The sequence below is a fragment of the Priestia sp. D51 genome (assembly GCF_053345675.1).
Window position 1 is genome coordinate 576714 of record NZ_JBLTIR010000003.1, and the last position, 114563, is coordinate 691276.

Annotated in this window: 116 protein-coding genes and 4 riboswitches (2 of these 120 cut by a window edge); of the genes, 76 read left to right on the top strand and 40 right to left on the bottom strand. The window is 38.9% G+C overall.

From position 1 onward, the window contains the following. The 3 genes from nirD to ACNHOZ_RS14770 all read left to right on the top strand — a co-directional run. Positions 1-271, top strand: the 3' portion of a protein-coding gene (gene nirD, locus ACNHOZ_RS14760) for a nitrite reductase small subunit NirD (protein WP_013055862.1). Its footprint begins 56 nt before the window's first position; only the last 271 of its 327 coding nucleotides appear in the window; its start codon lies off the left edge, out of view; the stop codon is at positions 269-271. A 71-nt stretch (positions 272-342) separates the two neighbouring features. After that, positions 343-1113 carry a uroporphyrinogen-III C-methyltransferase gene (cobA, locus tag ACNHOZ_RS14765; protein WP_048020221.1) on the top strand — a complete coding sequence of 257 codons (771 nt, stop codon included), beginning with the start codon at positions 343-345 and terminating at the stop codon, positions 1111-1113. A 24-nt stretch (positions 1114-1137) separates the two neighbouring features. Continuing rightward, the gene (locus ACNHOZ_RS14770; protein ID WP_447697227.1) at positions 1138-1974 is read left to right on the top strand and encodes a formate/nitrite transporter family protein; all 837 of its coding nucleotides are present in this window, start codon (positions 1138-1140) and stop codon (positions 1972-1974) included. Between the two features lie 215 nt (positions 1975-2189). Here ACNHOZ_RS14770 and ACNHOZ_RS14775 read toward each other — a convergent pair whose 3' ends face one another. Then, positions 2190-2516: a cyclic-phosphate processing receiver domain-containing protein gene (locus ACNHOZ_RS14775; protein WP_014461165.1), complete on the bottom strand. Its 327-nt coding sequence runs from the start codon at positions 2514-2516 to the stop codon at positions 2190-2192. Positions 2517-2971: 455 nt separating this feature from the next. Here ACNHOZ_RS14775 and ACNHOZ_RS14780 point away from each other — a divergent pair, with 455 nt between their 5' ends. From ACNHOZ_RS14780 to ACNHOZ_RS14815, 8 genes are all read left to right on the top strand, one after another. Beyond that, positions 2972-3949 (top strand): carbohydrate kinase family protein, encoded by a 978-nt coding sequence (locus tag ACNHOZ_RS14780; protein WP_447697228.1) that lies wholly within the window; start codon positions 2972-2974, stop codon positions 3947-3949. A 453-nt stretch (positions 3950-4402) separates the two neighbouring features. Continuing rightward, positions 4403-5266, top strand: coding sequence for a GRP family sugar transporter (locus tag ACNHOZ_RS14785; RefSeq protein WP_014461163.1), 864 nt, complete (start codon positions 4403-4405; stop codon positions 5264-5266). Positions 5267-5522: 256 nt separating this feature from the next. Beyond that, positions 5523-5981 carry a VOC family protein gene (locus tag ACNHOZ_RS14790; protein WP_048020478.1) on the top strand — a complete coding sequence of 153 codons (459 nt, stop codon included), beginning with the start codon at positions 5523-5525 and terminating at the stop codon, positions 5979-5981. A gap of 100 nt (positions 5982-6081) precedes the next feature. Then, positions 6082-6219, top strand: a complete 138-nt coding sequence (locus ACNHOZ_RS14795; RefSeq protein ID WP_168760442.1) for a hypothetical protein — start codon at positions 6082-6084, stop codon at positions 6217-6219. 166 nt (positions 6220-6385) lie between these two features. After that, entirely contained in the window at positions 6386-7519 is a 1134-nt protein-coding gene (locus tag ACNHOZ_RS14800; protein ID WP_168760443.1) for a DUF2087 domain-containing protein, read from the top strand. Positions 7520-7581: 62 nt separating this feature from the next. After that, positions 7582-8904, top strand: coding sequence for an MATE family efflux transporter (locus tag ACNHOZ_RS14805; protein WP_447697247.1), 1323 nt, complete (start codon positions 7582-7584; stop codon positions 8902-8904). Positions 8905-9014: 110 nt separating this feature from the next. Beyond that, positions 9015-9656 (top strand): cupin domain-containing protein, encoded by a 642-nt coding sequence (locus ACNHOZ_RS14810; protein ID WP_447697229.1) that lies wholly within the window; start codon positions 9015-9017, stop codon positions 9654-9656. A gap of 125 nt (positions 9657-9781) precedes the next feature. Next, positions 9782-10054 carry a hypothetical protein gene (locus ACNHOZ_RS14815; protein WP_080968639.1) on the top strand — a complete coding sequence of 91 codons (273 nt, stop codon included), beginning with the start codon at positions 9782-9784 and terminating at the stop codon, positions 10052-10054. On the opposite strand, the gene ACNHOZ_RS14820 is transcribed toward ACNHOZ_RS14815, so the two are convergent. Then, positions 10005-10835, bottom strand: coding sequence for an LCP family glycopolymer transferase (locus ACNHOZ_RS14820; RefSeq protein ID WP_447697230.1), 831 nt, complete (start codon positions 10833-10835; stop codon positions 10005-10007). The genes ACNHOZ_RS14815 and ACNHOZ_RS14820 overlap by 50 nt on opposite strands. Positions 10836-10911: 76 nt before the next feature. Beyond that, a complete protein-coding gene (locus ACNHOZ_RS14825; RefSeq protein WP_028407825.1) occupies positions 10912-11283 on the bottom strand; it encodes a PilZ domain-containing protein in 372 nt (123 codons plus the stop codon). 614 nt (positions 11284-11897) lie between these two features. Here ACNHOZ_RS14825 and corA point away from each other — a divergent pair. Then, on the top strand, positions 11898-12869 hold the full coding sequence (gene corA / locus ACNHOZ_RS14830; protein ID WP_013055874.1) for a magnesium/cobalt transporter CorA: 972 nt from the start codon (positions 11898-11900) through the stop codon (positions 12867-12869). Between the two features lie 39 nt (positions 12870-12908). Here corA and ACNHOZ_RS14835 read toward each other — a convergent pair whose 3' ends face one another. Further along, on the bottom strand, positions 12909-16100 hold the full coding sequence (locus ACNHOZ_RS14835) for an Ig-like domain-containing protein (RefSeq protein WP_447697231.1): 3192 nt from the start codon (positions 16098-16100) through the stop codon (positions 12909-12911). A 454-nt stretch (positions 16101-16554) separates the two neighbouring features. On the opposite strand from ACNHOZ_RS14835, the gene ACNHOZ_RS14840 reads away from it, so the two are divergent. The 3 genes from ACNHOZ_RS14840 (at position 16555) to ACNHOZ_RS14850 (ending at position 17947) form a co-directional block, all read left to right on the top strand. After that, positions 16555-17064: an SUKH-4 family immunity protein gene (locus ACNHOZ_RS14840; protein ID WP_223546654.1), complete on the top strand. Its 510-nt coding sequence runs from the start codon at positions 16555-16557 to the stop codon at positions 17062-17064. 144 nt (positions 17065-17208) lie between these two features. Further along, a complete protein-coding gene (locus ACNHOZ_RS14845) occupies positions 17209-17487 on the top strand; it encodes a YesK family protein (protein WP_165635632.1) in 279 nt (92 codons plus the stop codon). A gap of 1 nt (position 17488) precedes the next feature. Further along, positions 17489-17947, top strand: a complete 459-nt coding sequence (locus ACNHOZ_RS14850; RefSeq protein ID WP_063247605.1) for a GNAT family N-acetyltransferase — start codon at positions 17489-17491, stop codon at positions 17945-17947. A gap of 748 nt (positions 17948-18695) precedes the next feature. Here the strand turns inward: ACNHOZ_RS14850 and ACNHOZ_RS14855 are convergent. The 4 genes from ACNHOZ_RS14855 to nagA are packed head-to-tail and all read right to left on the bottom strand — an operon-like array spanning position 18696 to position 22147. Further along, the gene (locus ACNHOZ_RS14855) at positions 18696-19421 is read right to left on the bottom strand and encodes an SIS domain-containing protein (protein ID WP_047751446.1); all 726 of its coding nucleotides are present in this window, start codon (positions 19419-19421) and stop codon (positions 18696-18698) included. Between the two features lie 18 nt (positions 19422-19439). Next, a complete protein-coding gene (locus ACNHOZ_RS14860) occupies positions 19440-20165 on the bottom strand; it encodes a GntR family transcriptional regulator (protein WP_034270436.1) in 726 nt (241 codons plus the stop codon). 57 nt (positions 20166-20222) lie between these two features. Continuing rightward, a complete protein-coding gene (gene nagB, locus ACNHOZ_RS14865) occupies positions 20223-20960 on the bottom strand; it encodes a glucosamine-6-phosphate deaminase (protein WP_447697232.1) in 738 nt (245 codons plus the stop codon). 2 nt (positions 20961-20962) lie between these two features. After that, positions 20963-22147, bottom strand: a complete 1185-nt coding sequence (gene nagA / locus ACNHOZ_RS14870; RefSeq protein WP_255899842.1) for an N-acetylglucosamine-6-phosphate deacetylase — start codon at positions 22145-22147, stop codon at positions 20963-20965. 327 nt (positions 22148-22474) lie between these two features. Here nagA and nagE point away from each other — a divergent pair, with 327 nt between their 5' ends. The 5 genes from nagE (at position 22475) to ACNHOZ_RS14895 (ending at position 26423) form a co-directional block, all read left to right on the top strand. Continuing rightward, the gene (gene nagE / locus ACNHOZ_RS14875; RefSeq protein WP_255899845.1) at positions 22475-24352 is read left to right on the top strand and encodes an N-acetylglucosamine-specific PTS transporter subunit IIBC; all 1878 of its coding nucleotides are present in this window, start codon (positions 22475-22477) and stop codon (positions 24350-24352) included. A gap of 115 nt (positions 24353-24467) precedes the next feature. Next, on the top strand, positions 24468-24650 hold the full coding sequence (locus ACNHOZ_RS14880) for a hypothetical protein (RefSeq protein ID WP_080754389.1): 183 nt from the start codon (positions 24468-24470) through the stop codon (positions 24648-24650). Between the two features lie 151 nt (positions 24651-24801). Next, the gene (locus ACNHOZ_RS14885; protein ID WP_033579488.1) at positions 24802-25521 is read left to right on the top strand and encodes a DUF554 domain-containing protein; all 720 of its coding nucleotides are present in this window, start codon (positions 24802-24804) and stop codon (positions 25519-25521) included. Positions 25522-25651: 130 nt separating this feature from the next. Next, on the top strand, positions 25652-26026 hold the full coding sequence (locus ACNHOZ_RS14890) for a VOC family protein (protein ID WP_221832828.1): 375 nt from the start codon (positions 25652-25654) through the stop codon (positions 26024-26026). A 79-nt stretch (positions 26027-26105) separates the two neighbouring features. Then, positions 26106-26423, top strand: a complete 318-nt coding sequence (locus tag ACNHOZ_RS14895; RefSeq protein WP_255899850.1) for a hypothetical protein — start codon at positions 26106-26108, stop codon at positions 26421-26423. 53 nt (positions 26424-26476) lie between these two features. Here ACNHOZ_RS14895 and ACNHOZ_RS14900 read toward each other — a convergent pair whose 3' ends face one another. Next, positions 26477-26794: an iron-sulfur cluster biosynthesis family protein gene (locus ACNHOZ_RS14900; RefSeq protein WP_243495614.1), complete on the bottom strand. Its 318-nt coding sequence runs from the start codon at positions 26792-26794 to the stop codon at positions 26477-26479. A 517-nt stretch (positions 26795-27311) separates the two neighbouring features. Here ACNHOZ_RS14900 and ACNHOZ_RS14905 point away from each other — a divergent pair. From ACNHOZ_RS14905 to ACNHOZ_RS14920, 4 genes are read left to right on the top strand one after another with little or no spacing between them, the layout of a single operon-like run. Continuing rightward, on the top strand, positions 27312-29006 hold the full coding sequence (locus ACNHOZ_RS14905) for a DUF6583 family protein (RefSeq protein WP_255899855.1): 1695 nt from the start codon (positions 27312-27314) through the stop codon (positions 29004-29006). A 14-nt stretch (positions 29007-29020) separates the two neighbouring features. After that, entirely contained in the window at positions 29021-30244 is a 1224-nt protein-coding gene (locus ACNHOZ_RS14910; protein WP_255899858.1) for an ABC transporter permease, read from the top strand. Next, positions 30244-31386 carry an ABC transporter permease gene (locus tag ACNHOZ_RS14915; protein ID WP_255899860.1) on the top strand — a complete coding sequence of 381 codons (1143 nt, stop codon included), beginning with the start codon at positions 30244-30246 and terminating at the stop codon, positions 31384-31386. The genes ACNHOZ_RS14910 and ACNHOZ_RS14915 overlap by 1 nt, the downstream gene beginning before the upstream one ends. Further along, positions 31383-32093: an ABC transporter ATP-binding protein gene (locus ACNHOZ_RS14920; RefSeq protein ID WP_182029583.1), complete on the top strand. Its 711-nt coding sequence runs from the start codon at positions 31383-31385 to the stop codon at positions 32091-32093. The genes ACNHOZ_RS14915 and ACNHOZ_RS14920 overlap by 4 nt, the downstream gene beginning before the upstream one ends. Before the next feature lie 52 nt (positions 32094-32145). Here ACNHOZ_RS14920 and ACNHOZ_RS14925 read toward each other — a convergent pair whose 3' ends face one another. The 3 genes from ACNHOZ_RS14925 to ACNHOZ_RS14935 all read right to left on the bottom strand — a co-directional run bounded on the left by ACNHOZ_RS14925 (position 32146) and on the right by ACNHOZ_RS14935 (position 34355). Next, complete coding sequence (locus ACNHOZ_RS14925) at positions 32146-33501, bottom strand: hemolysin family protein (protein ID WP_033578338.1); 1356 nt, start codon at positions 33499-33501, stop codon at positions 32146-32148. A gap of 59 nt (positions 33502-33560) precedes the next feature. Further along, positions 33561-33926 (bottom strand): MerR family transcriptional regulator, encoded by a 366-nt coding sequence (locus tag ACNHOZ_RS14930; protein WP_372497427.1) that lies wholly within the window; start codon positions 33924-33926, stop codon positions 33561-33563. A gap of 228 nt (positions 33927-34154) precedes the next feature. Further along, the gene (locus ACNHOZ_RS14935) at positions 34155-34355 is read right to left on the bottom strand and encodes a hypothetical protein (RefSeq protein ID WP_028414212.1); all 201 of its coding nucleotides are present in this window, start codon (positions 34353-34355) and stop codon (positions 34155-34157) included. A 147-nt stretch (positions 34356-34502) separates the two neighbouring features. Here ACNHOZ_RS14935 and gloA2 point away from each other — a divergent pair, with 147 nt between their 5' ends. Continuing rightward, positions 34503-34901 carry an SMU1112c/YaeR family gloxylase I-like metalloprotein gene (gene gloA2 / locus ACNHOZ_RS14940; RefSeq protein ID WP_014461134.1) on the top strand — a complete coding sequence of 133 codons (399 nt, stop codon included), beginning with the start codon at positions 34503-34505 and terminating at the stop codon, positions 34899-34901. A gap of 5 nt (positions 34902-34906) precedes the next feature. Beyond that, positions 34907-35773 (top strand): gamma-glutamylcyclotransferase, encoded by an 867-nt coding sequence (locus ACNHOZ_RS14945; protein ID WP_255899867.1) that lies wholly within the window; start codon positions 34907-34909, stop codon positions 35771-35773. 156 nt (positions 35774-35929) lie between these two features. Here ACNHOZ_RS14945 and ACNHOZ_RS14950 read toward each other — a convergent pair whose 3' ends face one another. Further along, positions 35930-36805 carry an aldose 1-epimerase family protein gene (locus tag ACNHOZ_RS14950; protein WP_063247597.1) on the bottom strand — a complete coding sequence of 292 codons (876 nt, stop codon included), beginning with the start codon at positions 36803-36805 and terminating at the stop codon, positions 35930-35932. A 141-nt stretch (positions 36806-36946) separates the two neighbouring features. Here ACNHOZ_RS14950 and ACNHOZ_RS14955 point away from each other — a divergent pair, with 141 nt between their 5' ends. Next, positions 36947-37393: a YndM family protein gene (locus ACNHOZ_RS14955; RefSeq protein ID WP_016763336.1), complete on the top strand. Its 447-nt coding sequence runs from the start codon at positions 36947-36949 to the stop codon at positions 37391-37393. 35 nt (positions 37394-37428) lie between these two features. On the opposite strand, the gene lepB is transcribed toward ACNHOZ_RS14955, so the two are convergent. The 3 genes from lepB to ACNHOZ_RS14970 form a co-directional block, all read right to left on the bottom strand. Further along, positions 37429-37980: a signal peptidase I gene (gene lepB / locus ACNHOZ_RS14960; protein ID WP_098112680.1), complete on the bottom strand. Its 552-nt coding sequence runs from the start codon at positions 37978-37980 to the stop codon at positions 37429-37431. 190 nt (positions 37981-38170) lie between these two features. Next, entirely contained in the window at positions 38171-38506 is a 336-nt protein-coding gene (locus ACNHOZ_RS14965; protein ID WP_014461129.1) for a LapA family protein, read from the bottom strand. 677 nt (positions 38507-39183) lie between these two features. Continuing rightward, positions 39184-39522, bottom strand: coding sequence for a YmaF family protein (locus ACNHOZ_RS14970; protein ID WP_013055902.1), 339 nt, complete (start codon positions 39520-39522; stop codon positions 39184-39186). Positions 39523-39776: 254 nt separating this feature from the next. Here ACNHOZ_RS14970 and ACNHOZ_RS14975 point away from each other — a divergent pair, with 254 nt between their 5' ends. After that, the gene (locus tag ACNHOZ_RS14975) at positions 39777-40184 is read left to right on the top strand and encodes a DUF1259 domain-containing protein (RefSeq protein WP_016763340.1); all 408 of its coding nucleotides are present in this window, start codon (positions 39777-39779) and stop codon (positions 40182-40184) included. A 203-nt stretch (positions 40185-40387) separates the two neighbouring features. On the opposite strand, the gene ACNHOZ_RS14980 is transcribed toward ACNHOZ_RS14975, so the two are convergent. Further along, positions 40388-41140, bottom strand: a complete 753-nt coding sequence (locus ACNHOZ_RS14980; protein WP_028414208.1) for a M48 family metallopeptidase — start codon at positions 41138-41140, stop codon at positions 40388-40390. 261 nt (positions 41141-41401) lie between these two features. Between ACNHOZ_RS14980 and ACNHOZ_RS14985 the strand changes: the two genes are divergently transcribed. The 5 genes from ACNHOZ_RS14985 to ACNHOZ_RS15005 all read left to right on the top strand — a co-directional run bounded on the left by ACNHOZ_RS14985 (position 41402) and on the right by ACNHOZ_RS15005 (position 47118). Continuing rightward, on the top strand, positions 41402-42646 hold the full coding sequence (locus ACNHOZ_RS14985) for a methyl-accepting chemotaxis protein (RefSeq protein WP_255899873.1): 1245 nt from the start codon (positions 41402-41404) through the stop codon (positions 42644-42646). 206 nt (positions 42647-42852) lie between these two features. Further along, on the top strand, positions 42853-43359 hold the full coding sequence (locus ACNHOZ_RS14990) for a GNAT family N-acetyltransferase (protein WP_033578344.1): 507 nt from the start codon (positions 42853-42855) through the stop codon (positions 43357-43359). Between the two features lie 47 nt (positions 43360-43406). After that, positions 43407-44561 (top strand): amidohydrolase, encoded by a 1155-nt coding sequence (locus ACNHOZ_RS14995; RefSeq protein WP_243495618.1) that lies wholly within the window; start codon positions 43407-43409, stop codon positions 44559-44561. Positions 44562-44624: 63 nt separating this feature from the next. Continuing rightward, positions 44625-44726: riboswitch (SAM riboswitch) on the top strand. Positions 44727-44794: 68 nt separating this feature from the next. Further along, complete coding sequence (locus ACNHOZ_RS15000; protein ID WP_028414204.1) at positions 44795-45037, top strand: hypothetical protein; 243 nt, start codon at positions 44795-44797, stop codon at positions 45035-45037. Positions 45038-45504: 467 nt separating this feature from the next. Beyond that, positions 45505-47118, top strand: a complete 1614-nt coding sequence (locus ACNHOZ_RS15005) for a M20/M25/M40 family metallo-hydrolase (RefSeq protein ID WP_224979962.1) — start codon at positions 45505-45507, stop codon at positions 47116-47118. A gap of 18 nt (positions 47119-47136) precedes the next feature. Here ACNHOZ_RS15005 and ACNHOZ_RS15010 read toward each other — a convergent pair whose 3' ends face one another. Both ACNHOZ_RS15010 and ACNHOZ_RS15015 read right to left on the bottom strand, forming a co-directional pair. Next, entirely contained in the window at positions 47137-47934 is a 798-nt protein-coding gene (locus ACNHOZ_RS15010; protein WP_255899881.1) for a VOC family protein, read from the bottom strand. A 147-nt stretch (positions 47935-48081) separates the two neighbouring features. Then, positions 48082-48429 carry a CotG/ExsB N-terminal domain-containing protein gene (locus ACNHOZ_RS15015; protein ID WP_255899884.1) on the bottom strand — a complete coding sequence of 116 codons (348 nt, stop codon included), beginning with the start codon at positions 48427-48429 and terminating at the stop codon, positions 48082-48084. A 113-nt stretch (positions 48430-48542) separates the two neighbouring features. Here ACNHOZ_RS15015 and ACNHOZ_RS15020 point away from each other — a divergent pair, with 113 nt between their 5' ends. Beyond that, a complete protein-coding gene (locus tag ACNHOZ_RS15020; protein WP_048020290.1) occupies positions 48543-48989 on the top strand; it encodes a GNAT family N-acetyltransferase in 447 nt (148 codons plus the stop codon). 256 nt (positions 48990-49245) lie between these two features. Here the strand turns inward: ACNHOZ_RS15020 and ACNHOZ_RS15025 are convergent, their stop codons facing one another. Next, positions 49246-50415 carry an MFS transporter gene (locus ACNHOZ_RS15025; RefSeq protein ID WP_028414199.1) on the bottom strand — a complete coding sequence of 390 codons (1170 nt, stop codon included), beginning with the start codon at positions 50413-50415 and terminating at the stop codon, positions 49246-49248. A 175-nt stretch (positions 50416-50590) separates the two neighbouring features. On the opposite strand from ACNHOZ_RS15025, the gene ACNHOZ_RS15030 reads away from it, so the two are divergent. Then, complete coding sequence (locus ACNHOZ_RS15030; protein ID WP_048020293.1) at positions 50591-50785, top strand: hypothetical protein; 195 nt, start codon at positions 50591-50593, stop codon at positions 50783-50785. Between the two features lie 31 nt (positions 50786-50816). Here the strand turns inward: ACNHOZ_RS15030 and ACNHOZ_RS15035 are convergent, their stop codons facing one another. The 3 genes from ACNHOZ_RS15035 to ACNHOZ_RS15045 all read right to left on the bottom strand — a co-directional run bounded on the left by ACNHOZ_RS15035 (position 50817) and on the right by ACNHOZ_RS15045 (position 54004). Beyond that, positions 50817-52118 (bottom strand): NCS2 family permease, encoded by a 1302-nt coding sequence (locus ACNHOZ_RS15035; RefSeq protein ID WP_013055916.1) that lies wholly within the window; start codon positions 52116-52118, stop codon positions 50817-50819. A 219-nt stretch (positions 52119-52337) separates the two neighbouring features. After that, the gene (locus ACNHOZ_RS15040) at positions 52338-53288 is read right to left on the bottom strand and encodes a sensor histidine kinase (protein WP_221832872.1); all 951 of its coding nucleotides are present in this window, start codon (positions 53286-53288) and stop codon (positions 52338-52340) included. Positions 53289-53305: 17 nt separating this feature from the next. Then, positions 53306-54004, bottom strand: coding sequence for a LytR/AlgR family response regulator transcription factor (locus ACNHOZ_RS15045; protein WP_048020299.1), 699 nt, complete (start codon positions 54002-54004; stop codon positions 53306-53308). Positions 54005-54179: 175 nt separating this feature from the next. Between ACNHOZ_RS15045 and ACNHOZ_RS15050 the strand changes: the two genes are divergently transcribed. The 7 genes from ACNHOZ_RS15050 (at position 54180) to msrA (ending at position 59574) form a co-directional block, all read left to right on the top strand. Beyond that, positions 54180-54917 carry an ABC transporter ATP-binding protein gene (locus ACNHOZ_RS15050; protein ID WP_221832879.1) on the top strand — a complete coding sequence of 246 codons (738 nt, stop codon included), beginning with the start codon at positions 54180-54182 and terminating at the stop codon, positions 54915-54917. Position 54918: 1 nt separating this feature from the next. Further along, positions 54919-56085 (top strand): ABC transporter permease, encoded by a 1167-nt coding sequence (locus ACNHOZ_RS15055; RefSeq protein ID WP_221832881.1) that lies wholly within the window; start codon positions 54919-54921, stop codon positions 56083-56085. Between the two features lie 114 nt (positions 56086-56199). Beyond that, a complete protein-coding gene (locus tag ACNHOZ_RS15060) occupies positions 56200-56331 on the top strand; it encodes a hypothetical protein (RefSeq protein ID WP_255906672.1) in 132 nt (43 codons plus the stop codon). Positions 56332-56397: 66 nt separating this feature from the next. Further along, entirely contained in the window at positions 56398-57189 is a 792-nt protein-coding gene (locus ACNHOZ_RS15065; RefSeq protein WP_255899891.1) for a phosphotransferase family protein, read from the top strand. Positions 57190-57326: 137 nt separating this feature from the next. Then, a complete protein-coding gene (locus ACNHOZ_RS15070; RefSeq protein ID WP_221832884.1) occupies positions 57327-57827 on the top strand; it encodes a MerR family transcriptional regulator in 501 nt (166 codons plus the stop codon). Between the two features lie 202 nt (positions 57828-58029). After that, positions 58030-58458, top strand: a complete 429-nt coding sequence (locus ACNHOZ_RS15075) for a MarR family winged helix-turn-helix transcriptional regulator (RefSeq protein ID WP_108674513.1) — start codon at positions 58030-58032, stop codon at positions 58456-58458. Positions 58459-58611: 153 nt separating this feature from the next. Then, entirely contained in the window at positions 58612-59574 is a 963-nt protein-coding gene (gene msrA / locus ACNHOZ_RS15080; RefSeq protein WP_028414192.1) for a peptide-methionine (S)-S-oxide reductase MsrA, read from the top strand. A 24-nt stretch (positions 59575-59598) separates the two neighbouring features. Here msrA and ACNHOZ_RS15085 read toward each other — a convergent pair whose 3' ends face one another. Genes ACNHOZ_RS15085 through ACNHOZ_RS15095 form a run of 3 tightly spaced genes read right to left on the bottom strand, consistent with a single transcriptional unit; the run spans position 59599 to position 63356 of the window. After that, on the bottom strand, positions 59599-60723 hold the full coding sequence (locus ACNHOZ_RS15085; RefSeq protein ID WP_255899896.1) for a GerAB/ArcD/ProY family transporter: 1125 nt from the start codon (positions 60721-60723) through the stop codon (positions 59599-59601). 12 nt (positions 60724-60735) lie between these two features. Further along, positions 60736-61821, bottom strand: a complete 1086-nt coding sequence (locus ACNHOZ_RS15090; protein ID WP_255899899.1) for a Ger(x)C family spore germination protein — start codon at positions 61819-61821, stop codon at positions 60736-60738. A 14-nt stretch (positions 61822-61835) separates the two neighbouring features. Further along, complete coding sequence (locus ACNHOZ_RS15095; protein ID WP_255899902.1) at positions 61836-63356, bottom strand: spore germination protein; 1521 nt, start codon at positions 63354-63356, stop codon at positions 61836-61838. 202 nt (positions 63357-63558) lie between these two features. Between ACNHOZ_RS15095 and ACNHOZ_RS15100 the strand changes: the two genes are divergently transcribed. The 5 genes from ACNHOZ_RS15100 (at position 63559) to sigI (ending at position 72047) form a co-directional block, all read left to right on the top strand. After that, a complete protein-coding gene (locus tag ACNHOZ_RS15100; protein ID WP_255899905.1) occupies positions 63559-65214 on the top strand; it encodes an alkaline phosphatase in 1656 nt (551 codons plus the stop codon). A gap of 750 nt (positions 65215-65964) precedes the next feature. Then, positions 65965-66708, top strand: a complete 744-nt coding sequence (locus tag ACNHOZ_RS15105; protein ID WP_048020313.1) for a LytR/AlgR family response regulator transcription factor — start codon at positions 65965-65967, stop codon at positions 66706-66708. A gap of 159 nt (positions 66709-66867) precedes the next feature. Continuing rightward, positions 66868-69891 (top strand): PAS domain S-box protein, encoded by a 3024-nt coding sequence (locus ACNHOZ_RS15110; RefSeq protein ID WP_255899908.1) that lies wholly within the window; start codon positions 66868-66870, stop codon positions 69889-69891. 76 nt (positions 69892-69967) lie between these two features. Continuing rightward, a riboswitch (yybP-ykoY riboswitch) is annotated at positions 69968-70063 on the top strand. Positions 70064-70159: 96 nt separating this feature from the next. Next, positions 70160-70975 carry a TerC family protein gene (locus ACNHOZ_RS15115; RefSeq protein WP_028414185.1) on the top strand — a complete coding sequence of 272 codons (816 nt, stop codon included), beginning with the start codon at positions 70160-70162 and terminating at the stop codon, positions 70973-70975. A 361-nt stretch (positions 70976-71336) separates the two neighbouring features. Next, positions 71337-72047, top strand: a complete 711-nt coding sequence (gene sigI / locus ACNHOZ_RS15120; protein WP_048020318.1) for an RNA polymerase sigma factor SigI — start codon at positions 71337-71339, stop codon at positions 72045-72047. Between the two features lie 50 nt (positions 72048-72097). Here the strand turns inward: sigI and ACNHOZ_RS15125 are convergent, their stop codons facing one another. From ACNHOZ_RS15125 to phaQ, 3 genes are all read right to left on the bottom strand, one after another. Further along, positions 72098-72295: an alpha/beta-type small acid-soluble spore protein gene (locus ACNHOZ_RS15125; protein WP_013055933.1), complete on the bottom strand. Its 198-nt coding sequence runs from the start codon at positions 72293-72295 to the stop codon at positions 72098-72100. Between the two features lie 143 nt (positions 72296-72438). Next, the gene (gene phaP / locus ACNHOZ_RS15130) at positions 72439-72951 is read right to left on the bottom strand and encodes a polyhydroxyalkanoic acid inclusion protein PhaP (RefSeq protein ID WP_014461097.1); all 513 of its coding nucleotides are present in this window, start codon (positions 72949-72951) and stop codon (positions 72439-72441) included. 172 nt (positions 72952-73123) lie between these two features. Beyond that, the gene (gene phaQ, locus ACNHOZ_RS15135; protein ID WP_013055935.1) at positions 73124-73564 is read right to left on the bottom strand and encodes a poly-beta-hydroxybutyrate-responsive repressor; all 441 of its coding nucleotides are present in this window, start codon (positions 73562-73564) and stop codon (positions 73124-73126) included. Positions 73565-73956: 392 nt separating this feature from the next. Here phaQ and phaR point away from each other — a divergent pair, with 392 nt between their 5' ends. The 7 genes from phaR (at position 73957) to ACNHOZ_RS15170 (ending at position 79162) form a co-directional block, all read left to right on the top strand. Continuing rightward, positions 73957-74556, top strand: coding sequence for a polyhydroxyalkanoic acid synthase subunit PhaR (phaR, locus tag ACNHOZ_RS15140; protein ID WP_028414183.1), 600 nt, complete (start codon positions 73957-73959; stop codon positions 74554-74556). 81 nt (positions 74557-74637) lie between these two features. After that, complete coding sequence (phbB, locus tag ACNHOZ_RS15145) at positions 74638-75381, top strand: acetoacetyl-CoA reductase (protein ID WP_014461095.1); 744 nt, start codon at positions 74638-74640, stop codon at positions 75379-75381. A 76-nt stretch (positions 75382-75457) separates the two neighbouring features. Beyond that, the gene (locus ACNHOZ_RS15150; protein ID WP_013055939.1) at positions 75458-76546 is read left to right on the top strand and encodes a class III poly(R)-hydroxyalkanoic acid synthase subunit PhaC; all 1089 of its coding nucleotides are present in this window, start codon (positions 75458-75460) and stop codon (positions 76544-76546) included. Positions 76547-76667: 121 nt separating this feature from the next. Then, positions 76668-76856: a hypothetical protein gene (locus ACNHOZ_RS15155; protein ID WP_080968642.1), complete on the top strand. Its 189-nt coding sequence runs from the start codon at positions 76668-76670 to the stop codon at positions 76854-76856. Between the two features lie 248 nt (positions 76857-77104). Next, the gene (locus ACNHOZ_RS15160) at positions 77105-78460 is read left to right on the top strand and encodes a TrkH family potassium uptake protein (RefSeq protein WP_048020320.1); all 1356 of its coding nucleotides are present in this window, start codon (positions 77105-77107) and stop codon (positions 78458-78460) included. A 367-nt stretch (positions 78461-78827) separates the two neighbouring features. Further along, positions 78828-78986 carry a hypothetical protein gene (locus ACNHOZ_RS15165; RefSeq protein WP_028407876.1) on the top strand — a complete coding sequence of 53 codons (159 nt, stop codon included), beginning with the start codon at positions 78828-78830 and terminating at the stop codon, positions 78984-78986. A gap of 2 nt (positions 78987-78988) precedes the next feature. Continuing rightward, positions 78989-79162: a hypothetical protein gene (locus tag ACNHOZ_RS15170; protein WP_014461091.1), complete on the top strand. Its 174-nt coding sequence runs from the start codon at positions 78989-78991 to the stop codon at positions 79160-79162. A gap of 25 nt (positions 79163-79187) precedes the next feature. Here the strand turns inward: ACNHOZ_RS15170 and ACNHOZ_RS15175 are convergent, their stop codons facing one another. After that, positions 79188-80957 (bottom strand): B12-binding domain-containing radical SAM protein, encoded by a 1770-nt coding sequence (locus tag ACNHOZ_RS15175; RefSeq protein WP_048020322.1) that lies wholly within the window; start codon positions 80955-80957, stop codon positions 79188-79190. Between the two features lie 193 nt (positions 80958-81150). On the opposite strand from ACNHOZ_RS15175, the gene ACNHOZ_RS15180 reads away from it, so the two are divergent. The 8 genes from ACNHOZ_RS15180 to ACNHOZ_RS15215 all read left to right on the top strand — a co-directional run bounded on the left by ACNHOZ_RS15180 (position 81151) and on the right by ACNHOZ_RS15215 (position 90510). Beyond that, positions 81151-81870, top strand: a complete 720-nt coding sequence (locus ACNHOZ_RS15180) for a FadR/GntR family transcriptional regulator (RefSeq protein WP_048020324.1) — start codon at positions 81151-81153, stop codon at positions 81868-81870. Between the two features lie 138 nt (positions 81871-82008). Continuing rightward, on the top strand, positions 82009-83529 hold the full coding sequence (locus tag ACNHOZ_RS15185) for a nicotinate phosphoribosyltransferase (protein ID WP_033578365.1): 1521 nt from the start codon (positions 82009-82011) through the stop codon (positions 83527-83529). A 35-nt stretch (positions 83530-83564) separates the two neighbouring features. After that, the gene (gene nadE / locus ACNHOZ_RS15190; protein WP_048020327.1) at positions 83565-84395 is read left to right on the top strand and encodes an ammonia-dependent NAD(+) synthetase; all 831 of its coding nucleotides are present in this window, start codon (positions 83565-83567) and stop codon (positions 84393-84395) included. 282 nt (positions 84396-84677) lie between these two features. Beyond that, positions 84678-85397: a (Fe-S)-binding protein gene (locus tag ACNHOZ_RS15195; protein WP_028414177.1), complete on the top strand. Its 720-nt coding sequence runs from the start codon at positions 84678-84680 to the stop codon at positions 85395-85397. Between the two features lie 17 nt (positions 85398-85414). Continuing rightward, entirely contained in the window at positions 85415-86854 is a 1440-nt protein-coding gene (locus ACNHOZ_RS15200; protein WP_028414176.1) for a LutB/LldF family L-lactate oxidation iron-sulfur protein, read from the top strand. Beyond that, positions 86832-87545: a LutC/YkgG family protein gene (locus tag ACNHOZ_RS15205; RefSeq protein ID WP_028414175.1), complete on the top strand. Its 714-nt coding sequence runs from the start codon at positions 86832-86834 to the stop codon at positions 87543-87545. The genes ACNHOZ_RS15200 and ACNHOZ_RS15205 overlap by 23 nt, the downstream gene beginning before the upstream one ends. 285 nt (positions 87546-87830) lie before the next feature. Beyond that, positions 87831-89987, top strand: coding sequence for a PAS domain S-box protein (locus tag ACNHOZ_RS15210; protein ID WP_205826955.1), 2157 nt, complete (start codon positions 87831-87833; stop codon positions 89985-89987). A 19-nt stretch (positions 89988-90006) separates the two neighbouring features. Further along, positions 90007-90510, top strand: coding sequence for a methylated-DNA--[protein]-cysteine S-methyltransferase (locus ACNHOZ_RS15215; protein ID WP_028414173.1), 504 nt, complete (start codon positions 90007-90009; stop codon positions 90508-90510). Here the strand turns inward: ACNHOZ_RS15215 and ACNHOZ_RS15220 are convergent, their stop codons facing one another. The 5 genes from ACNHOZ_RS15220 to ACNHOZ_RS15240 all read right to left on the bottom strand — a co-directional run bounded on the left by ACNHOZ_RS15220 (position 90511) and on the right by ACNHOZ_RS15240 (position 94539). Then, positions 90511-90675 (bottom strand): hypothetical protein, encoded by a 165-nt coding sequence (locus tag ACNHOZ_RS15220; RefSeq protein WP_014461081.1) that lies wholly within the window; start codon positions 90673-90675, stop codon positions 90511-90513. A 74-nt stretch (positions 90676-90749) separates the two neighbouring features. Then, on the bottom strand, positions 90750-90989 hold the full coding sequence (locus ACNHOZ_RS15225) for a hypothetical protein (RefSeq protein WP_080968643.1): 240 nt from the start codon (positions 90987-90989) through the stop codon (positions 90750-90752). Between the two features lie 123 nt (positions 90990-91112). Beyond that, positions 91113-92171 carry an S-methyl-5-thioribose-1-phosphate isomerase gene (gene mtnA / locus ACNHOZ_RS15230; protein WP_048020331.1) on the bottom strand — a complete coding sequence of 353 codons (1059 nt, stop codon included), beginning with the start codon at positions 92169-92171 and terminating at the stop codon, positions 91113-91115. A 35-nt stretch (positions 92172-92206) separates the two neighbouring features. Further along, on the bottom strand, positions 92207-93379 hold the full coding sequence (gene mtnK / locus ACNHOZ_RS15235; RefSeq protein ID WP_048020333.1) for an S-methyl-5-thioribose kinase: 1173 nt from the start codon (positions 93377-93379) through the stop codon (positions 92207-92209). Positions 93380-93514: 135 nt separating this feature from the next. Continuing rightward, positions 93515-93665, bottom strand: a riboswitch (SAM riboswitch). Between the two features lie 91 nt (positions 93666-93756). After that, a complete protein-coding gene (locus tag ACNHOZ_RS15240) occupies positions 93757-94539 on the bottom strand; it encodes a carbon-nitrogen family hydrolase (RefSeq protein ID WP_028414170.1) in 783 nt (260 codons plus the stop codon). 112 nt (positions 94540-94651) lie between these two features. Between ACNHOZ_RS15240 and ACNHOZ_RS15245 the strand changes: the two genes are divergently transcribed. The 10 genes from ACNHOZ_RS15245 to ACNHOZ_RS15290 all read left to right on the top strand — a co-directional run bounded on the left by ACNHOZ_RS15245 (position 94652) and on the right by ACNHOZ_RS15290 (position 105136). Continuing rightward, positions 94652-95824, top strand: coding sequence for a pyridoxal phosphate-dependent aminotransferase (locus ACNHOZ_RS15245; RefSeq protein ID WP_048020336.1), 1173 nt, complete (start codon positions 94652-94654; stop codon positions 95822-95824). Between the two features lie 130 nt (positions 95825-95954). Next, positions 95955-96061: riboswitch (SAM riboswitch) on the top strand. Between the two features lie 80 nt (positions 96062-96141). Further along, positions 96142-97386: a 2,3-diketo-5-methylthiopentyl-1-phosphate enolase gene (gene mtnW / locus ACNHOZ_RS15250; RefSeq protein WP_048020338.1), complete on the top strand. Its 1245-nt coding sequence runs from the start codon at positions 96142-96144 to the stop codon at positions 97384-97386. Beyond that, the gene (locus ACNHOZ_RS15255) at positions 97383-98048 is read left to right on the top strand and encodes a 2-hydroxy-3-keto-5-methylthiopentenyl-1-phosphate phosphatase (RefSeq protein WP_048020344.1); all 666 of its coding nucleotides are present in this window, start codon (positions 97383-97385) and stop codon (positions 98046-98048) included. Before mtnW ends, ACNHOZ_RS15255 begins: the two co-directional genes overlap by 4 nt. Continuing rightward, positions 98045-98683: a methylthioribulose 1-phosphate dehydratase gene (locus tag ACNHOZ_RS15260; protein WP_048020346.1), complete on the top strand. Its 639-nt coding sequence runs from the start codon at positions 98045-98047 to the stop codon at positions 98681-98683. The genes ACNHOZ_RS15255 and ACNHOZ_RS15260 overlap by 4 nt, the downstream gene beginning before the upstream one ends. A gap of 15 nt (positions 98684-98698) precedes the next feature. After that, positions 98699-99214 carry a 1,2-dihydroxy-3-keto-5-methylthiopentene dioxygenase gene (locus ACNHOZ_RS15265; RefSeq protein WP_048020348.1) on the top strand — a complete coding sequence of 172 codons (516 nt, stop codon included), beginning with the start codon at positions 98699-98701 and terminating at the stop codon, positions 99212-99214. Positions 99215-99336: 122 nt separating this feature from the next. Then, complete coding sequence (locus ACNHOZ_RS15270) at positions 99337-100413, top strand: sugar ABC transporter substrate-binding protein (protein ID WP_048020350.1); 1077 nt, start codon at positions 99337-99339, stop codon at positions 100411-100413. Positions 100414-100429: 16 nt separating this feature from the next. Next, positions 100430-101935, top strand: coding sequence for a sugar ABC transporter ATP-binding protein (locus ACNHOZ_RS15275; RefSeq protein WP_048020352.1), 1506 nt, complete (start codon positions 100430-100432; stop codon positions 101933-101935). Beyond that, complete coding sequence (locus tag ACNHOZ_RS15280) at positions 101932-102966, top strand: ABC transporter permease (protein ID WP_028414163.1); 1035 nt, start codon at positions 101932-101934, stop codon at positions 102964-102966. The genes ACNHOZ_RS15275 and ACNHOZ_RS15280 overlap by 4 nt, the downstream gene beginning before the upstream one ends. Positions 102967-103052: 86 nt before the next feature. Continuing rightward, positions 103053-104393, top strand: a complete 1341-nt coding sequence (locus tag ACNHOZ_RS15285) for a CoA-disulfide reductase (RefSeq protein WP_048020355.1) — start codon at positions 103053-103055, stop codon at positions 104391-104393. Positions 104394-104896: 503 nt separating this feature from the next. Continuing rightward, positions 104897-105136: an aspartyl-phosphate phosphatase Spo0E family protein gene (locus ACNHOZ_RS15290; protein WP_013082228.1), complete on the top strand. Its 240-nt coding sequence runs from the start codon at positions 104897-104899 to the stop codon at positions 105134-105136. Positions 105137-105200: 64 nt separating this feature from the next. On the opposite strand, the gene ACNHOZ_RS15295 is transcribed toward ACNHOZ_RS15290, so the two are convergent. Both ACNHOZ_RS15295 and ACNHOZ_RS15300 read right to left on the bottom strand, forming a co-directional pair. Continuing rightward, positions 105201-105932, bottom strand: coding sequence for a ZIP family metal transporter (locus ACNHOZ_RS15295; RefSeq protein WP_028414161.1), 732 nt, complete (start codon positions 105930-105932; stop codon positions 105201-105203). A 156-nt stretch (positions 105933-106088) separates the two neighbouring features. Continuing rightward, positions 106089-106856 carry a DUF4931 domain-containing protein gene (locus ACNHOZ_RS15300; RefSeq protein ID WP_028414160.1) on the bottom strand — a complete coding sequence of 256 codons (768 nt, stop codon included), beginning with the start codon at positions 106854-106856 and terminating at the stop codon, positions 106089-106091. A gap of 199 nt (positions 106857-107055) precedes the next feature. Here ACNHOZ_RS15300 and ACNHOZ_RS15305 point away from each other — a divergent pair, with 199 nt between their 5' ends. Next, positions 107056-107526, top strand: coding sequence for a MarR family winged helix-turn-helix transcriptional regulator (locus ACNHOZ_RS15305; protein WP_014461070.1), 471 nt, complete (start codon positions 107056-107058; stop codon positions 107524-107526). 170 nt (positions 107527-107696) lie between these two features. Further along, positions 107697-109391, top strand: a complete 1695-nt coding sequence (locus ACNHOZ_RS15310; protein WP_048020357.1) for a M3 family oligoendopeptidase — start codon at positions 107697-107699, stop codon at positions 109389-109391. Between the two features lie 80 nt (positions 109392-109471). Here ACNHOZ_RS15310 and ACNHOZ_RS15315 read toward each other — a convergent pair whose 3' ends face one another. Both ACNHOZ_RS15315 and ACNHOZ_RS15320 read right to left on the bottom strand, forming a co-directional pair. After that, entirely contained in the window at positions 109472-109606 is a 135-nt protein-coding gene (locus tag ACNHOZ_RS15315; RefSeq protein ID WP_014461068.1) for a hypothetical protein, read from the bottom strand. Between the two features lie 133 nt (positions 109607-109739). After that, on the bottom strand, positions 109740-111323 hold the full coding sequence (locus ACNHOZ_RS15320; protein WP_221832909.1) for a PAS domain S-box protein: 1584 nt from the start codon (positions 111321-111323) through the stop codon (positions 109740-109742). Between the two features lie 340 nt (positions 111324-111663). On the opposite strand from ACNHOZ_RS15320, the gene ACNHOZ_RS15325 reads away from it, so the two are divergent. After that, entirely contained in the window at positions 111664-111942 is a 279-nt protein-coding gene (locus ACNHOZ_RS15325; protein ID WP_033578378.1) for a hypothetical protein, read from the top strand. 50 nt (positions 111943-111992) lie between these two features. Here ACNHOZ_RS15325 and ACNHOZ_RS15330 read toward each other — a convergent pair whose 3' ends face one another. Continuing rightward, positions 111993-114107 (bottom strand): ATP-dependent Clp protease ATP-binding subunit, encoded by a 2115-nt coding sequence (locus ACNHOZ_RS15330; protein WP_048020035.1) that lies wholly within the window; start codon positions 114105-114107, stop codon positions 111993-111995. Between the two features lie 418 nt (positions 114108-114525). On the opposite strand from ACNHOZ_RS15330, the gene nhaC reads away from it, so the two are divergent. Continuing rightward, positions 114526-114563: the start of a Na+/H+ antiporter NhaC gene (gene nhaC, locus ACNHOZ_RS15335; RefSeq protein ID WP_033578380.1), read on the top strand. 1345 nt of this gene lie beyond the right edge of the window; the window shows 38 of its 1383 coding nt (coding positions 1-38); its start codon is at positions 114526-114528; its stop codon lies beyond the right edge, outside the window.

Sequence of the window (114563 nt, forward strand, 5' to 3'; positions counted from 1 at the left end):
AAGCCTGGGTAAAACAGTGAAAGTAAACGGAAAAGAAATTGCGGTGTTTAAGCTATCAAGCGGAAAAATACGGGCAATTGAAAATCGTTGTCCGCATAAAGGCGGGGTGCTAAGTGAAGGGATCGTGAGCGGCGACTCGGTGTTTTGTCCGATGCACGACTGGAAAATTTGCTTGCATGACGGTAACGTGCAAGAGCCTGACAGTGGCTGTGTAGACACGTACGAAGCATCTGTTGAAGGAGATTTGCTGTATCTTTTAATTGAAGAATAAGTAACGTGGCGCGTTGACTTTCAACGCGCCACAAAAATTCAAGGGGACACACTAAAAGGAGCGAAGCAAAAATGAGAACAGGAAAAGTGTACATTGTAGGAGCCGGACCAGGAGATCCAGATTTGCTAACGATAAAAGCAGCCAAATGTTTAGAAAAAGCAGACGTTATTTTATATGACCGATTAGTGAACCCTGTTCTTCTTCAGTATGCAAAAGAAGGAGCCGAACTTGTCTACTGCGGGAAAAAGCCTGGTGATCACTGCGTTTCTCAAGATGATATTCATGATTTGCTTGTATGCTACGCAAGAAAAGGAAACACCGTCGTCCGGTTAAAAGGCGGAGATCCGTTTATTTTCGGAAGAGGCGGAGAAGAAGCAGAAGTACTCGTTCAAAACGGAATTTCGTTTGAAGTCGTTCCAGGAATTACAGCAGGCATAGCGGCACCGGCCTATGCTGGAATTCCTGTGACGCATCGGGAGCTCAGCCGTTCGTTTGCGATTGTGACGGGACACTGCTTGAGCGGCAAGCCGGAAAGTATTCGCTGGGAGCATTTAGCAAAAGGAGTTGATACGCTTGCGATTTATATGGGCGTTAAAAACTTGCCTTATATTTGCCGTCAGCTTTTAGACGCCGGAAAAAGCGCGGATACGCCGGTCGCTCTTATTGAAGAAGGCACGTCGGTTTATCAACGCACGGTTACAGGCACGCTTGGCACAATCGTAGATACGGCTGCAGAGCAGAAAGTCAGCAATCCCGCGATGATTGTGATTGGTGAAGTGGTGAAGCAAGCTTCTGTTCTTTCGTGGTTTTTGGAAAAAACAGAAGAAAAAGTATGCGTCTAGTATGAATAAAAGGAGGAAACGCTTTTGTTTAAGAATTCACTGCAGTCAATGAATGAGTTAGCCCGCGAAAAAACGAAGCTTGTGAATGATCATTTACCGAGTTATTTGCTGTTAGCTGTGCTAGCGGGTGCTTACGTGGGACTTGGCGTTATATTAGCTCTATCAGTAGGAGCGCCTTTAGCTTCTGCTTCTTTACCGGTCGTTTCTCTTGTGATGGGGTTATCATTTGCTGTTGCTCTCCTGCTTGTCGTATTTGCAGGAGCTGAATTGTTTACGGGGAATCATATGGTTTATACGGTCAGTACGCTATCGAGAGTCACGACATGGAAAGATACGTTCAAAAACTGGACGTGGTGTTTTATCGGAAATGCGATAGGAGCGTTTGGGCTTTGTTTGTTAATTACCGGAACCGGTTTGTTTAAAGGAATTGAACTCAATCATTTACTCATGACGCTGGCAGCTAAAAAAATGAATTTGCCGGTCAGTGAATTGTTTTTTCGCGGCATCCTTTGCAACTGGCTTGTTTGTCTGGCGATTTGGACGGCTTCGCGCACTAAAAGCGATGCAGCAAAGATCATGCTTATTTTTTGGATGCTGTTTGCATTTGTTGCTTCAGGATACGAGCACAGCGTGGCAAATATGACGTTTCTTGGCCTGGCTTTACTGCTTCCGCATCCAGATACGATTTCGGCTGCTGGCCTATTTCATAATTTAATTCCTGTTACGCTCGGAAACATCGTAGGGGGAGGACTGTTTGTAGGAAGCATTTACTGGTTAGTGAATGCTAGGCAGCTAAAAGAAGTTAAAAAACAGCCGGCTGCTCTCTCAGCTGATTTGGATTCTGCTAAACTGTCTAAATAGCAAAAACCGCTCTTTGTACCATATAGTCTGCTTTTAAAGCTATCATAACGGTATTTTAGAGCGGTTTTCTTCTATATAATATAAACTGCTTAAAGCGTATTCACATCTATACGTATCGAACAAGCAGTATTGTTCTTCATTTTATAGAAACAGGATGTCTGTGAGAATTGAATCCGAACAGATTCTGTTGAAATGAATGTGTGAGGGTGCAGATATCATCGAAGAGGCAGAGGGCATCTTAGAATTTTAATGTTGTTTGGCATTTTATGCTCTTTTTGAGCTTCTTTAAAGCAGTTGTACATTGCTTTGCTGCCTAAATGATTAGCGGAGTGAATCGTGATTCGATCGGCATATAAATGGTGTTTTACCATAAAATGCACGAGCATTAATCCATTCCGTGTCTTGCTGAGTAAATCGTGATCGAGTGACAAATGTTCAACATCGAATGATCTTAAAAGATCAATACATTCGTCAATCGTTTCGGCTAAAACATGACCGTCAGGGCATTTGCGATAGTCGTCTAGAAAAACATTGATTTTCATGACTGATTCTCCCTTCCTTGCCTTGTATTTAGTGTAACATACATAATGTCATATACCTACCTAAGTCTATTCGACACGTTTTAAGCTATTCCTTCTTAAATAGGGGTAAAAACACGAATTTTTATCATTATTTGCATATTCACGGCGAATAAACAGGAAATAAGGAAAGAGATGTCGAACGAAAAGTGAATAGATAAACAGTTTAAACTGGAAATTAACTTTTTTTATTTTGTGATTTTTGTTTAACAAGGTCATTTAAATCCCAGATTTGACAAGGGATGGAAAAGGTTTAATGAATAAAAGATTGTGAGAAAAAAACGATAATTTGCGATTTTTTTAAAATAAATTGGAAATTTCTCTTTACGAAAAAGATGTTTGGGACGTATAATTTGATTTAAGGATTTTTTGGAACATAGTATGACAATATGACAAAAAAGAAAAGTAAGGTGAATAGAATGGGTAAGTTATTTAGTATCGGTGAAGTATTAATTGATATGATTCCAGCTCAAAAAGGTCTTCAATTGAAAGAAGTGGAATCGTTTACGCGTGTGCCAGGCGGAGCGCCGGCAAACGTTGCGGCAGTTGTTGCTACATACGGTAATGAGTCAGCGCTTATTACAAAAGTTGGAGAAGATGCGTTTGGAGACTTTCTAGTAGATACGCTTCGTGAAGTAGGAGTAGGTACTGATATGGTCTATCGTACAGAAGAAGCAAACACAGCTTTAGCTTTCGTTTCTCTGCGTGAAGACGGAGAAAGAGATTTCAGCTTCTATCGTAATCCTTCAGCAGATTTATTGTTAACGGAAGACGAAATTAACCCTGATTGGTTTGCAAGCAACGATCTTCTTCATTTCTGTTCGGTTGATTTAGTTGAAAGTCCTATGAAATACGCTCATATGAAAGCGATTAAAAGCATGAAAGAAAAAGGTGGAGTTATCAGCTTTGATCCAAATGTACGTCTTCCACTGTGGAAAGACCATGAGCTATGCCGTCAAACGATTTTAGAATTTATTCCTCAAGCGCACATTGTCAAAATTTCAGACGACGAGCTAACGTTTATCACAGGCATTGAAGATGAACAGCAAGCGATTCAGTCTCTATTTACAGGTGACGTTCAAGTAGTTGTGTTCACAAAAGGTGCAGAAGGCGCAACGCTTTATACAAAAGAAGCTGTCTATGAATCAAACGGTTACAAAGTAGCGGTTGTTGATACAACAGGTGCAGGAGATGCGTTTATTGGCGGATTCCTTTATCAGCTATTAAGCCGCGATGTGTCACAAGAAAACTTAACGGCTATTCTTGACTCAGACCACGATGCTATTTTGCGCTTTGCCAATGCAAGCGGTGCCTTAACGACAATTGGAAAAGGTGCGATCAGTTCCATTCCAGCCAAAGAAGTAGTCGAGCAATTTTGCAAGCCTGTAGCTAACTAAAATGAAAAGGCTTTATCTCTTCTTATTTTCAATCAGCAGAGGCGTCCGTTTCTGCTGATTGCAGATCACATAAGAGGAAAAAGCGAGCTGCGGAGCAAGAAGAAAAAAAATTTTTCTGTTTTTAAAAAATAATCAAAAAAATTTCTAGCTAAATAATAAATGTTCGTGTTAGTATAATACGAGCAGCAAGAAATAGCAGTTTTACCACCATTTATGAAAACGTTATATATTTATCGATGTAGAAAATTTAATAGGATTAAAGAGCGATCCTATTAAATTTTCTAGACCTAAGCGTCTGTTGCCCCCCTTGCGGGGTAGGCATCAGACGCTTAGGTGAACCTTTGGGGGAATATTCAAGAGGCAACAAGTCTGTAGCCCTTGGTAAAAGAAAAGCAGCAGGTCGTTACATACGATGTACATAGATTAGAAATAGGAAAGTAGGTTAAGAGAAAGATGGATATTTTGCTAGGTGTTCTTCCTTCCGTTGCGTGGGGAAGCATGATTTTAGTTAGTATGAAGATGGGCGGTGGACCTTACAGTCAAACGCTTGGAACAATTATTGGAGCTTTGATCCTTTCATTTGTTCAGTTTATGATTGTTCAGCCGGTGTTAACGCCAACGCTTGTTATTGTCGGAATTGTTTCAGGTTTGTTCTGGTCAGTAGGTCAAAGTAATCAGTTTAAAAGTGTTCCATACCTTGGTGTTTCAAAGTCAATGCCGATTTCAACGGGTATGCAATTAGTATCAACAGCTCTTTTTGGTGTTATTGTATTTAAAGAATGGTCAACGCTTCAAACGATTGTGCTTGGATCTATTGCGATTCTTTTAATACTAGCAGGCGTTGTGCTTTCTTCATTAGACGGTAAAAAAGAAGGAGCACAAGGGACTCCAGGACAAACGAAAAAAGGAGTTATCACTCTTATCATTTCAAGTCTTGGATTCTTAGTTTACGTAGTTATCGCACGTATTTTCAACGTAGACGCATGGGCAGCACTATTCCCGCAAGCAATTGGTATGTTAATTGGCGGTTTAATCATTACATACAAACATAAGCCATTTAACAAATATACGATTCGTAATATCTTACCAGGTCTAATCTGGGCATCTGGAAACATGTTCTTATTCTTATCTCAATCAAGACTAGGCGTAGCAACAAGCTTTTCATTATCGCAAATGGGTATCGTTATTTCTATCTTTGGCGGTATTGTCTTCTTGGGAGAAAAGAAAACAAAGCGTCAATTGTTTTATGTATCTCTTGCGAGTGTACTGATTATTTCAGGCGGTATCTGCATAGGCCTCGCAAAAGCCCACGCTTAATATATCGATGTAGAAAAACCCCCATGGCTAGAGTGCAGCCATGGGGGTTTTTCTAGACCTAAGGTTTTGAGGCACCCCTTGCGGGGTAGCCTCAAAACCTTAGGTAAAGTCAAATCCATAGTGCTCTTGGAGATTTCCAAGCTGTACGTTTGTGTGAGTGTTTCTCGTTCTTAAGTATGATTGTTTTTCATTCTTTGTTAGGAAGCTGTTTGGTGTGAAATGGCTTATAATAGTAGGAAAGGATGGGGGAGAGGCTATGATTAAGAGTATTTATGAGACGCATGTACAGGTTCGGAGTTTGGAGGATTCGATTGAGTTTTATAGACATCTTGGGCTGACGTTTGTTCATAAAATTGAAGAGCGGCGCTGTGCTTTTTTCTTTGTTGGGGAACAAAAGCAAATGCTTGGTCTTTGGGAAACAGACGAAAAAGAGTTGAAAAGAAGTCACTTTGCTTTTGGAATTGAAGCCGCAGATATTCATGAAGCGTTAACGTGGCTGCGTTCAAAAGGTATTGAACCTGAAGAAACGTCGTTTGGAAAGCCGCAGACAGAGCCAATTGTTCATACGTGGATGCCGGCAGCGTGCGTGTACTTTAATGACCCTGACGGTAACAGCTTGGAGTTAATTACGCTTTTGAATGATGAGCCCGTTGTATCTAAGGATTTTCCGTATTTAAGTGAATGGAATAAAGAGATCGGGACGAAATTATTTTAGCACAAGTGAAAAACGAACCACTGATCAACGTGTTTGATTAGCGGTTCGTTTTTTTAGTTATGGTAAACGTAGGTTTCATATGTGTAGGTCTTTCTAGCAGTTGATTGGAGGGCAAGGCGAAGACTCCTGCGGGAAAAGCGGAATAGGTGAGACCCCGCAGGAGCATAAGCGACGAGGAGGCTTACCGGCCGCCCGCGGAAAGCAAAGCCTTGCACGGAAATTAACTGCGGTGTCATAAGCGATTTATATGAGCTCGTGTATCTCATTTGTTCGTCTTTAGGTTGGGTTGATTTCGTTATGTCTCAACTTTTTTTATGTATCATAAACGTAGAATTGACATAATAATAAACATATAATATATTTGTTTATAAATTAATAAACAAAATAGAAAGGTGTCTATTTAAATGGTAAACGACTTGTTTTGGGAATCATCTTTTGAAGATATGAAAAAAGGATACGGGGAAAGCGAAGATCACTACCACTGCTTACTGTGCGGTGAAAGTATTGAAAAAGGCATTATTTATCCGGTGGAAGGTGTTTTTTATGAAGCAAAACGTTATATGAAGCTTCATATTGAACAGCAGCACGGATCTGTATTTCATCATTTAATAGGGCTAGATAAAGAGGTAACCGGTCTTTCTGATCATCAAAAAAATTTAGTGAAGTTTTTTAAAGAAGGAAAAAGTGATAGTGATATTCAAAAAGAAATGGGAATCGGCAGTTCATCCACCATTCGGAATCACCGCTTTACATTAAAGAAAAAAGAGCGTCAGGCAAAAGTGTTTTTAACGCTGATGGAACTGTTAAATGAAGGGGAAGAAGAGAAGGCGGTACCCGTAACAAATACGGTGCCTAGAAGAAGTCAGCGCTACAGCGTCAGTGATGAAGAGCGTGAAAAGATTTTAGCGAAGAATTTTCCGCAAGGTTTAAACGGACCGCTTCGTACTTTTCATTTGCAAGAAAAACACCGTCTTGTTGTTCTTGAAGAATTAAGCGGGCATTTTGAGTTTGGCGCAACGTATACCGAAAAAGAAGTAAATGATAGGTTAACACCTTTTTATGACGACTATGCGGTGCTGCGACGCTATTTAATTGAGTACGGGTTCTTAGAGCGCAGCGCAGACGGAAGCAGCTACTGGAGAAAAGGAGAGACAGAGATGAGTATGGACTCAAAAGACTACAAAAAACAAATGAAGCAGCTAGCGAAAGAAGTAAAAACAGAAGGCGGCGTGTATCAAATTAAAAACCTTCACAACGATAAGATTTATATTGGCTCTACGCCTAACGTTAAAACGTTAAACGGCGTAAAGTTCACGTTAAAGACGAACACTCATCAAAATAAAGAGCTTCAAGATGAGTGGAATACGTATGGTGCGGATGCTTTTTCAATTGAGATGCTGGAAACGATTAAAAGAGAAGAAGAAAAAGCACTTTCAAAAAAGGATTTGCTAAAACTAGAAGCGAAATGGTTAGAGAAGCTGCAGCCTTACGGCGAAAAAGGCTATCATTCGCCGAAAGCTGATACAAAGGAGAAATAGGTGTGAAGAATCAAGATGTGAAAAGTGAAGTAGTGGAATCAGAAAAATCCGTCAGTAAGCTGATGCTTGTGTTTTTGATTCCGCTTATGTTAAGTAATGCCATGCAGTCCGTTGGGCAGCTGGCAGGGAGTATTATTGTCGGAAGAGCGCTTGGAGTTGATGCGTTAGCCGCTATTTCCGCGTTTTTTCCTCTGTTTTTCCTGCTCGTGTCGTTTTCAATTGGAATTGGGTCAGGAAGTTCCATTTTAATCGGGCAAGCGTACGGGGCACAAAATGAAAAACGAGTGAAAGAAATTATCGGTACCACGCTCACGTTTACCTTTTTGGTCGGAATTGTGCTTGCTGTTTTGGGAAGCATATTTGCTCCGGAGATTCTTCGGATTATGGGAACGCCGGCTAATATTATTGACGTAACGGTTCACTATGCGCGCATTTTGTTTGTGGCGATTACTGTTTTGTTTTTATACTTTGTTTATACGACGTTTATGCGCGGAACCGGAGACTCTAAAACGCCTTTCTACTTTTTAGTTGTGAGTACGGTCTTAAACCTGATTTTTCTTCCGATTTTAATTTTCGGATGGATTGGAGTGCCAAAGCTTGGCGTGTACGGCGCTGCGTACGCAACGGTGTTTTCAACCGTATTAACGTTCATTATTATGATTATCTATTTGCGTAGGAAAAATCATCCGTTAAAGTTTGACTCATCCATTTCATTAAAAATGGACGGAACGCTGTTAAAGCTGCTTATGCGTTTAGGGATTCCCGCTAGTATCAATATGATTTTAGTTTCTCTTTCTGAAATTGCGGTCATTACGTTTGTAAACGGATTTGGCTCAGACGCTACAGCAGCGTACGGAGCGGTGAACCAAGTAGCAAGCTATGTACAAATGCCGGCAATCAGCTTAGGAATTGCGGTTTCTATTTTTGCGGCGCAGTCGATTGGTGCCAATAAATTTGAGCGTTTAAAAGAAGTGATTCGCTCTGGAATTATGCTGAATTATGTTATTGGCAGCGTGTTGATTTTACTTATTTATCTCTTTTCCAATCAAATATTAGCACTGTTTTTAACAAATCAGCACACGCTCCATATTGCCGAAGAGCTGTTAGTGATAACGCTTTGGAGCTATTTGATTTTCGGTCATGCGCAAATTATTACCGCTACGATGCGAGCAAGCGGTACGGTGCTTTGGCCTACGGTATTTAGCATTATGGCGATTTGGTGTGTGGAAGTGCCCGTAGCCTACGTGTTATCGCAGTTCACGTCTCTTGAAATCAAAGGGATTTGGATCGGATATCCAGCGGCGTTTGTGGTCAGCTTAATCCTGCAGTACAGCTATTATCAATTTGTATGGAAGAAAAAGAAAATTGAACGCCTTGTCGGATAAAAAACGAGCGGAAACGCTCGTTTTTTATTTTTTCTAATTAAAACACCCTTAGCAAAGAGTTTTAATAGGATAGTGCATATAACTTTTTAATGAAAAGAGGGTATGACACTATGAGCAAATCTGGATTTGTGCCGGATAATTCAAATATTAAAAAAAGCTCAGGAACGCCTAATCTGTCAGTGAATTATAAGCAAAACGTCCTGTTCAAACGAAACGACCAAAATATAGCGTATCAGCTAACCTCAACTCAGCTGCCTGCCATGCTCGGAGGTGCGTTTGTTGATTTATATATGACGAAAGGGCATATGAGAGAGCCGCACTGGCATCCAAATGCGTGGGAATTAGATGTCGTCGTTTCAGGTGAAGTGCAGGTGTCTATCTTAGACCCTGATACAAGCAGCATGCACAATTACCGGATAAAAGAAGGCGAAGTTGTTTTTATACCGATGGGCTGGTGGCACTGGATCGAACCGCTATCGGAAGAAGCGCACCTGCATCTTTTTTTTAACAACGATCAATTTGAGTCTACAGAAGGATCCGACGTGCTCCGCTTAACGCCTCCTATTGTGTTTCAGAAAGCGTATGGAGTAAGTGCAAGCGAAGTAGCAGAAGCCGTTGCTCCGATTACCGATACGGTTATCATTGGGCCGCCTAATCATTCTTTTTATCAAAAGAGCTATCTCAAAGATGAACGGGATGAACGAATTGTGGTTAAGATAAATGAAAAAGTAGTGCCTGCTGAAGATAAGTAGCAAAAAAAGAGGCTGGGATAAAAGCCTTTTAGGCGAAGTGAAAAACGAACCATGAATCTTTAATTCACGGTTCGTTTTCCTGTTATAGTGAACGTAGATTTCATTTGTTTCATTCCTTCTAGCAGTTGATTGGAGGGCAAGGCGAAGACTCCTGCGGGAAAAGCGGAACAGATGAGACCCCGCAGGAGCGCAAGCGACGAGGAGGCTCAGCGGCCGCCCGCGGAAAGCGAAGTCTTGCACGGAAATCAACTGCGGTGTCACAAGCAGTTCAGCTTATGTATCTCCTTTGGTCGTCTTTAGATTGGTTTCATTTTGTTATGTCCCAGCCTCATTTTCGTGAGGCGTCTTTTATAAAAACAGCTCCTCACGTTCTAAGTGCTTGTGTAGACGGGTTGTGACTTGTTTTTGATTCCATTCGTTTTGCGGAAACTGCTGCTTGTCTACGTGAGCAACGGCCGGCTTATAGGTTTTTTGAATCCGTTTGATATCATTAAACGTTGCGTTGGTTTCAATGTGATCAGCCAGCGTAAATACAAGAGAATGCAGCTTTGTAACATTGGGAATCGTAGCTGCTTGGCTGAAAATGGCTTTCGCGACGGACAGCTGTCTTTCATGCGCCGTAAAGACGTCTTGTTCATTCCGCTCCTTTAAATAAACAAGTGCTTCTTTTCCGTTAAGGCGAATCGATCCTTTTGGAAAAACAATGTTGCTGTGTTCAAAAGCACGTTTGTTTGTGACGATAATGCCGCCTAATTTATCTACAGCATCGACGACTGACTGCTGATCCATTTTGACATAATAATCAACAGGAAGCTTTGCATATGCTTCAACTTTCTTTATAACAGCATTCATATTTCCTTGGTGATAAATAGTTCGCAGGGTTTCATTGCCGAGCTGAGTTGACCCTGGCAAGTGGGTCATCTTTATTGATTCATGCTGTTTATTAACAGTCATATACACAAATGACGTATTTTGATGGTTTTCTTGAATTAAAAGCAGGGAAAACGGTTGCCCTTTTTTTAAATTGACGTGTGTTTTGTTACCATGCTCAAGCGGTACATACGTTTGATCAACGGCAGCTTTCACCGTATGATAGCCTGCAAATGTGATGCTGACAAAACTGACGAGTAAAAATAGTACGAGACCGCCAATCCACTCTTTTTTTGCTTTGCTGCTCATCGTCTCACCTTTTTCTATCGAAGTCGTTCGTAGTATTGCCATCTTAAAAGGGGAGTAAAACAAATGAGCGCTATTTTTATTGCTTATCTTGCTTTTTCTTGGCGTAGGTTTTGAGTTCTGTAATTAAAATCGCTTGTTCTTCCACATCGTTAAACGCTTCGATGCCATAAAGGTATTCGGTGTGCCGTTTTTCTTTCCACACGCAAAGCCCGGTAATATGGATCGGTTTTTCATTTAAATAAAAGCTGATTTTTAGCTGAATTTGATGGTTGAAAATAGGTAAATCAAGCGGCGTGATTATTTTGATTCCTTTTGGTGAAAGGTCGATAACGGACAAAGGACCTGGCTTAGAATCGATTTCTTTGTTGTCGTATTTAGCAATGGAAAACGTTCCAACAATGGGAGTCTCAAATAAAAAGCGAAACGGTTCTTCACGTTTAAAATGCATGTATCATCAGTCCTTTTCGTAATCTAAGTTTGTTAAGTAAGTATTCGATGAAAGTCTAAAAATTCCTACACGTTTTTCCCCATCCCCCATATAATGTTTATCGATGTAGAATCTCTACCATGGCCACAGACCGGCCATGGTAGAGATTCTAGACCTAAGCGGAGGTCACCCCCCTTGCGGGGTTGGTGGCCTCCGCTTAGGTAGACCTTTGTGGGAGGGTTCGAGAGGTCTGGGGTAGTGCTTGCTGTTTGTAAGTACTATCGTATTATTAACTAGCGGGTATACTAGTAGGGCTTTTGTAAAATAAGGGCATAATAACTTGCTTTTATAGTATCGGAAGTTTTGTTTGAAACTTTAAATGGTGAGGGAAAGGTTTTGAAAAAAGCGCTACGCTAGAGTTGGATTGTATGTTAAAATTAAACTTTGTGAAGTAGCTGTATTACAAGTCAGCGTTCCTTCAACTAATTAGGAGGTGAGATGAATGGGCACTGATGACCCCATTTCGATGAAGGTTACTGCAAAACAAGATAGGGGCAACAAAGGTGTATGTGTTCCTCTCATTTCAACGAAGGAAAATACTCCTTAATGCCTCAATGATGTGAGGTGAAAAATCAATGATTAAAACATACTTATATGATGATGAAACAAAAGAAATGGTAACGAATCTTGATTTAGGAGACGTGCATGAGAAATTGCGCAATCCTGATAATTTGCTGTGGATTGATCTGTATGATGTCCACGGACAAGAGCTTGCTCAAATTGCTAAATTATTCGATTTTCACCCATTGGCGATCGAAGACTGCTTACACGACAGTCCTCGCGCTAAAATGGATGATTACGAAGACTATAAATTTTTCGTTTTTCACGCCCTTCGCTATAACGAAGAAAGTGATGACGAGATTACCACGCTTGAGTTAAATGCCTTTGTCGGATCAAATTACGTAGTGACGATTCATAAACATAAAATGGGCTGGCTTCGCAAAATGGATGCTGTGTGCTCACGCTATCCAAAGTTTATGAACCGCGGCGCCGACTTTTTGCTATATGCTTTGATTGATGGCATCACGGACGAATATTTTCCGATTTTAGACCGAATTGACATGCGTATTGATGAATTAGAAGATGAAATCTACAACAAAGAAGTCCGCGGAGTGACGGAAGAGTTCTTGGCGTTAAAAAGAACGATTATCTTAATCCGTCGCGTTATTCTGCCTCAGCGCCGAATTTTCTTAACGGTTAATGGAAAGTGGAAATTCGACATACGAGAAGAAAATGTTCCTTTCTACATTGACCTGCTTGACCACTTGGAGCGTATTGTAGACTCTGCTGAAACATTTAGAGACCTCGTAAACAGTGCGCTTGATACGTATTATTCTATTACCAATGCAACTTCATCTGAAAAGCTAAATGTCTTAACGTTAATTTCAACAATTATGCTTCCGCTAACGTTCGTAACCGGATTTTTTGGAATGAACGTACCGATTCCATATCAAAATTCCCACTGGGCTACTGCTGTTATTATTGTTATGTTAATTGTGTTAACGTGGGGAATGTGGAAATACTTTAAAAACAAACAGCTGTTATAACAAAAAGGCACTTGGCCATAAGCCAAGCGCCTTTTTTCTTTATTTTGTCACCGTTTTTGTTGTTGCTTTACTCGTATTGTTCGCTTTGTCTTTTGCGGTTACGCTTAAGACTGTTTTTTCTTTTTGCTTTTTAATTTTTACTGAGTATTGTCCTTTGCTGTTAGCAGCAGCAGAGCCAATGCTTTTTTTGTTTACGGTTACTGTTACGGTAGCATTTGCTTCTGCTTTACCCGTTACAGCCGTGCTTTTTGTTGTGACAGCATTTACGCTTGGTGCAGCAGGAGGAGTTTTATCGCTCACTTTTACAGTCGTAGCTTTACTTGTGTTGTTAGCTGCGTCTGCTGCTGTTACGCTGATTGCTGTACCCGCTTTTTGTTTTTTAATCGTTATGCTGTACTGACCTTTTGCGTTAGCTTTTGCTTTGCCGATTTCTTTGTTGTTCACTTTGGCTACAACAGATGCATTTGCTTCTGCTGTTCCTTTAATAGCTGTATCCGCGTCGCTGACTGGATTCACTTTAGGTGCATTTGGAGCAATAACGTCACGCACCGTTACTTTTACTTCTTCACTTTCTTGTTTTTGGCTGTTTGTAGCCGTGATATACAAGACTGTGTTTTCTTTTTGTTTTGGAATCTTCACTTTGAACGCGCCTTTTGCATCAGCTTTTGCCGAAGCAATCACTTTTTTAGCGCTGTTTTTAACATTTACCGTAAAATTCGCTTTAGACGTTCCTGTTACGTATTCATCTTTATTCGTCACGGCTTTTACCGCTGGTTTGGCAGGTGCTTTTTGAACAACTGCACGAATGCTTGTGCTTGCTTTTCCGTTTGTGACAACCACTTGTAAAACGGTATCAGCTTTTTGAGCTGGAATGTTCACAGAGAACGTATTTTTTGCATCAGCTTTGGCAGTGCCAAGTGTTTTTGAGCCGTTCATTACTTTAACAGTTGAACCGCTTTGAGCTTTACCTGTAACAACTTTTTGCGTGCTGACAAATGTATTTACCTGCGCTTGCAGCTGCTGTGCACTTACCGCGCTGTACGCATTTAAACGTCCCCATCCTGATACGTAATCGTAGCCTGGAGCAGGAGGTTCTGCTGGACTTTCTTCATCATCGTATACAGGAGCATCTTTCTCGTCAAACTTAATATCTTTAGCTGTGTCCGTTAGGCGTTTTTCAACGTCTTTTGGCTTTAAGCCTGGGTTTTGGGACAGTAATAATCCCGCAACGGCTGCCACGTGAGGTGTTGCCATTGATGTTCCGCTTAAGTAAGTAACGTTTCCGTCTGGAATAAGACTTGGAATATCAGAGCCTGGAGCTGTAATATCTAATCCTTTTCCATAGTTTGAGTAGTCAGATACGATATCTAAACGGTTTGACGCGCCTACTGAAATCGCATAGGCAGATGAAGCTGGGTAAGAGAGCTCTTCCATACCGTCATTTCCGCTTGCTGCTACAACCGTTACGTTATGGTCGTATGCATATTTTAATGAATATTCAAGCACGCGGCTGTAAGATCCGCCAAGGCTTAAGTTAATAACTCTTGCACCGTGATCGACCGCGTATTTAATACCATACGCAATTTGTTCTGTATCTCCGCTTCCAGATGCGTCTAAAATTTTAACCGGTAAAATTTTTGCGTGAGAATTAATGCCGGCCATTGAATAGTTATTGTTTGCAGAGGCTGCGATAATACCTGCTACGTGAGTTCCGTGTCCGTTGTCATCAGTTGCATTCGACGAACGATCCACGTAGTTGTATCCAGTCTTTGTATCCACTACGCCTTTTAAATCAGCTAGTGATGAATCGACGCCCGTATCCGCAACGGCAATAACCGTATCTTTTAATTTTTGCCCGTTTAGTAATTTTTCAAGTGATTCGTATTGAATATCGGCATGCTGAGTACCGTCATTTTTACCCGTGTTGTTTAATGACCATTGATACGGATATTGTGAATCCATTGAAAGAGCGTGGTACTCTTGAACCGGCTCGATAAATTCAGTTTCAGGAAGTGCCTGAATTTGTTTTGCCGTCATTTTACCTTGAGCAGACGACGTGCTGAAGCTTTTTCCATTGCTGTCATCTAATTGAATAACAAACATATTATCAAAAGAAGCAGCTGATTGTTTTAATGGATTAATAGATTCAATGCTTGCTGATTTTGACTGTGCTTTTGTTTTAAATGACTTTGCATTTGCACCATCTTTTAATTTAACAATATAGCGAGTTTCCGCTTTTGTTGAAACGCTGTTTGCGCTGACTAACTTAGCTCTTACTAATACAGACGATACGTTTAAGTCCGTTACGTCTTTTAATTTTGTCTGTGCTGCTATTTTTTCTAAGTCTTTCTTTAAAGCAGCCGGAACGGATTTATAAGCGATGCTGTATAAATCATTGATTGCTTTTTGATCAGCACTTGTAATCATATATGTGCTTGATGCGCCGTTTTTCGCTACATCTGTAAATAAACCTTTTAGCTGAACTAAATCTTTGTATACTTGTTCGCGCATTGATTTATCGATAATCATTTTAGAGCTGATAAACGGAGCGGCTTTGTAGTAAAGAGAAGAAAGGTCTTTTCCGCTTGCTGTTTTTGAAAGCACAGCGTCACGAATCGTACGCAAATCTTTTAAAATACCTTTTCCGTTTTCTTTTTGGCTTGTACTTAATTCAGCCGGGCATTCTTCTTCCATCATTTGAGAAGGAGGAAGTGAAGCGCCTTCATAGCTGATTGTGTAAGGAACTTCTGTTTTTAATTCCGGTTGAGGTTCAGAAGGTGTTTTTCCCTCTTCTTCTGTATCGTCTTCGATGATGATATCTTCATCTCCATAATAATCAACTTTCACATAATAAGGGCCAGTCCAGGCGATTGGAAAATCAAGCTGAGCAGGCTCGTCTTTGTAAGAGTATCCCATATAACGGTCAAATGCCACGTTGTTTTTGGCATTTTCAAGGCTAGAGTAAACCGTGATGTTTACTTCATCATCACTTTGAAGCTTAATTCGGTAGTGTGAAAATTTTGCTACCTCTTGCTTAGAAGGATTAATTTTGTACCAATGCGTTTGTTCTGGTTCTGTAAATGTTCCTTTTGCTGCTTTACCAATGCTTAATGTTTTTTCATTAGCAGGAGGATTGCCTGCTGCTTGTGTTTTCAGTAAGCCTAATTGGCTAAAACACAAGGTGAACATTAAAGCAAAAGCAATAAAACGATAAATTGACCCTTTTTTCATGTTAAACCTCCAAAAAAATATAGTAAAAAACAGGAATTACATACCTATTAAACCATAAAGTTTAAAAACTTGTAAATAATTACTGTTGCTTATTTTAGTATTTTGTCAAGTTATTAATCTCGCATAAAAAATGGTGAGATAAGTCCTAGTTGCAAAAAGTAGAAAAAATTGGAATAATAAAGATTGAGCCTATTTGTAAGAGGCGAAAGTACGCTGACAAGGGAAGAAGGGAATGAGAATTATTTTTAAAAGCAGAATCTGTTGGAGAAAATCTGATCGGTTTCTTTTTACCTGTGTTTATAAAGGGGAAATCGGGCTATATAAATAAAGATTGGAAAAATTTTCAGTCTAATTAAGTTCATTTGTAGCATATAATACGAGCTGGATTTCTTTTATAATAAACAAAAGCAAAGAAAGAGCAAATGGTGAAAAGGAGTGAAAGAAGTTGTCAAATGTGATGCAACGACAGGAAAAACGAATGAAGTTTGATGCCGAACAGCTTGCACCCCTTGATATTGATAAAGAGACAAAGAAGTTGCTAACAGAAAAAGGATTGCCCAAAGAAGCTTCACCATTTCTAGAGTTCGTTTCATCCAAAGGAAAGCTAACAACATTATGCGAAACATTTGAGTTATCATCTCGCTACCAGCACTATTGGTTTTTAGGAACAACAGGGGCTGGAGATCCAATTTGTCTTCATCAAAAAAACGGTTCGGTTGTGCTGCTCGATACGTCCAACGATGACTGCGAGCGTTTCGTGAATACAACTTTTCCGCAGTTTTTAGCATGCTTAGATGTGTTTGAAGAGCTAGTAGAAGAAACGATTCAAGCGAACGGAGAATCTGCATACTTAGAGAGACACATTCCTGCTGAGGTGCTGCAGCGATGCAAAAAACGTATGAATGAAATTGATGAAGCTTGCTTAGCCCCTTATTCTTTTTGGTTCAAAGAACTTTCTTTTTAATAATATAGTAGAAAAATAGACATGGCCGTTTTGGTCATGTCTATTTAGTTGTGGCTGCAGGACTATTAATATAGATAGAATAAATAAAAATGATAGTATATAATGGATATAAATTCCTTTTTTTAGAGAAGGAGGAGGGTGTAAATGATTTCTTTATTTGGATTAATGGGTGCTTTCTTCGTGCTGCTTTTTGGTGCGTCGTATTTCTTCTATAGAAGAAACTCGCCCGTCCAGTACGGAATTTCACTTAGCAGCATGCTAATAAGCATATTTCTATTTCTATATAGCATATTTGGAGTTAGCGGCTTTGAAGGAATGAGTCTTGGTGCTTTAGCGGCTGCTTTGTTTTTGGCGTCGGTTCTGAGCTTGTTCGTCAGCGTTCTTTTTAATATCATAAATGGACGAGGGAAAGGTGCTGTATAAAATGGGAGAGATAACCTTTAGAGAAGCAGTGCGAGAAGATTTGGATCAAATTGTTGAAATGCTCGCGGATGATATGCTCGGAAGTAAACGAGAACGCTATGAATTACCGCTTCCAGACTGTTATGTCCAAGCATTTCAGGCAATTGATGCGGATCCAAACAATGAGCTGATTGTCGCATGTAAAGATAGTGAAGTAATAGGTGTTCAACAAATAACCTTTACGCCCCACATTGCAAGACAAGGCGGGTGGAGAGCCACGATTGAAGGAGTTCGAACCGCTTCGTCACAGCGCGGAAAAGGGGTTGGCTATCAGCTGATTACATGGGCGATTGAACGAGCGAAAGAACGTAATTGTCAGTTAGTACAATTAACAACGGACAAGGAACGATCGGAGGCTTTGCGTTTCTATCAAAAGCTTGGATTCACAGTTTCTCATGAAGGATTAAAGCTCCATTTGTAATTGGCTGTTAATGGTTGTATCCCCGTGGTAAGAATTTTTTGATTAAAATGAATTTTTTCGTTTAGTTCAATTGAAACGTGGTATACAGATAGTACAGAGCCGATAGAAATTTTTCTAAGGCTACTGTGAAAGGTAAATACTTAGCTTCATGAAGGGACTGGTTTAGTTTTGGAATACTTAACAGCAACTTCAGCAAACGTATTACCTCACATGAAAAGCAGATATTCTGATCTGACAATTGGCACTCTCGTTATGAACCGATATACGTAGCGAAAGGGCCCTACAAGGGCAAATGAACATGAAATAATTAGCATGATATGAAGGGAAGAACCTGCATCAGTTTTGATGCAGGTTCTTTTTTGTGAGATGCGGCAAGAAATCTTATACAAAACTTTGGCAGGAATTTATATGTAAAATCTATAAGTTAAGTATGGTAAATTATTTTAACATTACGGATGAAATCATACATACGATAATTATGAAAGAAGCTAAAACCCAGCTAGAACATTACTGAAAAAAAATCTTTAAATGAATGCACTACGAAATTTCTTATAACTTATTTGACACCTAAGGTATAAAAGAGTATACTTATGTTAAACATAGTAATTATGTCGGATAAGTAGGTTATGGTGCTGTGAACAAGACTTCTACTGATAAAGAGGAGATCTAGTCCAAATCGTACAGTCCGACTTTGATGAGATGCTTTCAAGCATCTTTTTTTTGTGCAAAAAAACAGCCGCAGGGGCTGTTATAGGGCAGTAATTCTTCCTTTGTAAGCATCAATCAACCGCTGGTTATGTTCATCTGAACCTTCCATGTTTCCGCTTAAAAAGACAGGAGGCGTGATGCCGCGGCTGAGCAGTTTTTGTATGGCTTTAGATAGGACATCATTTAGGATAGCGCCTCCAATTACAGTAGAACCAGAAGCGAAGGAAATGTCTTGCTGATGAAGAAGAACGTCTCCTTTTGGAATATGATTATTAATAACAAGATCCACGACATCATGAAGGTATTTTCCGCTTTTATGTCGCGAAGCCCGGCTCGTGGCATAAGAAGGAGAGGTAAGCCCGATAACAAAGGCGCCTTTTTCTTTTGCAATCAAAGCTACATCAATCGGAACGGGATTTACGCCCGATGTAGAAATGACAATCATGATATCGCCTGGTACGATATCTTCTTTTTCCATAAAGGTGGAGGCATAGTCGTTTTTACGCTCTAGCTGTGAAGAGCGCGAAGCTCCTTTATGAAGCATCAGTTCTTCTACAAAAATAGGATGAATCGGCGCAAGCCCTCCAGAACGGTAAAACACTTCTTCCGTTAAAATATGAGAATGACCGCACCCAAATAAATGAATGAGGTGATGAGAAGCTAATTGCTGTGAGATTTTCTCGGCTGCGGATTCTATTGCCTGCTGTTCATGCGTCTCCACTTTAGCAAGCAGTTTTGTTAGTTCCTGTAGATATAAACTAGACATAAAAAAAACTCCTTAGTTTTAAGATCGTGTCATGTTAATCGTAAACTTATAGCGGTCTGCTCGGTACGAAGATTTCACCACTTCAAGCGGCGTGCCGTCTTGCAAATACGTATTTCGTTGAATCAGTAGAACGGGTGAATATGAGTTGATTCCAAGATGCTTCACTTCGGTTTCAGAAGCTAAAATGGATTCTAACGTTTGATTGGCTTCGCCAATATTTAGGCCCAACTCTTCTTCTATATAGCGGTAAAGAGAGTCGTTAACAATGGATTCTGTTAACCCTTTGACTAAGTTAGCGGATACATATACGCTTTCAAGCGCCATTGGCACGTCGTCAGCTAAACGAATACGCTTGATTTCATAAACAGGTGCATGAAGAGAAATGTGCAGCTGCTCGGCAATTTTTTCTGAAGCCGCAATGATTTCAAAGCTCAGCAATTTACTGCTTGGCACCATTCCGCGCGCTTTCATATCTTCTGTAAAACTCGTTAATCCAACGAGCTGCTGCTCCAGTTTTTTTTCAGATACAAAGGTCCCGCGGCCTTTTTGACGATATAAATAACCGTCGTTTACTAAATTGTTAATCGCTTGGCGAACGGTCATTCTACTGATTTCAAATCGTTCTGCAAACTCTCGTTCAGAAGGAAGCGAATCATTTGGTTTTAACTCTCCGTTTTCAATTTGTTTTTTTAACTGTTCTTCAATTTGATAATAAATCGGAAGAGGTGAGCTTTTATCAATCACTTAAGTTCTCTCCTTTATGTAAACCTCCTCATCTAAAAAAGACGAGGAGGCTATAAATTAAACCGTAGTCGATACTTTAGCTAAAGCTTCTTGGTCCGCAATAATTGTAACACAGTGATGCTTCTTTAAAATAGAAGCAGGGAAGTCTTCTGTGATTTCTCCGTTAAGCAGCTGATACATCGCTTCTGCTTTGGCTTCCCCGGAGATAAGCAGTAAAATTTCTTTGCTTTTCATAATCGATTCAATTCCCATTGTAATAGCCTGAGTAGGCACTTCGTCAAGAGAATTAAAGTAGCGCGCATTGGCTTTTCGCGTTGACTCTTCTAACGTCACAATATGAGTAGGAGAGTTGAATGACGTACCAGGTTCGTTAAAGCCAATGTGTCCGTTTTGACCGATTCCAAGAATCTGAAGGTCAATGCCTCCGTGATTTTGAATCATTTCATCGTAGCGGCGGCATTCTTCTTCAGGCGTATCAGCTAGGCCGTTAGGAACGTGTGTGTTGCTTACGTCAATATCAATGTGATTAAATAACGCATCTGCCATATAGTAGTGGTAGCTGTTTGGATCTTGCGGCTTCATTCCGACATATTCATCTAAGTTAAAGGAAGTAACGTGTTTGTAAGACGTACCGTGCTCTTTATGATCTTGAATTAAACGATCATATAATCCTTTCGGCGTGCCTCCCGTTGCAAGTCCCAGATTCATATTTGGCTTTTCATAAAGTTTGCTAATCAGCATATCAGCTGCTGTTGCACTCATTTCACTGTAGTTTTTCACTTGGATGATATTCATTGTTAGTCCTCCTTTTGAAAGCTCAATGTGCCTCGGCAAAATGTCATTTCAACATCTAAGTTTTCATTTAACACCACGATATCCGCATCTTTTCCAACTTTAAGGCTTCCTTTTGTATCAAACAGGTTAAGCTGTTTTGCTGGGTTTTCAGCGGTCATCTTTACGATGTCTTCTAATGAGCAGTTCGTAAAGCTCATCGTGTTTTTAATTGCATCGTTCATCTTTAAGATGCTTCCTGCTAACGTTCCATCTGCAAGGGTAGCCGTTGTGTCGTTTACGTGAACAGGCTGTCCGCCTAAATCATACGTACCGTTTTTTAGCCATTTGGCACGAAGAGAATCCGTGATAAGAATCATGCGTTCACTTGTAATTTGATCGTACGCAAGCTTGACCATTTCAGGTCGGCAGTGGATGCCGTCTGTAATCAGCTCTACAAATAATTCATCTCTCAAATAAGCGGCGCCTAATACGCCGGGCTCTCTATGGTGAAGACCGCGCATGCCGTTATATAAATGCGTAATATGAGAAGCTCCTGCTTCAATGGCTTCATCAACTTGATCATATGTGCTGTCGGAGTGGCCAATAGAAGCGACAACGTTTGTTTCTTTTAAATAAGAAGTAAGCGCTAAGCCGTTTGGCTGCTCCGGAGCTAATGTAACAAGTTTAATATGTCCTCCGGCTGCTTTTTGCCACTCTTGAAATAGTCCCACATTCGGATCTTGAATGTGAGTAGGAGGCTGCGCGCCCGCACGTTTCGGTGAAATAAACGGACCTTCTAAGTGAATACCAACTACTTCAGCATCCGCATCTGTTTGCTCTTCGATATAAGCGCCCGCGTTGCGAAGTGCTTTTTCAACCGCTTCATTCGACTGCGTCATAGTAGTTGCTAAAAAGCTCGTTGTACCTTCTTTTGGAAGCGTGCGCGCCATTGTTTTTAATGCTTCTGCCGTACCGTCCATCGCATCGGCATTGTTAACGCCATGAATATGCACGTCAATGGCACCAGGAATCACTTTATAGGAAGGAGAAAGCTCAATTACATGGTCTTTCGGCTGACGTACGTATTGATGGATCTCTCCGATTTCAGTAATTTTCTGGTTCGTTAGTTTAATATACCCGTTTTTTAATGTCTGATTTTCACTATAAACGGTTACATTATAAATAATGATGGATGAATGTGTATCCATACATACACTCCTTTGCTCGTTGTATTGATTTAAGTGTAACGCTTTTTGGAATAGTTGTCTAGACCAGTTAACTCTTTTTTGTGAACTAGAAAGTTTTGTAAGGGCTTTTAACGTTGATATAGAAAGGTTTTTAAAAAGAAAATTGGTATAGACAACTATATATTTTGTGTGCTAGTATGAGTCCATGCAGTAAAACCGCCTTTATTTCAGCTGATGATGTAATCATAGGCCGGGGTAAATGCGGTAACTTGTCATCCGATAAATATTGTTACGAAAATCCTTGCTCGTAACATCGGGTTAAATACGTTATACAAAGGGGATAGAAACATGCTGAATTTTTTACAACGTATTGGTAAATCGCTTATGCTGCCAATCGCAGTATTACCTGCTGCGGCATTGCTTCTTCGTTTGGGTCAAAAGGACTTATTGGATATTCCATTTATGGCTCAAGCCGGAGATGCGATTTTTGCGAATTTAGCACTACTGTTTGCACTCGGAATTGCTGTAGGGCTTTCAAAAGATGGAAGCGGTGCAGCAGCACTTGCCGGAGTCGTTGGTTATTTTGTATTAACAAAAGGAACTGTAGCTATTGATAAAGATATTAACATGGGTGTACTCGGCGGGATTGTCTCAGGGGTAACGGCCGGTTTACTATACAATCGTTTCTCAGCGATTAAGCTGCCCGAGTGGCTTGGCTTCTTTGCAGGAAAGCGGTTCGTACCGATTATTACGTCAGTCGTTATGCTTGCGCTTGCAGGAATTTTCGGGGTTATTTGGCCGCCGATTCAAGATCAAATTAACAACTTAGGAACGTGGATTACAGGAGCAGGAGCGCTTGGTGCAGGTATATACGGATTTTTAAACCGTCTGTTAATTCCAATTGGACTGCATCACGTGTTGAACAGCTTAGTGTGGTTTGTATTCGGAGACTATCACGGCGTAACGGGAGACTTGAATCGCTTCTTTAAAGGAGATCCAACGGCAGGAACGTTCATGTCTGGATTCTTCCCGGTTATGATGTTTGGTTTACCGGCAGCTGCGCTTGCGATGGTTGCAGCAGCTAAAAAAGAAAAACGCAAACAAGTCAGCGGTATGTTAATCGGACTTGCGGTTACTTCTTTTTTAACAGGAATTACGGAACCAATTGAATTTCTATTTATGTTCGTAGCACCGCTATTATACGTTATTCATGCCGTTTTAACGGGAATTTCGATGGCTTTAGCCGTTGCTCTTGGCATTCACGCTGGATTTGGATTTTCAGCAGGGGCCATTGATTTCTTCTTAAACTACGGAATTTCACAAAAACCGCTGCTGTTAGCGGGAATTGGAATTGTATATGCGGTCATTTACTTTGTCATTTTCTACACGCTGATCAAAGCATTAAATTTAAAAACACCGGGACGTGAAGATGATGAAGAAGTAGACACACCAAACGAAACGGTTGTAGCAACAGGCGATAAATATGTGGATATGGCATCGTATTTTATTGAAGATTTAGGCGGAAAAGAAAACTTAACCGTAATTGATAACTGTGCGACTCGTCTTCGCTTACAAGTAGCTGATGCTAGCAATATTAATGAAGCTGCCTTAAAGCGCCACGGAGCGAGAGGAATCATGAAGCTCAATAAAACAAATGTTCAAGTCATTGTCGGAACAGAAGTAGAGTTTGTTGCAGACGCAATGAATCAATTAGTTAAATACGGCACAGCGTCAACCGCTGCACCTGTTGAACAACAGGCTGTTCAAGCAGATGCACACACAGAGTTTGTGTTACCGTTTGAAGGCGTTGTAAAGCCGCTTAGTGAAGTGGAAGATCAAGTGTTTTCACAAAAGATGATGGGTGACGGCTTTGCGATTGAACCGATTGAAGGAACGCTCGTATCACCGATTAACGGTGAAGTCATGACCGTGTTCCCAACAAAACATGCGATTGGCTTAAAAACAGTAGAAGGAATTGAAATCCTGATTCACGTTGGGTTAGATACTGTGAATTTAAAAGGAGAAGGATTTCAAGCGCTTGTTCAAGAAGGTGACAGCGTTCAACAAGGAACACCTCTTTTACAAGTGGATTTAGAGTATGTTAAAAAGAATGCAACGTCGATTGTGACACCGGTTGTATTTACCAACTTGCCAGCGGATAAAGAAGTGAAGCTGTTAAAAACAGGCTACCAAAAGCAAGGTACAAAAGACGTTATTACATTTTAATAAAAAGTCTGGAACAAACCTGTTCTAGTTAAAAGAAGATCCGAACGATTCATAGTTCGGATCTTTTTATTGTGATGGTGAACGTAGATTTAATCTATTTAGTTGCTTCTGGCTGTTGATTGGAGGGCAAGGCGAAGACTCCTGCGGGAAAAGCGGAACAGGTGAGACCCCGCAGGAGCATAAGCGACGAGGAGGCTTACCGGCCGCCCGCGGAAAGCGAAGCCTTGCACGGAAATCAACAGCGTTGTTGCAAGCAATCAGCTCATGTATCCTATTTGTTCGTTTTTATATGGGGTAATCTAGTTACGTTTCAATCTCTTTTTTCTTTTCTTCATAATTGAAAGAATTTTGTGTTAAAATTTAGGGTGTTTGATACAGCTAGTGCGGAGCAGAGAGGGAGTAGAACAAGTGAAAAAAGAAACGGCATTATTCAAAGTAAAGGTGACAGCATGTTTATTATAGGAGCATTAGTCAATGGATTAGCAATTGTTGTAGGAACATTAATGGGCAAGCTTGCTCACCGCATTCCTGAAAAAGTAAGCGTGACGGTGATGCAAGTGATGGGTTTATCCGTTATCACGCTCGGTCTGCAAATGGGTTTTAAAAGTCATCAGTTTTTAATTGTAATTTTGAGTTTAGCCATTGGAGCGGTTATTGGTGAGTTCATTGATTTAGATGAAAAGCTAAACCTTTTAGGCAATATGATTGAACGAAAATTTCAATCACAGCAAAATGACAAGCAAACATTTAGTATGTCACAGGGCTTTGTGACAGGAACGCTAATTTTTGTTATTGGAGCGATGGCGATTGTAGGGGCATTAGACAGCGGAATACGAGGCGATCACAGCGTATTGTTTACGAAAGCGGTGATGGATGGGTTTATCTCATTGTTATTAACGACTACGCTTGGAATAGGCGTCATTTTCTCAGCGGTGCCCGTATTTCTGTACGAAGGTATCATTGCGTTATTTGCTACGCAAATTAATGCGGTTGTGCCGCAAGATTTAATGAATAGTATCATTGCCGAAGTCACAGGAGTAGGCGGCGTGTTAATTTTAGCAATTGGAATTAATTTATTAGAAATTATTAAAATTAAAGTTGCTAATTTACTGCCTTCGATTTTAATTGCGGTTGTGATTGTAGTTGTACAGCATACATATTTTTTATGAAGAAAAAGCTTGTGAATAGTATTCGCAAGCTTTTCTGTATATATGAGCAAAAGTTAAGGAAGTAGCAGGTATAAAGTGATACGTGGATAATGGTATAGAATGAACAGAAAAACAAAAAGGAGGATTAAAAATGCCGAGTCCTGTTTTCAACAAAATGAATACGGTATTTATTCACGTATCCAATTTAAAGTCTTCAGTAAAATGGTATAGCGAGCTATTGAGTCAAGAATACAAGATGAGCCAGGTGAAGAACCCTGTTTATAATCTCAAAATTGATGGAGAAACAGGGTTAACGCTGGATGCTGGCCCAGAAGGAACAGAAAAACAAATAGTGGCTAGTCTCCATCCAATTTTTAATTTCCATACGGAAGATATTAAAGAAGCGTATGAATTTGTTAAAGAGCTGGACTATACGATTGATTCTCCGATTACTTTTTTTGATGATTTTTCGTTTTTTACGATAAAAGATCCAGATGGACATGTGGTCATGATTTGTACAGGTTAAGTCGTTAGCTCCAGAAGTTTAAGGTATAGTATACTAATAATAAAACCCTAATGAGATGAAGTAAGGAGAAATACTGCTTATGAAAGACAATCAACCGATTACAGCTCTTATTGTTGCACAAGTGGAGAAGTTAGCACACCAATTTGGCTATGACTTTTTATCTGAAAAACAAGGGAATCAAACGCTTTGTCAAATTCTTCAGCGAGATGAAGACGGATCTATTTTGGCAACGCCGCTCAGTTTTCATTTACATATGAATGAAGACAAAGGGACGGGAGATATTGTTTACTACCATGAACAAGGAGAATTTAAGCGTCAGCAGGTGAATGTCTATGAAGAAAATAGCCTTGTGAACGTTTTGTTATTTATCCAAGAGCGGTTGAAGGTCAATCGATAAAAACGATTAACCTAACATATGCAAGAAAAAAAGCAGGGAGCTCCCTGCTTTTTTTATGAATTGATATAACGCAATCCTACGCGGTTATTAAAAATTTGGTTATGATTTTTGAAGACAAAAGCACCTGCTGCATGATCGATCACCAGCTCATTGTCGTACACTTCTTCCATGTCATCATCAACAATAAATTCTAGGTCTTCAACCGTTACAACTTTTTCATAAGGTTGAAGGCTGCGCTTTGAGATGATCTTCATTTCATAAATTGTATTAACAATATCGCAGCTCCCCCGATCAAAAGAAAGCTGAATAATTTGATTTTGTTCTACTTTCTGCAACGCTTCTTTTGCAGAAGGAGTGACGCGTATATTCATAGTGATATCCTCCTTTTTCTATTCTCAAATTAAATTGTGTGAAATGTATTTAGGAATACTTTATTCGATTTTTATGTCACGGGCAAGAAAAAAGCTTTCTTACCATTATTATTTCCCTTTCAAAACGGAACAAAACGCTGATGTTTTTATCATGTTTTCATAAAGACGTACATACATATCACCTGTATGTGATTATAGAAAAAAGAGATCAGCTATAGAAAAACTGTGCTTTGTAATTCTTAGGTGTAAATGCTTAATTATAGGAATATATTGTAAAAATATAAGAAGATAAGTCATTTACCTATTTTAATAGTTATTGAGATAGTTTTGAATAATTGGTTTTATTTTCAATATATTGGGTACTTAAGTAGAGTACTTTGCACACGATATTGCACCGAAAGACATCGGTTTATCGGACTAATTATTGTCTTATTTTGTCGAAGTAGTAGAATTTATGGAAACCATTCCTTATCATGTACAAAGTGACTAACAAAATACATAGGAGGTTCTGGTGTAGATGAGTGAGAAAGATCAAAACAGAACAACAGACGAAACAGCGGCTTCGCTAGAAACAGCGCCCGCTCCCAAAAAAGCGCCGGCTAAATGGATTATCATTTTGGCAGCTTTAATTGTGATTATTGGAGGAGTAATTACATTTGCTACGGTATTTAAAAAATCTCCTAAGCAGTTATATTTAATTTCTGAAGTAAATACGTATCAAAAAGCAGCAGATGAATTAGAAACGAAGTACAGTGAAACGATGGCTTATCAGGAAAAAGCGATGAAGCAGCCTTCTACCACAAATGCTACTGTCAAAGGCGGCTTTAACATGGATTCACTTTCGTATGATCCAAGCTTTAAAATGATTCAAGATCTTATCAGTAAAGCTGAAATTAAAATTAAAGCGGAACAAGATCCGAAAAAAAGTGAAGCATACGGTTCACTGGCTCTTAATATTGGCGGTTCAAAAGCGCTTGACCTAGAAGGTTTTCAAACGAAAGAAAGAATAGGCTTTAAAGCTCCGATTCTAGCAAATGAATATTTCTATTTAAACTTAGACGAATATGGACAGGTAGCGCGTAAGTTCGATCCTTCGTATTCAGGTCCTGAAACGCTTGATATTAACACGAGCAACGTAAGTTTAGAAGATTTAAAGTTAACGGAAAAAGAAAAAACCTACATTGCAAAAGAGTACGGAACGTTCATTTATGATCAGCTAGACAGCGATTATTTTACAAAAGAAAAAAATGTAGATTATAAAACAAATGGCAAAACGCTTCAGTTAACAAGCGTGACGCTTAACATGTCTGACAAAGAAACAAAACAATTTATGGATAAGCTTATTGCGAAGGTAGCAAAAGATGACAAGCTTCATACTATCTATGCAAATCACGTGTCTAAGCTGTTTAAATCTTCAGCAGCGACAAATCCAGAATTAAAAGATATGGCAGATCCAAAAGAATTGAAAAAATCAGTAAAAGAAAGTCTTCAAGACTTCCAAAAAGAAGCAAAAGATACGACTTACCCTGGCGGTGTTAAATCAACCGTGTACGTTCAAGATGATGTTGTTGTAGCTCGCGATATGAACATGGGCGTAAAAAATGCTTCTAACGATAAAGGAAAACTTAACGTCGTAACTAAAAATATTCCGTATGAAGATAACAAAACGGCTAAGCAGTTCAAAGCAGCCCTAACCGATAGCACTACCGATGATGCATTTACGTTTGATATGAAAAATGACGTAACAACGGAAAGTGAAAAGAGAAAAGAAAACATGTCTATTCATTTGTTAACAAAAGATTCAAAAGATGAAGACACGAATATGACGTTTAAAATGAATTCAGTAATCAACGGTAAAACCGATGCAAAACAGACGGCTGACCGTACTTTCTCTTTAGACTTAGGTGATCAAGAAGATCTAGTAATAAACGGAGAAGTAAAGCAGAATCAAGCAATAAGTGCTTCAAAAGGAAAAGCAGATTATTCGTTTGATATTCGTACAAAAATAGGACCAAAAGCAGATCCTGCAAACGTTACTTTAAAAATTGACTCTGCTTCTCAATTAAAAAAATCAGCCTCTATTCCAGAGCTTGACGCATCTAATGCGACAAACGTAAAAGATGTAACGCCTGAAGGTATGCTGTCGATTCAAGAAAACTTCGCTAAAAATGTTCAAGGTCTCATGATGAATATGGGAACCGCTGGTTACTAAAAGGTGCAAAGCAGATGAAGATATATTTCTCTTTGACTCTTTTTACATGTAAAGCTCTATTGAAAAATATAAAATCTCTCATACTGCTAATAATGATCCCTGCTCTGTTTTTACTTGGAGCAGGGATCATTATTAGTCAGACCATGCAAGGTGAGGAGAAAGTCAATCGGTTTCCCGTGGCCATTGTGGATAAAGATGATACTGCACAGACGAAGTACGTCATCGAACAGCTGACTGAAGGTAAGCTTCGCAAGATCATGAAGCCGCTTTATACGAATGAAGAGAAAACTAAACAGCTGCTGCGAGAAAATAAAGTGGCAGCCATTGTAACGCTGCCAAAAGGTTTTAGTCACGATATTGCTCATGGGAAAAATCAGCCTTTACACGTTATTGGAAACAGCAATAAGCCGCTTCAGTCACAGCTGTTTCGCTACGTGATGGAAAGTGCAGCCGACTACACGTCAGCCGCTCAAAGCGGTATTAATACGGTTGATGCCTTTTTAGAAAGAGAAAATGTTTCCGATGAAAAGAGACGCGCAGAATTTAAGAAGAGCTTAGTAACGTTTGGGCTTCATGTATTAGATAGAGGAAGTTTATTTGATGAACAAGTAGAAACGAGTTTCTTTCAGCAGGATATGAAGCAATATTATGTCCTGTCTTTTGCTGCTTTGCTGCTTATGATTTGGAGCTACGGCGGATGGCTGCTTGCTAGTGAAACGCAGACTTCTCCCGTGCTGGATCGAATGAAAACAAGAGGTGTATCGTTTCTTCGCATTTATTTAGCGCAGCTGATGGCTCTGTTTGTTCTTTTGCTACCGGTATCTGTCGTTTTGTTTGGAAGCCTCATTAAAGGACTGAAACTGCCTGTAACCGGTACGTACGGAGAGCTTTTTCTAGGGATAAGCGGAAGTTTGTTTGCTTTTTTATGTTTGTTTTTACTTCTTCGGGTTCTTTTTTTATCACAAAAAGCTTATCAACTAACCGGCATGCTGTTTATTTTGCTGAGTGCGATTTTAAGCGGACATGTTGTGCCGGTCGTCTATTTACCAGACTGGGCGATTGGTTTTCAGAAATGGTCACTCAACACCCGCGTCTTGGAGCTGTTATTTTATGAATTTGATGGATATAACACAAACGAAGCTTTTCTTTACCTTAAGCCTATTCTCATTACGGCAGCAGGAAGTTTTGTTCTTGCTGTTGGCTACGTGATGATTTTGCAAAGGCGGTGGAGAAAATGATGAGTGAAAAAATAAAGCAGCTGCTGAAGCGTCCTATGCTTATTGTCATGATCTTCTTTTTACCTTTAATAGGAACGGTCATCAGCAGCTCATTTTTAGCAAAAGTACAAAGTGATTCAAAAATACCCGTTGCTCTTGTCGATCAAGACCACAGCAACATGTCTAAACAAGTGCTGGATCGACTACAGAAAACAACAGAAATTCAGTTTCTTTCTATGAATGAAGAACAAGCGAGAAAGCAGCTGGCAAAAAATAAAATTGACAGCATTTTTGTGTTTCCTAACGGATTTCAGCAAGAAGTAGAAGCGGGGAATTATCAAGGAGTCATTGATTTGCTTACGCTGCCTTCTTCTGTTGCGACAGAAGCGGTTCGAGAAGTCGTGGCCAGTGAAGTGACACGGTTAACGACAAATGTTAAAGCCGCAAATGAAGTGCGTTTTTTATATAAAGTCTATCACATTCATGCAGGACCGGATTTATGGAAAGAAGCGTATCACTATACCGATAACCAATGGAAACCAAAGCCGCTGATGACAATTGATTACGAGGCGCAAGGAACGAAGAAGCATAAGAAGCAAGGGAGCGTTCAAATGACCGGATACGTGCCGCTATGGGGATTTTTTACGCTTTTACTTTGCTGCATTACATCAGATTGGATGATTAAAGAGCGGAGTCATCTTTTTAAACGAATGAAGACGATGCAAAAAGGACTTTATGGTTATATTCGAAGCGTCAGCGCCGCTTATGCTGTGCTATACGTGCTTCAAGCTCTCATCAGTTTTGCTCTATTTAAATGGCTGTATGGAGCAGAGTCTTACGGTGTGCTGCTGTATATGTGTATCTATGTGATCACATGCGTTGCTTTTAGCACGTGGCTTGCAAGTGAAAGTCAGCGAGTTGGCTCTTATTATATGATCAGCGTCGTCACAGTCACAGGACTCAGCATAATAGGAGGGAGCTTTTTCCCGGTAGGAGAGCTTTCTGCAACGATTGAAAGAATAAGTCAGTGGCTTCCGCAGCATCTGCTTCTGTATCAGCATACACTGCCGCTTACGTTCATTTGGAAAGAGATAGCTGTTTCCATTGGATGCATATGTTTGTGCACGTTTAAAATAGTGTGGAATGTGAGGAGCATTAAATGATTGAAATTAACAATGTTAGCAAAACATACGGAAAAAAACAATCGTTAGCAAATGTTACGCTGACCGTAGAAAGTGGAGAAGTCATTGGTCTTTTAGGACCAAACGGCGCTGGTAAGTCAACGCTTCTGTCTATTTTGTCTACCATTACGGCTCCTTCAAGCGGGAATGTCACGATTGGAGGCTTATCGCTTAAGAAAAATCAAAAAGCGATACGAGAAGTCATTGGCTACGTTCCACAAGACATAGCGCTGTGGGAAGAGCTTAGCGTAAAAGAAAACATGAAAATGTGGAGCAAAATGACTTCACGCTCTTTGTCGAATGAACAGCTTCAGTCTCTTTGCTCAGCTGTACAGCTCGAAGGAAGATGGAAGGATAAAGTGAAAAATTTATCAGGAGGCATGAAGCGAAAGCTGAATATAGCCGTTTCACTTATTCATGAACCGTCCGTTTTGTTAATGGACGAGCCGACAGTCGGAATTGATTTGCAGTCCAAGCTTGAGATCATTCGTTATATTAAACAGCTGGCGGCAAAAGGAAAGACGATTATCTATATTACCCATGATTTGAATGAAATTTTAGGCGTGTGTGATCGGTTTGCCGTCTTAAAGGAAGGAAAGCTGGAGTTTGTCGGCACAATGGACCAAGCGAAGGAAAAGACTGGGGAAGACGCAGAAGAGAACGTTGTGTATAAGCTGCTGCATGATTAAGAGTAAACAATCATAAAAAAAGAGCCGCTTCGTGAAGAAGCGGCTCTTTCTATTATGCTTGTGTAACTTCTTGTTCTGGTGAATGGCTTTCAGGCTGCACGCGTTCTTCCTCAGGAAGGGCACGTACTTCCACTTCTTTCATTTGGTGACCGTCCATTTCTTTTGCAATAAACTCGTATCCAAAAAGTTTGAACGATTCGCCTTCTTGAATATCGATATTTTGCATCAGCATCCAGCCGCCGATTGTATCGATATCATCGTTTTCAATTTCGATATGAAGCACTTCGTTGACTTCTTCAAGCAGTACTTTTGAGTTAAAGACAAAGTGCTGATCGCTGATTTTTTGAACAAGCGGCTTTTCATCTGTATCAAACTCATCTCGAATTTCTCCAACGATTTCTTCTAAAATATCTTCAACGGTAACGATACCAGCCGTACCGCCGTACTCGTCAATCAACACGGCCATATGCGTCCGTTTCTTCTGCATCGAGCGCAGTAGGTCTTGAATCGCTACGGTTTCAATTACTTGAATAATAGGATTCATATAAAGCTTCACACTTTGCTTTTTTAACGCATCGTTAATTACGACATCGTTTAGAATCTCTTTGACGTTGACTAAGCCGATAATGTTATCTTTATCTCCGTCAACGGTAACAGGGTAACGGGTGTAGCGGTCTTCTACAGCAAGCTTTAAGAAATCTTCAATGCTGTCGTCTTCAGAAACAGCTGAAATTTCTGTTCTTGGTACCATGATTTCGCGAGCAACACGGTTATCGAATTCAAAAATGTTGTTCACGTACTTATATTCAGACTGGTTAATTTCCCCGCCTTTAAAACTTTCTGATAAAATAATGCGCAGCTCTTCTTCACTGTGCGCAAGTTCATGCTCTGAAGCTGGCTTTAATCCAAACATGCCAGTTAACAAACGGGCAGAACCATTTAGTAACCAAATGAAAGGGAACATGATTTTATAGAATAAAATTAACGGACGAGCAAACAATAATGTAACTGTTTCAGCTTTTTGAATCGCAAATGTTTTTGGCGCTAATTCACCAACGACTACGTGAACAAACGTTACAAGCGCAAATGCGATAATGAATGAAAGAATATGTGTTAAAGATGCAGCAACACCCAGTTCTTCAAACAGAGGTTCCAAAATCTTCGCAACAGTCGGTTCTCCTAACCAACCGAGTCCTAAAGCAGTAATCGTAATACCAAGCTGACACGCAGATAAATACTCATCTAAGTGTGTCGTTACGGTTTTAACCGCATTCGCTCCTTTTTTGCCTTCAGCAACAAGTTGATCTACCCGTGAACTACGAAGCTTCACAATTGCAAACTCTGAAGCAACGAAAAAAGCAGTGAGTACAATTAAAATCGCAAAAATAATTAAGTTAATGGTTATCAATGAATATACTTACTTTATAGTGCTATAAAGTAAGTAAACACCTCCTGTAAATAATAAATTTACGACAGCAGCAGCAGTAAAGAGTGCAAAAGAGTGACGCTTTCTGGTGAAAGCCGATTCATCATTACTTTTCGATCTTCTTCGTTAAGCTTTTCCATAAGCGGTGCAACTTCTTTTAAACTGTCGTTTAGTACGTAAAATTTGGATGCTAATTCGTCTTTGGAGTGGCTATTCTCGGATTGCTCTACAGAAAAGAGAGAAGAAATCTCTTCAAGAGAACGGCCTTCGCTTTTTAATTTTTCAATTAAGTAAAGACGTTTCAGCGCTGCTTCGTTATAAAAGCGATAGTTAGAAGCAGAGCGTTCTGCTTTTAACAACCCAATGTTAGTATAATAGTCAACCGTGCGCTTCGTTACATGTGCCATCTCTGCAAGTTCGCCAATTTTGTATGTCGCAACCCCATCAGAATACCACCTCCTTTAACTATGTCAACCATCACGTGATGGTTTTTATCTACGCAACTATTTATCTTTTATCCTATCGTAATTAAGTATACGCGCGTAAGATCAAAAAGTTTCATTTTTTTATTAGCATTCAGTATATCTCAAAATAAGGTAGTTTGACAAAGATTTTATAAAAAAAACTCGCTTATATTAAGCGAGTTTTTTAGTAGGATGACGTACGATAATGTGCATGCGTTCATACACATATTGAATACGTTCAGTATATTCTATGAACTCAGAGCTCATTGGAGATAGCTGATCAGCAATACGGTGCATAATAGCAGCTTCTTCTTTTAACGAATCTAAATTTTGAGTTCTGTCAATTCTAGATTTAAATGTTAACGAAATCATGTTATTCACCTCGTTGTTATATTACTTGTTATGAGACACTATGTCCGTGACTTTTATCACTCTAGTCAAAGGTGATAACGTAATTATTTGATGTTTGCCGGCATTTTGTGTAGGATGATTAGAAAAGGGTTTTTATGGGAGAATGAAATGAATTTAAAACGAATGCACCACGTAGCCATTATAGGAAGTAATTATGAACGTTCAAAAGCTTTTTATGTAAATGTGTTAGGATGCAAGATTATAGAAGAAACATATAGAAAAGAAAGAGATTCATATAAGCTAGATTTAGAAGTAGCTCCTGGCTATCAAATTGAGTTGTTCTCGTTTCCAAATCCGCCACAGCGTCCTTCAAGACCTGAAGCGTGCGGCTTACGCCATTTAGCTTTTGCGGTTGAAAGCGTAGAGGATTCCAAGCGTGAACTAGAGCAGCAAGGGATTGATGTGGAACCTATTAGGGTAGATGAACTAACGGGAAAAAAATTCACATTTTTTGCTGATCCGGACGGGTTACCGCTAGAGCTTTATGAAGAGAAAGAGGGGGAATAAGGAGTATGTGCAATTATTTATTCGTATACGGAACGCTTCTTGAAGGAGAAGGTAATCACGGGTTGCTGCATCATGCGCGCTCAATTGCCAAGCAGGCAAAAACGAAAGGAAAATTATATGATACTAAGCAAGGCTATCCGATGCTTGATATCGACAGTGAACACATTGTATACGGAGAAGTATATGAAGTGACCAATCAGCTTATGTGGAAGGCGCTTGATGAATTAGAAGGGTACATTCATGAAGGTCATAAAGACAATGAATATGATAAAGTTGTGCAAACGGTTGAAACGGACCAAGGTGAATTTGAAGCCGTTGTATATGTAGCAAGAGACCGTTCTCTGCTGCAAGAATTTATCCCAGGCGGAAACTGGCGCGTATGGAAAGAAGATTTATTAGAAGGCATGCTGTATTTTGCTTACGGTTCATGTATGGATAACGATCGTTTTATTAAGCACGGCGTTGATCAGCATTTCCAAGACTGTCTTGGCAGAGCTGTTTTTAAAGGCTATACGCTTCGATATAACCACGTTATTCATGACGGAGGACGTGCAGACATGGTTGAAGAAGGCGGAGTTGTTGAAGGCAAACTGTACCGTGTGCCGCCCGAAGCAATTACGTATTTGTATGGCAGAGAAGGGGTAGATAATAACGGCTATCGTCCTGCTATTATTTCTGTCGAGCATGAAGGTAAGGTGGTGGATCATGTTCTTACTTTTTTTGTGTTAAATAAAGAAAAAGAAGTCGCACCTCCGGATCACTATTCGACTGAAATTATTCGAGGAGCAACAGGTGTACTCAGCGAAGAATACGTTCAGAAGCTAATAGAGCAAGTACATGCGCTAAAAAATAGCGATGTTGTAAATAATTAATATAAAAAGACGCAGAGACAAAAGTAGTTTAGCTGAAGAAAGCTCCGAACGAGTAATCGTTCGGAGCTTTTCATTGTTATGGTGAACGCAGTCCAGATCATTGATCCCATTTGTTCGTCTCAAGGTTGGATTGATTTTGTTATGTTCTCTGTTGCATTAGCTAAAGGAAACAGAGAATTCTGTTTGAAATACACCGTCTTTTGATAAACGGTTGATGCCTAATTTTTCTTTGAAATTTCCGTTATGGTCATGCGTATCTGCAATTCCAAACCAAGGTTCGATGCAAAGAAAAGGAGCGATTGTATGATTTTCTGCATCATACTTTGACCAAATACCGACATACGGGAAATCATTAAACTGAACGTTAATTTGATTTTCATTAACCGGCGATTTAATTGTAATTCCGTCAATATGGCTAAAAATTAACGCATCATTTGCAAATAAATCTGCGCTTAGCGGCAGCTGGTGTAAATTTTCTGCAGCCCCTTTTTCATGAATAAGAGCGTCTTTTAATACAAATTCCTTCGGCGTAGTTTCAGAAGGCTCTATTTCTAAAAAGTAATCAGAAATCTGCTCGTTTTCACGTAGCGGAATACGAAAAGCAGGGTGGGCTCCAATTGAAAAATACATATCCTCTTTATCTTCATTTACTACTTTCCACTGAAACGTTAATCGATTGTTTTCCAGACGGTAGCTAATTTCAACTGAACATTCAAATGGATATACGTCTTTAAACCGGCCGTTTGTGGCAAATTTCAGTCGTGCTGTTTCGTTTGTTTGCTCAATCACGGTGAAAGTAGAATCACGTAAAAAGCCATGCTGAGGCAAAGAGTATTCGCGCTGATCAACGGTATACTGATCATTTTTTAATCGGCCTACGATTGGAAACAAGACGGGCGATACTCGTCCCCAATAAGCGGGGTCTCCGCTCCACATAAACTGCAGGCCTTTTTCTTTATGAAATACTTCTACAACTTCCGCTCCTTTTTCTTCAATGCTGACTTTCATTTCGCTATTTTCTAGTACAATCATTACAACATCTCCCAAATCATTGTTGTACGCTAGAGCTGTCTCAAACGTACTGGCTTTGCTTATATTATACCCTTCTTGGCAAAAAAGGTATTAATTTCCCTATTTTTGTTCAAATTAATATAGAAAAAGGAGGGTTCAAATATGAATCATGCAACATTATTGCTCATTAAATTTGCAGCGGCACTTATTGCGTTTGGTATAGGCCTTGATTTGTTTTTTGATGCAACCATCGGAGACATTATTTCCTTTAGCTTGCTAACAACAGTTGTGACATATCTAGTAGTGGATCGAATTGTACTGCCTCGAGTGGGCAATCGCGATGCCATTATTGTTGAATTTGTTCTAACATATATGAGCGTATGGATTTTTGGCACATTGTTATTAGACAGCTACGTTCAAATTGCGTGGGGAAGCATTATTTCTGCAGCTATTATTACATTTGCTGAAGTTTTTGTTCACCGCTACCTATTCAACCATATTGAAACAAAACATACAGCGAGAACGCGTCCGGCTTTTAAGCGAAAACTAGCGTATGACACAGAATTTGCAGAAGAACAGCATGTAGAAAATAAGGAAAATCCAAAATAAAAAGAAAGCTCAATTTTGAGCTTTCTTTTTATATGTTAATGCATAAAAGTCATTTCGTTTAAAGGCCAATATTTCATGTTGACTTCTCCCATGATTGAAGAAATGGGGGTGAGGCCAAAATGTCTTCCGTCCCGGCTTATGCGTCTGTTGTCACCTAGCACTAATACGTATCCATCCGGTATCGTGCCGTCTGGAGACAGTTCGTACGTGGAAAAGTTTTCAGTAAATCGCTCGTAAGCGGGCACTTTGGATAAGTATTTATGGAGATGCGGCTCTTTTTTGACCTTGTTATTTATATACAGAACATCATCTTTGTATTCGACCGTTTCTCCAGGTAAGCCCACAATCCGCTTTACTAGAAAATCACTGCTATAGGGAGCTTGTAACACGACAATATCAAAGCGCTCCAGCTTGCTGTGTTTGTTAATAATAATTCGATTGCCTTCGTGCAAAATAGGCTTCATAGAATCGCCTTTTACAGTATAGGGCTGAAACCAATAGTGCTGAACGACAACAGAAAGCAAAACGGTGCCGAGGATGACACTTGTGTATGTAAGAATTTCACGCTTTATTTTTTTATTGATCATAATGGATGAACACCTTCTTAACGGTAAGACTGTCAATTTAAGTTTTTCATAGAGATATAACAGTGTTGATTGTACCATTCAGAACTAAAGTTTTCCATATCTATCTGGTTATGCGTGTATCTCGAAAATATGCTTGGCGGAACAAAAAATGAAAAAAGCCGTTATTCTAGAGAATAACGGCTTTTCTTTATTATAACTGAGCGCGCTCAGTTCGAGTAGCTGGTTGATTTGGCTCTTCTTCCACAACAGGCTCAACAGGCTTATGCTGTTTGATTTCTTCTTCCAGTTCAGCAATTCGCTTGTTTTTCTGTTTCACTTGTCCTCTTAGTTGCACAATTTTTACAAAGCTCAATGAAGCAGCAACAACTCCTCCAAACACGGCCGTTGTTAAGATTATTAAAATAAGAGGCCATTTTTGTGAACCAAATACATAGTTAAATTGTACAGGATCGTTGTTAATTACAGCTAAAACAGCAATGATAAGAGCAAATATAAGTCCTAAAATAAAAAAGCTCTGTCCTTTCATAAGCTGCACTTCCTTTCTTTACATGGTCATTACAACTTTTATAGCGTAACCACTCATTTTAAGTGTTTGCTATCTTGCTTATAGGTATACGTATCCACATTTAAACAAAATCAAACATTTTCTTGATTATATATATCTTTCTTTTAAAACACAATATATCGATTGATGTAGAAACTTTGACATGTCCAAAGACCTGGTATGTCGAATTTTTGGAATAAAGAGCTCGCTTATCCTTTTTTGCTTAAGCAGGGGGAGAGACTTTCATTTAAATCATATATGTACAAAGAAGCTGTGACATAACCAAATGAATTCAACCTAAAGATGAACAAATGAGATACATGAACTGAATCCCTTATGACACCGGAGTTGATTTCCGTGCAAGGCTTCGCTTTCCGCGGGCGGCCGATGAGCCTCCTCGTCGCGCACGCTCCTGCCGGGTCTCACCTGTTCCGCTTTTCCCGCAGGAGTCTTCGCCTTGCCCTTCAGTCGACTGCTAGAAGGAACGAAACAGATGAAGCTTTATTCAAGTAACAAAAAAACGAACCACTCATCAAACATGTTGATCAATGACTCGTTTTTTACTTGGGCTAAGACCCTTTTGTCCCAGCCTCACTTTTATTAAAGCGGTTATATGAACTCAAGCTGAGGCTTTGGCTTAATGGCATTAAATTATTTCATTATCTATCACCCGGAGCAGGGTGGTCTACACCTTTGACATGATGCCGATGCTGGTTGTCTTCGCTGGTATAAAAGTCATAATAGTGAACATGCATACCGTTGCCAATTGGAATAGCTGGACCAGAGTAGGCTTTGTAATGATGTGTATGTCCGTCTTCAAACACAACGTAGCCCTCTGTATAGTGAATGTGGCTTCCATCCTCGCTTTGAATTGGAGGAGACGTTACATCGAGACACTGATGGACATGTCCTGACGCAACAGAAGTGTAGTCCACTGAGCCATGATTATGATGAGGAACAAACCCTGAAATAAAATCATCTTTGCCTATTTTTTTCATTTTACTTCCTCCTATAAATTCAATTTTTAAAAAACTGTTTAAGTAAATTATTTAAATGGGCATCTGAATTTCTCTTTTTAGTTAAATTCAAAAATACATGCTATTGATATGAACAAAGAAAAATAAATATGACTTTTGCTAATAAGGATTTATCAAATGGGTAGTTTTCTTGTGCGTTTGCCGTTTCTATTTAATAACTTTCACATATATTTATTAAGAAAGGACAAGTTATTATAAGAGAGGAAGTCAGCATAATGAGTTGGGAAAATAAAAAGAGTCTATGTCAGGAGTTTGCGAGAATTCTAGGTGGACAAGGCAGTTTAGATGAAAATGGCGTTTGTTTAGTACAAAAGTTTCGTACGATTCGTTTTAAAATTTTAGGGCGTCCAACACGCTCTCCATTAGTTACCCCTCAATTTTTCACTTTTGAAGATTTAGATAGCAAAGGAAGAGCGCTAAATCTAGGTGAAACCGTGCTTTTGCAAGAAGAGGTAAATCCATTATTAACGGAGCTTAGAAAAAGAGATATTAAGGTTACGGCCGTTCACAACCATTGGCTATTTGAAGAACCGAGAGCAATGTATATGCACTTTGAATCCGTAGAACCACCGTTAGATTTTGCACGAAAAGTAAGAGAAGCGTTTAGAGTACTAAAAGGATAAAAAGCAGTTTTTTATAGAATCAGTTTAGTCTTACTTACTGCTTTTAAAATTAGATTAATAAAACTTTAAACATGTATATTATATATTGGTTTATAAAATGAGTTTGAATGAACCTATCAGGTTAACTAATTTTTGAGCAGTAAGACTCTTGTATCAAAATAAAAAAAGCACGCGTTCGCCGCGTGCTTTTTTTATGTATAAACTTAAAATGCGTTTAGGGTGTTATCGCTTAACCACTGTTTGCGTTCAGCTGCATCTTCGAATAACTCATCTGCATTTGTAAATTGAGAAGCAATGACATATTCAATTGTTGCAAGAGGAGCTGTTAGCAAACGCCAGTTTAATACGATTGTATTATCTTGAGTCGTAGCGTATTCTTCACCCAACTCGTCCCACTTAACAGATTCAGGAGCATTGTCAGCTGCTTTTTTAACAGATTTCAAAGCTTCTTGGAATTTTTCACCTGCGCGGCCTTGGTACCATTCTGTTAATAGTTGTCCAATACCTTCATTTGTTTGCTGCTCGTTCCAGCTTTCAGGTACTGTAGCAATGAATTTTGCACGGAATGTCATTTCAGCTTTTGCTACATCTCCACGAACGATGTTTAAGCGGTATTGACGCCCTAGGTAAGGGAATTTGTCTCCCTCTTCAAAAGAACCAGTTTTAGCTGCAGAAGCTGCTGCTTTAGGAGCCTCTTTTTTAGCTGTTTCTTTTTTTACTGCTTCTTTCTTTGGAGCAGCTGGCTTTTCCTCAGCTGGTTGTGAACCGTTTAGTTGTTTTAAAATCCATGTTGCTTTGCGTGCGATGATTGAACGCACATTGTTTTCATTAAGACCTCTTGGGATAATAACTTTTACCCCTTCTTTGTCACAAATTTGCACCGTGATATCGGTTCTATTTGGAACGACTTCAATTTTGTAGTCAATTGTTTGATTGCCTGTTTGATACGTATACATAAAATTTTTCGTACTCCTTTCTACAAATCTTCATTTTATAAGCAAAGGTAGAGTTTGGTCAAATGAAAGAATAATCAGACAGTTATCAACTGCTGTTGCAGCGCCTTGCAGGAAGATATGTATTCCAATATTTAGTGGGAAAGCGCCAATAATAATTGTTTCAATTCTTCTTTAGTTTTTACAAAAAAATATAAAAATATGCCGATACTACTAATATAGATTAGACATTCTATGTCTTTAGATTGTATAGGGAATGAAAAAATGAAAAAAGCTTTTCAAAGTTTACGCATGAAAATGCTATGTATGATTGCAGCCATGATGGCCATAACATCTACTGTAATTGAAGTAACCAATTATTATCTTATTGTGAAACAAGAGCAAGCAGCTTCGATTACGCTAGTGATTACATTTCTGTTTGTTTCTTTTACAACTACCGTGTTCTATTTTATCATACGTCGCTACATAATTGCGGTTGAAAATTTGTCAAAAACAATGAAAGGGATTTCAAACGGCGATTTATCTGTAGATGTTGTTCCTTTGAAAGGGAAAAATGAGATTAGTACACTCATATCTTCATTTAATGAAATGATGACTCACATGAGAATGCTGCGTCAGAAAATAAGTAAAACAAAGAGCACGGTCAGTCATTCCTCAGAGCAATTGCTTGTAAGCATGGAGGAAACAAAAACAGCTGTGACAGAAGTTACGATGTCTATTCAAGAAATTGCTGCGGGTTCTGATAAGCAGTTGCTAAGTGTGGTTGAAACCGAGCAAGCTATGGTGGATATGGCCAAGCTGCTTCAGAAAATCACTGATCATTCTTCAAAGGTACAACAATCGATGAACAGAGCCTCTGAACATGCTTCTACCGGAAATGTTGTGGTGAAAGATGTGACGAATCAAATGAATAAAATCTATGAAACCGTTAAGATATCGACCAGTGAAGTAAAGGGACTCGAAGATCGTTCCGCAGAGATTGGCCGCATTATTAATACAATTACAAGAATTGCTGAACAAACAAATCTTCTTGCACTTAATGCTGCTATTGAAGCTGCAAGGGCTGGAGAACATGGAAAAGGTTTTGCTGTAGTGGCAGGGGAAGTACGTAAGCTAGCGGAAGAATCTAAAACGTCCGCTATACAAATCAGTCATTTGTTAAAAGAAATTGAAGTACAGGCAAAGCGGGCTTATCAAAACATGGAAGTGAATACGGAAGAAGTCACGCTTGGTATTGCCACTGTCGAAGATGTAACACAGCAGTTTTCCACAATTATGGAAGATGTCTTTGCCGCTCAAGAACAAATGAACAAAATGACAAAAGCAACAGGAGAGATTGATGGGTATTCGTTCAAAGTAATGGAGTCCGTCATGACCCTTTCGGAGGTTGCTAAACAAGCAGCTGCTTACGCTGAAGAAGTAGCTGCGGCTTCACAAGAAGAGTTAGCATCTATAGAAGAACTTGTGATGTTGGCCGCTAATTTAAAAGCTACGGTAAGTGAGTCCTGAAGTCTATCTTGATATGTACGTAATACGCGCAGTTTTCTGCGTGTATTCGTTTTATTTATATCTTTTATAGAAAACGATAAATAGAATTGACACTCTATAAAAGCAGTTGTATAGTGAGTACGCAAGGCGGCAGTCTGCCTTTTTTAATTCTTAGTAAACTTATAAGTTAAATAAAATATTTAAGTACTATATAAGGAGACAAAGAGATGAAAAATGAATTCCGTTTGGCAACAAATGACGACGCGGATAACTTATTGAACTTAACTCTACAAGCATATAAGCCTATTCGAGAGCTAGGCATTCCTTTCTTAGCAGCTACTGCTGATCTTGCCCTCGTTAAGAAAAATATTTCTCAAAACCTTTGCTATGTATATGAAGAAGATAAAAGAATCGCTGCCACTGTATCTATACGAATGCCTTGGGGAGAACATCCAGGTCCTTTTGCTGTTCCGCACTTTTGGTGGTTTGCAGTGGACCCGTCGTTTGCCAGGAAAGGCGTTGGATCTAAGCTGCTTCATCTAGTAGAGGAAGAGGTAATAAAGAATACGTTTAAATCGCCAGGTGTGTCTTTAGGAACAGCAAAAGAACATCCTTGGTTAGTTGAGATGTATGAACGAAAAGGATATGTTCAAGCTAAAGAAAAGCACCTTGCACAAGGCTATACGACCGTATTTCTTTATAAAAAATTCAATGAGGTACACTCTTTGTCGTAAAAGATAGAGAAGTGGTCTAAATTAAGAAATGTGAAAGAGTGATAAATATGACAGATCAATTACTACTAAATACGCTAATAGACATACGCCGTGAGCTGCACCGGTTTCCAGAGCTTTCAATGAAAGAATATGAAACAACTAAACGTATTAAAAAGTGGTTAAAGCACTACGATATTTCTATAGCGGATGCATTCCATTTAGACGTGGGAGCAGTAGCGGAAATTGTGGGAGGAAAGCCGGGACCTACTATCGCTATTCGAGCTGATATTGATGCGCTGCCAATTGAAGAAAAAACCAATCTGCCATTTGCTTCTGAAGTGAACGGTGTTATGCACGCATGCGGACATGATTTTCATACGGCTTCTATAATCGGAGCAGCCATTCTTCTCAAAGAGCGTCAGCAGGAGCTTTGCGGTACGGTTCGATTTATCTTTCAACCGGCCGAAGAAACGGCTTCTGGGGCAAAAATGCTCGTTGAAAAAGGTGTGCTCGAAGGAGTAGAAGCGATATTTGGAATGCATAACAAACCGAATCTTCCTGTAGGAACCATTGGTGTCAAATCGGGACCTTTAATGGCAAGCGTTGATCGTTTTGAAATTGACGTCAAAGGAGTAGGCGGTCACGCAGGTATTCCAGAAAAAACAGTAGATCCGATTGCTGCTGCTGGTCAAATTGTTACTAGTTTACAAACCATTGTCAGCCGTAATCTCAGCCCATTTCAAAATGTTGTTGTCAGCATAACTCGAATCCACGGAGGGAGCTCGTGGAACGTCATTCCTGACAAAGTAACGCTTGAAGGAACAGTGCGTACCTTTCAAGAAGAAGCGAGAGAAAAAATACCGGCTCTTATGAAACGAACTGCTGAAGGGATTGGAGCAGCTTTCGGCGCTTCAGTAGACGTTAAATGGTATCCGTATCTTCCTGTAGTAAACAATGATGATACGCTGGAAAAATTGGTTATTAACGCTGCAGAGAATCTTAGTTATCAAGTGGTAGAAGCTGAACAATCGCCTGGAGGAGAAGATTTTGCCGTATATCAGCAGCGTGTACCAGGATTTTTTGTATGGATGGGTACGGCTGGAGAATATGAATGGCACCATCCTTCTTTTTCATTAAATGAAGAGGCATTACTTGTAGCAGCTTCTTATTTTGCTAATCTAAGCTTTGACTTTTTGAATTCATTCCATTACCAAAAAAATTAAAATATTTTTATTTTTCTATTTACGCGGATGGAATTGTTTGATAAAATAAATTTTAAATTAAAAAAGTTATCACGAGTGGACGAGAGATCTGGCTCTTTGACTCCACAGCAACCTACGAATGTAAGGTGCTCCTACCAGCAAAGCATGTGCTTTGGGTGATAAAACGGGTGAAAAACTCATTTTGCATCTAAGCAAAATGAGTTTTTTTTATTTTTCTAAAAGGAGAGGGTTTTATGAGTCATACAGCAGTTGCAGCACATACAGGAGAGAAAGCATTAAAGGAAGCCGTAAAATTATTAGGAAAGCATTATCAAGTAGCATATCGTGAATTAGAAACATTTTATGAAATTGTGGTCGAAAACCATGTTCGTACATATGCTGTAGGCATAGATATTAAAGATGTACAAAAAGCAAATGAACTAGAAATTTATTCATCATGCTGTTCCAAGCTTGAGCGAGTAGGCTGTCTTTTATAGAAGTCTGCTCGCGCCTCTATTTTTAAAGTGTTTTTAAATAGAAAGCATGTTTTTTGACAATTGAAGAATCTGGTGGGTATAATCATTACTCACTAGGTTTTAAAATTAATCATAAATTGTCGAAATTTTTACACAAATTAAAGGTTACATTCGAAATGAATTGTGGTATGTTATAAAACAAGAATATTTTATGAAAGGAGCATTGAAATGGAAATGTCTCTTGAACATGGAAACGATGCAGGAAGCGAACAGCTTATTGATCGTATCCTAGACTTTTTAGAAGATGACGAAAAGTAAAAAAAAAGAGTGTGCGGTGCTAGCCCTAGCCGCGCACTCTTTTTTTATCATGTGCGTCAAGGCGGCGCATACTATGATACATAGGGATAGAATGAAAGGGTCTCTGTCAAAGGGATTGACGAATCGTTTTGTTTGATGGAAAATTTAGAAAAAGGAAAGAGATGAAGGGTATGTCGAACAAAACATCTTTGTATCAAACAAAAGAACAGTTAAAGAAGCTTGTAAGCGAATTGGTTTCTATACCTAGCGTGACAGGAACGATGGCAGAAGTGGAAATGGCTGAATCGATAGCGTCGTATTTATTGAAGCTGCCTTACTTCCAAAAAAACGAGCAAGTTGAGCTTCATTCAACAGGAGACGGGCGATCGATTGTCACAGCTTTTGTTGAAGGGAAAAATACGAATAAAACAGTTGTATTAGTCAGTCATTACGATGTAGTGGATGTACAAGATTATGGACAGTGGAAAAAGGATGCTTTTCACGCTGATACGTTAACGAGTACTTTTTATAATGATATGGAACAAGTTCCGGCGCACGTACAAAAAGATATGATAAAAGGAGACTGGCTTTTTGGCCGAGGAACGATGGACATGAAAGCAGGTATTGCTCTGCATATCAGTATGATTGAACGAGCATGCAACGGAGAGTTTGACGGAAACATCCTGCTTCTGTCGGTACCGGATGAAGAAGTAAATTCGCTCGGAATGAGAAAAGCAGTGCCTGTTCTTTTAGAACTTGCGTGCAAACATCAGCTGGATTTTTCTCTCATGCTAAATGCAGAACCAGTATTCAGCCGCTATCCTGGTGATCAAACGAACTATGTGTACTCAGGATCGATTGGGAAGATCATGCCAAGCTTTTTGTGTTATGGAAAAGAAACTCATGTAGGGGAACCGCTAGCTGGTTTGAATGCTAATTTACTAGCTTCTTATTTAACAAAAGAAATAGAATTAAACGTTGATTTTTGCGAAAAAGTAAGAGATGAAACGAGTCCACCTCCTACTGTGCTGATACAAAAAGATTTAAAAGAAGAGTATTCCGTTCAAGTTCCGCACTCTGCCGTTGTATTATTTAATTTATTTATGTTAAACCGCTCTCTTAAAGAAGTAACAGATCTGCTGTTGAAATCGGCTGACAAAGCGGCTTTGAATGTAAAAAAACATTATAACAAAGCTGCTCGGCAGTACGCTGTGGGAATGGAGGGTTCATCTCTTGACGTGAACGTATGGACGTATGAAGAACTTTATACTCATGCAGTCAAACAGCACGGTGAAAAATATGTGCAAGAAATGGAAGCGGCACTTTTGGCACAAGAAGATGATGACAGAAATAAAACCATTAAATTAGTAAACTCTTTAGCTGGTTTATGTAAAGAAGCAGCTCCGATGATAGTCTTATTTTTTACGCCGCCTTTTTACCCGGCCGTTTGTTCACATGATGATCTCTTTGTACAAAAGATTTTGTCAAACGTACAGGCAACTGCCAAAGAGCAATTCCAAGTGGAGCTAGTTGAACAAAGTTATTTTGGTGGAATTTCGGATTTAAGCTATGCCAGCCTGCAGCACCCGCTTCATACATTTAACACGTTAGTAGCCAATATGCCTCTATGGAATAAAGGATATCATATCCCGCTAGAAGAGCTAGAGGAGCTCAAGATGCCGGTGCTGAACATTGGACCGCTGGGAAGAGATGCGCATCAATGGACCGAAAGATTAGACGTTCAGTATTCCTTTGAGATTTTGCCTCACTTCATTTATCAAGCTATAAAAGAAGCACAGAAATAAACATCCGCCCGCGGATGTTTATTTGTTGAATTTAAAAGAAGCTCCTTGTACGGTAATTTGTTGCGGTGTTAGAGCGTGGTCCAATTCAACCAAAAATGGACGCTCTCCAACTTTTTTTAATGTATCATGGACAACACCTTGTGTTCCGCTGCAAAAAATAAGGTTTCCTTCATTGACATATAGTTTTTGACAACGTGCATCAAGTAAAGAGTCTTTGTAGCTTTCGCCAGCCTGAACGTCCAGCAGTTTTGTCCATTTGCTGATGGATTCTTCAAGGTTATGTACAGCACAGTAAATGTTTTTTAGCTGCAGCTGACCGGCTTGATGGGAAGAAAGAGCAGCTAGCTTTGGCTTGCGTTTTTCTTCTGGTTCACCCCACTCAATAAAAAAAGGAAGAGGCAAGGAATCGTGGTCAGCTTCAATAAAACACATTCTCCATTGAAGTCTTTCTCCATCATTAGTTTGACGAGACCCCGCTACAGGACCTTTTACAGTGACGTTCTTGCTTTCTAGCTCTTTTATCAGCAAATCCATATCATCTGTACGGAGTGCAAATCGACCAAAATGACCAAGTGACGTATGTTCGTTAACAAGCTGCTGAATAAGATCATTATCTGTAACTGTTTGAGCTAATGCGATATCTGTAAGCCCAAGCCATTCAATATAGCTGAGGTGAAAATAAGCCAACGTGTTAAAAGTGCCCCATTTTTCATGGATACCGCCTTTAATAACATTTATTCCGTATCCGTTTAGTTCTTTCTGAGCTTTAATAGGATCAGGTGAAAAATGCACAAGATGATCAAACGATAAGTGCATGGATAGGCCTCCTTTTAAGAGAGATTCTTTTTTACTATTATACGTCGTTTTCTTTTTTAAGAAGAGTAAAACGAATGATTATGTAAAATAAAAATCTATAAAAAAGCAAGCCGCGTATGTTTTAAACACGACTTGCTATAGATTTAGTTAGCGGCGATAGCCATGCCCTTTAAAGCAGCAGCCAAATGATTTATTAAACCATGGGTATGAGCAGCAAGGTGAACCGCAGCGACAGCGGCGACGGCTAGAACGGCGAGTAGAACGACGAGTAGTGCGACGAGTAGAACGACGAGTAGTGCGACGAGTAGTGCGACGAGTAGAACGACGAGTAGTGCGGCGAGTAGAACGACGAGTAGTGCGGCGAGTAGAACGGCGAGTAGAACGACGAGTAGAACGGCCGCGACGGGCAGTTGGCTCTTGGTACATAAATGTTTCAAGCTCAGTAGAAGCAATCGCTTCTGTTGCTTCTCTAATTCTTTCAGCAGTGATATGCATATAAACACCTCCTGGCTAATTCGGTACATAATACAATATGTACAAGGAAGGCGTTTGGATATAGTGAAAACATGGAATTTGTCTAAATTTGTGAAAGAAATGGAGTGGTTTTCATGCTTCAAATCCTCGAACATCAAAGAGTGGATATCGCTCTTCAAATAGTAGCTGTGCAAGTAGAAGCTTATCAAGAAGAAGCAAGGCTCATTGGTTTTTCGAATATTCCTCAGCTTACAGAAAGCAAAGAAGATGTTATGAAAAGCAAGGAAGTGTTTATCGGAGAAATGATTGAAGGTAAGCTAGCAGGCGTGCTGTCGTTTGAAAAAGAAAATGAGCGATTAACGATTTGCCGCCTCGTTGTGCGTCCTCAGTACTTTCGAAAAGGAATTGGAAGCCGTCTTTTAACATATGTACTTCAAAGATATTCAGAATGTGAGTGTATGGTTTCCACAGCCGAAAAAAATACACCTGCGATTAAGCTATACGAAGCTCATCGGTTTTCAATTATAAAACACACTGCAGCTGCGGATAATCTTGTGTTAGTAACGATGAAAAGAGATTGAGCCATAGCTAAATTAATCCAAAGACTAACAAATTGGCTACATGAGCTAGTAGGAATCGGCTGTTGCTTTCCCTACAAGGCTTCGCTTTCCGTAGGAGTCTTCGCCTTGCCCTCCAATCACCAGCTAGAAGTACCTACATACATGAAACTTACGTTTACCATAGCAGTAAAAAAATCCGAACGCATTGGATTCTCCATCAAGAATCTCGAATCATCGTTCGGATCTTCCTTCAGCTAAAATACTTTTGTCTCAGCCTCTATGATGATAGTGTTTGCTCAGAATAATCTAGAGCTGTATGACGCTGAATCAGCAGTAAAGCAGCTAAAGTGACAACTGCTCCGATAATAAAAGGTAGCGTCATATTGAGTTTAAAGGCAAATGCACCAAGCAGAGGGCCAAAAATACGCCCTAAGCTATCCATTGAGGCAGTTAACCCTGAAGCAGAGCCATATCCTACTTTGGTTCTCATCGTAATTAATGAGAGGACACAAGGACGAATAAGGGCATTTCCTGCTGTAAATATGCACAGAAATAAGGTAGCATTAACGGCACTAGAAGATAACAAAATAGACGTAAATCCTATTGCTGAAACCAATAAGCCAATAGCCATCAGTTTTTTTTCATTTCCTTTTTTAAATCGCTGCAGTACACCGCCTTGAATCAGGGCTTGAGTTAAACCGCTCGCCATAAACATCCATCCGATTGTCGTGGGAGTAGCATTGATTTTCGCTATTTGAAAAAATTGAAAAGTAGCTTCTAAACCAGCGAGCGTAAAAGTAGCTAAAAATGAAAGAACATATAAATACTTCATAGCTCCTTGAAAATCTGACGTGAAGTCATGCCATCTGGATGTCTGTACTTTGGCAGCAGGTTCTTTTCGTAACGATTCTTTTAACGTAAAGAATGAGAACGCTGTCATAATCAGTGACAAGATACCAGAGATAACGAAGGGAACAAACAAGCCGAAAGACGAAAGGACACCGCCTAATGCCGGTCCAAAAATAAAGCCTAAGCCAATTGACATCCCTAACAGTCCCATTGCTTTCGTGCGGTTTTCTTCATCTGTACTATCAGAAGCGTATGCAAAAGCACAAGGAATAACAGCTCCTGCAAACAAACCTCCGATGATGCGTGACGTATACATCAGAGTCAGAGAGTTTTCTGCCACCGAAAAAAGAAAAAAGCTTGCGCTAAAGCCAAGTAAGCCCCAAAGTAAGATGGGACGGCGGCCTTTTATATCGGAAAGCTTCCCCCAAAAAGGTGCGGTAATAAAAGATGCAATCGAATAGCTAGCCATTAGTATCCCTAAATTGACCGTGCTTGCACCCGTGGCACGAATAACTTCAGGTACGATGGGGATGATCACTCCAAAGCCGACAAATACCATAAAAATAACAAACATTAACGTTCCAAGCTGTTTGTTCATATGCAATTAAGCCCCTTTCTCTGTAGAACATGCCGTGAGTTTAGTATACCAAATACAAATACGTTTTTTACGTATATTTGGTAAAAAACGCTTTATTTATAAGTGAAGAAAACATGTTAATATTTACCTGTTGCGCTGAAGCTGATACAATTAAAAGAAAAGGGACGTGAAGCAATTGCCAATATGGCTTGTATTTGCTGGGATCATAGGCGGTCTTTTAGGATTTGGGGCGCTAGTGGATTATATAGCTAAAAAGAGAAGTATCGAGCTAGATCCAGAAGAAGGGATAAAGAACGCTTCTGAGGCAGAACAAATCTATGTAGAAAATTATCTTTATCAAACAAAAGAAAATAACAATCACTTTCAATAAAAAAAGCTTGGAGAGAAATCTCCAAGCTTTTTTAATGAGGTAAAAAGATGAGCTGATAGAGAAATAAAACAGCAAAGACATACACAAGCGGATGAACTTGTTTGCCTTTTCCTTTTACCAGCTTCATTAACGGATAAGAAATGAAGCCAAGCGCAATTCCTGTTGCAATACTTGATGTAAGAGGCATTGCTAGAACAACTAAAAAGGCAGGGAACGCTTCATCAAAGTCATTCCAATTAATTTTAGCTACAGCACCCATCATCAAGCTTCCGACAATAATTAATGCAGGTGAAGTAATAGCTGCTACGCCAGAAACCGAGCTTACAACCGGGCTAAAGAATGCTGCCACGATAAATAGAATGGCTACCGTCACGCCTGTTAGACCTGTACGTCCGCCTGCTGCTACACCAGATGAAGATTCAACGTAAGCGGTTGTTGGGCTTGTACCAAATAAAGCGCCAATCGTTGTACCAAATGAGTCAGCAAGCAATGCTTGACGCACGCGAGGCATCTTATTACCTTTCATAAGACCGGCCTGTTGAGCTACGCCTACCATTGTACCTGTTGTATCAAAAATCGTCACAAGTAAGAAAGAAAAAACAACTGTGTACAAATCATGATGAATAACATCTCCAAAAGCAGCAAAAGGATTTGAAATCATTAAACCATCTGGGAGGTGAGGGGAAGCAAACAAACCTTTATCAAATGAAAGCTGTCCTCTAAAGAAAGCAATTAATCCGGTAATAATCATACCGAAGAATAAAGCGCCGTTTACATTTAGCGTATATAAAATGATTGTAATCGCAAGTCCAATCAGTGTTAAAACTACTTTCTCAGACTGCAAATCACCAAGTCCAATTAAATTTGATTTATTTGCAACAATAATACCGGCTGAACGAAGCCCGATAAAAGCAATAAATAAACCGATACCAGCACTGATCGCGTGCTTTAAATTGTTTGGAATAGCTTCAATTAATTTTTCACGAAACGATGTTAACGATAGGATGATAAAGATAATACCTGCTACGAATACAGCTGAAAAAGCAGTAGCATAGTCGATACTTCCATTTGAACCGACAACTAAAGCAGCAAAGTATGCGTTCATTCCCATGCCGGGAGCAATAGCGATTGGATAGTTAGCTGCAAGAGCCATCCATAGCGTAGCTACGACTGCTGAAATAATAGTAGCTGTAAATACTTGATCAAAAGGAACGCCGGCGCTGGACAAAATAACTGGGTTCACAATGACGATATAAATCATGGTTAAAAACGTTGTAATACCAGCTAAAATCTCCGTTTTAGCATCCGTGTTATATTCTTTTAACTTAAACATAAGTAACCTCCAAAAATAACGAACATTAAAAGCAACATGATATATAATATTCGTTTTTTACTTGAAATGCAATAGATTTGCATATAAAAAATCAAAAACTAAAAAAGTGACGATAAAAGAGCTAAAACAAGTGTGAAATATTTCTTTTTTTCGGTGCTTTTTATAGTGTGTACGTATAGAAGAGGCTCATACGAAAAAAAGCCGCTTGGGCTATAGCGGCTATGTTGCTTGTTTTGAGGAAACGACTATCGGAAATTTTATTTTAATGGAAAGAGTTAAATCGTGATACGTATACTCCAAGCGTCCGTGGTAGTTGGAAACAAGTTCAGAAATGATCCACGTACCAAGGCCTTCGTGGCGTTCTTTCTTTTCTGTAACATGAAAAGAAGTAAACAAGTGATCTTGACGTTCTCGTGATAAAGGAGCGGTAGAATTGCTGATTTCTAAAATGTAAATGCCACTTCGAATCATACTCGAAACGGTTATCTCTTTTTTCTCAGAAGAATGAGCGGCTTCTAAAGCATTATGCAGTAAATTCATGATGAGATTCATTTGGTCAAGGTGCTTTAAAGGCAGCTGTGATAACGGTGAATCTAATTGAACATTCATATGTATTCCCCACGTATGTGCTTGATTCTTGCTTTGATGTACAACAGAAGCAACGTGCGAATGTTCACCTTGAATATATGAATGGGTATCATTCAAAGCTTCAACGTAATCTTGAATATACTCTTGTGCCTGCTGTCTTTGGTTTGTTTCTAGAAGATAGGATACGGCGCTGACATGTTTAATAAAATCATGTCTTTCAGCTCTTAACGCTTGAAAAAGCTCATTGTTTTTTTGAATTTCACGTGAAGCACTGCTTTCCCGGTTGGTTACGAATATGTATTGTTGATAAGACGAAAACATGTCGGTCATGTAACCAATCATTGCGATAACGGTTAGGCCAATACTAAGAGGTGAAGATAGGCTAAATAAAAGCAGGAAAAAAGACGTCAGCACGATTGCTTTTTTTATCGTTAGTGAAGGAGCCGTTTGATATTTCTTTCTCCATATAAAAAATGAACCAATTATAAAAGAACTAAGTAGGAGATGTAAACTAACAGGCAGGTCTTTAAAAAAGAGGAGCACGAAAACAGTTAGTAAAACTAGTGTGTAAAATAGTTTCATTTTAAATAGTGCCTCCTTTAAAAGTACTCTTTTTGCAAGATGTCTAAATTTGTTTTCGTGATTAAAGCTGTTTTTTCGGTGCTTTGAAACATCACGGAGTAGGAGTGCTTAGTATACAGGGAGAAATTTTGAATATAGGAAATGTTGATAATAAAAGCTCGATGCGACCTTAGAAAATGACTCGCTGTTAATTCTTTTTCAATTTCGTTTAATGATTGATAGGTACTAAATTCTCCATTTGTCGTTATGATGGTGGTAGAGCGACCCGTTCGCTCTGCAAATATAATATCTTGTTTGTTCAGCACTTGCATTTCGGTTTTTTGTTTTAAAATCAGCTTATCTCTTGTATCAGCTGATTGTTTTTTTTGATGAAAACGCTGAATGCCTTTTAACAGACGCTCTTTAGAATAAGGCTTCATAATGTAGTCTAAAACGTTGAGTTCAAATGCATGAACGGCAAAGCCGCTGTGCCCAGTGACAAAGATGACTTGAATATCAAGTGCGTAAGCATTGATGAAGTCTGCAAGCTCATAACCTGATAGCTTTGGCATTTCAATATCTGTAATTAATAAATCAATTTCATTTTTTTTAATTTCGTTATAAGCTTCCTCCGCGCTGCTAGTCGAAAAAAGTATGTCTATATCATCTTCTCTTTCTAAAGAAATCCTCAATTTTTCTAAATCATATGAATGATCATCCACTAATCCTACCTTCATAAATAAAAACCCTCTTTGTTTTATTCTATTGGATATTACCACACTATTTTACCATGATTTACAAGATGGAAAGGACGTTTCGCGACATAAAAAACCCTCTTTATGACAAGATGGAAGATGCTGTATAAAAAATAAGCTAAGATAGAGTCAATCACAGTAAAAGGGGAGAGCGGATATGATTGAAATCAAAGGTGTGACGAAATATTTTAAAGAGAAAAAGCAAACAATTGCAGCTGTTCAAGATATTCATGTAACCATCGCACAAGGAGAAATTGTAGGACTATTAGGGGAAAATGGAGCGGGGAAAACAACTCTTTTACGTATGCTGTCGACTGTACTTGAACCATCGGAAGGCCATATGTTCATTCACGGAATTAACATTCATAAACAGCCCAATAAAATAAAGCAAAAAATCGGCGTGCTTTTTGGCGGTGAAACAGGTTTATACGACCGTTTGACAGCTCGTGAGAACTTAGCTTATTTTGCTAAGTTTTATGGAATGAGCAAACATGAAACAAAGATAAGGATTGAGGAACTGGCCAAACGTTTTGGAATGAAAGACTACTTGGATCGCCGCGTCGGAGGCTTTTCAAAAGGAATGCGTCAAAAAGTAGCCATTGCACGCACTATTCTTCATAACCCAGACGTTATCCTATTTGATGAACCGACTACAGGATTAGACATTACATCAGCAAACATGTTTCGCGAGCTTATTAAAAGTCTGCAAAGAGAAGGAAAAACGATTGTTTTTTCCAGTCACATTATGGAAGAAGTGGAGATGCTGTGTCAGTCTATCATCATGATTCATAAAGGAAAAATGATTTATCAAGGAACAAACGAACAGCTGTATAAAGAAGAAGAAAGCACAGACTTAAATTACATCTTTATGTCGCGTATCGTGAGGGGGGCTTAATATGATTTGGCATATTTATAAAAAAGAGTTGATTGATTGTTTGAGAGATCGCAAAACGATTATCTTTAGCGTGTTGATTCCGATTCTGTTAAATGTAGGGATGCTGTTTTTTGTAGATAGAATGATGTCCAATAATCAACCTGATGGTATGTCCATAGCTGTTGAGAAAGGCTCAGATACAAGTGTAGTGGAATGGTTAAAGGAAGATAGAAACCTTCAAGTTGTGGAAAGCGAAGATCCACTTCAAACAGTAGAAAAAGGCAAAGCATCAGTAGCTTTAAAGGTTGATAAGGAATTTTCTGATAAAATTCTCCATATGCAATCGCCGGACGTAATGATTTATACAAGTCCAGATAGTGTAGAATCTTCACGTACAAAAGAGTACGTTACAGCTATATTAAATAAACAGAGGGACGGTATTATAAAAGAACGTTTAACACAATTAAATATTAATGATCAAACGATTCAGCCCTTCTATGTCAAGGAACAAAGCCTTTCAAATAAAGATAATAGTTCATTAATTATGGTGGCAATTTATGCTCCTATGATTATTGCTTTAGGGGTGTTAGGGGGTATTGTACCTTCTGCTAATGATATTTTTGCAGGAGAAAAAGAGCGAAAAACGATGGAAGCTCTACTCATGGCTCCTATTAAAAGACTACATTTACTAATAGGGAAGTGGTTCACTATTTCTACATTTGGGGTCTTAAGCGGAGTGCTTTCTACTATTTCATTTGTGCTTTTTGTACGCTACTTTACCGTGACTTTAAATGATGCCTTGAACCTAAATAATCACCTCATTGCTTTTAGCGCTTCATTACTAGTGGCAATCACTTTGTTTGCCTTATTAGCAGGGCTGATTCTTTGTATCTTTAGTCTCTTAGCAAGTTCCGTTAAAGAAGCGCAAAGCTATACATCGCAAATTGTTACAGTAGCGATACTGCCATGCTTTTTACTAATGGGAAAATCGGTAAACGAGATGCAGTCCAATGTCTTTTTAATTCCTATTTATAACGTATTTGCACTCATGAAACAGCTTCTCTACGGCGTCTATGATATGCAAAGTCTTGGGTATACAATAGGCAGCTTGTCGGTTTGCATTATTGTTTTATTTACGATTGGCTATACGATATTTACCAAAAGCCGCTGGGTGCTTGGTAAAGGGTAAGAGATTGGGCAAAAGTAGTTTAGTTGAAGGAAGGTCCGAACGAGTAATCGTTCGGATTTTTTTATTAGAATGGTGAACGTAGGTTTCAAGTATGCAGTTAGTTGCTTCTAGCTGTTGATTGGAGGGAAAGACGGAGGCTCACCGGCCGCCCGCGGAAAGCGAAGTCTTGCACGGAAATCAACAGCGGTGTCACAAGCGCTTCATAATAGCTCATTCAACCCATTTGTTTGTATTAAATTGAAGTGATTTCGTTATGTCTCAACTTTTTTGTAGGGAAAGAGCAACAAAAAGAGAATGTAGAAAGAAAGGGGAGTGAGACAGTTGCATCCTATTATAATAGAAGAAATTCCTCATTCGATAAAAAAGTATGTAAAGCAAATCGAAAAAGTGACGTTTCCGAGGCAAGGGTGTACCTCAGATGTTGGTATCCTTCATACGGCTAGAGGGAGATATGTTTTAAAACGGGCAAAAAGGGAAAAGTACAGAAAATGGTTATATAAGGAATATTATGTATTAAAAAATATACAGGCACTGGCGGACTTTCAAAGCCCGAGCGCTTACAAGTTTGTTCAAACAGCAGAGGAGAGCTGGCTGCTGCTAGAATTTTTTGAAGGAAAGACGGTAAGAGAGTATTTAGAGAAGGAAGATAATGAAAAAAAGCGTGAGCACGTTGTCTATGAAATGGGGCGTCTTCTTGCTCGTATTCACAATGCTGAGTGTCCAGAACGATTAGTGAGTAAGCAGCCGTGGATCCACCGAATGCTGCAAGAGGCAGAGTACAATTTAACCCACTATGAGGTAGACGGGAATCAACGGCTACTAAAACAACTGCAGAAGCAAAACATGATATGCAAACAAGAGGTACTTATTCACGGAGACTACACGATTGATAATGTACTTGTACAAGACGGTCAGATAACAGCTGTTATTGACTGGAGCGGAGGAACTTTAGGAGACGCTCGTTATGATATGGCTCTTGCTGTTCGCTTTGAAGACGGAATTTTTACAGGTAAAGAGCGCGCGTCTTTTTTTAAGGGATATGGCAAGCAGATTTCACAGCACGAATTTTGTTATTTTGCAGAAGGTTTGTACGAGTTTTTCTAAGCAATAATGACATCATTTTCTTCATTTGTTGAACGTCCACTTTCTTTGACGAATTCATACTAGTTTTGTCATGTATGAAGGGATTTAAAAATTTCTCTCGAAATGGCTAATAAATGAAAAAAATGGAGGGATGGAACATGACGATGAAAACGGTAGATGTGGCAAAAGCGCTGGGAATACATCCAAGTACGGTATTAAAGTGGGTCAAAATGGCGGATATCCAGCTAGAGAGAAATGAATCGGGACACTGTGAGTTTACGGAAGAAAATGTTGAAACACTTAGAAACTTTCAAAAAAACCGCAGTCGTCAAGCCGTCGTCAAAGTGGTAGAAAAAGTAGTGGAAAAAGAGGAAGTCGTTATATCTGATGAACGTGCACAAGACATGCAAAAGCAGCTTGATCAGCTTTTTTTAAGGCTGATTGAAAATGAAAAGCGTACAGAAGAAAAAGCGGGAGAAGTAGTGACCTTTCAAATTTTAGAGCATCGTTCAGAAATTGATCGATTAAATAAAGTTATTACAAAATTAGAAAATCGAGTAGTAGAACTTGAAAGTCAGTTAAAAAGTGAAGACAGCTTAAAAGGTAAAAAGCCTGTTCCGAGATGGAGAAGCTTTTTAACCGGTATTTTTAGCTACTAGCAGCGATTTACCATAACGGTAAATCGCTTTTTTTATGGAATTTTACGAAAAATACATCAATTCGTACAGACTTGTGGAAAAAAATCTCAATAATAGTTGACGAAACGCTTAGTAATTTGATAAAACTAATTAAGTTAAGAAAGTGAAATACTTTCGTAAATACATATTCGTTATCATGTGATAGCGTTAAGGAGAGTGACAAGTGAAAAAAAGAGAAGAGCTCGTTCAAGAAATGGAGACGCTGTTTCGCTTTGTGTTCAGACAGCTTCGCCAAGAAATTAATGAAGTATACAATTCAGAGCTATCAACAAATGAATTTATGGTGCTTCGTATGCTAGTTGATTCCGGCAGGCAGCGATCAACTGATTTATCAAAGTATCTTCAAGTGTCAGCAAGCCACATTACGGCGGTAACCGACTTGCTTTTGTCAAAAGGCTACATTGCACGCAAACGGTCTGAAAATGATCGACGTATTATTGATATTGAACTGACCAAAGAAGGGCAAGATATTTTTAATGTGATTCAAGAAAAAAAACGAGCGTATTTCCTCGAGCGGTTTGAGCACTTTACAGATAAAGAAATTGAAACAATGAATAAACTGTTTCACAAAATTAAAGTCGATCAAAAATAAAGCGCTTTAAATGCGGAAGAATAATCAGTGAAGACGAGCTTCACTGATTATTTTTTTGTCTTAAAACGGAAAGAGTACAAGAAGCAAGTTAGTTGGTGAGAACATCAAATCAGCGTATAATAATAGAAAGAATACATGAAGGAGGTCATCTTTTTGACAGAACAATATGAAGTAGCAACTTTTGCCGGCGGCTGTTTTTGGTGTATGGTGAAGCCCTTTGATGAACAGCCAGGCATTATAAAAGTTGTATCTGGTTATACAGGCGGTCACAAAGAGAACCCGACGTACAAAGAAGTATGCTCAGAAACAACGGGCCACTATGAAGCGGTCCAAATTACATTTGACCCAGAAGTTTTTCCATATGAAAAGCTTTTAGAACTATACTGGCCTCAAATTGATCCAACGGATGCAGGCGGACAATTTGCGGATCGAGGCGACTCGTATCGAACAGCTATCTTTTACCACAACGAACACCAAAAGGAACTAGCTGAAGAATCCAAGCAACAATTAGAAGCAAGCGGTCGTTTTTCTGAACCAATTGCTACACAAATTCTACCGGCAAAACCGTTTTACGAAGCGGAAGAATACCATCAAGGTTATTATAAGAAAAATAAATTCCGCTATGCTATGTATCGACGAGGATCTGGACGTGATCGTTTTATTAAAGAAAACTGGAAAGACTTTGGCCGCGACGAGCAGCTAAAAACGACATTAACGCCTATTCAATATGAAGTTACTCAAAATGACGCAACGGAACCCCCGTTTCGCAATGAATTTTGGGATCATACAGAAGATGGTATTTATGTAGATATCGTATCAGGAGAGCCGTTGTTTAGTTCAACGGATAAATATGATGCCGGATGCGGATGGCCGTCTTTCACAAAAGCGATTAATAAAGATGAAGTAAAAGAAAACATGGACGTTAGTCATAATATGGTTCGTACAGAAGTACGAAGCAAAACGGCTAACTCTCATTTAGGTCATTTATTTGATGATGGTCCGCAAGATGCAGGCGGCTTGCGTTACTGCATCAACTCAGCGGCTCTTCGCTTTGTTCCGAAAGAAGATTTAGAAAAAGAAGGATACGGGGAATACGCTGTTTTATTTAACAAATAAAATAATATGAAAAAAGAGCGTGATTCAACTTAAAGTTGGCTCACGCTCTTCTTTTTGTTTTTTCTTTTGTTTTACTTTGGCCCGAATGAAGCTATATAGAAAAAGGAAAGGAATATAGCCATAAATAAAGTAAAAGCCGGTCATAGATAGTCGTGTATTAAGTTGATCAATCGTTTCTCGGTCATCAAAGAAAATAGAAAAGCCAAGGAGTGCAATTAAGGCTAATATGAGAAAAATAGTAGGCGGTTTATTAAATGTTTTACTAAATCCGCGAATTGTACACCACAAGCTAACAGCAATAGTAGGCAGAACAACTAAGAGCCACAGAGCAATTAAAATATATTCAAAACGCTGTAAAAATGGAATTTCAATAATTTTGGCCATCGTTAAAGTTGGCCATATGGTATGAGCTAACTGTCCTTGACTAAAGTAAGCAAATGACACTAATGCTGTGCAAAAATATAAAAAAGTGCTGAACAAAATGCCAAGTTGCCCCCACTTCTGACTAGTAGCGCCATTTTTTATAAAAGGATAGAAAAAAAGCACGGATTCAAATCCCAAATTCTCAAAAGTCATCATTTTAGTTGAAATTAAAAATTCCCATATCGTGTGGTCAAATAAAGGAAATAAATTATTAAGGTGCCCGTATTTCAGCGGATAAATCAATGCAAGTGCAAGCGGCAAGGGAAGCATAACCCCAAAAAAAGCAATTCCAGTGATCACACGAAACCCACCGGAAACTGTATAGTAAATAATAGGTAAGTAAACAAGGGATACAATCCATGTTTCCAGCTGTGGAAACATCCATATTTGTAAAATTTCTACGTACGTTCGGTAAATGGTTAACGCAAAAATAAAATAATAAGCCGATGCCGCAAGAGTTAAAGCTCCTCCAAGGTATTTACCGAAATATAACCGGTGAATATCAACAATATCGCTGTTTTCACGAGTTAAGATATTAAAAATCATCGCTAATAAAATACAGACGCTGATTGCAGCAAGGAAGATAGATATCCACGCTTCATATCCAGCTCCTTTAATAATGTAACGCTGAAACCCTAGTATTCCAACGCCAATCTGAGTAGAGTGAACTAAGAAAAAAAGAAAAGAAGGGGAAACTTGATTTTCTTCTTTAATTGTATTGTGCATCTTTTCTTCCTCCTAGTTGCTAATACCGGTTTGAATAAGATGAACGCGAGCTTTTACTTCAATATTCATATCCGGATATTGCGCTTTGAATTTTCCACTGTTAAACCCTCGCGTTTTACTTCGAACATAATCTGTAAAACAAATGGGGTCGATTTTGTGCCGCTGAAGCTTCTTAATAAAGGCATCCCCGTCTTTTTCAATATCTTTTTGAAGCGTTTTTTCAACCATTTTAATACGAGTCGGGTCTGTTAAATCTATCCATCCAGGAAATTCTTTTACAAGGCCGTCAACAGTTAAGTGCGCAACAATACTTGGATGCTGATGATTTCCTTTAATTTCATACTTTGTTTTGGTGCGCAAGTTTTGCAGTATAATTTCGCCTTTACGGTCACTTTCTTTAATTTTTACTGAGTAGCGGCCGTGCTTTGTTCCGCTCGTTAGCAGCTTAAATAAAAATGTTTCTTTCATTCCGATGGTTGTAACGACTTTTTGTTCTTTAAAAAGCGCCAGCCCCTTTAATTTAATAGCATCCTTTTCTTGGGATAAAACAGGAAGATAAGGGTCGCGGTCGTCGCTAAAAAAACTGAATAAAAAAATTTGTAAATTGGTGTTAGGCAAGTTTTCTGTTCGGATATTTTGTTCAATCAAATTAGAAATAAACTGATAGTCTTTAATTTTCTTTTTTGTAACGGAGCTCAATAATTCATGTGCGTTGCCATCTGCAATGCTTAATTTAATATTACGTCCAAGGTCTGGATTTCTAGCAATTGTATTTACTAATTCATCCACGCCGTGTGTTGCAAATTCTTTTCCCATGACGATGCTCCGTAGCTGCCCAAAAGCAACTGGAAGAGATGATTTATTGTTTAAGCGAAGTGGAATATCAAATGATGAATTAGCAGCAGCCGCAATAATACTAGGTTCTTCCGTTGGCCCGTACTTATAGATAGGGTATAAAATGGTTCCTCTGACTTTATTGCTTTGAGGAATATAATCATATCCTATGGAGTTAACTACTTGAATTTCGTCAATTGTTTCACGGTCTGCACAGCTCGTTAAGAAAGTAAGGCAAGTGCATAAAATAAGTATTCTCTTCATAACGTTTCCCCGCTTTACTCATTATCTAAATTACTTTTTCGTTTAGTCTTATTCGCTTTATTAGGGTTATAGCGAAAGCGTTCTAAAGGACGCAAGTAGCTTGGACGCTTTGCTGTATGACTATAGGGCAATCGCAGAAAGGTATCCCTATACTCTGTTGGACGAAACGGAAAAAGCGGAACAAGATAAGGCATGCCCAAAGATTTTAAACGAAGCAAATGAACCAGTAAAAAACAAAAACCAAAGGTGATGCCGACTAAGCCAAACGCAGTGGCAAACAAAATAAACGGAAAACGTAATAACCGGATGGTATTAGACATTTTAAAAATAGGCGTTGTAAAAGAAGCTAAAGCTGTCAGTGAAACAATAATAAGCAAAATATTGCTTGTTAATGCAGCTTCTACGGTTGCTTGCCCAATAACAATCCCGCCTACGATTCCCAGTGTTTGACCTACTTTTGTTGGAAGTCTGGCTCCGGCCTCTCGAAGCAGTTCAATGGTGATTTCTAAAAAAAGTACTTCAATGACCGGTGGAAAAGGAACGTTGGTCCTTGAAAAGATAATAGGTCCGAGCAAATCTTTTGGAAGCATCTCATAATGATACGTAACAATGGCTACATAAAGAGGTGTAGCAAAAATAGAGAAAAAGACGCCTAAAATACGAATAACTCGGAAAAATGACCCTAGAACCCACGGTAAATAGTAATCTTCGGGTGAAATAAAAAAATCAAGCAGCGTTGACGGTCCCGTAACCGCGTAGGGTGAACCGCTCGAAAAGAAGGCAGCTTGCCCGTTTAACAGACTAAACAAGACTCGATCAATCCGCTCTGTTGTTAAAAAAAGCGGAAACGCCGTAGAAGAATTATCGGAAATTAATTGATCAAGCATTGTACTATCAAAAATGACGTCGAAATCTATATCTTCCAGGCGCTGCGTCATAGTGTCCACGTGCTGAGGGTTCGTTACGCCTTCTAAATAAACAAGAACGACGCGCGTTTTCGATTTATTTCCTACGGTGAGTTCTTTAAAAATAAGGTTTTCGGAAATGACCGTTTTTCTCATTAAATAGAGATTGACATCTAAATCCTCTACAAAACCAATTTTAGGACCAACGACGCTGAACTCATTTTCCGTTTCATTTTCTTTTCGAAACCCCGTATCAAAGCTTTGAACTTTAATAAGCGCTACTAGCTTATCGTCTTTATGCAATTGAAACATTACATAGCCGCGCAGCATCTTTTCTAAAATTTCTTTTGTATCTTTTGTAACGGAAATATCTTCAATCGGCAGAACGTTTTCAACTTCATATACACTGCTTAACGTGAAGTCTAGTTTTTGAAAAGGCTCAAGTATTTTATCTTCAACACTTTGCATGTTTACAAGTTGCTTAAAATACGTAATGATGTATTTTCGATGCTGCGAGCCAATAGCTAATGTTGTAAAATCACTTGATTTTTTAAATTGTTCAATCAGTTCGTCCAATGTTTTTTTGGGCTGATCGTCTGCATTCTTTTTTTTAAATAAATGTTTAAACATAACCGTGCCCCTCGCATGACTTTCTATTACTGGTAGTTTGTTCATGTACTTCCTTTTTATTCGACTATTTTTTCTCAAGAAGAAAGGAAGAATATAAAGACAAACTTTACACTCTTTTACAGTAGATAAACAGTAGATTTACGTTTGAATGGTAACTTTAGACATGTCGAAGATAATGAAATAAAGGAGCGGGTACATTTATATGAAGAAAAAATTAGCAGGTATTACACTGGCAGGAGCAGTAGCATTGGCCTCGTTTGGTTTAGGAAACTCTCTTATTCAAACGGAAGCAAAAGTGGAGCATAAGTCAGCTAAGAAACCTCAAAATGTCATTATGATGGTAATGGACGGGACGAGCTCAAATGCTACTACACTTGCAAGATGGTACAAAGGAAAACCGTTACATATGGATCAGCTGATGGCCGGGGGAGTACGTGCGTATTCGGCAGAATCTGCTATTACAGATTCCGCTCCGGCAGCTACTGCTTTAGCAACAGGAAATAAATCAAATTCTGGTTATGTAGGTGTGCTCCCTTCAGTAGTGAATACACCTGGGGTTAAACCCGTAGAAAAAGAAGATCAGTTTCGTCCCGTAGCAAACGTTCTAGAAGGAGCAAAGCTTTCGGGGCGCGCGACAGGAATTGTGGCTACTTCTGAAATCCAGCACGCCACACCAGCTGGTTTTTCAGCCCACAACTACAGCCGTGATGATTTTCAAACGCTAGCGGAGCAGCAAGTGTATCAAAACATTGATGTAGTACTTGGAGGAGGTAAGCAATCTCTTCTACCAGGAAAAGAAGAAAAAAGCCGAAAAGACGGTGAAAACTTAGTCAATGTATTAAACAAAAGAGGATATGACTTTGTAGAAAATAAAAAGGAATTAGAGCAGTCGCGCGCCAAAAAAATCTGGGGGAGCTTCGCTGACCGAGACTTAGCGTATGATATGGACCGACCGCAGACAAAAGCAGAACAGCCAAAGCTGTCTCAGATGACAAATAAAGCAATAACAACACTCTCCAAAGATAAAGACGGTTTCTTCTTATTTGTTGAAGGAAGCAAAACGGATTGGGCAGCTCATGCGAATGATCCAGTAGGCATGATTAGCGATGTATTAGCGTTTGATGAAGCAGTGGGCAAGGCAGTAGAGTTCGCTAAAAAAGATGGAAATACGATGGTTATTGCGATTGCTGATCACGGAAACAGCGGTCTTTCAATCGGTAATGCAAATACAACAAAAGGATATGATACCACACCTGTTTCTGCTTATATTGATCCATTAAAAAAAGCAAAAATGACGTTAGAAGGTGCTACGTCTAACTTAAAAGAAGATTTATCAAATAAAGAAGAAGTAGCTGCTTTGTATGGTTTATCAAACCTAACTTCAGAGGAAAAAGCGCAGCTGACTAAAGCAAGAGATAAAAAAGAAATGAGTGCTACACTATCAAAGCTATTAGCCACCCGAGCAAACCTTGGATTCACAACGGGCGGTCATACGGGTGAGGATGTATTTCTGTATTCATACGGCGTCAATCGACCAACGGGGCACTTTGATAATACGGATATTGCCAAACATATGGCTAAGTCAATGAATATTAACTTAAACGAGTTAACAAATGAATTATTTATTGAAGCAAATAAAGCTTTTAAAGGCTCAAATGTAGCGGTGGACTCAAAAGATAAAAACAACCCTGTGCTCGTTGTTACAAACAATAAGCGAACGGTACGTTTTCCGGTAAATAAAAATATTGCGATTGTAAATGGAAAAGAGATGCGGATGGACAGTGTGGTGGTACAAGATAAAAAAGGTCGCTTCTTTGTATCGAAACAGGCACAGCAAATTGTAAAAAATGCAAAATAAGAAATGAATGTAAAACAGGCCGAAGTATAACTTTAGGCCTGTTTTTTTACAGATAATAGATGGATAATTAGATGTATTAGCCTTTAGAGAGGAATGAATTGATTTATTTTACAAATAAATAGCTTTGAACTCTTAAAGGAATGGAAAGTCTTCACCTTTAAATATATGTGATTTATACTATGAAATGGTATAATAATCATAGTTCTAAAAGGAACTAGTTCGGAATACATATGTAAGTTCATAACGTTATATGCTAGAATTTTTATAATAAAATGAATAAAAAATACATAAATTTCTTCAAGTGAAATTAAAAATACAGGGTTATTAAGGGTTGCATGTAAGTAATTACCTTGAATAAAAAGTAAAAAAATGAATAAAAGTATGGGTGGAAGAACGTAGAACATGTTTTAATAGTAAGAGAAGACAAAATGATTGAAAATAGCGTGTCGCCTTTGTTAAAAATATTAAATAAAGATTCTGGCATGCTGATTTACAGATTATAAAAAGGGTATTAAATCATTGTTAGGAAAATAAATGATAATAGATAAACGGTTTTATTTCTTCTTCTAGAAACCTACAATTATTGCAATATTCCCCATGAACAATCGTTGTGCGTTCCATTAACGATTAGCGTCCGTGTAGATCATTCATCTCAACATAAAAACACTATAAAGATGTGTAGACATGCATAAAACAGAATGGGCAATAGTTCGTACTATACTTTAACATTGTATCCTAGGGGGAGTCAGGATGAACAAAATCAACTTAATTATTGCCGATGATAACGAAGATTCGGTTGAAATTTTAGATTATTTTATAGAACAGCTTCCGGAATTTGAAGTGATTAGCATCTGTAAAGACGGAGAGCAGCTTGTACAGGAAGTGATGGCCAAGAGTCCAGACCTTTTGCTCGTAGACATTAATATGCCTACGATTAACGGTGTAGATGCCATAAAAAAGTGCCTGCGCATTAAGCCGAATTTAAACTTCATTTTTATCACCGGTTATGATGAATTTGCTGTGAAGGCATTTGAGTTGTCGGCACTGGATTACATTGTAAAACCAATTGAAAAAACCAGACTTTATATGGCGCTAGAGCGGGCAAAAAACTCCATTGGAATTGATAAAAACCAGTCAAAAAAGCCAGGAGAGCAATTAAAAAGACTGCCTGTAAAATTTAACGGATCTACTTATTACATTCCAATTGATCAAATTATTTTTATTGAAAAGTCCGGAAAAAAATGCTTAATCTATACTCAATCACGTGTCTATGAGACATATGAAAATATTAGTGATATCTATATGTATTTGAACCCTTCTGTATTCAGTCAAACACATCGGTCTTATATCGTAAATTTGCAGAAAGTTTCGCACATCACACCAAAAAACGAAACATATCTTGTTTATTTCTTAGAAATTGATGAATATGCTCATATCTCAAAATTAAAAATCCAAGACGTTCAAAAACAGTTGCATCAGTTAATGACAAATTAAGAGATGCTGCTTCTTCTAAAATAGTTATGCTGATGAGAGGACGAAGCTTATGTAAGTTTCGTCTATTTCATGTGTCTGCTTTCGGAATAAATGATCGTAATATAGTTCTTATAAGGAGAGTTAGATAGAAGAAGTAACGTTAAAGTGAAAGGAAAGAAAATGATTTCAATTACTGGTCACTATAATGAATTTACCGTATTTCTTGCTGTCATTGTAGGGATTCTTGCCTCTTATACAGCACTTGATATTGTGAGCAAAATGATGAAAAAACAGCGGAACAATTATTTGTGGCTCATACTGTCAGCAACTTCAATGGGGCTTGGAGTGGGGGCGATGCACTATATTGCGATGCTTGCTTATTATGTTCCTGTTAGCTTTCATTTTGATGCTGTACTTTCTGTCCTTGCTTTAATAATAGCGATTAGCGGATCATTAGTTGCGTTTTGGACATTCTGGAAATGGCGCACGTCGGTATGGTCAGGGCTCATTTTAGGAAGCAGTATTCTGGGTACACATTATATTGCCATGGCAGCAATCGAAACAGAAGCACACATTCATTATGCCGTGCTATCTGTTTTGCTTTCTATCATCATCGCTCTGGTCGTTGCATTTTATGCGATGCACTTGTTTTTTCGGTCAAAAAATGTAAAAGCTAATCCATTCCTTAAACTTGTTAGCTCTATTTTACTGGGCATTGGCATTTCAGCTATGCATTTTATCAGTATGTATGGAATGAAGCTCCATATTGAACACTCAGTTGTTAGAAGATGGGGACAGTGGCTGCCGTATCAAGCGCCATTTTCCAATATGATTGCAAGTATCACGATTACGCTACTTATTGTCTTCCTGCTTGTTGCTGCTTTTAAGCGTCAGGAAGAAGTGAGGGACAGTCAATTAAAAGAAGAGTATTATCAATCTCTTTTTAACTACAATCCCAATATTGTGTGTGCAGTTGATTTGTACGGCAATATTCAAACGATTAATCCAAAAGGAATCGAGCTGACAGGATACACGTTAAATAAAATGGAGAAAATTCCGTTTCCCTATATGTTTAGAGAAGCTGAAAAAGCTGAAGAATATATGTGGAAATCCCTGAGTGGAGACTCTGTTTATTATGAGGCAACGCTCATTCGCAAAGATAATCAGCCTGTATATGTTGAAGTAACGCAAATGCCTATTATTGTTCATGGTCAAATTAAAGGCAGTTACGTCATCGCCAAAGATGTAACAGACCGAAAAAAGGCTCAACAGCAGCTTCTGGATTTACAAAAAGATTTAAAACGCACGCTTTCACAGCAAGATGGTACTATTTTTAAATTTGTGAAGAACAGTAAAGGGTATGTCTATACGATGTGCGAAGGCAAAATGATTCGTGAAATGGGATATGAGGAAATAGATGTTGTCGGAAAAACACCTGAGGAATTTTTACCTGAATCCTACGCAAGGGATAATAGGAGTTACTATGATAAAGCATGGGCGGGAGAGAAAGTGTCGTATGAAGTACTTTTGAACGACTTTGCTTACTATACGAAATTAACACCTCATATCTACAAAGGAGAAGTACAAGAAGTTATTGGTTCTATAGTAGATATTACTGATCTTCACGAAGCAAGAGAAAAGCTGGCTAAAAGTGAAAGCATGTATCGATCCGTTCTTTCTACAATGTCAGAAGGCGTGGTGTTTCATGACCTTGAAGGTAACTTAATTGCTGCCAATGCATACGCTGCTAAGATTCTAAACGTGCCTTATGACCAAATGTTATCGGTTAACCCGTTTGGTTTAGACTGGGAAATTATTCATCCTGATGGCACAGCTTTTGCACTCGAAGATATTCCATCTGTCCGCTGTCTTCATACAAAAGAGCCTGTGCGAAATACAGTCATGGGCATTTATTTAAATGAGAAAAAGTTGACTTGGCTTTCGGTGAATGCTGAACCTCTGCAAGAAAGCAAATATTATAAAGGCGTAGTTGTCACATTTTATGATATTACAAAGCAGCAGGAACAAGAACAAGACCTGCTTCATTCCAATCAGCAAATGATTATAGCCAAAGAAGAAGCCGAAAAAGCAAATCAGGCTAAGTCAGAATTTTTATCAAAAGTAAGCCATGAACTTCGAACGCCTTTAAACAGTATTTTAGGCTATGCACAGATATTGGAAGAGCAAGGAGAAAAAGATTTAACAGAAAAACAATTGAATCGTATACGAAAAATTTTAAAAGCAGGTAATCATCTTCTTTATTTAATAAATGAAACGCTTGATTTATCGAAAATTGAATCAGGTCATTTAGTGATTAACCTTGAACCAGTGTCGGTAAAAGAAGCAATTGAAGACGCGCTTAAAATTATGAAACCATTAGCAAAAGATAAGCATAGTATATTTTATACTCGCTTTCACGCATACCAAGAAGTCTTTGTTGAAGTAGATGAACTTCGTTTTCAGCAGATCTTATTAAATCTGCTTACAAACGCCATTAAATATTCGCCCGCTTATCGCGATATCATTATCTATACCGATATTACTCAGCATCACGTAACCATATTGATTGAAGATAGGGGCTTTGGAATTCCAGCTTCAGAATTAAATCGGATTTTTGAGCCTTTCTATCGTGTGAATAGATTAGAAAAAGACGGAACAGGGATTGGGCTGGCGCTTGTAAAGCAGCTTGTTGTCTTAATGAATGGAACGTGCGGAGTGCGAAGTGAAGAAGGAAAAGGCAGTACATTTTGGGTTCGTTTTCCCTTAGTACATCCACCTGTTCCTAAACGCTTATCCAATGAAGGGGAAGCCGAGTCATTTTTAGGTTTTTCCATGCCGATCTCAATTGTGTATATTGAGGATAACGATACAAATATTGAGCTTATGCAATCTATTCTTTCTCCATATAAAAACGTTAAGCTCTTAGTTGCCAAAACAGGAGAAAACGGCATCGGGCTAATCAAGTCCATTTCACCGGATATTGTTTTAATTGATATTGATCTGCCTGATATGAATGGTTTTGAGGTATGCACACAGCTTCAGCTGGAAAAAGAGTTGAAGCATATTCCGCGAGTCGCCTTGAGTGCAAGCGCGATGCAAAGCGATATCGATCAAGCTTTTTTAGTCGGCTTTAGTGAATATGTAACAAAGCCTATTCATATTGCCACGTTTTTAAACGTATTAAAACGCTTAACAAAAGCTTAACAAAAGTTTAGAGGGCTTTTCATTGACTTATTAGTGGACCTTTTGTAAAATAAAAACAACTTAATACATTTACTTCTTACGGAGTAAAGGGGAGTAGCGTCAGGGAAACCTGAAACAAAGTCGTCATTACATGGAGTATTCCATCGGCTTTGTTGGCATAATGATTATGCTTAGCAAGACCTTTGCCATATTTGGCAAAGGTCTTTTTGTGTTTTATTCCGGTAATGAGAATAAATCAACTTATACAAAGAAACGAGAGGGGATTTTTATGGATGCATCGCTTTTGTTAGAATATGGATGGGTATTGCTGGTGCTAGTTGCATTAGAAGGAATTTTGGCGGCGGATAATGCTCTTGTAATGGCCATTATGGTCAAACATTTACCGGAAGAAAAACGCAAGAAGGCATTGTTTTACGGATTAGCCGGTGCCTTTATTTTTAGATTCGGTTCATTGTTTTTGATTTCATTTTTGGTAGATGTATGGCAGCTTCAAGCAATAGGAGCCATTTACTTATTGTTCATTTCCATTAATCATATTGTGAAGCGATATGTGAAAAAAGGTGATCATGAAAAAGTAAAAGAAGCGGACGGAAAAAAGGGCTCAGGTTTCTGGATGACGGTCTTGAAAGTAGAAGTAGCGGACATTGCTTTTGCGGTTGATTCAATTTTGGCTGCTGTGGCTCTTGCCGTTACGTTGCCAACAACCAATCTTCCTAAAATTGGCGGACTCGATGGCGGACAATTCTTGGTGATCTTTGCCGGAGGAATTATGGGACTAATCATTATGCGTTTTGCTGCAACTTGGTTCGTCAAGCTATTAAATACGCGCCCGGGGCTAGAAACGGCGGCTTTTGCTATCGTAGGCTGGGTAGGGGTTAAGCTAGCAGTTTACACTCTTGCTCATCCGGAGTTAGGTATTATTAATGAACACTTCCCTGAATCAAAAGTATGGAAAATTACGTTTTGGGTTGTGTTACTTGGCATAGCAGCTTCAGGCTGGTTCTTATCTAAAAACAAAGAACAAACTGATCTTGAAGGTTCAGAGAAAGAAAAAGACTCATTAAAGAAAATTGAAAATCAATAATACAAAAAAACGCGCTTTTAATGCGCGTTTTTTTGTATTAAGATAAAATACCTAGTTTAAATTGTTTTGGGAAAGGGTAAAAGAACTAACTGATGTTTAATTACTGTATATCCGAATGTTTTGCTTTTTCGTTCATATTCTGTAAAGAACAGAATCAGCGTTGGATAATTCAGTTCAATGAAGTTTATTTCAGTTCATAAACATATATTTCAAATGTATGTTAATTGGTAAAATTGAGCTATTATGGGTTATAATAAAGAGAATTAAAAGGAGCAGAGCGCTTCTTTACCCTGTTCGTCATCAAAAGAATGGATATTAACATGGTATAAAGCAACTGAGTATAGTAAAAGAGGTGAAGCCAATGCTCACAAAAGTTCAAACGCCTCCATCGCTTGAAACGCTTGTACTGACGATTCAGCAAGGGGATAAACAATTACATAACGAAATGATTCAACAATATAAACCGTTTATTGCTAAAGTTGTTTCAGCTGTATGTAAACGTTATATAAGTGAAGCTGACGATGAATTTAGCATTGGTCTGATTGCGTTTAATGAAGCCATTGAAAATTACACAATCCAAAAAGGTCGATCCCTTCTTGCATTTGCGGAACTGATTATTAAAAGAAGAGTCATCGACTATATTCGAAAAGAAAAGCGAAACCAAACGCTGCTCTATAGCCGAATTGAAAATGAAGGTTTTATGCAAGGTAAGGTAGAAAGGGATATATCGCTTTCTAACTATAAAAGGCAAAGTGAAACTTCATATATTCAAGAGGAAATGACTTATTTTTGTCAGACGCTGGAACTGTTTAAATTAACTCTTGAAGATATTATTAACACGTCTCCTAAACATAAGGATGCAAGGGGAAATGCAGTGGAAGTTGCATCTTTTATCGTCAATGAAAAAGAATTAAGAGATAAGCTGTTTTTAAAGCGGCAGCTTCCCATTCGCTTGATTGAAAAGCACGTCAAAGTGAGCCGGAAAACAATTGAAAGAAACCGCAAATATATCATCGCGATGGTTATTATATTAGCGGGGGACTACGTGTATTTGAAAGATTATATTATGTAAGAAAAAGGCACACGCAGGTGCCTTTTTTAGCCATGTTATGAAGTTATGTTTTATTTTTGTGTGCTGCCGCTTAAGTGAGCTTGAGCTTGTTGCACCAAGCGTTTTGTGATTTCTCCGCCTACTGAACCGTTGCTGCGTGCAGCAGTGTCAGAACCTAGAGTTACCCCGAATTCTTGAGCGATTTCGTATTTATATTGATCTAAAAATTGTTCTACGCCTGGTGTTAATAGTTTATTTGTTCTAGCCATGATTAGTCATCTCCTTTTTTAGTTGTACAGCAGTTCACTGCTGTACCTGTATTATTTGCTGTTTACTATTTTGCATACTGGTAATGGTTTGCAAGAAAGTATAAAAAAGCCCAGCTTTCAAAGAAGCTGGGCTTTTTTATATATTATTTTACAACTGCATATTGCTCAAGAGACTGAGCAAATGATTTTTGAAGAGATTTTACTTGCTCTACGTATGCATCAGATACGTGTTGGAACTCTTGACGCGTTTTCTTTTGCTCTTCTACTAATTGTGTTACTACTTGATGATATTGTTCTTGAGCTTGCTTTACTAAAGAATAGCTTGATTTGCTTTGGTTAAGAGAAAGCTCTTGTAATTTATTTAATGCTTCATGCGTGCGGTTTGTCCATTCTTCATAAGAATCGGCAACAGCGTTACCAGCTGTTTTACGTAAGTTTTCAACTGTTTTTTGTTGAAGATCTTCTAATTCAGCTTTCCACTGTTTGTCTGTTGCTTGAAGTTGTTCAACTGCTTTTGTTACAAATTCTTGCTGTTGCTCAAGTGCTTTTAACGTCCATTGCTCAATTTGTTTGTTTCCGTCTGCAATGTTTTGTAACCCCTTTGTCCATTGTTCCCACATTGCATCAATTACTGTATCATACTTTACTGTTGACATAATCAAATTCCTCCTTGAATAATTTGGTCTGGCGAACAGTTATCGTAATGAACAAAACGTTAAAGAAGAAATTCGTAGTTGTGTAATAAACCTAACATTCCGCGCTCGCTGGTTGACCGTGAAATTTATTTAACATTATATTAGGAAACGCAGATGTACTGCGTGAATCCCTTTAATCGTTTTCTTCCTCTTTTGATTCTTTTGACTTTTTAGAAGAAGAAGAGCTAAAAGGGAACAACATGTCGGTATACATGTGAAAAAATGAATCTAACATGTTTTGATACTGTTCAAGTGAATTAGCCCACATGCTTAAATATTGTTCACCGGCATCTGTTAATGAGTAAATCCGGCGTGCAGGTCCTTCAGCTGACGTATCCCATTGCGATGTAATCAAGTTGTCTTTTTCAAGCTGTCTCAGCGTGCGGTAGACATTTCCTTGATCAACTGATGTGAATCCAAAGCTCATTAGTTGCTGAATGAGCTTGTAACCATGTAGATTCCAACCTCTTAAACTTAAAAGAAGAAAAGGAACCATCAAGTTTTTTGGTGCACCGCTAATCGATTTTTCTAAGTTGTTTGAATTAGAGGTGTTATCTTTTTCACTTGATCCCAAGGTAATCACCCCTTCGAAAAAAGAGAATTTGTTTTCTATATGTGTAATTTACACCTAGATGAAAAAATTGTCAACACTTTAAAACAGGTCTTTCAAATACAGGAAAAAAGAACGATTTTTTGAATTTCGACAAAAAGCGTCAAAAAAATTCAAAAATAAACAAAGATTTAGAATTGTTTATTTTGGAAAACGAATTTATAATAGTACATGTAGGTAATTTTTATAACATTTATAATTTGTTGGTAAGTGAATTGTGAAAAGATTTACATTATCCAATAAATAAACGCAAAATTGGTTGCGTTTACTTAGAGCTTCTAATATGTCGCTTGTCACATTAAGTGTCCATATTGAAAGCCATCACTTTTAACGTACACAAGAAAGGAGATGGAGTTTTGGAACAGCAAAAAGTATTTGATCCGTTTCAAGCATGGAAAGACGTATATGACAAAACCGAATCTTACTGGGGTAAAGTTATTGGGGACAATATGAATCGTGAAGAATTTTCCCAGCTCATGGGAAATGTGCTAAATATGAACCTTCAATATCAACAAGCAGTAAATGAAGTAACGGGGCGCTATCTGCACCAAGTAAATGTACCCACAAAAGAAGATGTAGCAAACGTTGCGTCATTAGTCATCAATGTGGAAGAAAAAGTAGAATTATTAGAAGAGCAATTTGATGATCGTTTTGATGAATTAGAAGCACAGCAAGAAAGTGCATCCGCTTTGAAAAAAGATGTAACTAAGCTGAAATCTGATGTCAAATCATTAGACAAAAAACTCGACAAGGTTTTATCTCTTCTTGAAGGGCAGCAAAAAACACAAGACGAGTTAAAAGAAACGATTCAACAACAAATTAAAACTCAAGGTGAGCAGCTTCAGGCTCAGCTGTTAGAAAAACAAGAAAAATTAGCTGAAAAGCCAAAGGCAGAAGCTAAAGCTGAAGCAAAACCATCAAACGCTCAAAAAACTGAGCAGCCGGCTCGCAAGTAGGGCATAGGGGATTTTAAAACAACATTAACTGCTGTATTTACAGTAAAAATCATCGCTGAAGAAGCAAGGGGGAAATTTTTCATGACAACATTACAAGGTAAAGTAGCAATCGTAACAGGCGGATCTAAAGGTATTGGGGCAGCAATTACACGTGAGCTTGCTTCTAATGGAGTAAAAGTAGCAGTAAACTATAACAGCAGTAAAGAATCTGCAGAAGCAATTGTAAAAGAAATTAAAGACAACGGCGGAGAAGCTATTGCGGTTCAAGCTGACGTGTCTTATGTAGATCAAGCAAAACACCTAATTGAAGAAACAAAAGCTGCGTTTGGTCAATTGGACATTCTAGTAAACAATGCTGGAATTACGCGCGACCGTTCATTCAAGAAGTTAGGTGAAGAAGATTGGAAAAAAGTAATTGATGTAAACTTACATAGCGTATACAACACAACATCAGCTGCGCTAACGCATCTTTTAGAATCTGAAGGCGGTCGTGTTATCAATATTTCATCAATTATTGGTCAAGCGGGCGGATTTGGTCAAACAAACTACTCAGCTGCTAAAGCAGGTATGCTAGGATTCACTAAATCATTAGCTCTTGAACTTGCTAAGTCAGGCGTAACAGTTAATGCAATTTGCCCAGGATTTATTGAAACGGAAATGGTAATGGCAATGCCGGAAGAAGTTCGTGCAAAAGTTGTTGCGAAAATTCCAACTCGTCGCTTAGGGCACGCTGAAGAAATTGCACGCGGAGTTGTTTACTTAGCAAAAGACGGCGCGTACATTACAGGACAACAGTTAAACATTAACGGCGGCTTATACATGTAATAGATGCTGGCCCTGACTTTTGTCGGGGCTGTGCTTGTTAACTAACTACTAATGAAATGAAAGGGTGTGTATATTCGTGGCAATTCCTTACGTGCAAGAGTGGGAAAAACTAATCAAATCAATGCCAAGTGAATATAAAAGTTCTGCAAGACGTTTTAAGCGTGCATATGAAATTATGACAACAGAAGCGGAACCGGAAGTTGGATTAACACCAAAAGAGGTTATTTGGAAAAAGAACAAAGCGAAATTATATCGCTATACGCCAGTAAAAGATAACCTTCACAAAACACCAATTCTACTCGTATATGCACTGATCAATAAACCGTATATTTTGGATTTAACACCTGGAAACAGCCTTGTTGAATACTTATTAAACCGCGGTTTTGACGTGTATTTACTTGACTGGGGAACTCCTGGACTTGAAGACAGCAATATGAAGCTAGATGATTATATTGTGGATTATATTCCAAAAGCGGCGAAAAAGGTGCTGCGCACTTCTAAATCTCCTGATTTGTCTGTTCTTGGTTACTGCATGGGCGGAACTATGACATCTATTTTTGCTGCATTAAATGAAGACTTGCCGATTAAAAACTTAATTTTTATGACAAGTCCATTTGATTTCTCGGATACAGGTTTATACGGAGCATTCCTAGACGACCGCTACTTTAATTTAGATAAAGCAGTAGATACATTCGGAAACATCCCTCCAGAGATGATTGACTTTGGAAACAAGATGCTAAAGCCAATCACAAATTTTTACGGTCCGTATGTAACGCTGGTGGATCGTTCGGAAAATCAGCGTTTTGTTGAAAGCTGGAAGCTAATGCAAAAGTGGGTTGCTGACGGAATCCCATTTGCTGGTGAAGCTTATCGTCAGTGGATTCGCGACTTCTATCAACAAAACAAATTAATCAATGGTGAACTTGAAGTTCGCGGCCGAAAAGTAGATTTGAAAAATATTAAAGCTAATATTTTAAACATTGCTGCTAGCCGTGATCATATTGCGATGCCGCATCAAGTGGCAGCTTTAATGGACGCTGTTTCAAGTGAAGATAAAGAGTACAAATTGCTGCAAACAGGTCACGTATCTGTTGTATTTGGTCCAAAAGCAGTGAAGGAAACATATCCTTCAATCGGCGATTGGCTAGAAAAGCGCTCTAAATAAAATAGAGACGAGGCTGGGACAAAAGTATTTCAGCCGAAGTGAAAAACGAACCATTGATATCAGTGGTTCGTTTTTTTGTTATGGTGAACGCAGGATTCAAGTATGCAGTTGCTTCTAGCTGGTGATTGGAGGGCAAGGCGAAGACTCCTGCGGGGAAAGCGGAACAGGTGAGACCCCGCAGGAGCGTAAGCGACGAGGAGGCTCAGCGGTCGCCCGCGGAAAGCGAAGTCTTGCACGAAAATCAACAGCGGTGTCTCCAGTGTCCATACGAGCTCATGTAGCCCATTTATTTGTCTTTAGATTAGATTAGATTAATTTAATTATGTCTCGACCTCGTTTTTTTGTATAAACAGACAATATTGAGTGAAGGTTCTTTATGCGGCTGCTTGGATTTATGATATCTAATGACAAGTGAGGTGACTTCTTTTATACTAATGTAGTCACCTTCTTGAACATGGGATTTTTTACATGGATATTGCGATTCGTGTAACAATGAGTATGCTTTGGGAAGAAAGAAGAAAACTATTAGTATTATAACAAAAAAAGGAATGTCAGATTATGCCGCAACCATGGAAACGACGAGTAAGGCAGATGTCTTCAGCTCAAATTATTGTTACATTTTACATAGTGGCTGTTACGCTTGGATTTCTATTGCTTAGTATTCCAGAAGCTTTAAAGCCGGGAGTGAAGTTAGCATTTATTGATCGCTTATTTATTGCCGTTAGTGCGGTAAGTGTAACAGGGCTGACACCTGTTTCTACTCCGGATACATTTAGTACGACGGGCTATTTTTTGCTCGCTTTTATCTTTCAAATCGGTGGTATTGGCGTGATGACACTCAGTACATTCATTTGGATGATTTTAGGTAAAAAAATTGGTTTGAAGGAACGTCAGCTCATTATGACAGATCATAACCAATCCCGTTTATCAGGATTAGTTGACTTGATGAGAAACATTTTATTTATTATTTTTGCTATTGAACTAGTTGGCGCCATTATTTTAGGATTACATTTTCTCCGTTACTATTCGAGCTGGACAGATGCGTTTCTGCATGGTTTCTTTGCTTCTGTCAGCGCTACAACAAATGCCGGCTTCGATATTACAGGATCTTCATTTATTCCGTATGCCCATGATTATTTTGTACAAGTGGTAACTGTTATTTTAATTACGCTTGGAGCGATTGGATTCCCTGTGTTAATTGAGATTAAGCACTATTTTTTAACATTTAAAGATAAGCGTAAATTTCAATTTTCTCTATTTACGAAGCTAACGACCATTATGTTTTTTCTGCTGTTAGCAGGGGGAACAATTTTAATTCTTGTGCTAGAGCATTCAGGGTTTTTAGCAGATAAGTCTTGGGATGAATCGTTCTTTTATGCGTTTTTCCAATCCGCTGCTACAAGGAGCGGAGGAGTGGCGACCATGAATATTAATGAGTTTTCACTTCCTACGTTAATTATGATGAGCGCGATGATGTTTATCGGTGCTTCACCGAGCTCAGTAGGAGGAGGAATTCGTACAACGACGTTTGCATTAAATATTCTTTTCCTGTTTTATTACGTAAGAGGAAATAAGACGATTAAAATCTTTCGCCGCGAAATTCATGAAGATGACATTATCAAATCAGTAGCCGTGTCGATGTTAGCTGTGATCATTTGCTCGATTTCTCTTCTTATTTTAAGTATTACAGAACATTTTTCTCTCATTGAGCTTATTTTTGAAGTGTGTTCAGCTTTTGGGACAACCGGTTTATCAATGGGCATTACAGGAGGGCTTTCTGATATCGGAAAATGCGTTATTATGGTTTTAATGTTCATTGGCCGAATTGGCATGTTTTCATTTATCTTAATGCTTCGCCGTCCAACGTCTGGACCGGATTATCACTATCCGAAAGAACGTATCATTATTGGATAAAAGAGGCTGGGACAAAAATATGTTAGTTGAAGGAAGATCTGAACGAGTTTGTTTCTTGATTAAGAATCCAACTCGTTCGGGTTTTTTTATTATGATGGTGAACGTAGGTTTCATGTAGCTGCTTCTAGCTGTTGATGGGAGGGCGAAGCTTATCGACCGCCCGCGGAAAGCGAAGCCTTGCACGGAAATCAACAGCGGTCTCACAAGCGGTTCAAGGCATTTATCCTAGTTGTTCGTATTTAGAGTAAAGTAATTTTGTTATGTTTCAACCGCTTTTTTACAGCTTTTTCTGCTTATATTGCTTAGCAAAAGGCGCATTCTAAGAAAAGGAAGTTCAATGGACTTCCAAGCATAGGAGGGATACATGATGGCAAAGCGTAAAGTAGGATACAAATCAGCACTAACTAACAACAATACACCAAAAGAGAGCCTTTCAGATGCAGAATTTTCTGCTGAATATGCTGGCGGCGAGGAGCCGGCTAAAGGCGCGAATCGCAATTCTAAAAAAGGAAAGCAAGGTAAGTAACGATGAGCAAACATAAACAAAATAATAAGCACATCGCGAGCACCGAAGCAAAACAAAAACAATTACTCCAAGAAGAGTTTGGAACGGAAATGGGCGATCCGAACGCAGCTAAAATATATGAATCCCTTGGAAAGACAAAGTCTGATAAAGAGCATGAAAAGAAAAAAGAATGCTAAAAAAAAACCTCGGATATCCGAGGTTTTAGCTTACAACTGGAAGACCAAATGCTTCTACAGGTGCTGAATAAAGTTTTGTATCATTTGCTTTTTGATCATAATAAGCAAGAAGAACAGATGGTTGTTCATTGATGTGTCCCGTTTGTTTATAATACATATAATCAAATGGAAGAATCTCTAAAACAGTGTGCTTGTATAATTCTTTTTCAACAAGCTGTTCAGCTTCAAAAGCCTGTCCCATGATAGAAGGATTAGCAAGCATTTGCTGATAGTAATGAGAACGGACTTGTTTTTCTACTTTATCGTCCCACCAAGGCTTACGAGGTTTATGCTTTTGGTTTTGTAAATAATCAATTTTCATAAACCCTTCAATCACGTCTTCATTTGAAAAACTTTCTGTTTGAATATACTGGTTAAGGCGTCTGAATAAATCTTCAAGCTGATGACCAATTCGAACCCAGCCCATTTCATCCCAATACGTCCCAAAGTTTTGGAAGAAATCAAAAGGCGTATCATAGCAGTGTTCTACTAAAAATTCGATTGTTTCATCCATTCGGTGGTCATTCCAAAACTTTTCTAAAATATCTTCTACATGCTTGATGCGTACGACATCTGAAAATGGCAAGACGTTATTGCTTAAAATTTCATAAGGCGACTGATCCATGTATTGATAATTATAGCGAGGCGCACTTAAACGTAAGCCAGTGCCGCGAAGCATTTTTAAAAAGCCTAGCTGAAGCTCTTCAGGACGAAGTGCAAATACATCATTAAACGTATTTTTAAATGAGTTGTAATCTTCGTCTGGCAGACCCGCGATTAAATCCAAATGCTGATCAATCTTTCCACCTTCTTTTACCATTGTTACGGTGCGCGTTAATTTCTTGAAGTTTTGTTTGCGTTTGACTAGTTCATTAACGGCATCGTTGGTAGATTGAACGCCAATTTCAAAGCGGAATAATCCTTTTGGCGCGTTATCGTTTAAGAACTGAATAACTTCTGGGCGCATAATATCGGCAGTAATTTCAAACTGAAATACGGTACCTTCACGATGTTCATCAATTAAAAATTGGAACATTTCCATGGCGTAGCTGCGGCTGATGTTGAACGTGCGGTCTACGAACTTAATTGTGCGCGCTCCGTTATCCATCAAATAGCGAATATCTTCCTTTACTTTTTCTCGGTCGAAATAACGAACGCCTACTTCAATAGAAGAGAGACAGAACTGACAGCTAAATGGACAGCCGCGGCTTGTTTCAATATACACAACGCGTTTTGAAAGTTCTTGGCGGTCTTCTTCAAAACGGAAAGGAGAAGGCATTTCGCGCAGATCAATTTTATTGCGCTGTGGGTTAACAACTGGTTTTCCTTCTTTTCGGAAAGCCACGCCGCTTACGTTTTCAAACTGACGCTCGCCGTGAAGTTCATCTAACAGCTGCTTAAATGTTTCTTCACCTTCACCAATAGCGATAAAGTCAGCTTCAGGAATACGCTCTAGCCAGTGAGTTACATCATAGGTTACTTCTGGTCCACCGAATATAATGATGAGCTCGGGATTGATCTTTTTAAGCATTTGTGCGACTTTAATCGTTTCTTCAATATTCCAAATGTAACAGCTGAAACCAATAATATCTGGGTTGCGTTTATATAAATCTGTGACAATGTTCATAGCAGGATCTTTAATCGTATATTCGGCCATATCCACTTTATAGTCAGGCTCGGCATAGGCTTTTAAACATCGAAGGGCTAAAGAAGTATGAATATACTTCGCATTCAATGTACTGACAACAATGTTCATTCAAAAAGCTCCTTTTAACTCGTAATATGAAATCAATTTACTATTTTAGCACATTTGAGAAATAAAGTATAAATACCTTTGCACTTTTGTTGTGGCGGGGAAAAGATTTCGGTAAAATGTAACAGAAACGTAAAAGAAGAAAGAGTCTCGGTTAATATGAACCTTGGTGAACGAAAAAAATGAGGTGGAAAACGTGGAATATAAGCGAATTAAGCCAAAAAAAATATACGAAGAAGTAGCCGAAACGCTTCTTGAGAATATAAAAGAAGGCAGCTTGAAGCCTGGAGACCGTTTGGATTCAGTGCAGCAGCTGGCGGAAAACTTTCAGGTAGGACGCTCAGCTATTCGTGAAGCTCTTAGCGCTTTGCGAGCGATGGGGCTTCTGGAGATGAAGCAAGGGGAAGGCACATTTGTACGCGAATTTAACTCAGACATGCTGTCTTTGCCTGTAACTAGCGCTGTATTAATGAATAAAAACGATATTGAGCATTTGCTTGAAGTGAGAAAAGTATTGGAAATTGGAGCTGTTCGAGCGGCAGCTCAAAAGAGAACGGATGCGGACCTTAAACAGCTGTCTAATAGTCTGGAACAAATGAAAGGAGCGTTTGGCAATGAAGAACTGGGAGAGAAAGCAGATTTTGCTTTTCATTTAGCCATTGCCAAAGCCTCACAAAACCCTCTTTTAGTGAAGCTTATGAATAACGTATCAGAAATGATGATTGAAACGATGAAAGAGACAAGACGCATCTGGCTTTATGCAGAAGAGAAAACGGCTGAACGGATTTATAAAGAGCATCAGCAAATTTATGAAGCTATTCTTTCTCAGCATGCAGAAGATGCTCAGTATTTTATGATGAGTCACCTTGATAATGTTGAACATGTACTAATGAAATACATACCGGAAGAAAAATAACGCCATTTCAGGCAGAAAAGTGCGCTCTAAACAACAGAAAAACTAAAATTCAAGCACCTTCCGATAATTTATGCTTGCTCTATTGTGAAAAGATTTACATAATAGAAACTAGGATTGTCAAATGGAGGGTTACAAAGTATGAAAAAGCAATATAGAGATGATAGTCTAGCTTTGCATACAGATCTATACGAGCTGAATATGGCGCATACGTATTTTCAAGACCAGATTCATAAACGTCGTTCTGTATTTGAAGCTTACTTTCGTCGGATGCCGTTTGAAAGCGGTTATGCGGTGTTTGCCGGGCTAGAAAGAGTAATTGATTTTATTGCTAATTTCAGATTTAGCGAAACGGACTTAGATTATTTATATGAAGAATTACATTATGAAGCGGAGTTTATCGACTATCTAAAACAGGTTCGATTTAGCGGTAATATTCGTTCGGTCGTAGAAGGCGAAATGATTTTTGCTAATGAACCGATGCTGCAAATTGACGCTCCTTTAGCAGAAGCGCAGCTTATTGAAACGCCGCTTTTAAATATTTTAAATTTCCATCCGCTGATTGCCACAAAAGCATCGCGTATTCGCTTAGCCGCGGGAGAAGATAATTTATATGAACATACGGGTACAAATCAGCTTATGGAATTTGGTTCAAGAAGAGCACATGAGCTGGATGCTGCTTTTTACGGGGCAAGAGCTGCTTATATTGGAGGCTTTGACGCAACCAGTAATGTAAGAGCGGGAAAAGTTTTTGGAATTCCTGTGTCCGGCACTCACGCCCACGCGCTTGTTCAAGTCTATCGTGATGAATATAGTGCGTTTAAAAAATATGCCGAATCACACCGTAACTGTATCTTTTTAGTAGATACATATAATACGTTAAAATCAGGTATTCCAAATGCTATTAAAGTAGCAAAAGAAATGGGAGAACGAATTAATTTTATCGGTATTCGATTAGACAGCGGAAGACTTCCATATCTTTCTCAAGAGGCAAGAAAAATGCTTGATGAAGCGGGCTATCATGATGTGAAAATTTTCGCTTCGAATGACCTTGATGAGTACAGCATTCTAGATTTGAAAGCGCAAGGTGCCAAAATTGATGGATGGGGAGTTGGAACAAAGCTCATGACGTCCTTTGATCAGCCGGCGCTAGGAGCGGTGTACAAGCTGGTTTCGATTGAAGATGATCATGGAAACATGGTGGATACGATTAAGCTGTCAGAAAACCCCGAGAAAATTTCAACTCCTGGTCTAAAAGAAGTATATCGAATTGTAAATCAAGTGAATCACAAATGGGAAGGCGATTATATTACGATGCAAGACGAAGTGCCGAATGAAGAGCAGCATTTAAAAATGTTTCATCCTATTCATACGCACGTCAGCAAGTTTGTCACGAACTTTAACGCACGTAAAATTCACCAGCCAATCTTTGCACAGGGAAAGCTTGTGTATGAGCAGCCTACCATTGAAGAAATGAGAGCCTACTGCTTACAAAACTTAAAGCATCTATGGGATGACTACAAAGTTATTACAAAATCGAACGAAGATGTATTTCGTCCTACAGAGTACCCAGTAGACTTAAGTACAAACTGCTGGGATAACAAAATGCAAAATATCGAAGAGACTAGAAGCAAGTTACTATCTGATACCGTACTTGTGTAGATTCCGTCAGCTAGTAATGAGAGGAGAGTTTTTTTATGAAAGAGCTACAAAGGCAAATTATTGAAGAAATGCATGTGAAAAAAGAAATTAATCCCGCGGAAGAAATTCGCCGCAGCGTTGATTTTCTGAAATCCTACATGAACAAATATCCTTTTTTACGTTCGTTTGTACTAGGTATTTCCGGCGGCCAAGATTCTACGTTAACTGGAAAGCTGGCGCAGCTAGCGGTTAATGAGTTGAATGAAGAAGCCGAAGAAGAGCGCTATCAGTTTATTGCTGTTCGTCTTCCATACGGTGTGCAGGCAGATGAAGCAGACTGTCAAGATGCACTTGCTTTTATTCAACCAACAAAATCTATTTCTATTAATGTAAAACCAGCAGTAGATGCGATGCTTTCTGCTGTTGAAGAAGCGGCAGATGATAAAGTTTCCGACTTCAACAAAGGAAATGTAAAAGCACGTGAACGAATGATTGCGCAATATACGGTAGCAGGCATGTACAGTGGAGTCGTACTTGGAACGGATCACTCCGCTGAAGCTGTTACAGGATTTTATACAAAATTTGGTGACGGAGGAGCTGACTTAGTGCCTATCTTCCGTCTAAACAAGCGACAAGGGAAACAAATGCTAAAAGAATTAGGCTGTCCCGAGCATCTATATATGAAAAAACCAACGGCTGATTTGGAAGAAGATCGTCCACAGCTTCCGGATGAAGAAGCGCTTGGCGTAACGTATGAGCAAATCGACGATTATTTAGAAGGCAAAGATGTAGGTGAACATGCAAGTAACGTCATTGAAGGTCACTTCTTAAAAACGCAGCATAAACGCCAATTGCCAATCACAGTGTTTGATGATTTTTGGAAATAAATAAGTAAGAAGCTGAGACAAACGTAGTTTAGTTGAAGGAAGATCCGAACGGTTTTGATTCTTGATGGAGAATCAAATTCGTTTGGATTTTTTTAATAATAGGGCAAACGTAGGTTTCACGTGTCTCAATTTCTTATTATTTTGTGGGAAAAATATCAAACAAAGAAATGTATTTTTGAAAAACTAGTGAAATTAGAAAAACATAGGAGTATAATAGCATTAAGTCATCTGATGACCTGTTAACTAAAAGAAGTAAAATGATCAGCTTGGAGGGAGCAAATGATGAAAGTATCTTTATTTGCCACATGTTTGATTGATATGTTTCAAACAAATGTAGGAAAAGCGACGGTAGAATTGTTAGAACGATTAGGATGCGAAGTGGATTTTCCAAAGAGTCAAGTATGCTGCGGGCAGCCTGCGTATAACAGCGGTTACGTAAAAGAATCAAAAGAAGCAATGAAAAACATGATAAAAGCGTTTGAGCATGCAGAGTACGTTGTATCTCCATCAGGCTCGTGTGTGACAATGTTTAAAGAGTATCCCCATCTTTTTAAAGGTGATGCTGCATGGCATGAGTCTGCCGTGAAGCTTGCTGATAAAACGTATGAGCTAACGGATTTTATTGTAAACGTTTTAAAAGTAGAAGACGTGGGAGCCAGCTTAAATGGGAAAGCTACTTATCATTCTTCCTGTCATATGACGCGTTTGCTAAACGTAAAAAAAGAACCTTTTACACTATTAAACAATGTAAAGGGTCTTGAAATGGAGAATCTTGAAAACAGTCATAACTGCTGCGGATTTGGCGGGACGTTTTCGGTTAAGATGGGGCAAATCTCTGAACAAATGGTCGATGAAAAAGTGGGCTGTATAGCTAAAACAAACGCGGAGTACTTAATTGGAGCTGACTGCGGCTGTCTTATGAATATTGGAGGAAGAATTGAACGAAAAGGACAGCCTGTAAAAGTGATGCATATCGCTGAAGTGTTAAATAGCAGAATGTAAAGAAAGGAGAATACCGAATGTCTATGAAAATAGGAAACGATCAGTTTAAAAAACGCGTCGATGACGGAGTCAATAATGCGTTTATGCGCTTTGCGGTTTCAGGTGCTCAAGAGCGCTTAAGAAGCCGTAGATTAGATGCGGCGGAAGAATTAGGGAACTGGGAAGAATGGAGAGCGCTTGGCGAAGAAATTCGTCAGCATACGCTTGAAAATTTAGATTACTATTTAGAGCAGCTCACGGATAATGTAGCTAAACGCGGAGGCCACGTTTTTTTCGCTCAAACAGCTGAAGAAGCGAATGAGTACATAAAAAATGTAGCGAGGCAAAAGCAGGCAAAGAAAGTCGTTAAATCCAAGTCAATGGTTACAGAAGAAATTCATATGAACGCTGCTTTAGAAGAACTGGGCTGTGAAGTTATTGAAACGGATTTAGGAGAATATATCCTGCAAGTAGATGATCACGATCCGCCTTCTCATATCGTAGCTCCTGCACTTCATAAAAATAAAGAACAAATTAGAGATGTATTTCAGGAAAAGCTTTCTTATAAAAAAACGGAAAAACCTGAAGAACTAGCTCTTCACGCCCGGGAAATGCTGCGAAAAGAATTTTTATCAGCTGATATTGGTATCACGGGATGTAATTTTGCGATTGCAGAATCTGGGTCTATTTCACTTGTAACCAATGAAGGAAATGCAAGGTTAACAACTGCCCTTCCTAAAACGCAAATTACGGTTATGGGAATGGAACGAATTGTGCCAACGTTTGAAGAGTTTGAAGTGTTGGTAAGCCTGTTAACTAGAAGTGCAGTAGGTCAGCGGCTTACAAGTTACGTAACAGCGCTTACAGGACCTAGACTTCCAGGAGAAGTAGACGGACCGGAAGAATTTCACCTAGTGATTGTAGATAACGGACGATCTGCGATTTTAGGAACTGAGTTTCAATCTGTTTTACAGTGTATTCGCTGTGCGGCATGTGTGAATGTATGTCCCGTGTATCGCCATATTGGAGGGCATTCATATGGATCTATTTATTCAGGTCCGATTGGAGCTGTATTATCCCCTTTGCTTGGAGGCTATGAAGACTACAAAGAGCTTCCATATGCTTCAACTCTATGCGCAGCCTGTACGGATGCCTGTCCGGTCAAAATTCCGCTGCATGAGCTATTACACAAGCACCGTCAGCGAATTGTCGAGAAAGAAGGAAAAGCACCTATTTCGGAAAAGCTGGCGATGAAAGCATTTGGCTTGGGAGCAGCTTCTTCTTCTCTATATACAGTGGGCGCTAAAGTAGCACCGGCAGCTCTTACTCCTTTTATGTCAGGAAGCAGTATTTCCAAAGGGCCTGGTCCATTAAAAGCGTGGACGGAAAGCAGAGAGTTTCCGGCGCCTACAAAAGAGCGCTTACGAGATTGGTTTGATAAAAGGAGTGATGATGATGAACGGAAGCATTCAAAATAGAGACAGTTTTTTAGACAATATTGCGGCTAATCTTAAGCGAAGCAGGCGAACAAGCGGCGTAGTAAAGCCCCAATGGAAGCATGCTCCTCAGCATGAGGTCTACCGCAGCTATTCGCCAGATCAATTAAAGAAAGAGCTTGAAAACCATTGCGAACGTATTCATACTCGCTATGTAGAAACATCATCACAACACTTGCCAGCTGTCCTTGAGGAAGCCGTAGCGAACTATGGAAATGGTCTTGTGAGCACGTGGGATGATCCTAGGTTTTCCGAATATGGATTGAATCTGCTGATGGAGAAATGGGAAACAAGCAGTAGCCTTCATGTATGGAATTCTGCAAAAGGCGATGAGAATATTAAACTAGCTGAACAAGCAAATGTAGGCATCACATTCAGTGATTTGACGCTAGCGGAATCCGGCACAGTTGTTTTGTTCAGCAGCGCTGCAAAAGGACGATCGGTCAGTTTGCTGCCGGCCACTTATATTGCGATCATTCCTCAAAGCTCCATTGTCCCTCGCATGACACAAGCTGCTGAAATGATTCATGAAAAAGTAGAGCGAGGAGAAACGATTGCTTCTTGCATTAACTTTATTACGGGACCGAGCAATTCAGCTGATATTGAAATGAATCTAGTCGTTGGCGTGCATGGACCTATTCAAGCCACTTATATTGTAGTGAATGATCGATAGAGACTGGGGAAAACGTATTTTAGCCGAAGTGAAAAACGAACCGTGAATCAAACATGTTGATTCACGGTTCGTTTTCTTTGTTATGTTGAGCATAGGTTTCATTTTGTTATGTCCCAGCCTCTTTTATTCATGCTCCTTTTTTAAATAACGGGAGAATGTGAAGAAATGTCGCATTTTGAATAAACGTGACTAATTTTAAAAAGGTAAAAAGCAAATCTTGTAGAATACTAAGTCTATAGATAAAAGGTGGGGAAATGGGAAGTGCAAAAGAAAGGAGCAATGAGCATGTCACCACACAGAGAATTAACATCTGAAGCTGCGCAAAAGCAGCAAGGTGAATTAGAGCAGCTACGAGCTATTTTTAATGACGTATTAGATGCCATTGTCGTATTTGATGAGTATTTTCAAGTTATAAATGCCAATGAATCAGCCTGCGGGCTGTTTGAAAAAACAAAGGATGAGCTATTAACGTATCAAATGAAAGATTTTCTCATGTATTTTCCGTATGACATGATTGAAGCGTACTATCCAGCGCTTTTAGAAGAAAGCTATTTCAAATATGAAGGCGCGATGACGCTTCAAAGCGGCATGATGAAACATGTTGAATTTACTTCACACAAACATAGTCACATGTCGGGCATTATTGTGTGTACATTTCGAGATATTACGCAGCACAAGATGATGGAAAATGAAAGGTTTATTAGTCATCATATGTTTATGGATGTATTTAATGAAGCGGTAGATGGAATTGTTATTTTTGATCGAACTGGTCAGCTTATCGACGCGAACCCTTCATTTTGCGAGCGATTAAATTATACAAGAGCACAGCTTTTAACCAAAACGTTAGAGGAGCTTGTAGAACCTACTTATCATTATAAAGTGAAAAAATTATGGAGAACTCTGCATCAAGAAGGAAAGACAAGCGGTGAGCTGCCGATTAAGCTCGAAAATGGAGACGTTACTTTTTTTGAATTTACCACAACGGCTAATATATACAGTCAATACTATATGTCCATTATGAGAGACGTGACGGAAAAACGGCTGATGGAGCAGCAGCTGTTGAGAAGCGAAAAAAATTTCAGGGCTATTTTTGAAAATGCGATTGAAGCCATTTTGATTTGGAAAGACGATGGGGAAATCTTAAACGCTAATCTTGCTTCGTCCCGTACTTTTGAGCTGCCGTTGAACAAATTGATTGGAAGTAATTTGTATACGTTTATCGATAAGCAAAGCTTTAGTGCATTAAAAATGCTGCAAACATTTCAAAAAGAAGGAGAAATTCGCAATCAGCTTCCTTTTTACATGCCAAATGGAGAAATCAAACAGTTGGAATTCACGGGGAAAAAAGGCATTATAGAAGGAGACCATTTAACCATTTTTCGAAACATTAGTGAACGTACAAAAATCGAACAAGAGCTTCGGAATAACGAAGAGAAATTCAGACAGATTTTTAATGGTTCGATCGATGGGTTAGTTTTATGGGACGGCAAGCGAAATATTATTGATGTGAATTCTTCTCTTTGTGATATTCTCGAACTCAGCAAAGAGGAGATTTGTGCGCATTCCATGGAGGATTTTATTTCTTCAGCGAATTTAGATGCGGTCATTGAGCATAAAGAAACAATTGAGCAAAAAGGGGAAGCTGAAGGAGAGATTACGTACGTTACGGGGAACGAAAAAGTTAAAAATATCGAATTCTCTACGAAAAAAGATATCTTGCCAGGTCTATATATGACGCTTTTAAGAGACGTAACGGAACGAAATCAAATGCAGGAGCAGATTCGGAAATCGGATACGCTTCAAGTAGTCGGACAGTTAGCAGCTGGGATTGCGCATGAAATCCGCAACCCGATGACGGCTTTAAAAGGGTTTGTTCAGCTGCTAGAAAGCAGCATTCAAGAAGATCACTCTCTTTATTTTGATATTATTAAATCCGAATTAAAAAGAATCGAAACTATTATTACAGAGTTTCTAGTACTCGCTAAGCCACAGGCCGTAAAGTTCGAAAAGAAAAATCTAGCTGCGGTTGTTAAAGAAACGATTGATTTATTAAATGCTCAAGCGCTTTTAGAAAATATTCAGTTTGAACTAAGTGTGTCCCCTCAGCTGCCAATGGTATACTGCGAGCCGAACCAAATTAAACAAGTACTAATAAATGTAATTAAAAATGCAATTGAAGTCACGTCAAACGGGGGAAGAATTTTTGTTGAAGTCTATTCTACAGAGCCGCACTACGTGACGGTCTCCATTCGAGATCAAGGAGACGGAATGCCCGAAGAGCGCATCAAGCGCTTAGGAGAGCCATTTTATACGACAAAAGAAAAAGGAACGGGGCTCGGTTTGATGGTCTCATATAAAATTATCGAAGAACATAAAGGGCGAATTGAAGTGGAAAGCAAAATAGGAGAAGGAACAGCTTTTCGTGTTATTCTTCCAGCCTAATTAGAAAGGATAAGCGAGTATGTACTATGGAGAAATGAACTTATTTTCTGATTTGAAAATTTATATTGTAGCCTCGGAAAAAGGGGTTCAACATATTTGGTTTGATAGTGATGATCACAACGAGCAGCTTAAAAAACTTGTCCATGACGAGAATTATCACCTTGTGAAAGAAGCGAAGCGGCAGCTTCAGGATTATGCTGAAGGGCGCACGCTAACATTTGATGTGCCTTTGGATATAAAAGGAACAGACTTTCAAAAAGAAGTGTGGTTAACGCTTAAAGGTATACCTTATGGACAAACGTGGTCTTATAGTGATGTAGCGGAGTCTGTTAATCGCTCTAAAGCCGTAAGGGCTGTGGGACAAGCGAATCGTCGAAATCCACTGCCTATTATTTTACCTTGTCACCGTGTTATTGGTAAAAATGGAGCTTTAACAGGTTATGCAGGTTCCCAAACTCATATAAAAGAAAAACTATTAATGCTTGAAAGAAATGTAGCAAAAGGCGCTCTGGAGTTAAAATAACTATTCACCGTCTAATTTCCAGCCTTCTCCCTGCACAAAAACACCGTCAATTTGCTGAGGAGAAGGGAGGGAATTTAGTTCTTCATCTTTGGATAAATCGAATAGCTGATATTGCTGCTTACGATTCAACGCTTTGTTTTTATCCGTTTTTTGCTCTGCACTCATTTTTACTCCTCCTTATTCAAAAAGAATCCCCTATAATATATGTAGAAAAAGCAGAGAGTACTGTTACAATTGTGTTACAAATGCAGCCAAAAAGCGCTGTTTAATGAAAAAGGTTGAGACATAACAAAATCAATGTCATCTAAAGATGAACAACTCGTATACATGAACTGAACCGCTTGTGACACCGCAGTTGATTTCCGTGCAAGACTTCGCTTTCCGCGGGCGGCCGCTGAGCCTCCTCGTCGCTTGCGCTCCTGCGGGGTCTCACCCCTTCGGTTTTTCCTGCAGGAGTCTTCACCTTGCCCTCCAATCAACTGCTAGAGGGAACGAAACAGATAAAACGATATTTACCATCACAAAAAAACGAACCACTAATCAACACGTTGATTAGTGGTTCGTTTTGCAGTGGGACAAAATACTTTTGTCCCAGCCTCTTGTTATTGAGCAGATTGCAGCAAAACTTTTTGAATGGATTCAAAAGACGGGGAATGGATAACTCCATGCTCTGTAATAATGGCCGTAATCAGTTCGCTTGGCGTCACATCAAAAGCTGGATTGTACACAGAGATTCCGTCTGGAGCAATTTGCGTATCTCCAATGTGCGTTACTTCTTTAGGTGAACGTTCTTCAATAGGGATGCTGCTTCCGTCTTGAATAGATAAATCAAATGTGGACTGCGGCGCTGCTACGTAAAATGGAATACCGAATGCTTTCGCTAAAAGAGCAAGTCCATACGTTCCAATTTTGTTAGCCGTATCGCCATTTGCTGCAATGCGGTCAGCACCTACAATGATCCCATTAATTCCTTTTGTTTTAATGGTATGAGCAGCCATATTATCCGTAATCAGCGTAACGTCTACTCCCGACTTCTGAAGTTCCCATGCTGTTAAGCGAGAACCTTGAAGAACGGGTCTTGTTTCACAAGCAAATACTTCAAGCGGAATATCGCGCTGCTTAGACAAGTGAAAAGGTGCTAATGCTGTTCCATAATAAGCTGTAGCAATTGAACCAGCATTACATATTGTCATGATTTTATCTTTCTTTTTAAATAAAGAAAGGGCATGATCTCCAATTCGGTAGCACGTTTCTTCATCTTCTACTTGAATTTGAATCGCTTCATGAACAACTTTTGTTTTAGCTTCATTAACGGACGAAGCGGATTCAGCGCTTTTCGCTACGCGCTCCAGTGCCCAAAATAAATTGACGGCAGTCGGGCGTGAACTAGCTAAATACTGTTGATCTAGAGCTAGCTTTTTGTTAAATTCCTTGACTGAATCCGTGTCATAGCTAAGCGCAGAAAGAGCAAGACCAAAAGCCGCCGTAATGCCAATTGCAGGGGCTCCGCGTACTTTCAAGGTAGTGATAGCATCCCATACGTCTTTAATGGTTTGCAGCTTAATATATTCAACTTTGCCAGGAAGCTGCTGCTGATCTAATAAAGTAATATATGATTCATTCCATTCCACTGAGCGCGGAAGTGATAGTGTATTTGTCATGCTGATACCGATCCTTTCATTGTGTACATTATTCGTTATCGAAGTAAATGTTCAAATTCATTTGGTGAAACGTCTTGTTGGTGCAGAAGTAAATAGCGTCCAATTTTTAACGCAGTACGTTTAGCGTTAATTTTTCTTTCCTCTGAAGAAATTTCGTCTAAGTCCGCCACGTGAGCTAAGCCAATCGTACGTCGAATGATTTCACACCCTGCATACCCAACAGCATCTTGCCACGTTTGCGTTAAAATTTCATGTAACAAGCGCTCATCTTTAGCGAAAGGTTCAGTGTTTTCAGAATGCCAAAGCGCAGTAAAGGTATCTTTAAATACGTTCCATGTGTTCGTAATGTGTGCAAATAACGGTTCGCGATCTGTTTTTCGAGAAAGAGCATTTAAAAATAAATTCGCAACAAATTGGCCTAAATCGAATCCAAACGGACCGTAAAAAGCAAACTCTGGATCAATCACTTTCGTTTCTTGACTGCTAGCAAATATGCTTCCTGTATGTAAATCACCGTGAATTAGCGTTTGGGCATTTGTTAAAAATTTATATTTTAATCTTGCTGCTTGTAGCTTTACATCTCCATCGTTCCACAATTCTTCTACATCAGGACGCAGCGCTTCTTCAAATTCATTTGTATCGATATCAAAAAAAGGATCTGTAAAAACTAAATCTTCCGTAATATTGCATAAGTCCGGATTGCTGTACTTGACGACTTCTTCTTTTTTATCCTGAGGCTTTAAGGCAAAATCCGACGTTTTGAACGCAATATGTCCTAGAAAAGAACCGATATGCTGTGAAAGCAGGGGATAACTTTCTCCTTGAATAAGTCCGGCGCGGGAAATCGTTAAATGAGACAGATTTTCCATGACCGTAACAGCAAGCGTTTCATCGTGGTAATACACAGCTGGTACGAGTTCAGGGGTAAATGCACCGAATTGCTTGAGCGCATTGCTTTCAATCGTGGCACGGTTCAAGGATAGAGGCCAGCTCTCGCCTACAACTTTTGCATAGGGAAGTGCTTGTTTGACGATAATGGATTTATTCGTTTGATCATTTATGATGTGAAAGACGAGATTTAAGTTGCCGTCACCGATTTCACGGGCAGTCAGTGCTTCTGTGGCATCAAAAAGACCTAGCTTTTTCACAAGTTTGATTGCTGAAATTTCTGTTAATGGCTGATATTTCTCTGTTTTTATTGTTGACATCGGAACCCCTCCATAGTTTATTAAACTGATTTGTTTACTAAGTTAATAGGTTTAAGAATATATGGAGGCTTTTATAATTTTAGAAAATATAAAAGCCTCTTTCGTTGGAAAGAGGCTTGATTGTAGTGTTCAAACCTCTTATCTGCCAGAAAGAATTACTTTCTGTTGGAATTAGCACCGTGCCTGTGTAAAACATGTTTTACGGGTGTGATCCACCTTAGGATGGAATGACGGTCGGTTGCTGGGCTTCACAGGGCCAAATCCCTCAGCCAACTCTTGATAAGAGTACGATTACTTATTCAATTTTGATTTGTTTGAATATTTTATGATATCTGGTGAAAATCGTATCATGCAAAAAAACGGCTGTCAATACATAATTAATAAAATTCTGTGCGGCGATCTGTAAAGACAGGAATTTGTTTGCGAATTTCTTTTACAAGTTCTAGGTTAACGTCAGCACTTAAAAGTTCTTCGCTATCGCCAGCTTCAGCGATTATTTCTCCCCACGGATCGATGACTAAGGAATGTCCGGCAAATGTGTTATTAGGATCTTGGCCTACACGATTACACGCGATTACATAGCATTGATTTTCGATTGCGCGGCTAATGAGCAGTGCTTTCCAATGGGCAAGTCTTGGAGCCGGCCACTGAGCAACAACAAATAAGACTTCTGCTCCGCTGCTAGTATGCACGCGAATCCATTCTGGAAAACGAATATCGTAACAAATAACTCCTGCGCATAAAGACTGTTCAAGTGTAAAAAGATTTTTTGCTGTTCCTGCTTCTAGATAGAGGTGCTCATCCATTAATTTAAATAAGTGCAGCTTACTGTATTGTGACACTTCACGACCTTTTCGGTCAAAAATATACATCGTATTTGTGACGCCTTGCTCTGTTTTTTTCGCGATCGAACCTGCCACAATATTTACTTCGTTCGTTTTAGCAAATTGAGAGATTAATTGCTTGGCCTGCTGTCCTTCATCATCGGCAATTTCGTCTAGCCGCGTCAAATCATAAGCTGTATCCCATAGCTCAGGAAGCACAAGGATGTCAGGGTTTTCTTTTAGAGCTTCCGTCATTTTTTGTTGAATATATTTTCGGTTTTTAGTTGGGTTTCCAAACGCAATATCAAGCTGCAAACACGTGATTTTTACACTCACTTTATCATCCGTCCTTTTTGTAGTAGTTGAAAAAAATGACTTTACAAGTTGAGTATTACAATATATTATTTGTGACTAGAATTTCAAGAATTTTTTGAGAAGGTGTGCGATGATGAAACAATTTGAGCAATCGGAACTATTAAAAAGTTTACCAAAACAATTTTTTGCATCACTTGTAGGCAAGGTAGGAAAAGTAATGGCCCAAGGGCACGACGTTATTAACTTAGGGCAGGGAAATCCTGATCAGCCTACTCCTTCACATATTGTAGAAACACTCCAAAAAGCAAGTGCTAATCCTATACATCATAAATATTCTCCATTTCGGGGGCACCAGTTTTTAAAAGAGGCCGTTGCGACTTTTTATAAACGAGAATATGGCGTTGATGTGGATCCTGAAAAAGAAGTAGCTATTTTGTTTGGCGGGAAGGGTGGACTTGTAGAAATTCCGCAGTGCTTATTAAACCCTGGAGATACGGTGCTGGTTCCGGATCCTGGATATCCTGATTACTGGTCTGGAGTAGAGCTTGCAAAAGCAAAGATGGAAGTGATGCCGCTCACGGCTGAAAATCATTTTCTGCCCGTATACGAAGAGATAGGTGAACGTGCTAAAGAACAGGCAAAGCTCATGTTTTTAAACTATCCGAATAATCCTACCGGTGCAGTGGCAACAGCAGAATTTTTTGAAGACACCGTGGCGTTTGCTGCCAAGCACGATATTTGTGTGGTACACGACTTTGCCTACGGAGCCATTGGATTTGATGGTAAAAAGCCAATCAGCTTTTTACAGACTCCTGGTGCAAAAGAGACGGGAATTGAAATTTATACTCTTTCTAAAACGTATAACATGGCGGGATGGCGAGTTGGATTTGCTGTAGGAAATGAAAGTGTAGTAGAAGCTATTAATCTTCTTCAAGATCATATGTATGTCAGCCTCTTTGGGGCGGTTCAAGAGGCAGCAGCGGCAGCTCTGTTAGAATCTCAACAATGTGTGAATGATTTAGTTAAGCGCTATGAATCTAGACGCAATACCTTTATTCAAGGGCTTCAAGAAATTGGTTGGGACGTTACATCTCCAGCGGGTTCCTTTTTTGCATGGCTAAAAGTTCCTAAAGGATATACTTCTGAACAATTTTCAGATTTACTTCTTGAAAAAGCCCACGTTGTAGTGGCACCTGGAGTAGGCTTCGGAACATATGGTGAAGGCTATGTGCGCGTAGGACTGCTGACGGATGAAGAGCGCATGAGAGAAGCTGTATCTCGAATAAAAAAATTAAATTTATTTTAAAAACGCATTGACAATCCTTTTTGAGTTGGCTTAATATGTAAGAAGTTAACGAGATTAATAACCGATAAATCCTAGCGGTATTTTTTATTTAGTATATAATCTACGAATTCAATTTAAATAAATAGCAACTTTCTTATTAAGAGTAGGTGGAGGGACTAGCCCGATGAAGCCCGGCAACCGACTTAACGCATGTTAAGCACGGTGCTAATTCTTGCAGCAGCAGCTGAGAGATAAGAAGAGCAACGAAAGCCTCTTCTTAATTACAGAAGAGGTTTTTTTTATTAACGATATTAAACAGCAAGGGAGTTTTTAGCATAATGAGTGAAATCGTTGCAAGCTACTTACTACATGACAATAAAGGAAATTTTCATAAAAAAGCGGAAGGAATCGCTTTAGGACTAACCGTCGGCTCATGGACAGATCTGCCGCTTTTAGATCAACAGCAGCTTCAAAAGCATAAAGGGCGCGTCGTATCCGTAACTGAGCTTCAAGACTGCGAACGTGTTAACGGATATTTAGGCGGAGAGGTTAAGCAGGCTATTGTCAAAATTGCTTATCCTACTGCCAACTTTTCAAGAGATTTACCGGCTATTTTAGTTACGGTTTTCGGAAAACTATCACTTGATGGAAAAGTGAAATTATTAGACTTGGATTTTCCTGATGAATTATTAGCTGAATTCCCAGGACCGCGCTTTGGAATAGAAGGTATCCGAGAGAAACTAGGCGTTTATGACCGTCCGCTTGTGATGAGTATTTTTAAAGGCGTAATTGGAAGAGATATGACGTACTTAACAACTCAGCTTCGTGAGCAAGCGCTTGGCGGAGTGGATTTGGTTAAAGACGACGAGATTTTGTTTGATAGTGAACGAACACCTTTTGAAGCTCGCGTTACAGAAGGAAAAAAAGTACTGAATGAAGTATACGAAAAAACGGGACACCGCACGCTGTATGCTGTTAATTTAACGGGACGAACGTTTGAATTAAAAGAAAAAGCGAGAAAAGCAGCTGAGCTAGGAGCCGATGCTCTTTTATTCAACGTATTTGCTTACGGGTTAGACGTACTGCAGGCACTTCGAGAAGATGATGAAATTAACTTGCCGATTATGGCACACCCAGCTGTTAGCGGAGCGCTTACGCCATCAGAGTTTTACGGTTTTTCAAATTCATTACTGCTTGGAAAACTATTGCGCTTAGCCGGAGCGGATTTCTCACTGTTTCCATCACCATACGGAAGCGTAGCGCTTTCTCTTGAAGATACGACAGGCATTGCCTACGAATTAACGCGTCCTGTGTACAAATATAAGCAGACTTTCCCGGTTCCTTCAGCAGGAATTCATCCTGGAATGGTACCGCAGCTTGTGAAGGACTTTGGCATCGACAGCATTATTAATGCAGGAGGCGGAGTTCACGGTCATCCAGACGGCGCTATCGGAGGAGGAAAAGCATTCCGTGCGGCGATAGATGGAGTACTCTCTCATCAAACACTAGCCGAAAAAGCGGAAGAATCAAAAGAGTTGCAAAAAGCTTTGCAACTATGGGGAACAGTAGAGGTGAAAGCATGACATCGTTAAAAATCTTTTGTGACTTTGATGGAACAATCACAAATAGCGATAACATTATTGCTATTATGAAACAATTTGCTCCTCCGGAGTGGGAAAGTATTAAAGACGACGTGCTAGCACAGCGCGTCTCCATTCAAGAAGGAGTAGGGCAAATGTTTGCCTTGCTTCCCGTGGAATTAAAGGAAGATATTATTTCTTATATTTTAGAGACGTCTGCTATTCGAGATGGATTTGATGATTTTATTGCCTATACAAAAGAGCATCATATTCCGCTTTATATTGTAAGCGGAGGAATTGACTTTTTTGTAAAACCGCTTTTGGGAAATCGAGTTGCAGAGGAAATGCTCTACTGCAACGGATCTGATTTTTCCGGTGAGCATATTTCCATTACGTGGCCTCATACATGTGATAAACAGTGTACAAATGACTGCGGCTGCTGTAAGCCAACGATTATTCGCCATCTTGCAGATGAAAGAGATCATACGGTTGTTATTGGCGATTCAATTACAGATTTGCAGGCTGCCAAATTAGCTGACACTGTCATTGCGCGTGACTTTTTAATTAAAAAATGCGAAGAGCTATCTCTACCGTATCGTCCTTTTTCTACTTTTTATGATGTGATTCACCATTTACAAGAATTAACAGAAGAGGTGAAAGCATGAGTATTATGGCTCAGCAAAGATTACACGAGCTTGCAGATATAAAAGATGAGTTGGCAGAGCGCGATTGGTTCTTCGGTACAAGCGGAAACTTAGCGATTAAAGTGGATCAAAATCCGACAACTTTCTTTGTATCAGCAAGTGGAAAAGATAAAAGAAAACGCACAAATGAAGACTTTTTGTTAGTTGATCAATACGGGAAACCTGCAGAAGAAACGCATTTAAAGCCTTCTGCTGAAACGCTTTTGCACGTTAAGATTTACGAGTCAACGAATGCTGGGTGCAGCCTTCATGTACATACAATCGACAACAACGTGATCTCTGAACTGTACGGAGATGAAGGGTTTATTTCATTCAAAGGCCAAGAAATTATTAAGGCACTGGGTATTTGGGAGGAAGATGCGGAAATTACTGTTCCGATTATTCCGAATTACGCGGATATTCCGACACTAGCAGAAGAATTTTCTCACCATATAAAAGGCAATCAAGGCGCGATTTTAATTCGTAACCACGGGATTACGGTATGGGGAAAAAATGCGTTTGAAACAAAAAAAGCGCTAGAAGCCTATGAATTTCTATTTAGCTACCATGTGAAATTACTATCACTTAAAGGCATTAAGCCAAAGGTGCATTTATAAAAGGAGGAAATAAAAATGGCGCAAATTCGCTTACATGTAAATAATAAAAGAATTGAAACTCAAGAGGAAGTATCAGCTTTTCTGGCAAACAATGAAGTTATTTATGAAAACTGGGATATTACAAAACTTCCAGAAAATCTTCGTGAAAAATATGATTTAACTGATGAAGAAAAAAAAGAAATTTTAAACGCTTTTGATGAGGATATTAAAGATATTTCTGAACGCCGCGGCTATAAAGCTCAAGATGTTATCTCGTTATCGGAATCTACACCAAACATTGATGAATTGTTAAAAAACTTTCAGCGCAAGCATATTCATACAGATGACGAAGTTCGCTTTATCGTAAGCGGTCATGGAATCTTTGTTATTCAAGGAAAAGACGGCGAATTTTTTGATGTTGAATTAGAGCCAGGCGATTTAATTTCAGTACCAGAAAACATTCTTCATTACTTTACACTAATGGAAGATCGTAAAGTAGTCGCTGTGCGAATTTTTGTGACAACTGAAGGATGGGTACCTATTTACGCATAACAACTACTTGTAAAGCATAGGTCATGATCACCCCGCTTTTACATCTAAAAGCGGGGTATTCTTTGGATTATTATAAAACTAACTATTTTTATATGAATAATAAGTATAATAGGAGGAACACCATGAAAAAGAGTAAAAAAATGCTGTGGCCACTTACTTTGCTCGTACTTCTAGTTTTTGCGCTGGCTGCCTGCACGAAAGAACAGCCAAGTCTAAACGAGAAAGCACAGGCAGCTCCAGCGCAGCAAGCGGCTTCTGCTAAGCCTGTACAGCAAGAAGGAAAACAGATTACGAAAGATACAAAAATTGCGCTTATTTCTGAATTTACATCAGGCACTCACGCTGCTCAGTACATAACAGGTGTGACAAAAGCGGCTAAAAAAGCCGGAGTACAGCTATCCGTTTCTGATTCTAATAATGATCAATCTAAAATGGCTGCGTATTTAGACACGGCTATTAACCAAAATGTTGACGGTATTATGATTGACCACGGCCGGGCTGAAACCCTTGAACCTGGCGTGAAGCGCGCGATTGCAAAAGGGATTCCCGTTATTGCAACAGACGTAGAATTAAAAGTAGAAGGCGTTACAACGATTGACCAAGATGATTATATGCTTGCGCTCCAGGGGTTAAAGCAAATGATGCAGGACATTAACGGAAAAGGAAATATTGTATATGCGTTTGTTGGAGGCTTTGCACCGATGGAAAAACGCGACAGCATTTATAAAATTATGATGAATCGCTATCCAGATGTAAAACAAATTGCCACGTTTGGAAGCGCAACAGACAACACCTCTCTAGACACTCAAAATAAAATGGCGGCTGTATTAAAGCAGTATCCAAATAAAGAAGACATTGCAGCCGTTTGGGCACCTTGGGACGAATTTGCAAAAGGAGTCACAAGAGCGATTAAAGAAGCAGGACGAGATGAGATTAAGGTATACGGAGTGGACTTATCTGATGAAGACCTGCAAATGATGCAGGCAAAAAACAGCCCGTGGAAAGCGTCAGCTGCTGTAAACCCAGCTTCAGTAGGAGAAAAGCAGGTTGATCTGCTTCTTAAAAAGATTTCCGGTCAAGAGATCCCTCGTTATTATTCCTTTGATCCGGTTTTAGTCAAACAAACTGACTTGCCTAATCAAACGATTAATATGGACCAGCTTAGTCAGTACGTAGAAGAATGGGGTAAAAAAGAGTAGAAGTGGAGGGACAGACATGACGAACGAGCTTTCAATGAAGAACATTACAAAAAACTTTGGTTCTTTTCAAGCGCTGAACAAAGTTGATTTTACTGTTCAAAAAGGGGAAATTCATGCTTTATTGGGAGCCAATGGTGCCGGTAAAAGTACGTTGATGAAAATATTGTGCGGAGCTTACGACGAGTACGAAGGAAAGATCTACAAAGACGGAGGAGAAATCTCTATTTCTTCTCCTAAAGAAGCGAAGAGCCACGGCATCTGCATTGTACACCAAGAAGTCGATGTAGCGCTGATTCCTTCGCTATCAGTAGCTGAAAACATTGTGTTAGACGTGCAGGTTTCTAAGAAAAGTAAGACATTTGTAAACTGGAAATCTATTTATAAGAAAGCGGAAGAAGCTCTTTCTTTACTTGGTTCTTCTTTATCCGTTAAAAAAAATGTTGTTGATCTAACTCTATCAGAAAAACAGCAGGTGCTTATTGCACGTGCAATTGTACAGAATGTTGATTATTTAATTTTGGATGAACCAACCGCACCTCTTAGTGTGGAAGAGACGAAACAATTGTTTTCTGTGATGAGAGAGCTGAAGAAAAGCGGAGTAGGCATTATTTATATTTCACATCGCCTTCAAGAAGTGGTTGATATTTGCGACCGCTTAACGGTTTTAAAGGACGGACGCTATGTAGCTACAAAAGAAACTTCACATACATCAATTGAAGACGTCATTACGCTCATGTTAGGAACGTCTTCTGTAAAACAGTGGGTCAAAGAATCAGTAGAAGTTGGAAACGAACTTTTACATGTAGAAGCATTATCCCTTCCAGGGCGCCTTTCGAATATCTCTTTTCATGTAAAAGAAGGAGAGGTAGTCGGTATTGCAGGGCTTGTAGGAGCAGGGAAAACGGAGCTTTGCCGAAGTCTATTTGGTTTAGAGCAATATGTCAGCGGCAGCGTTCGGTTAAAAGGCAAGAAACTAAAGTTGAATAAGCAGCCGTATTATTATATTGCACAAGGTCTTTCTCTTGTTCCTGAAGAACGAAGAAAAGAAGGAATTTTTGTTCATGAATCGATTGCCGATAACTTAGTTTTGCCAAGTCTGTCCCGCTTTACAAATTATTCGTTTCTAAAGCGAGGAAAGATCAAAGAAAAAGCGCAGAAAACGACTGGGCAAGTTGGCGTAAAGTCTCATTCTATCGAGCAGTCAGTTGGAACGTTAAGCGGTGGAAATCAGCAGAAAGTAGCAATCGGAAAATGGCTTGTTACGGATTCTGACGTACTGTTGTTCGATGAGCCAACTAAAGGGGTTGATGTGGGCTCTAAGCGAGAGATATTCGACTTAATTACAGGGCTTGTGTCACAGAAAAAAGGCGTTGTTTATGCAACCTGTGAATTCGAGGAGCTGCTAGGGGTAGCGGATCGAATTTATGTTATGTACAACGGGAAAATCGTGAAAGAATTATCCAAAGAAGAAGCAACTAGTGAAAAATTATTTTATTATACAGCAGGAGGAGTAAAAGGATGAGTGCGGAGTATGTAACAGAACCTGTAGCGAAACCAAAGAGAAAAATAAGCGTTTTCGACTTTTTTTACAAATATGGGACAGTCTTAATGATTTTTGTTATTATGATTATTTTTTCCATTGCCACACCTAACTTTTTAACAGGAGAAAACATTAGTGATATTCTGCGCTCTATTTCCATTGTTACCTTAATTGCGCTTGGTGTAACGATATCGTTAACCGTCAACGGACTCGACTTATCTGTAGGATCTACGGCTGGTTTAGCCACTATTTTATCAGCTTCTATGCTCGTTTTACACAGACAAGAAATTGCAGTTGCGATCATTGTTCCGATTATTGCATCGCTTCTCATTGGGTTAGTGAATGCTTTTTTAGTAGTGAAAGTAAAGATTCCTGATATTTTAGCCACGCTTTCCATGATGTTTATCGTACAGGGGATTTTATTAACGTATACAAAAGGCTCAGCTATTTATACCAATATGCCTTTACCAAGCGGAGAAAGAGCTCCGGGAATTTTCATTCCTTCTTTCCTTGCGCTTGGGCAAGGTCACTTTCTAGGTATTCCCGTCCCTGTGATCATTATGCTGCTGACTGTGCTGCTTGTTCATATCGTTTTTTCCTATACAAAGTTTGGTCGTTTTTTCTACGTAACAGGAGGTAACATAGAAGCAGCAAGACTTTCGGGTGTACCGGTTAATCGTTATCGTATGTATGCCTATATGTTTTCAGGTTTGCTTGCTGGAATTGGAGGAGTCGTTTTAGCTGCCCGTATTGGAGTAGGAGAAGTGAACGCAGGCTCACCATTTTTAATGGATGCCGTAGCTGCGACATACATTGGCTTTTCCGTATTTGGAGCAGGGAAACCGAATGTATTCGGGACGCTGATTGGCTCTATTTTAATTGGTGTGCTGTTAAATGGATTAACGATGCTAAATGTTCCGTATTATATGCAAGATATTATTAAAGGAGCTGTATTAGCAGGAGCCTTGGCTTTAACGTATTACCGCTCGAAACAAACATCTACGGCTGTGTAAACAGCCGTTTTTTTTCGTTTGAAATCGGGAAGAATAAGGAAAAACAATAGTATAATCTATTATTTATGTAGAAAGAGGGAGTATAGATGAAACGTGTCGTCATTATAGGAGGAGTAGCCGCCGGAATGAGCGCAGCTTCACAGCTTCGCCGGATGAAAGAAAAAGAAGAAGTGGAAATCCTTGTGTTTGAAAAAGGTGGAGATATTTCTTACAGCGCATGTGGCATGCCTTACTATCTGTCAGGTGTTGTAAAAGAAAAAGACGATTTGATTGCTCGTACGAAACAAGAGTTTGAAGAGCGAAATATCTCCGTCCATCTTTTTCACGAAGTTAAAGAAGTAAACCATACAAAGAAATACATAGTAGCACAAGATGTCAAAACGCACGCTGAAAAAGAGATAACATATGATGAACTCATCATTGCAACTGGAACAACGGCTGTTAAACCTAATTTTATGAGTGATAACATGCCGAATGTATGCACATTAAAGTCATTAGAAGACAGCGAAAGAATCTATACATATCTACAGGCTCACTCCGTAGAAAAAGTCACTATTATTGGTGGAGGATATGTCGGAATGGAAGTAGCTGAAGCAATGAAGGCTTTGGGAAAAGAAGTACGGGTCATTGAACAGGGAAAGCAGATTCTATCTATTTTAGATCAAGACATGGCAGAGCATCTACAAAAGCAGCTAGATGACGATATTTTATTTCATTTCGAAGAAGAAGTGGAAGCATTGCTGCATTCAGATGGTTCCGTCACTCACGTTCAAACAAACCGTCAAACGTACCAAACGGATTTAGTGATTGTAAATGTAGGAGTTCGTCCGAATACGCAATTCTTAGAAAGAAACGGACTAAGAATGCTTGAAAATGGAGCTATTTTAGTAAACGAGAAGTTGGAAACCAACGTGCCTCATATCTACGCAGCGGGAGATTGTGCAACGAGCTATCACCGCGTATTAAAAAAAGATGTTCATATTGCTCTTGGAACCATTGCCAATAAGCAGGGAAGGGTTCTTGGTTACCGATTAGGGGGAGAAAATAGAAAATTTCCGGGTGTTCTAGGTACAAGCATTGTCAAAGTGATGGACTATGAAATTGGAAAAACCGGCATTTCAGAAAGAGAAGCAAGAGAAAATTCTCTTTTATACAAAACCATCACAGCCGGGGCTCCGAGTCATGCTTCTTACTATCCAGGAGCTGAAAAGATTGTGATAAAACTTGTTTATCATCCTGAAACAAAAGAGATTTTGGGGGTTCAAATGATTGGGAAAGAAGGAGTTGCAAAACGAATCGATGTATTTGCGACAGCTATTACTTGCCGCCTCACAACAGATGAAATAACCATGCTAGATCTTTCGTATGCCCCTCCTTTTGCTACGGTATGGGATGCTGTACAAATCGCTGCTCAAAAAGCTGAATAAAAAAGAGGCTGGGACAAAAGTAGTTGAGTCCAAGTAAAAAAAGAACCATTCATCAACCTGTTTGATGAGTGGTTCTTTTTTTTTTGATGGTGCACATCGTTTTATTTGTTTCGTTCCTTCTAGCAATTGATTGGAGGGCAAGGAGAAGACTCCTGTGGGAAAAGCGGAACAGGTGAGACCCCGCAGAAAGCGAAGCCTTGCACGGAAATCAATTGCGGTGTCATAAGCAGTCCAGCTCATGTATCTCATTTGTTCGTCTTTCGTTTGGATTTATTTCGTTATGTCTCAACCTCTTTTTTATTCGACAAGCAGCATCTTTTGTCGAAAAACAACTTGTAAAAAAAAGATAAACGGTATTCCTATAGTAATGTAAGCGTTTATAAATTCCGACAAAATAATTTTTTTGCGAAAAAAATGTCTATTATTGCGACTCTATTTACATATTTAGTAGAATTTGTAATAATGCGTTATAAGCTAATTTCTTTGTCATAGGAGAGGATTTTGTGTTTGGAGTGAGAAATAGAACGAAATCAGAGAGATTATTAGTGGAAATCGTCCAAAAAAGACAAAAGATGGTGCAGCTCGGAGAAGAAAAAGGTCTGACTAATGAAGAAACCGTTACCTGTAGTCAAGAGCTTGATCAGCTCTTACTCGTTTATCAAAAGCAGCGTTTAAAAGAAGAGGAAGAAAAGACATCGTTTGCCACACTGATTAGCCGTTTTTTATCTTTTTCAAAGCTGTAATGCAGGACAAGCATTCGGGATCGGGCAGTGAAACAATTACGCTGCCCGTGGCCTCTCTTCAGCTTTAAAAAATGTTAATTAAAAAAATCATAAACAAAATACCAAAAATAAACGAATAAGTAGCAAATCTTTCGTTTCCATCGCCGTGACTTTCCGGAATTAACTCTTTATAAATAATAAAAAGCATGGCTCCGGCAGCAAACGCTAATCCATATGAAACGAGAGACTCCACAAAATTAGTTAAATAAAACCCGAGTAAAGACGTTACAATTTCAACTGATCCTGTAAGGGTAGCAATTAAAAATGCTTTTATTTTACTGATATTTTGCTGAGCTAAAAATAGCGCGACCAACAGTCCTTCAGGTGCATTTTGAAGACCGATTGCAAGGGCAATTAAGTTCCCTGTATTTTCAACATTTGAAGCGTAGCTCACACCAACAGACAGTCCTTCAGGAAGGTTGTGCAACGTAATAGCGGAAACAATTAAAAGTGCTTTTTCATCAAACTGTATGCCGGTTTTAGAATGCTCAAGATCAATGTGAGGAATATTCTGCTCCAAGAGTGTTAATGTTACCACGCCAAGCAGTAAGCCAATCGCTAAGGAAAAAAAACCGCCGCTTTGAAGAGATTCTGGAATTAAGCTCATAGTAGAAGCTGCTGTCATAATGCCTGCAGTGAGCGCAAGAAGTATATCTTTCCAGCGATGAGTGAGTTCTTGATTCAAAAATAGAATAGGCAAAGCGCCTACTCCAGTCGATAGCGCAGAAAGAATGCTTCCAATTAATACCTCAGTCATAAACCGTCTCCTTTTACGTATTCTTCTTTTTATCCTCAATTCACATCGTTCTTTTAGTGTATGTTTTTTTTGTTTCTATGAGCATGACTATTTTAAAAATGAACAGTTTTATGCAATAATCTTACAAAAAAGTTGAACCAGTGGAGGTTCAACTTTTTAGGTGAAGTACAGCTCCTGAACTTGATTAGCAATGTGCTCAAGCTTATTGGAAACTTGAGGAATGCCATATCCTACATACAAAGGAGATGTGGCAAAGCGAGGAATGATTTTCGCTGCAATTTTGCCGTTTTTAAGATTATAAAAAAACAAGTTGTAGCTCGTGCAGCTACGATGAAAATGATTTAATAAATAGTGAGCAGCCGTTTGAAGATAATCTGCAAACGTGTGCAGCTCTTTGTCAAGCTGATCTGTTATCACGTTAAATTCAAAAAAGCCCATTCGAGGTTTTACAGATAAATTAAATGTGACGTGTTCATTTTTGGCAATTGTGACTCCTTCAAACTGCTCTAGCTTCACATTTTCATTTACATCCATCTCATTTAAACCAATAATTTGCATATGAGGATGTCGTAATGATCCTCCGGACATGGGGCCGTGGTTTTTAAAGAAAAGAACAGAAGCATATTCTCCGCTGTTCATCATCGATATCCATCGTTCAGTAGCAAAACTCAGCAAGGTATACAGATGTTCTTTTGGATAAATAGATAGTTCTGAAGAACATTCATCGGTCTCAATAATAACCGTCTGATAAGCATCTTGCAGAACGGGAAACTTATTTTTTAGCCAAATGATAGGTCCTTGTTTTTCAATGATGCCTGTAAGAGATTCTACGTCGCAAAAGGGACAGGGGTTTTGCCGGTTAACGATTGTTTCAGGCTTTTGCGAACCAATCGCGGAATTAAATAATAAATGGGTTGGTTTCATAATCATTCACCTTTTTATGTAATGTTCATATGTTTATTGTATTAAAAGCATATGTATAAATCCACTTATATACATTTTTTATCAAAAAAATTGTACAAGCAGAGAGAATAACCGATGAAATAAGCCTGCTTTGATTGACTTTGAAGGGAAATTTTAGTATTATCTTGATATCAAGATAATATCAAAGGAACTGATTAAAATGACGAATGATGTAACTAGAGAAGAGTTAGACCAATCTCTTAAATTATTTATTGTACTATCTCGTGCCAATCGTTCAATTAATGATCATGTGCATAAATTTATTCAACAGCATGGAATGAATCCAACCGAATTTGCTGTCCTAGAGTTATTGTACCACAAAGGCCAGCAGCCTCTTCAGCAAATTGGCGGAAAAATTCTGTTGGCAAGCGGCAGTATTACGTATGTAGTAGACAAGCTTGAGAAAAAAGGCTTCTTGGAGCGCGTTGCTTGTCCGAGCGATCGTCGCGTAACCTATGCAGCTATCACCAAGCAAGGCAAGGAAATGATTGAAAGCATGTTTCCGAGTCACGAAAAAAGAATTCATGATATTTTATCCGTTTTATCTAGCGAAGAAAAGGAAGTTGCCATTTCGATGCTTAAGAAACTAGGGCACTATGCAGATGAATTTTTGCCGGAATCGACTAATTAATTAAGGAAAGCTCGTTTGTTTCTGTTGAACAAACGAGTTTTTTCTATGACTTCTTTCATGGCCAATCGACATCAAAAATAAAAAGTGACAAAAAATTGAAATTAACAGGAATACAGCTGGATAAAAACGAATTAGGTTACATACAGACAATAGAGGAAGGGGAACAAATGATGAAATTTGAGAATTATACATATACGCGACCTGATATGAATGAAATTGAAAAGCAGTTTGAAAAGGCCATTACACATTTTACGGAAGCAGCGTCAGTCAGTCAGCAAAATGAGGCAATTCGTCTAGCAAACGATGCGTATTCTCAGTACAGTACAATGGGGAACATCTGCTATATTCGTCATTCTATCGACACAGCCAATGAATTTTATAAAGAAGAACAAGACTATTTTGATGAAACACAGCCGCTTTTAGAAGGATACGTAGAGAAATTTTACAAAGCCTTAATCTCTTCACCCTTTAAACCGGAACTAGAAGAAAAGTGGGGAAAGCAGCTGTTTTCTCTTGCTGAAATGCAGTTAAAAACGTTCTCTCCTGAAATAGTAAAAGAGCTGCAGGAAGAAAATAAGCTATCATCTAAATATACGAAGCTAGTGGCGTCAGCTAAAATTGTATTTGAAGGAGAAGAGAGAACGTTAGCTCAGCTCGATCCGTTTATGGAGTCACCTGATCGAGAAATGAGAAAAAAAGCAGCAGAAGCGAAGTTTCAATTTTTTACTGATCATGAAGAGGAATTTGATGATATTTACGACAAGCTTGTAAAAGTGCGGACTAAGCTTGCTGAAAAATTAGGTTATAAAAATTTCGTAGAAGTGGGCTATGCTCGTATGTCTAGAATAGGGTACGATGCTGAAATGGTTGCCGCTTTTCGCCAACAAGTGAAAGAGTATATTGTTCCCCTTACTGAAAAACTAAAAAAGCGTCAGCAGGAAAGAATTCAAGTAGAGAGCTTAACTTATTATGATGAACCGTTTCAGTTTGAAACAGGAAACGCAGTGCCAAAAGGTGATGAAAAGTGGATTATTGAAAATGGACGGGTTATGTATAAGGAGCTTTCTAAAGAAACGGACGAATTTTTTTCCTTTATGCTTGAAAATAATTTAATGGATTTAGTCGCTAAAAAGGGCAAAGCAGGCGGAGGCTACTGTACGTTTATTGAAGAATACAAAGCGCCGTTTATTTTTTCAAACTTTAATGGAACATCAGGCGATATTGATGTGTTAACGCATGAAGCAGGGCATGCTTTTCAAGTGTATTCCAGCCGAGATATGGAAACCAATGAGTATCACTGGCCTACGCATGAAGGAGCTGAAATTCATTCGATGAGCATGGAGTATTTTACATGGCCTTGGATGGAGTTGTTCTTTAAAGAGGACAAAGATAAATACCAGTTTTCTCATTTAAGCTCAGGCTTAACTTTCTTGCCTTACGGGGTAGCAGTTGATGAATTTCAGCATGCTGTATACGAACGCCCTGAGATGACGCCTTCGGAACGAAAACAAACGTGGCGAGAAATTGAAAAGAAATATATGCCTTCTAAAAACTATGACGGCCATCACTATCTAGAAAGCGGGGGCTTCTGGCAGCGTCAGCTTCATATTTACACGTCTCCGTTTTATTATATTGATTACACGCTCGCTCAAATTTGTGCATTTCAATTTTGGAAAAAAGATCGGGAAAATCATGAACAAGCATGGCAAGATTACGTTCATTTGTGTAAGCTTGGCGGAAGTAAGCCATTTTTAGAATTAGTAGAGGAAGCGAATTTGATCTCTCCATTCGAAGAGGGCTGCGTGCAGTCTGTAGTAGATGAAATTGAAAACTATTTAAATAGTATTGATGATAAAAAGCTATAAAAAAAGAGATTGAGACATAACAAAATCAATCGAATCTAAAGACGAACAAATCGAATAAACAATCTAATATGAATCGCTTGTTACACCGCCGTTGATTTCCGTGCAAGGCTTCGCTTTCCGCGGGCGGCCGGTGAGCCTCCTCGGCGCTTATGCTCCTGCGGGGTCTCACCTATTCCGCTTTTCCCGCAGGAGTCTTCGCCTTGCCCTCCAATCAACAGCTAGAAGCACCTAGATTAAACCTACGCTCACCCTCATAATAAAAAATCCGAATGAGTTTGATTCTTATTCAAAAAACAAACTCGTTCGGATCTTCCTTCAACTAACATACTTTTGTTCCAGCCTCTTTTTTTAATGGTTCATTCCTTGTTCCCATAAAGGAATCGTAAGGGTAACGCTGGTTCCTTCGCCCACAGTGCTTTTAATCTCAAATGTTCCTTTATGCTGATACAGAATGTTTTTAATCACAACAAGTCCAAGACCGGTGCCTGATGGCTTCGTGGTAAAAAAGGGCTTTTGAATGTGCACAAGCAAATTTGAGGGAATACCCACTCCTGTATCTTTAATGAAAATAGTAAGGCCTTTAGTATGCTGAGTAACGTTTAAATGGATTTCTCCTCCGCTAGGCATAGCTTCGAGCGCATTTTTTAATAAATTAATGAGTACTTGCTTAATTTGATTGGCATCACAGCAGATGTATGTATGCGGAGCTTCCACCTGCGTTTTAACTACGACGTTTTTTAATACACATTCTGATTCATACAGAAGAATAACGTCATTTAAAATAGTAGAGAATGCATGTTTTTTCATAACCGTATCATGAGGTTTAGCGAGCAATAAAAATTCTCCAACGATTGAGTTAATACGATTCAGTTCACTCAGCATGATGGTTGTATAAGAATGGTAGCGGCTGCTGTCTTCATGAATAAGCTGAATAAATCCATTCAGGGAAGTAAGCGGATTTCGAATTTCATGAGCGATGCCCGCTGCCATTTCGCCGGCTAAAGATAATTTATCGGTTTGGCGAAGAAATTTTTCTGTTTCCTTTTCTTCTGTAAGATCGCGTGAAATACCAAAAAGCGCAACGACTTGCTGATCACGATTAAAAATAGGTGAAACAGTAATTTCTACGTCAATTATTTTTCCGTCTTTTCGCTTATCTTGGGTTTCAAAGGCTACCAGCTTTTCTCCTTTTTTAACCCTTTCTAATCGGTTTTCAGCGTCGCCTTTTAAGCCAGCAGGAATAAATGGGATGGCTTTTCCGACAATCTCTTCCGCTTTCCATCCATATATTTGCTCAAAAGCATCGTTTACTTTAATCACTTTGCCGTCTAGACTGAACACGGAAATGGCGTCGCGATTGTATGTGAAAAAAGATTGTAAATACTCTTGAGCTGAGTAAAGTTCATCTTCGGTTTTGTTCATTTTGACCGTCGTAATAGCAATTAATTTTTTAGAGAAATGAGCACAATACAACAAAATAATCATTGTGATCAGCGTAAACAAAATGAAATAAACGATATCTAATTTCACGAAAGTCACAGATGTAAAAAGAGTGTTGCTTACATAAAAGTACAAAACAATTATTATGGACATTAATGTAGAAGTTACAATAGCGATATAGCTATAGTAAATAAAGCTAACAATTATTCCAAGAAACAAAAACAAATAATTAATAACAGCAGGTTCAATAGATGTTATGTACGCAATATAGGCATAATAGCATATAAAAAAAGAATACATAATGATAGCAGGATGAAAACGAAAGTAGTACATAGCCGTCACTACCAATAATAAAATTCCTCCGCTTATAAAAACAATCATATTAGGATCAGCTGCAATAAAGTGATATAACACAATGTGGACAAGATATAGCAGCCAGAAAATAAGTAAAAGAATAAAATTACGTTTTTTTATGAGGTTGTGTGATTCCATAAAAAATCCCTTTCTTAAATGGTAAATAATTTTATAGGAGAATAACTTCATAGTCAGCTAGTCGCACGATACAGTAATATATCACTCATATTAGCATAGTTACAACTATGTGAATAGCTGAATTGAGCACTTAGACCAAGGAAGATAGATCTAGAATGTGGCTGGTCATAAACTATTAAGGAAATATGAGGGGAATATGAACGAAATGAAGGAGATGTAAAGCTTTTGTGATAACCTTGTAAAAGTGAACTTTTTTCCAATTGGATAGGCTATACTGCCAGTAGAGCCATATGAATGGTGACTACATAGAGGCTCAGATGATTCGAAAGGAGACGGTAAAATGAACAAAAGTTTATTAGTCAAGTTATTTGGATCACTTCTAGCAATTATGTTAATCACAGCATGCAACTCACAAACGGATGAAAAAGATGCAACAGAACAGCAAACCGAACAGTCGGATGATACTCAATCGGAGGATACAACGACAGATGATTCACAGGAAACAATGAAGCAAGACGAAGCAGATGACTCATCTGGGGATGAAGCAGCTGATGATCAAGAAGAATCAACGGATAGTGCGGACGAAAAAACAGATGAAAAAACAGATGAAAGTAAATAAACGAAAGTATTTCTATAAAAAAAGCGACTCAAGTAGAGTCGCTTTTTCTATTAGTTTTGTACGGTGATTTCGCTCGCTTCATTTAACGTTACGTTCACTGTTGATACGTCCGCATCATCTAACAGTAAATCTGTAATTCGATCTTCAAGCTGTTCTTGAATTGCTCGGCGGAGTGGTCTAGCACCGAATGCAGGGTGATAGCCAAGTTCAGCCAGTTTTTCTTTTACCTCATCTGCTACGCTCAGCGTGATGTTTTGTTCTTGTAATGTTTCTTTTAATTCAGCAAGCATAAGGTCAACGATTTTAATCAAGTTATCTTTTTCAAGGTGATTAAATTCAATGATTGTATCAAATCGATTTAAAAACTCTGGTTTGAAATAAGATGAAAGTGAATCTAAAACGGATGCCTGCTTAAGCGCATCATTTTCTGCGTCAAACCCAACCGTAATTTTCTTTTCACCTACACCAGCGTTACTTGTCATAATGATAACCGTGTCTTTGAAGCTCACTGTGCGACCTTGACTATCCGTTAGACGTCCATCTTCTAAAATTTGCAAAAACATATGCTGAACGTCTGGATGAGCTTTTTCAATTTCATCTAGTAAGATGATGGAATAAGGATTACGGCGTACTTTCTCTGTTAATTGTCCTGCCTCTTCGTGACCTACGTAGCCAGGAGGTGAACCGATTAATTTAGACACCGCGTGTTTTTCCATATATTCACTCATATCTAGACGAACCATAGCATCTTTTGAGCCGAATAGTTCTTCAGCTAATGTTTTGGTTAACTCTGTTTTACCAACACCTGTTGGACCAACAAATAAGAATGAACCAATTGGGCGATGCTTCGCTTTTAATCCAGCGCGAGAACGTCGAATCGCTTTTGCTACTTTTTCGACAGCTTCCTGCTGTCCGATTACTTTTTGAGCTAAGTGCTCTGCTAAATGCTTCATTTTTGCTGATTCATTTTCTTGAAGTTTACCAACAGGGATACCCGTTTTCTTTTCAATAATGGCTTGAATGTCAGCAATATCCACATTCATTTTTTGCTGTTCTTCGTTTAGTTGTTTTTCAAGAGCAGCTTCTTCATCGCGCAGTTTTGCCGCTACTTCATATTTTTCATCCTTTAGCGCCTGCTCTTTTTCTTTTGTAATTTCTTTTAAGCGAGCGGCTGCTTCGTCTTTATTTGTAATGCCTGCCTGTAAGTTCATTTTTGAACCTGCTTCATCTAGCAAGTCAATTGCTTTATCAGGCAAGAAACGATCTTGAATGTAGCGGTGTGATAAATTTACACAAGCACGAATCGCTTCATCTGTATAGCTAACGCCGTGATAATCTTCATATTTACTTTGAATTCCTTTTAGAATTTCAACGGCTTCTTCTACAGACGGTTCGTGAACCATAACCGGCTGGAAACGTCGTTCAAGAGCCGCATCTTTTTCAATGGAACGGTACTCTTTTAAAGTTGTAGCTCCGACTACTTGAAGTTCACCTCGTGCAAGAGCAGGTTTTAAAATATTGCTTGCGTCCATTGAACCTTCCGCTGAACCTGCTCCTACAAGAAGGTGGATTTCATCGATAAATAAAATCACGTTTTTTCGCTGTTGAAGCTCAGAAATTAACTGTTTCATACGCTCTTCAAATTGACCTCGCACGCCCGTATTAGCTACGAGTGATGCTACATCTAACAGATATACATCTTTATTTAGCAGCTTTGCAGGAACTTTTCCTTCCGCAATTTTTAAAGCTAACCCTTCGACTACAGCTGTTTTACCAACACCGGGTTCTCCAATTAGTACCGGGTTGTTTTTGTTTCTTCTATTTAAAATTTCAATGACGCGCTCTACTTCTTCTTCGCGGCCAATAACAGGATCAATTAATCCCGTTTTCGCAATTTGAGTTAAGTTTCGACCAAATTGATCTAAAAAGCCGCCGCCGCCGTTTCCTTGCTGTGGCTGCTCCGGTGCAGCTTGTTCGTGCGCCATTTGCTTGAATAAATCATCGATGTTCATAAAGCCGCCACCTCCAAAGCCTGATGGGATTTTATGTTCTTTCATTAGTGCTTGATAACATGTATGACATAAACGATATTGAGATTTTTGATTATTTGTTTGTACATTTAATTGAATAGATGCTTCACGTTTATTACAGTTTTGACAAATCATTTAATTAGCCTCCCTAAATGATTTTAATCGAAGATCAGCAGGCGTTTGACCTTTCTTGACCTTTCGTAATCTCATTATACTTTGACCTTTTTTGACTTTCAAGTCTTTTGCTTAAAAATTTTTTGAGGGAAGTTCCTCGCTTATGTGCAAAAGGTAGTACATTAAAAAACGTGTGTTTTGTGTGTACCCGTTTTATATATATAAAAACATTAGAAGCATTTTGTACAATGATTTGCTTAGATAGAGAATAAATATTAATAAGAAGAAAAGTGGAAAAATGAGTGCAGAGCCTGCCCTTGGATAAAATAAGTTATTGACAGCAAGAAGGATAAAAATTATACTCAAGAAGGTTTGCACTTAACTGCGTAAAAGCATAAAAGCGTTTAAGTGAAAAAGAAAGATAGAAAGGGAATACCTCATGAAAAAAGAAATTTCATTTATACAATCAATAGCGGT

Excerpts from the sequence above, each read along its gene's own strand:
- ACNHOZ_RS15195 (WP_028414177.1), top strand. The coding sequence starts at position 84,678 with ATGAAAGTATCTTTATTTGCCACATGTTTGATTGATATGTTTCAAACA.
- ACNHOZ_RS15090 (WP_255899899.1), bottom strand. The coding sequence starts at position 61,821 with ATGAAGAGAATACTTATTTTATGCACTTGCCTTACTTTCTTAACGAGC.
- ACNHOZ_RS15125 (WP_013055933.1), bottom strand. The coding sequence starts at position 72,295 with ATGGCTAGAACAAATAAACTATTAACACCAGGCGTAGAACAATTTTTA.
- ACNHOZ_RS14890 (WP_221832828.1), top strand. The coding sequence starts at position 25,652 with ATGCCGAGTCCTGTTTTCAACAAAATGAATACGGTATTTATTCACGTA.
- ACNHOZ_RS14990 (WP_033578344.1), top strand. The coding sequence starts at position 42,853 with ATGAAAAATGAATTCCGTTTGGCAACAAATGACGACGCGGATAACTTA.
- ACNHOZ_RS15245 (WP_048020336.1), top strand. The coding sequence starts at position 94,652 with ATGAAACAATTTGAGCAATCGGAACTATTAAAAAGTTTACCAAAACAA.
- ACNHOZ_RS15320 (WP_221832909.1), bottom strand. The coding sequence starts at position 111,323 with ATGGAATCACACAACCTCATAAAAAAACGTAATTTTATTCTTTTACTT.
- ACNHOZ_RS14975 (WP_016763340.1), top strand. The coding sequence starts at position 39,777 with ATGAGTTGGGAAAATAAAAAGAGTCTATGTCAGGAGTTTGCGAGAATT.
- ACNHOZ_RS14805 (WP_447697247.1), top strand. The coding sequence starts at position 7,582 with ATGCTTGTGTTTTTGATTCCGCTTATGTTAAGTAATGCCATGCAGTCC.
- ACNHOZ_RS15185 (WP_033578365.1), top strand. The coding sequence starts at position 82,009 with ATGAAAAAGCAATATAGAGATGATAGTCTAGCTTTGCATACAGATCTA.
- ACNHOZ_RS14955 (WP_016763336.1), top strand. The coding sequence starts at position 36,947 with ATGAATCATGCAACATTATTGCTCATTAAATTTGCAGCGGCACTTATT.
- ACNHOZ_RS14985 (WP_255899873.1), top strand. The coding sequence starts at position 41,402 with ATGAAAAAAGCTTTTCAAAGTTTACGCATGAAAATGCTATGTATGATT.
- ACNHOZ_RS15310 (WP_048020357.1), top strand. The coding sequence starts at position 107,697 with ATGAAATTTGAGAATTATACATATACGCGACCTGATATGAATGAAATT.
- ACNHOZ_RS15115 (WP_028414185.1), top strand. The coding sequence starts at position 70,160 with ATGGATGCATCGCTTTTGTTAGAATATGGATGGGTATTGCTGGTGCTA.
- ACNHOZ_RS14855 (WP_047751446.1), bottom strand. The coding sequence starts at position 19,421 with ATGTCTAGTTTATATCTACAGGAACTAACAAAACTGCTTGCTAAAGTG.
- ACNHOZ_RS15205 (WP_028414175.1), top strand. The coding sequence starts at position 86,832 with ATGAACGGAAGCATTCAAAATAGAGACAGTTTTTTAGACAATATTGCG.
- ACNHOZ_RS15005 (WP_224979962.1), top strand. The coding sequence starts at position 45,505 with ATGTCGAACAAAACATCTTTGTATCAAACAAAAGAACAGTTAAAGAAG.
- ACNHOZ_RS15325 (WP_033578378.1), top strand. The coding sequence starts at position 111,664 with ATGAACAAAAGTTTATTAGTCAAGTTATTTGGATCACTTCTAGCAATT.
- ACNHOZ_RS14900 (WP_243495614.1), bottom strand. The coding sequence starts at position 26,794 with ATGAATATACGCGTCACTCCTTCTGCAAAAGAAGCGTTGCAGAAAGTA.
- ACNHOZ_RS15285 (WP_048020355.1), top strand. The coding sequence starts at position 103,053 with ATGAAACGTGTCGTCATTATAGGAGGAGTAGCCGCCGGAATGAGCGCA.
- ACNHOZ_RS15010 (WP_255899881.1), bottom strand. The coding sequence starts at position 47,934 with ATGCACTTATCGTTTGATCATCTTGTGCATTTTTCACCTGATCCTATT.
- ACNHOZ_RS14825 (WP_028407825.1), bottom strand. The coding sequence starts at position 11,283 with ATGCATTTTAAACGTGAAGAACCGTTTCGCTTTTTATTTGAGACTCCC.
- corA (WP_013055874.1), top strand. The coding sequence starts at position 11,898 with ATGATTAAAACATACTTATATGATGATGAAACAAAAGAAATGGTAACG.
- ACNHOZ_RS14895 (WP_255899850.1), top strand. The coding sequence starts at position 26,106 with ATGAAAGACAATCAACCGATTACAGCTCTTATTGTTGCACAAGTGGAG.
- ACNHOZ_RS14835 (WP_447697231.1), bottom strand. The coding sequence starts at position 16,100 with ATGAAAAAAGGGTCAATTTATCGTTTTATTGCTTTTGCTTTAATGTTC.
- ACNHOZ_RS15165 (WP_028407876.1), top strand. The coding sequence starts at position 78,828 with ATGGCAAAGCGTAAAGTAGGATACAAATCAGCACTAACTAACAACAAT.
- ACNHOZ_RS15035 (WP_013055916.1), bottom strand. The coding sequence starts at position 52,118 with ATGTTTAAGTTAAAAGAATATAACACGGATGCTAAAACGGAGATTTTA.
- ACNHOZ_RS15055 (WP_221832881.1), top strand. The coding sequence starts at position 54,919 with ATGATTTGGCATATTTATAAAAAAGAGTTGATTGATTGTTTGAGAGAT.
- ACNHOZ_RS15265 (WP_048020348.1), top strand. The coding sequence starts at position 98,699 with ATGGCGCAAATTCGCTTACATGTAAATAATAAAAGAATTGAAACTCAA.
- ACNHOZ_RS14780 (WP_447697228.1), top strand. The coding sequence starts at position 2,972 with ATGGGTAAGTTATTTAGTATCGGTGAAGTATTAATTGATATGATTCCA.
- ACNHOZ_RS15220 (WP_014461081.1), bottom strand. The coding sequence starts at position 90,675 with ATGAGTGCAGAGCAAAAAACGGATAAAAACAAAGCGTTGAATCGTAAG.
- ACNHOZ_RS15160 (WP_048020320.1), top strand. The coding sequence starts at position 77,105 with ATGCCGCAACCATGGAAACGACGAGTAAGGCAGATGTCTTCAGCTCAA.
- ACNHOZ_RS15025 (WP_028414199.1), bottom strand. The coding sequence starts at position 50,415 with ATGAACAAACAGCTTGGAACGTTAATGTTTGTTATTTTTATGGTATTT.
- ACNHOZ_RS15300 (WP_028414160.1), bottom strand. The coding sequence starts at position 106,856 with ATGAAACCAACCCATTTATTATTTAATTCCGCGATTGGTTCGCAAAAG.
- ACNHOZ_RS15215 (WP_028414173.1), top strand. The coding sequence starts at position 90,007 with ATGTACTATGGAGAAATGAACTTATTTTCTGATTTGAAAATTTATATT.
- ACNHOZ_RS15070 (WP_221832884.1), top strand. The coding sequence starts at position 57,327 with ATGACGATGAAAACGGTAGATGTGGCAAAAGCGCTGGGAATACATCCA.
- ACNHOZ_RS14790 (WP_048020478.1), top strand. The coding sequence starts at position 5,523 with ATGATTAAGAGTATTTATGAGACGCATGTACAGGTTCGGAGTTTGGAG.
- nadE (WP_048020327.1), top strand. The coding sequence starts at position 83,565 with ATGAAAGAGCTACAAAGGCAAATTATTGAAGAAATGCATGTGAAAAAA.
- ACNHOZ_RS15050 (WP_221832879.1), top strand. The coding sequence starts at position 54,180 with ATGATTGAAATCAAAGGTGTGACGAAATATTTTAAAGAGAAAAAGCAA.
- ACNHOZ_RS14785 (WP_014461163.1), top strand. The coding sequence starts at position 4,403 with ATGGATATTTTGCTAGGTGTTCTTCCTTCCGTTGCGTGGGGAAGCATG.
- ACNHOZ_RS15270 (WP_048020350.1), top strand. The coding sequence starts at position 99,337 with ATGAAAAAGAGTAAAAAAATGCTGTGGCCACTTACTTTGCTCGTACTT.
- ACNHOZ_RS14980 (WP_028414208.1), bottom strand. The coding sequence starts at position 41,140 with ATGTATACGTATCAAACAGGCAATCAAACAATTGACTACAAAATTGAA.
- ACNHOZ_RS14930 (WP_372497427.1), bottom strand. The coding sequence starts at position 33,926 with ATGGCACATGTAACGAAGCGCACGGTTGACTATTATACTAACATTGGG.
- ACNHOZ_RS14920 (WP_182029583.1), top strand. The coding sequence starts at position 31,383 with ATGATTGAAATTAACAATGTTAGCAAAACATACGGAAAAAAACAATCG.
- ACNHOZ_RS15275 (WP_048020352.1), top strand. The coding sequence starts at position 100,430 with ATGACGAACGAGCTTTCAATGAAGAACATTACAAAAAACTTTGGTTCT.
- ACNHOZ_RS15295 (WP_028414161.1), bottom strand. The coding sequence starts at position 105,932 with ATGACTGAGGTATTAATTGGAAGCATTCTTTCTGCGCTATCGACTGGA.
- mtnA (WP_048020331.1), bottom strand. The coding sequence starts at position 92,171 with ATGACAAATACACTATCACTTCCGCGCTCAGTGGAATGGAATGAATCA.
- ACNHOZ_RS15305 (WP_014461070.1), top strand. The coding sequence starts at position 107,056 with ATGACGAATGATGTAACTAGAGAAGAGTTAGACCAATCTCTTAAATTA.
- ACNHOZ_RS15170 (WP_014461091.1), top strand. The coding sequence starts at position 78,989 with ATGAGCAAACATAAACAAAATAATAAGCACATCGCGAGCACCGAAGCA.
- ACNHOZ_RS14820 (WP_447697230.1), bottom strand. The coding sequence starts at position 10,835 with ATGAGCAGCAAAGCAAAAAAAGAGTGGATTGGCGGTCTCGTACTATTT.
- ACNHOZ_RS14810 (WP_447697229.1), top strand. The coding sequence starts at position 9,015 with ATGAGCAAATCTGGATTTGTGCCGGATAATTCAAATATTAAAAAAAGC.
- ACNHOZ_RS14905 (WP_255899855.1), top strand. The coding sequence starts at position 27,312 with ATGAGTGAGAAAGATCAAAACAGAACAACAGACGAAACAGCGGCTTCG.
- ACNHOZ_RS14935 (WP_028414212.1), bottom strand. The coding sequence starts at position 34,355 with ATGATTTCGTTAACATTTAAATCTAGAATTGACAGAACTCAAAATTTA.
- ACNHOZ_RS14885 (WP_033579488.1), top strand. The coding sequence starts at position 24,802 with ATGTTTATTATAGGAGCATTAGTCAATGGATTAGCAATTGTTGTAGGA.
- ACNHOZ_RS15015 (WP_255899884.1), bottom strand. The coding sequence starts at position 48,429 with ATGCATATCACTGCTGAAAGAATTAGAGAAGCAACAGAAGCGATTGCT.
- ACNHOZ_RS15020 (WP_048020290.1), top strand. The coding sequence starts at position 48,543 with ATGCTTCAAATCCTCGAACATCAAAGAGTGGATATCGCTCTTCAAATA.
- ACNHOZ_RS15000 (WP_028414204.1), top strand. The coding sequence starts at position 44,795 with ATGAGTCATACAGCAGTTGCAGCACATACAGGAGAGAAAGCATTAAAG.
- ACNHOZ_RS14995 (WP_243495618.1), top strand. The coding sequence starts at position 43,407 with ATGACAGATCAATTACTACTAAATACGCTAATAGACATACGCCGTGAG.
- ACNHOZ_RS15040 (WP_221832872.1), bottom strand. The coding sequence starts at position 53,288 with ATGAAACTATTTTACACACTAGTTTTACTAACTGTTTTCGTGCTCCTC.
- ACNHOZ_RS14775 (WP_014461165.1), bottom strand. The coding sequence starts at position 2,516 with ATGAAAATCAATGTTTTTCTAGACGACTATCGCAAATGCCCTGACGGT.
- ACNHOZ_RS15085 (WP_255899896.1), bottom strand. The coding sequence starts at position 60,723 with ATGCACAATACAATTAAAGAAGAAAATCAAGTTTCCCCTTCTTTTCTT.
- ACNHOZ_RS15110 (WP_255899908.1), top strand. The coding sequence starts at position 66,868 with ATGATTTCAATTACTGGTCACTATAATGAATTTACCGTATTTCTTGCT.
- ACNHOZ_RS15210 (WP_205826955.1), top strand. The coding sequence starts at position 87,831 with ATGTCACCACACAGAGAATTAACATCTGAAGCTGCGCAAAAGCAGCAA.
- sigI (WP_048020318.1), top strand. The coding sequence starts at position 71,337 with ATGCTCACAAAAGTTCAAACGCCTCCATCGCTTGAAACGCTTGTACTG.
- ACNHOZ_RS15260 (WP_048020346.1), top strand. The coding sequence starts at position 98,045 with ATGAGTATTATGGCTCAGCAAAGATTACACGAGCTTGCAGATATAAAA.
- ACNHOZ_RS14970 (WP_013055902.1), bottom strand. The coding sequence starts at position 39,522 with ATGAAAAAAATAGGCAAAGATGATTTTATTTCAGGGTTTGTTCCTCAT.
- mtnW (WP_048020338.1), top strand. The coding sequence starts at position 96,142 with ATGAGTGAAATCGTTGCAAGCTACTTACTACATGACAATAAAGGAAAT.
- ACNHOZ_RS14800 (WP_168760443.1), top strand. The coding sequence starts at position 6,386 with ATGGTAAACGACTTGTTTTGGGAATCATCTTTTGAAGATATGAAAAAA.
- ACNHOZ_RS15255 (WP_048020344.1), top strand. The coding sequence starts at position 97,383 with ATGACATCGTTAAAAATCTTTTGTGACTTTGATGGAACAATCACAAAT.
- ACNHOZ_RS14950 (WP_063247597.1), bottom strand. The coding sequence starts at position 36,805 with ATGATTGTACTAGAAAATAGCGAAATGAAAGTCAGCATTGAAGAAAAA.
- phaP (WP_014461097.1), bottom strand. The coding sequence starts at position 72,951 with ATGTCAACAGTAAAGTATGATACAGTAATTGATGCAATGTGGGAACAA.
- ACNHOZ_RS15105 (WP_048020313.1), top strand. The coding sequence starts at position 65,965 with ATGAACAAAATCAACTTAATTATTGCCGATGATAACGAAGATTCGGTT.
- nagB (WP_447697232.1), bottom strand. The coding sequence starts at position 20,960 with ATGAATATCATCCAAGTGAAAAACTACAGTGAAATGAGTGCAACAGCA.
- ACNHOZ_RS14915 (WP_255899860.1), top strand. The coding sequence starts at position 30,244 with ATGAGTGAAAAAATAAAGCAGCTGCTGAAGCGTCCTATGCTTATTGTC.
- gloA2 (WP_014461134.1), top strand. The coding sequence starts at position 34,503 with ATGAATTTAAAACGAATGCACCACGTAGCCATTATAGGAAGTAATTAT.
- ACNHOZ_RS15045 (WP_048020299.1), bottom strand. The coding sequence starts at position 54,004 with ATGAAGGTAGGATTAGTGGATGATCATTCATATGATTTAGAAAAATTG.
- ACNHOZ_RS15330 (WP_048020035.1), bottom strand. The coding sequence starts at position 114,107 with ATGATTTGTCAAAACTGTAATAAACGTGAAGCATCTATTCAATTAAAT.
- ACNHOZ_RS15280 (WP_028414163.1), top strand. The coding sequence starts at position 101,932 with ATGAGTGCGGAGTATGTAACAGAACCTGTAGCGAAACCAAAGAGAAAA.
- ACNHOZ_RS14850 (WP_063247605.1), top strand. The coding sequence starts at position 17,489 with ATGGGAGAGATAACCTTTAGAGAAGCAGTGCGAGAAGATTTGGATCAA.
- ACNHOZ_RS15200 (WP_028414176.1), top strand. The coding sequence starts at position 85,415 with ATGTCTATGAAAATAGGAAACGATCAGTTTAAAAAACGCGTCGATGAC.
- ACNHOZ_RS15100 (WP_255899905.1), top strand. The coding sequence starts at position 63,559 with ATGAAGAAAAAATTAGCAGGTATTACACTGGCAGGAGCAGTAGCATTG.
- ACNHOZ_RS14945 (WP_255899867.1), top strand. The coding sequence starts at position 34,907 with ATGTGCAATTATTTATTCGTATACGGAACGCTTCTTGAAGGAGAAGGT.
- phbB (WP_014461095.1), top strand. The coding sequence starts at position 74,638 with ATGACAACATTACAAGGTAAAGTAGCAATCGTAACAGGCGGATCTAAA.
- lepB (WP_098112680.1), bottom strand. The coding sequence starts at position 37,980 with ATGATCAATAAAAAAATAAAGCGTGAAATTCTTACATACACAAGTGTC.
- nagE (WP_255899845.1), top strand. The coding sequence starts at position 22,475 with ATGCTGAATTTTTTACAACGTATTGGTAAATCGCTTATGCTGCCAATC.
- ACNHOZ_RS15095 (WP_255899902.1), bottom strand. The coding sequence starts at position 63,356 with ATGTTTAAACATTTATTTAAAAAAAAGAATGCAGACGATCAGCCCAAA.
- nagA (WP_255899842.1), bottom strand. The coding sequence starts at position 22,147 with ATGGATACACATTCATCCATCATTATTTATAATGTAACCGTTTATAGT.
- ACNHOZ_RS14845 (WP_165635632.1), top strand. The coding sequence starts at position 17,209 with ATGATTTCTTTATTTGGATTAATGGGTGCTTTCTTCGTGCTGCTTTTT.
- ACNHOZ_RS14910 (WP_255899858.1), top strand. The coding sequence starts at position 29,021 with ATGAAGATATATTTCTCTTTGACTCTTTTTACATGTAAAGCTCTATTG.
- mtnK (WP_048020333.1), bottom strand. The coding sequence starts at position 93,379 with ATGTCAACAATAAAAACAGAGAAATATCAGCCATTAACAGAAATTTCA.
- ACNHOZ_RS14965 (WP_014461129.1), bottom strand. The coding sequence starts at position 38,506 with ATGAAAGGACAGAGCTTTTTTATTTTAGGACTTATATTTGCTCTTATC.
- cobA (WP_048020221.1), top strand. The coding sequence starts at position 343 with ATGAGAACAGGAAAAGTGTACATTGTAGGAGCCGGACCAGGAGATCCA.
- ACNHOZ_RS15175 (WP_048020322.1), bottom strand. The coding sequence starts at position 80,957 with ATGAACATTGTTGTCAGTACATTGAATGCGAAGTATATTCATACTTCT.